The following is a 115343-nucleotide window of genomic DNA, read 5'->3' on the forward strand; positions in this document are numbered from 1 at the left end:
CAGCGTCGCACACCCGCAGGTGCGCTGGCTATGAGCGTCATCGTCACCGTCGCCCCAACCGGGCCCATTGCCACCAAGGCGGACAACCCGGCGCTGCCCACGACTCCAGAGGAAATCACGGCCGCCGTTGAACAGGCCTATGACGCCGGCGCCTCCGTGGCGCACATCCACTTGCGGGACGAAAATGAAAGGCCCACAGCGGATCTCGGTGTAGCACGGCGGGCCATGGATCTCATTAGCGAACGATGCCCAATCCTGGTGCAAATGTCCACCGGCGTGGGCCTGACGGTGCCGTTCGAGGAGCGCGAGAAACTGGTCGAGCTAAGGCCGCGGATGGCCACCCTCAACCCGTGCTCAATGAGCTTCGGGGCCGGTGAGTTTCGCAACCCGCCGGATGCCGTCCGGCGGCTGGCGGCGCGGATGCGCGAACTGGACATCAAACCGGAACTCGAGATTTACGACACCGGACATCTGGATGCGTGCCTGCGGCTGTGGGAGGAAGGTCTGCTGGCCGAACCATTGCAGTTCAGCATCGTGCTCGGTGTGCGGGGTGGAATGGCCGCCACCGCCGACAATCTGCTCACGATGGTGCGCCGGCTGCCGCCTGGCGCGGTGTGGCAAGTCATTGCGATCGGGCGGGCCAACCTGGAGCTGACTGCGATGGGGCTTGCCCTGGGCGGCAATGCGCGCGTGGGGCTCGAGGACACCTTGTACCTGCGCAAGGGCGAGCTGGCGCCGAGCAATCTGGCCCTTGTGCAGCGCACGATGCGCCTTGCCGAAGCCTTGGACTTGCCTGTCGCGTCTGTTGAGGAAGCCGAGGCGCTGCTGTGCTTGCCCGGCCGATCATGAGAGGAGCTCAGCGGTGAGCATCAACCCCGAAGACCGCAGTGGCGGCGTCCAAGTCATTGCCCGCGCGGCCGAGCTGTTGCGGGTGCTGCAGGCACACCCCGGTGGACTTAGCCAGTCCGAGATCGGAGAGCGGGTGGGGATGGCTCGCTCAACGGTGAGCCGCATTCTCAATGCACTGGAGGACGAGGGCTTGGTGGCCTCGCGCGGGTCCCGCGGGCCCTACCGGCTTGGCCCGGAGATCGCGCGCATGGCTGCTACGGTTCGCCTCGGCGTCGTGACCGACATGCACCCCTTCTTGACCCAGCTGTCGCGTGAGCTGGAGGAAACCGTGGACCTGTCGATTCTGGACGGGGATCGGGCCGACTTCATCGACCAGGTGGTTCCGCCGCGCCGTCTGCGGGCCATGAGCGCGGTGGGCGAGTCGTTCCCGCTGTACTGCTGCGCCAACGGCAAGGCGATGTTGGCGGCGCTGCCGCCCGATCGCCTGGCGCAGGCGCTGCCCGGCCGGCTGGTGCCGTTGACCGCAAACACCGTCGCGAGCATCGCGGAGTTGCGTGAGGAGCTCGATCGCATTCGGGTGGAAGGCGTCGCCTATGACCGGGAGGAGCAAACCGAGGGCATCTGTGCGGTGGGTGCGGTGCTGCAAGGGGTGGGTTCGCAGTTGGTCGCCATCAGCGTGCCGGTTCCGGCGCAGCGGTTCTACGGCCACGAGGGGGAGTTGGCGCAGGCGCTGCTGGCGTGGGTCGACAAGGTGAACGCTTGGTTTGGAACGACGGAGGTTTAAGATGGCAGAATCGTTGCGTGACAAGCTAGTTGGAGCCTGGGAGCTGGTGTCCTACGTGGAGCGGGACAGTGCTGACGGCCCGGTGCGATACCCGCACGGTAAAGATGCGCAAGGTTTGATCATGTACACCTCCGACGGCTACATGTCGGCGCAGATCCAGTCATCGGGCCGGCCGGACTACGACCGGCCGGTGGCCAGCGGCGGGACCCCCGAGCAGGCCGCGGCCGCTGCGCTGGGATACCTCGCCTACAGCGGGCGGTACTTCGTGGACGAGGCTTCCGGTGATATCCGGCATGAGGCCAAGCTTTCGCTGGTACCGAATTACCTGGGCCAGTTCCATCTGCGGCACAGCGACCTCGACGGGGATCGCCTGACGCTGTCGTCGGAGTTGACGCTGCCCGACGGGCGGACGGTGTACTCGTCGCTGCTGTGGGCCCGGGGTTCGGGGGCTGGCCCGCAGGTCGCGTAGTGGGGTAGGGGTGCCGCTGCGGTAGGCTGTCGACCTGCCGCCGGTGGTTTCGGTGGCACCGGGCTGTGGCGCAGTTTGGTAGCGCACTTGACTGGGGGTCAAGTGGTCGCAGGTTCAAATCCTGTCAGCCCGACCAGAGTTGCCACCCTCTGTCGGTACCTACCGACGAAGCCGTTCAGCCCCCGACGGACGCGCCGGCAGGCCAATTATGCCCCCGCGTAGGCACAGAAACCCTGCTTGCCCCGACAACCTCACAAATGACCGTGTATGTGGGGGTTCTCGTGGGCACCGCAGCGGGGACGCTCTCGGCGGGCCCCTATCAGTTTGGTCCGCCACGCGGCCCTACCTTCGAAGTCGCCACGGTGGTGGCCATTGAGACAGATTCGGCTGGGAGCACCGCGAACGGACGGATGACATCTCCATAGCCATTGCGATAGCCGAGCTGGCAGCCAGTGGTGCCGATCTACGTCAGGGTGTTGACGACGGTCCAATTTAGGCCAGTAGCGACGGGGTGGTTTCCAGCGATCGATGCAACACCTGTTAAGTCTGTGGAGGTCGTGTTGTCACCGTCTCGCCGCGTCAAGAAGGGGCCCGGCCGTCGGCCGCAGTCGCCCAAACGCCAGCAGTTTCTGAAGCTGCTCGCCCAGGGGTGGACAGCGGCGGCCGCGCGCCGGGAGGTCGGTATCAGCCGTGCCCGCACGGTCGGCGAGTCGGGCGCGTCATGTCCTACGGGGTGTCCACGTCCACGTCCGCCACATCAGCCGCCACGCGCGGCCTGGGCGACGCATTGGTTCTGACTATGGACGGGTAACCAGGGGAATGCATTAATTGAGAGATTCTCGTATCATGTTGCGGGAAGGAATTGAGAGATTCTCGTAGCATGTTGCAGAAGAACGAGGAGGTGAAGTGCCGATGTCGATTACACGGGGCCATTACGACCGCGACGGTGTGGATGCCACCCGGCGGTCCATCCTTGCTTCTCGCAACCGGTTCTGGCGTACGTCCGACATGGACATGGCGCCGTCGACTACACAGCGGTTGCTGGCCGAACTGGTGGCACAGGGGGAATTGCGCCACATCCGTAAGGGGCTGTACTGGCGCGGCATCAAAACACCGCTGGGTATGGCGCTACCGACGCCTGACGCATTGGCTACCGAACTTGTCGGGCGAAACGGCATCGGCCCAGCGGGGCTCTCGGCAGCGAACGCGTTGCGGCTGTCCACCCAGATTCCCCGCCGCGCTGAGTATGCCGTGGTGGGCCGCCCGCCGACCGGCGGTCCAACGGTGCATTTCGTGGACCGTTCGGCTCGCCGCGGTCGCGCTGAGCGAGCGCTGAACCCGACCGAGGTGGCGGCGTTGGAGGTGCTCGATGGGTGGGACAGGGTGATCGAGACTGGCCCTGGCGAGGCGATGGAGCGGCTAACGGGGCTCATCACCTCGGGCGTCATCGACCCCGACCGCCTCGCTGGCGCCAGTGGCACTGAATCCGGTTCCGCGCGTGCACGGCTGCGCCACCTGCTGCACCGCGCGGGGCGTGCGGATCTCGCTGACAAGATGTCGGCCGCCGACCCGCGAGTTGAAGCCAAGGCCCTGGCCGGTCTGATCGTTGCTTAAACGTGGCACTTTGGCGTGAGGACGATCCAGAGATTTTCGCGGCCACGATCGTTGCCGCTGCTGAACAGCTCGGCGTGCAGCCCCTCGCAGTAGAGAAGGATTACTGGATCTGCGAGGTGCTGCGCGCGATCGTTACCGCTCACCGCGAGGAGATCGTATTCAAGGGCGGTACGAGCCTGGAGAAGCTGCGAATTATTCAGCGCTTCTCCGAGGATCTCGATCTCCTCGTTCTAGGACGCCGCTGATGTAATGGCCCCTGGTGGGTTGGCGTCGACGGCGTCCGAATTCTGACCCGTGACGGCATCTGAAAATTGACCCCTTGGATGGTCGGTCGGTGGTGGGGTCAGGCAATCGCCCAGCCCGCGGCTCCGTGGTGTAGGCCCAGGGCGGCCAGTCGGGCGAGGTTGATGGCGCCGGCTCGGGCCAGGATGTCGGTCAGGATGCGTTTGTGTCCGCGGCAGCGGGCTCTTCGGCCACCCCAGGGGCGGTGGGTGAAGTGGCTGATCTTGCGTTCCACCACCGGCCGATAGGTCCGGTAGTCCTGCTGCCAGGCCGGATCTCGTTGGCGCGCTTTGGCGTGCTGCAGCGCGGCGTCCCGCGGGTGAATGCTGATCACGCGCCCCCGACGGGACTTCGTGCACTCCGCCCGCAACGGACACGACTGACACAGCACACCGAAGCGCGCCACGGGGTGACGCACACCAGCGCGGATGCTCACGGTGTGATCAGCCGGGCAGGTGACGGTGCGGCCGGCCAGATCAATCCTGAACTGGTCTTTGGAATAGCCGTTGGCGTTGCGCACCGGAGGCACTTTGGCGCGCATGTCATGACCCCGCTGGGTCTGCTCATCCAGCGTAGCCCCGCCGGCGTAGGCCGAATCCCCATACACCTCAAACCCTTTGGACCCCGAACCATTCTGTGAGTCGCTACCGTCGTCATCGTCATCGTCCGATTCGGCATCGGCAGGTGCGCCCGCGACGGGTTCGTTCAGCAGCTCGTCGATGACCTCGCGATCGGCGGTGTTGGCCGCGGTGATGGCCACATTGGTGATCAGCTCCTCATCCGGATCCACACTGAGGTGACTTTTGTAACCGTCGAAGGTACGGGCCCGTGACTTGTGCCCGTGGCGGGCCTCGACATCGACGGTGGAGATCAGCCGATCCCGGGCCACCCGCCGGGCGATACGAAACACCCCATCCTCGCCGGCCTCGACGTCTTGGCCGGCCACCAACCCCAGCAGCTGGGCGGCTTCGGCGAGCGGCCCGTCCAACTCGCGGCCATCCAGCACCTCCAACGCCGCCTGGGCATCGCGGGCCAGCGCATCCACCAGCGACTCTCGGGCTTTCGGGTCGTCCCAGTCGCACGGCGGCTTACCCAGGCTGGCGTAGTCATCGTCGCGGGTCAGCACCTGCCGCACCGCACCCGCCAACGCAGGATCGGCCCGGTCAGCCACGGACAGTACTTTGCGGATCGCGGCCCGCAACTGGATCACCGTGTCCTGAGTGGCCACCGCATCAAACAACGGGGTGGAATCCAACACCCGCCGCCGTCCCCGTAACAACCCGGCCGCTTGGGCGGTGGTATTGACGTCATCGAACAACCGCCGCGGCCGATCGGACTTCCGCAGCCGGTTGCGCATCCCAACGAGCACCGTGGGGTGAAAAGCCTCCGCCCCCACTGTCAACCCGGCAGCGGCCTTCCAACGCAAGTCGAAAGCCAGCCGGTCACACGCTTCCCGATCCGACAAGCCCTCGTAGGCCTGCAACAGCATCACCGTGGCCACCACGCGCGCCGGCACAGTCGGGCGGCCCCGCGTCGAGGCCTTGAACAAGTCGGCGAAATAGTCATCGCCGAACAGCGCGCCGCCGTGCTCGGCCAACAGCCGATAGATGCTGCCCTCGGGCAACTGATCACCCACCAGAAGCATCGCGTCATCGAACCGGCCCTGCCGATTCTCACATCCCAACGCCACCCACCGATCCTCATGGCACACCCGCGCCAAACCCGGTCAGGCACGCCGAAACCCGGGCCACTAAATCAGCAGCGTCCTAGGCGACTACGCCAACGTTCGTGCCGCCAAGCGGGCAATGAAGACGATGCTGGATACGGCGGCGTCGGCGATTGGCGTGGAGTACCGCGACCGGAAGTCGGCCGGCGACTTGGGAACTGCCACGCAAGAGGCTTGGCTGGGCCTACCTCTCACCCAAAGCGACCAGTCAGGCGGACTTGCTGATCCTAAATCGGTTCTCGTCGAACTGGGCCAGACCGGCGGACCAAAACCGGCGCTGCAAGCGCAGGTCGAATCGCTTTTGTACCGGGAGCTGAGGGCGACGGACCTCGTTGGTGGTCAGTGGGACGACCTGCGGCCGTTCGACGTGACGATCCTGCACCCAGGACGCACACTCATCGAAAAGCTGTTGCGGGTCAACAACTTCGTCGTGGACCCAACCAAACGCACCACCTTGCACGGGCTGCCTCGTATCGGGCGCCAGTTCTACGACATCTGGGCGCTGTTGGGGGATGCCTCTGTCACGACGCTGCTCGCCGACACGGTAATGGTTAGCGACATCCTCACCAGCGTATTCGAGGTGTCGCAGGCTTTCGGCGGCGATCATCCGATACCCGATGGAGGCTTCGCGGCCTCCGAAGCGTTCAATCCAAGCGGCGAGTTCGCGAAAGACCTTCGCCGGGAGCACAACACCGCAATGGATACGTTCCATTACGGCAGCGAACGGCCAACATTCGATGAGGTGCTGGAGCGAGTTCATTCGTGCTCGAAGCTCCTTGACCCCGAACGGGATTGACACGTTTGCTGCGTCGACAACACCAAGGAATGGACCACGGCCAACGTCGCGCTGGTTGGGACCACGTTGGGACCACACGTCATGCGCGTTGCTGAACGACCTGCGCGTCTGTGCACGGTACGCACTGCTTTAAAGTCGCGAAAACTGTGTGCGAACTGCGCAAACAAGCTGCCGCTACTTCCTGGGGGTCAAGTGGTCGCAGGTTCAAATCCTGTCAGCCCGACCAGAGTTCTTGCAGTTCAGCGTTCAGCGGTGGTTTCGGGGAGATCCGAGACCGCCTCAATTGCGCACGGCACGTCGCCCACCGCCTCCACAATCCACCTGCCCGCCCGGTAGCCCAGCGCTGCTGGTGGTGCTGGGAGGGTTCGAAGAAATCGGCGCCGACGAGGGTTCGCTCATCCCAGCGAATTCGGACCTCGCGCACCAGCGCCTCGCGGCTGACGCAGGGTGCTGGCTTTAAGCCGCGAGGCGCACATCGCCCGAATCGGGGCCGGATCTTGCCGCTGAGGTGGGCGGTGAACTGTGGCCAGGTCGACGACGATTGGGGCGGGCTTCGACGGGCTCAGCGGACAACGGTCGTGGATGGAACAGCTAGAGCCTTGGGAACACCGTGGACCGGGCGCCGTTGACGGTCATGGCTACCCACCGCTTGAATATCGCTTCCGTCGTCACGAAGCTGCGGATGATTTGGCCTTGGGCGTTGGTTTCGATCTGGTAGATGTCGTTGCCGACCTTCTGGAAATAACTTTGGGCGAGCCCCTCGCCGCGCGCAAAGACATGCAACTGCGATCCCAAAAGGCTTCTCAGAGTTTGCTGGTCAACCCCCCAGACATTTCTAAGCCACTGGGCGTCGTTGGAGATATTAAGAACCGCCTCTCGCCCATAGAGGCCCGGGAAACGCCCCCCGAATTGGACGAGTTCTTGTCCGTTGGTATAGAGCTCCGCCCCGTCCTGGGCAATGAGCTTGACACCGTTGGTTACTATTTGCTTCGTCTGCATCGCTAGCTTCGCTAAGCGCGCCGTCTGGACCGCCCCGTCTGCCTGTTGGCCTGCAATTCTGGCAAGGCTCTCAACTGCCGTTTCGAATGCCTTAAATCCAGCACCGAACAGGCGGCCTAACAATTCTCCTCCGATATCCGCCGCCGGGGCCGCCGCCGCCGCATTACTGAGCGCCGCCGCCCCAAATGCTCCGGCGTGATCACCGACCATCAACCGCAGCAAGTTGGCGGCCTCAGCCTTGACATAGGATGCCGCGCCGCCGGTCAGGGCTTGTACGAACTGGTCGTGAAATGCCACAGCTTTGGCGCTGAGCGCCTGGAATTGCTGCGCATGGCCGCCGAACAGCGCCGCGATCGCCGTGGATACCTCATCTTGGGCGGCGGCCACCACGCTTGTGGTCGGGGCTGCCGCCGCTGCATTGGCCACGCTGATCGTCGAACCGAGATTCGCCAAGTCCGACGCCGCAGCCATCACAGCCTCCGGCGCTACGGTCACATACCACACCCGACACCTCCACCAGCTCAGTTACATCGAGAGATGTCGCTTCCCGAATCGGCGACATGGCGATAGTAGCCACACGTGGCGGCGAGTGCAGGAGGAATCGCCCCGGTGGAATCCGAACGCGATGCGGGTTAGCAGCCGGATCTTGGTGTTGGTGGATTCGATCAGTCCTTGCGATAGGCCATGGTCGAGGGCGGCGTCGATGGCCTTGCGATGTCGCACGATGCGGCTGGCCAGCTCGACGAACACCGGGATGCGGCTGCGCCGCGCCCAGGAGATCCACCGATCCAGGGCCTGCTTGCCTTCCTCGCCTTTGACCGAAAACACATGGCGTAGTCCCTCTTTGAGCAGATAAGCGCGATAGAGCCGGGGATCGGTTTTGGCGATCCAGGCCAGCTTGGCGCTCTGGCGCTCGGTGAGGTCTTCGGGGTTCTTCCACAGCGCATAGCGCGCACCCTTAAGCCGGCGGGCCCGTTCATGACCTGGACGTGGCGCGGTGTTGTTGCCGGGACGGCCACGACCCCACTTGGGCTCGCTGCGCGCGATCGCCCGCGCATCGTTCCAGGCCCGGCGCCGCTCGGCATCGAGTGCCTCGGTGGCCCAGGCCACCACATGAAACGGATCGGCGCAGCGGATCGCGGTCGGGCAACGCTCGGTGACCACATCGGTGATCCAGTCCGCCGCGTCGGCGGACACATGGGTGATCTGGGCGGCCCGCTCGGGGCCCAGGGCATCGAAAAACCGGCGCAAGGTGGCGGTGTCACGCCCTGGGGCGGCCCACACCAGTCGGCCGCTGTCGTGGTCGACCACCACCGTGAGGTACTTGTGGTGGCGCTTATAAGAGATCTCATCGATGCCGATCCGGCGCAGGCCGCTGAATCGATCGATCCTTTTCTCGGTGTCGTTCCACACCCTGGCCACGATCGCTCCCACCGTGCGCCAGGCGACCCGCATCAACTCACACACCGCGGTTTTCGAACACGCCACCGCCAGCCACGCCACCGTGTCATCGAACGCGTAGGTGTGCCCGGCACGGTGACGCGCCCACGGCACCGCCACCACCGTCGGTCCATGGGTGGGGCAGTTCACCCGCGGCGCATCGGCCTCCAGCACCACCTGCATCGTGCCCCAGTCCAGGCCCCGCCACCGACGCCGGCCCTCACCCCGGTCATACCAGGGCGCCTTGCGTCCACAGCGGCCACAACGCCGCCACACACCACTTCGCGGCCGCACCCGAGCCACCACCACCGCATCGCCGTCAGCGTCTTTTGCCCCACACTCCTCGAACTCGATGTCTTCGATCACGGTGCGCTGGTCGACACCCAGCAGCGCACGCCATAGCCTCACATTGCGCACGTCGTTGTCAGCTCCTTTGGTTCCTGACCCTTGACAAGCCAGAAACCTTAAGCCACAACGACGTGCGCCCCGTTACATCAGTAGCCGACCCACGGAAGAATCAGAAGAGCCGCTAATAAGCCGGAATCGATGGAAATCATCGGGTTCCCGATAGATTCCATTGGAAGCGAATCCCGTTGTGGCACGGGAAGAGCCAGTCTTTCTCTGGATTGTGATGATCAGACGAGCCTTCGACACCAGCTGAAACTGGTCGACGCGCCTATTCCGATGTCTTGAGACACCCTATTCGCATGTCCTGAAACGGGGTTGCGTTCTCGCCATGCGGATGAGCTTCTGTGCCTCGTGGTAGCGCAGCTCGTCAAGGATCGCCGACGACCACAATGGTCGGTAGAGGCCTTCGATCGCCAACGACAGTAGAAAATCGCGCTGCAGGCTCGGCCACAATACCGAGGTGTCCAACAGGGCAGCGAACATTCGTGGCCGTGCTCAGCGGGTTGAGGACTTGGCCCGTCGCCTCTGGGCCGCGACTCGGCGGGCTTCGCGAAGTTGCTGGCGAATCGCCTCGAGATCGCCCTCGGTGTCGACATCGACGGCGGTGGCAGCCAACGCCTCGTACTGACGATTCCGGCGCTGATCCCGATAAGCCAGAACATCATCGAGAAGCAACCGATGACGATTGCCGATCCGTTCGGCCGGCAACACACCGTCGGTGATCAGGCGAACCACCGTCGGCCGGCTGACTCCGAGCAGATCAGCCGCCTCTTGCGTGGTCAGCTTCATCGCTTGTGGCGCAATGGTCACAGCCTTGCCGGCATACAGCGCGGCCACCACCTTCCTCAGTGCCTGGTGCACGGTCGGCGGCAGTTCGATGCGGTCGTGTTCCTCCACGCCAACGAGGGCATAACTTGGAGAAGCGGCCGACCCGCGACGACGCTCATGGGCGGCGAGGAATCCAACGACGAGACCAAGCTCCTCGCGTTCTTCTGGGACGAAAGTTGCCGCCTCCACCGTTTCTACGCTCACCACAAACCTCTATCTAAACGAAACGAAACTATTTTCGATATGTTCGAATAACAGCAACGGTATCGACAGAATCGCCTGCAGGATGTACACCTCGTCGTCAGACGATGTCGCAACACGCGCGACAGCGGCTCGACTGCGGTGTCGATCTATGGACCCTTACCGGTCGGCCAAGGTGGCAGCGATGTCTTTGGTCAACAGGTAGAGATTCAGGTTTGCGACGTCGTCGGCATCGAACGGTTCGAATCCGAACCGTTGCCACCAGCGGAACGCGTCAGGGTTGAGTGCGGTGACGACAACTGCCCGGCAGGCCGCTTTGATGTTCAGCTCGGCGGCAGTGGCCAGGATATGTTTGACCATCTCAGGGCCAAGGCCAAGTGCGGCTACACGAGCGTCGGTGGCCAGTCGGCCGATCAGCAGCGCGGGAACCTGCCATGGCGCGCCCTTGCGCAACGGTTTGGGGCTGGCGGACCAATCGACGGAAGTCATCGACAATGTGGCGTAGCACGCGACGCTGTGGCTGGCGTCGGCAATCACCCACACCGCGGCGGTGTTGGCGCGGCGATTCTGGCCTGCATAGCGATGCAACCAGTCGTCTAAAGTTGTTTCGCCAGGGGCGAATTCGTCGCGGTGGTGTTTGTCGGGGTCAAGCAGAGTCGGGTGGAATCGCACCTTAGTCGAGCCAGCTGAACTTCGCCGGCCGCTGCAACGCCGCCGCGAGCCGCTCGTTCACCTGCGCTGGACGGTTGAGTGCTTCAGCAAAGGCAGTCGCGGCTTCGGGGGAGAGGTGGATGCTTTGCCGTTCGGCAAGCGCATCGTCGGCAGCGCGGTTGGCGGCCTGCAGAACGAACGCTGTGACGCCCAGGTGCGCCTCGCTGGCTGCCTCCTCCAATCGCCGTTTGGTGGCGGCGTCGACGCGCAGCTGCAGCCGGTCATCCTTCATCGAAGTCATGTACTTACAACGGCAGTACATAGAACCTATCGTCAAGGCCGCAAGCAGTCACGTTGGGGACAATGCCGAGACGCTTGGTGGGAGTCCGCACGTATCCAGCACGCCCGCACCGGGTAGGACTACGAGCGTGATGAACAAGCAAGAGCTGGCTCGGGATCTTGGCCACCCCGACGCCCAGAAGCTGCTTTCCGGCTCCATGGCAAGGCTCGCCTACAACGGACATGATGGCTTCCCGCGGGTCATCCCCGTCGGGTTCTACTGGACCGGCGAACGCATCGTTGTCTCCACGGCACCGACCTCCCCGAAAGCCCGCGCGCTTTCGTCCCGTCCGCAAGTGGCATTGACGATCGATACCGGCTCCACACCCGAAGAGGCGAAGGCGCTCTTGGTGCGTGGCCTCGCCACACTGGAAACCGTCGATGGCGTCACCGATGAGTACCTCGCGGCAGCGAGGAGTTCGATGGACGGCCCCCAACTCGCCGAGTTCGAGCGCACCGTGCGGTCGACGTATAAGCAGATGGTGCGCATCTCGATCGAGCCGGTTTGGGCGCGGTTTTATGACTTTGGAGCTGGCCGATTACCCGCTTATCTTGCGAATCTCGTCAACGATGGTTGGCCAACCTCAGACCGTGACGATCGTACATTTACGAACGTATTTTTCGTTTTTCATGTGCAAATAGCCCGGCTCACGGATGCTGGTGTCACTTAGTAACCGGCGTTTGCCGGTGCGGCTGAAGAGACGGGTGTTCATGAGGGCTACTTCATTAGGTCATGGGTTCGGAGCCAGGGTCGATGGAATTGCTCTGCATGAAATCGGCGACCGCGTGCTGTCCGACGTGATCTCGTTGCTTGAGGAATGGGGGCTGCTCGTGTTTCCGCGACAGGCTTTGGACGATCGCGATCTGCATGCATTCGCCACCCGGATCGGAAGTCTGGAGGAATCGTCCAGAAAAGTCTGTCTCTCACCGCAATTCCCGGCGATCGGGAACCTTTCGAATCTGCGGGACGACGACGGCGAGCGCATCGGGTTCGCCAGTACCACAACGGACTTCTGGCACTCCGACCAGCAACATCGAGAGAATCCGGCGACACTGGCCTTCCTGTACTGTCTGGTCCCGTCCCCGGCAGGCGGGGCGACAAGTTTCGTATCCACCGACGTCGACAGAACAGGGCTTGATTCTGATCTGATTGATCGGCTGGCAGCGTTACGCGTTGTGTATGAGCCCGCGCCCGACCATGACAACATTCCCGCGACCCAAGTCTCTCAGCCGGCGCTTCTGAAAAGCCCTACCTCCCAAAGACGTTTTGCGTACGTCAGCGAGAACACCGTCGGATTCCTAGGGCTTGGGGAAGAAGGCTCCGCCACACTCAAGCGGCTGGTGCTCGATCATCTCCTCCACCCGAGTCGGGTCTATTCGCACGACTGGACCATGGGGGACTTGATCCTTTACGACAACGCTCAACTCATGCATCGCCGCGAGCCCTACGAAGGGCGCCGCTGGTTGAAAACGGCGAAAATCTTCGCGCCGAAGGACACGTTTGCTGTCCCCGCATGAAGGGTGTGCAATGACTGGCAACACCATCTCGACTCCGACTGGGACTGCTGCTGCTAAAGAGGCGCTGGCTCACGTGCGACGAACGGTGGCGGAGAGTGCGCGCGTCATGCGCGGCGAGGGTGCTCTGCGGGTGCCCGACCCCGATGTGGTCCGCGCGGGACGCGCCGGTGGCCTCCCATTCGACAGCATCACCACGGACTTGTACCGAGGCTGCCTCAGCCTGGCCCAAACGTGCTATGGAAGCTGTTTTGCCGCTAAAGCCGCGTACCAAAATGGGTTCGACTTCGCGGTACGCGTGGAGAACATCATCGACCGAAGCGTCTTGCTCGCGGACCTTAGCTATCTCGCTGCGACACAACGATTCCTGAGAAACGGCTGGAACAGCGATGCCTCATGGAATTGGCCGAAAGCTCTCCAGCTGGCCGAAATCATCCGGGAGACAGACCGGTTCGTAGTGTTCGTGACGAAGTGCTTCACACCGATTCGAAGCGAGGTAGCGCACGGCCTGGCCGGCGTCGGAGCGGAGCTGCGCGTCTCCGTCAGCGCATTCGACACACCGAACCAGTTGAGGCAGAGGTTTGATGCGCTGCTCGCATATCGCGCCGCCGGCGGAATCGCCATACCGGTCGTCATGACCACAGCCTTCGCCGACCACGAGCTGAACGACCGGCAAGACTCCATCGTGGACTGGGTCGCGCGGCACGACCTGCCTGGGGCAGAGAACAGCCTGCGCACTCCGACGCACCTGCCTGTCGCCGGGCTTTTGGACAAACGACACGTCCGGCCGCTTGACGAGAGCGGGGACCTGTGGGCGGGCCGTTTGTATGGCGACGTGCTCCCCGTGCCCACCACCGCCTCACTCCCGGCCGATTACCCCGGTTTGAAGTTCGGCCATCTGTCGGAAATCGACCGGGACTGGCTCGAGTCGTGGCGGCACGACCCCGTCCGCACGCACGAGGAAGTGATGTCCGACGTGCGGTTCGCTAAGCCCAAACAGGCTGGGGTGGCTATGAATTGGCGCGATATCCCCTCTTCTGAGGGGAGCACGTGTCGTTAAGGCGTTCGTCTAAGCACGCTGCACTCGCGCTGGGAACGCTCGCAGCGTTGACCGCCCATACCCTGACGATCGCTCCGACGTTCCTCATCCCGACGTGGACGAGCCACGGGATGGGGCTTGCCGCGGCGGGAGGGCTGGCAGGCGCTCCCGCTCTGGGCATGATGTTCGCCTTGGTTCCGTGGGGTTGGGTTATCGACGAGCACGGAGAACGGATCCCAAGCGTTTTAGGGTTCATCGTGGCAGCGTCCGCCTACGCCGTCGCCTCGTCTGTAGCCGAGTACCGCCAATTGTGGCTTCTCTTGTTTCTCGGGGGCGCTGCCGCAGCATCGGTGAACACGGCGACCGGTCGACTGGTCGCGGGGCATTTCCCTGCCTCGCAACGAGGAAAGGCCATGGGCGTGCGTCAAACAGCTCAACCCCTGGGCAATGCGCTAGCGGCGGTGCTGCTCCCGCCCCTCGCCGACTCGATCGGGCCAGGGCACGCACTGCTCGCGCCCGCGTTCATATGCGGCTGCGTTGGTTGCCTCTGTCTGTTATTCCCAGACCCAGTGCAGCAGCCCCCCGGACAAAGCTCCGTACACCCAAAAAATCCATACAAGGATGGTTCCAAGTATCTTCAGCGGATCCATTTGTCGGGCATGCTGCTCACCGTGCCCCAAGCGATCGTCTGGACGTTCATGTTCGCCTGGCTACGGTCCGACCAAGGCTGGGCGGCGGTGGACGCGGGTCTTCTTGTCGCAGCGACTCAGTTGCTGAGCGCTCTGGGTCGCGTGGTGGCGGGACGTTGGTCAGATGTGACCGGATCTAGAACAAGGCCCATCCGGCAGATCGCGATCTCGGTCACGGTATGCATGATCATCTTGGTCAGTGCCGAAGCGGCAGGTCTCAAACTTGCCATCCCGTGCGTCGTGGCGCTCGCGATCCTCAGTGTTGCCGACAACGGGCTGACGGTGACCGCGGTGGTGGAATACGCGGGGACACGCTTTAGTGGACGAGCGCTTGGGGTTCAAAGCATGGGGCAGCTGCTAATTGGCTCGCTCTCCGGCCCCGTGTTCGGCGCCGTGATCGCGGCAGCGGGTTATCCGACCATGTTCGGAATTGCGGCACTCGCGCCGGTAGCGGCCGTCCTCGCAATTCCTAGCCTCCCCGCGAACCGATCATGGAAGACTGAGCGTGGCGATCATCCCACGGAGTCGGTCTGCCCGGAGGAGAACAGCTAATGGACTTAGTGAGCCCGCCCCCACCCGCACCCGTGGATGATGGAGCGGCAGACCATCTTCCGGGCCGAGTCGTTCCCCGCCTGGCACTGGCGAGCACCGCGGGCGAGATGATCGCCATCGGCGCATTGGGGATAGGTCGCACCGTGATTTACGCCTATCCCAAAATCGGTCGCCCCGGCGCCGCTTCGCCCGAGGGCTGGGCGTCGATTCCCGGGGCGCGTGGTTGCACTCCCGAGTCGTGCGGCTTCCGCGATCACTACAGGGAACTTCTAAACGCCGGTGCTACACGTGTATTCGGGTTGTCCAGCCAAGGAAGCGATTACCAGCAAGAAGCGGTCGAAAGGCTGCAGCTGCCCTTCGAGATGCTCTCCGACCCGACGCTAAAGCTCGCCACAGAGCTCGGGCTGCCCACCTTCGAAGCCGGCGGGTCCACGCTCTACAAGCGACTGACACTAATCGTCCGTGGCGGGCTGATCGAGCACGCGTTCTACCCAGTCTTTCCGCCCGACGAGCATGCCCAGCAGGTGCTGGGATGGCTCAAAGCCAACCCGGACTAGCCGCGACACGCTGCGGAGCCCATACCGGCGATGAATGTTCCATCGTTGTCGAGTCAACCTTGATATATGCGCTCACTGATCATCACGCAGAACGCAACCCTCGACGGCTCAGTCGAGACCACACCTTGATCGCCGCGGGTGTGATCGATGAGTACCGTTTGTTCATCCACCCCGTCGTCCAGGGCGCTGGCCGCCGCCTGTTCCCCGACGGCCGAATGATCTCCGGGTTTAGCCCGGCTGCACCACCGATGACTTTCCCCGGCGGTGTCACATTGGTCAGCTGGAAAACCCCGACCGAATTGGCGCATCGCTGAGGGAGTTTCGGGGCTATCCCATTACCGTGCCGGAGGAATCTGGGTTGCGTTCTCGCTTACGTGAAAAGGCCCCGAGGTTGAGGTCGTGCCCTGTGTGCGTACACGTGTAGTGGACCGGGTCGCCGTCGTGGTCGTGGCCGTTTTCAACGGCGTCGATGATCCGGTCCAGGATGGAGCCGACGATCGGGGCGTTCTTGAACTGGTTCCCGCTGGTGCCGATCCCGACGTAGAACCCCGGCAGCGCCGTCTTGTCGTAGATCGGCGTCCAATCCTCGGCGACGTCGTAAACGCCGGCAATGCCGTTGGGTCGGTTCGGAACGGTCAACTCCGGAAAGCGCCGTGCGGCTCGGGTGATCTGAGCCTCGTACCGCTCGACGGTCGGGTTCAGATTGGCCGCATCGGGGTCGTCGATCCACTCGAGCGGATCGCACTCCGGCTCGGTGCCGCCGACCAGCATGTTGCCTCCCGATTCGGGCCGCGTATAGATGCCCAGGTCCAAGTCGCCGATCGCGGGGAACTCGGCGTCCGGCTCCCGCAGCGATGCAGGCGCCCGCACCTGGTGAACCTCCTGGCGCATTGGGGCGACCTTGATCCTGAAATCGCTTGTGGCGCCGACCATCTTGTTGATGGCGCTAGACCATGGCCCGGCCGCGTTCACGAGCACGGGTGCCTCGACCGGTTCGTGTCCATCGATCGTGACGCGCCACACGTCACCAACGCGATCTATCGACATGACCCGGCGGCGGAACGCGAAGCGCGCGCCCCGGTGCGCGGCCGCCGCTGCGAGGTTGGCAGCGGCCAAGCGTGGGTCGTCAACGTATCCGCCGTCGGGGTTGTACAGCGCCCCGAGGTCGCCATGCGGGTCTTCGAAGAACTCATCGGAATCGACCGGCTTGGGCGGGTAGAAGGAACCGGTATCAATGCCCTTCACGCGCTTCGCGAGCGTTTCGGCGTCCCACACCTCGTATGGGATACCTGCCCGGTCAAACAGTTCGATCATTCGTTGCCGTGGGATGAGCGGGACGTCGAGAAGAATCTTGCCGCATCGATGAAATCGCGCCATTCCGTTGGGGTCTCGGTAGCCTAGGTACTCTTCCCACTCCTCCCAGCGGAACTTCGACTCCCAGGAAGCCGCGACACCCTCCCACGTCGAGTAGCTGAACCGGATGAGGGCGCTGGACGCGCTTGTCGATCCCATGCCGGCGGCACCGGCCTTGTCGAGTACGAGCGCGTCGACTCCGCGCCGCGCCAGCTCCAGAGCCGTGGCGGAGCCGACGATTCCTGCGCCAACGATGACGGCGTCAGCCGTGGTGGTCATGGGATGGCTCCTTCGCACGGTTGAGGTGAAGCGGCGGCTTCCTCCAGAAGCACCCCGCTAGTCTCGAGTGCCAACGGTATCGAGATGGCGGGGCGGAATCCCACTACGTCAGCGAGGATCAAGATGGTGGGCCGATGCCGACACTCGCGAGCGCGGCGGCAGCATCAAACGCCTCAGGGAATCCGACGGGTCATGCCACGGGGGCCCAGACCGTTATCAGCTGCGTAGCGCGGTGGCGATAGCGAGCCAGTCGTCGGATGCCAATCGGCTTTCGTTCGCGGGGTCGTAACGCCTCAGCAGCGCGGAGACACTTAGATGCTCGCGAGGCTGGAAATCGTGCGCGGTCAGCATTTCGTTCAGGCCGGCCTCGGTGAAATCGCTGCGGTACGGTTCGCCGCGCCGGGCCACCATGCGGGCAACGCGGCTCGCGCTTTTCCATCGGGTGCGTGCAGCGACGACGCCGGCACAGATGTAGTCGACGACCAGACGGCTGCCGGGCGTACAGATCTGGGCGAGGTCGCTAAGCGTCGCGTCGATGGCGGCACGGGTGAGATACGGAGTGACCCCCAGCCAGATGACCAGGCTTGCCCCGGTCGGGTCGAACCCGCTATCGAGAAGCCGTTCGCGCAGTACGTCATATTCGAAATCGCATGGCACCCAGACCGTTTGGTGGCGACGGTGAGGCGGTAACAGCCGCTCGATCACTGGGCGCTTGCGGGCTTGGGTGGTTGGAGCGTCGACCTCGAAGACCCGCACCGGCGCGGTGGCACGCCGCAGGCTGGTGGTATCGAAGCCGGCGCCGAGCAGGACGAGTTGGTCCACGCCATCGCTGATGGCGGCTGCGCACGCATCGTCGGCGTAACGCACTCGAAGTGCGATGTGGGCGTGCAGTCCGCCCCACATACGGTCGGCTACGCGAAGTGCGACGTCGGCCGAACGCGGGTGGGCCAGGATGGCTCGCAACGCGGGGTGTTCGACGAAATGACGCGAGTAGGGGTCGTCGAGGAGGCGACGGGCCGGTGGTCGCAACGTTTCCGCGGCGCGTTGGGCGGCGTTGAGCTGGGCGGTCAAACTCGCCGTGCGGTCAAGACGCCGGTTGTCTACATCAACCGTCTCGCAACTCCCTGGTGCAGGAACCATCACGCCTTCGACGCTACGGAAAGCACCGGTTCATCTGTAAGGTCCAATTCTATGGCAGATTCGTGGACCAGTGGGCCCGGCGGAATCGACCTGCACCTCGATCTTCCACCTGGACGCGGTCGACGTTCGGCGCTGGAAGGCGCTCTGCGACAAGCTATCCGCGACGGGCGTCTCGCCCCGGGCGAATGGTTGCCGTCCTCGCGTGCGCTCGCCGCACAGCTCGGGCTCGCACGCGGAACCGTCGTCGAGGTCTATTCCCAACTGGCGGCCGAGGGATACCTGCGCACCCGGCCCGGCGCGGCGACCGAAGTGGCTCGCGGGCCGCACGTCCCGACAAGAGTCGCCGTAGAACCCGTCGCCGCGCCCGTCGTCGCCGATTTCCGCCTGGGTCGCCCCGACATCAGCATGTTCCCCCGCGCCGAATGGCTGCGCGCGCTGCGGCGAGCCCTGCAGACCACGGCGCACTCCGAGCTTGGTCCGGCAGACCCACGCGGATCTCCGCGCCTGCGCGCGTTACTCGCCAACTACCTGGGTCGGGTCCGCGGGGTTCTCACCACCAGCGAGCGCATCGTGATCTGCAGTGGGTTCACGCAGGGGTTGCGGTTGGTGTGTGACGCGCTGGCCACCGGCGGCGCCCGGTCGATCGCCCTTGAGAATCCCTGCCTTCCCGATCATCGCGCAATCGCGGACGCCAGCGGACTCGCCGTGGTTCCACTCGACGTCGATCGCAGCGGTGCCCGGCCGGAGGGATTCACCAAAGCTGCCGCCGCCGCTGTCCTGACCCCCGCGCACCAGGCCCCGCTGGGCGCGACGCTGGACCCCGCCAGGCGCACCGAGTTCGCGCGGATCGCCGCCACACGGGGCGTGTATCTGGTCGAAGACGACTACGACGGCGAGTTCCGTTACGACCGCCATCCCGTCGGCGCTTTGCAGGGACTCGCGCCCGAGCACGTCATCTACGCGGGCAGTGCCAGCAAGAGCCTGGCTCCCGGGCTCCGCCTGGGCTGGTTGGCGCTACCCAACGACCTAGTCGACGCGGTGATCGAAGCCAAACGCCGAGCCGACCGTGGCACCGATGTACTGGCGCAGTTGGCATTCGCGGAGTTGATCGAGTCGGGGGCTCTCGACCGACACATCCGACGGATGCGCCGCCGTTACGGGAATCGGCGCGACGCGCTCATCGCGACCCTCGGGCGCTACGCACCAGCGGTGTCGATCCATGGAATCGCCGCCGGGCTCCATGCCGTCGTCTCACTGCCCGAACATATTTCGGAGGCCGATGTGATTGCCGCAGCGCAGCAGCGCAAGGTCGCTCTCACCGGCTTAGCCCCCTTCTGGCATGGGACAGGTCAGCACACCGAGGGAATCGTCATCGGCTACGGGACACCGCTGGAACATGAATACGCCGCCGCACTGGCACATCTCGGTCAATTGATGAGCGCCGTGACAAAGAAATAGAGCCTCGCGTTGCTTGAATCACGTTGATTTTGCGTAGACATCGCGATGCGGGTGTTCACGAGCGGTGAACGCTGCGCGCCCGACGTTTTCCTTACCTGATAGACAGTCAGTTATGACGACGGTGACGGACATCGAATATCAGGCCGACGGCAAAACCATGGTCGGTCGGCTTGCCGTACCGGAGGGCGACGGCAAGCGTCCCGCGGTTCTCATTGCCCACGAGGGCCCAGGTCTGGACGAGCACCAACGCCTCCGAGCGGATCATCTTGCAGAGCTCGGCTACGTGGCGTTCGCACTCGACTATCAAGGCGGCGGGGTGGCGATGACTGACCGGGAAGCCATGATGGCCCGCCTTGACGAGCTTTGGCATGATCCGGAGCGCACCCGTGAGCTGGCCCGCGCGGGCCTGGACATACTGCTCGACCAGCCTCGTACGGAGCCAACGAAGGTCGCCGCCATCGGGTACTGCTTCGGCGGGTATCTGGTGTTGGAACTGGCCCGCGCCGGAACCAACCTCGCGGTGGTCGTCGGTTTCCATCCCCGGCTGGCCACGCCGCGTCCACTGGACGCGGCAAACATTACCGCCAAGGTTCTCGTCTGCATTGGTGCTGAGGATCCGCTGATCTCGGTCGGTGAGCGGATGATGTTTGAAGAGCAGATGCGCGCGGCCGGGGTGGACTGGCGGATGAACCTCTACGGCGGCGCCCAGCACAGTTTCACTCATCCAGACGTCGATAGCATCGGGGTCCCCGGGCTGCGGTTCGATCCAATCGCCAGCGAGCGGTCGTGGCGGGCCATGCTCGACCTGTTCGACGAGACGTTCCGATGAAGCTCGACTACTAGCGAAATCACTGGGCGCTAGGCGGGGCCTTGACGCCACTTGATGCTGCACCCGATCGACGGCCGCTGGTTGGGGTCAACCGGCCGCCCGGTAAGAACGGCGTCGACCGCGACCCGCACATCAGTGGCCGTCACCGGTAAGCCATTGCCGGGGCGGGAGTCGTCGAGTTGGCCTCGGTAGACGAGTCGGCGTTCACCGTCGAATACGAACGTGTCCGGTGTGCAGGCCGCGGAGAAGGCGCGGGCAACGTCCTGGGTCTCGTCGTAGAGGTACGGGAACGTCCAACCGTGACGGCGGGCCTCGGCGACCATCTGATCGGGTCCATCCTGCGGGTAGGTGACGACGTCATTGCTCGAGATGCCGACCATAGCGACGCCTCGGTCGCTCAGGTCTCGACCAAGCTGAGCGAGCCCGTCGGCGACATGTTGGACGTACGGGCAGTGGTTGCAGATGAAGGTGACGACCAGCGCGGGACCTGTCAGCTCGTCAAGGCCGATCGTGGCGCCGGTGGCCGGCTCGGGGAGCGCAAACGGCGGCGCTGGGGTGCCGAGGTCGAGCATTGCGGATTCGGTTGCCATGTCCGCCAGCGTACGTCTGGTGACGCGGAGCCTCGTCGACGCCAGCGGCTAACCGGTTGAGTCACCGCACTTTACGCAGGTCGGCAAGGGAGTTTCTCAGCCCACCGTCCGTCTCACAGTGCACCTCCTCGTGCGTGACGGAACAGCCTAATACTACGCCTGGTAGTAGATGCCAGGCCTACGGCGAATAGCCTCGCGACGCCGCTGCGGCGCCAGAACCGACGGCTACGCCGTGCTGTTCCGCTCGAGCCACTGGTGGAGCGCGTCCTCGAGCGCGGCCGCAGCGCCCACACCCGCACTGTCGGCGGCCTGTTCGAACCGCTCGACCAACTCCGTGGGGACTGAGGCATTTACCTTGGAGCGCGGCGGTTTTGGCTTCGGTAGCGGGCTGACGGGCACGTGTTGGGCGGCAGTCGCCTCCATGATTTCACGCAGTGCGGGTATCTCGTCGAGCAAGGGGGCGAGATCATCGCGCTCGACGCGCAGCACCTCGGCCGGCCCGATCGTCGTTACGGTCGCAGACCGCAATTTCCCACGGCGGAGCGCAGATTCGCCGATCACCTCGCCCGGCCCCAAAACAGCAATGCGGTCTTGACCGACGTACACTCCTACCTCGCCGCTGAGCAGGATGTAGCAAGCGTCCGACGGAGTCTGCTCGCGAATCAGCGGCCATGGCACGGAGTGTGAAGTGTGATGTGCAACCCGGACGAGACGCTCCAACTCATGATCCGTGAATTTGTCGAATGCGGTGAACCCGCGTAGCCGACGGGCGTCTTCCGCTTCATGTCCGTCTCCGTCGACCATGGTGGCCTCCTAATGAGCGATGTGACCCTGACAATGAGGAGCCTAACTCACCACCCACGATGGGTAGTGGCGACTTGTGCCACGGTGTCGCCGGAATGCCAAGAGGGGGATCGAGATTGAACACACGGGCGGTCGCGATCGTTTGCGACCATCTTGTTGAGCTGGGGACCAGGTGTTGGGCGAATTGCGACCAGATGGCTGCGGTCAACGGCCGCAGCGCACTTGACCGGTGGACAACCGGTCCAGCTTTTGTCAATTTATGACCTATGGACGTGACCTATCCCAACTCCGCGGTGAATTACAAACGCGCAGAGAATCATTCGGTATGTGATGACTGACCATAAGGTGTTTGTTCCGCCCGTAACTGGCTCAAACAGATCCCTTAGCCTGCTGGGTGCGACTAAGCTCGGAACGGATTCTCCACCCGTACGCCGGCGTAGTCCTCGCTGTCGCTTAGGTCCTCGGATAGGACGACATCACAACCGAGAGCGCGGCCGGCCTCGATGACTGCGGCGTCCCAGTACGAGATCCGGAAGCGTCGAGATGTCGTAAAGGCGGCCAGCATTAGCTCGGCTGTTGTTGGGGCGACGGAAAACCGCATAAACGACTCCACCAGGTCGACGGCCTGCTCGTGAGTAATCGGGTCCGGTCGGCTCACGCGCGTTGCCTGGACGTAGAACTCCTGAAGAACCTGAACAGACACCGCCAGGTCGCGGGCGGCCAGGATTTCGTTTGCGCACTTTGCCTTGTCCTGCTCTTCTGGGTCGCGTGAGATCGCATAAAGCAGGACGTTGGTGTCAATGAACCGCACGGTCGTGGACTTCGTCTCGGCTCAGACGCTCGCGTGCGCGAAACTGGCGTATTTCGTTCTGGATCCGCCGCTGCTTTGCCTCAAGCCGGGAGAATTCAGCCTCCCGCTCTGAAAGCGAATTCAGATATTCAGCAACGAGGGCGCTTACGGACTTGCCGAGCTCTGCAGCCCGAATCCTCGCTAGGCGGTAGATGTCGTCGGAAACAGAGACGGTGATGTTCTTCACAGTTTCACAGTATCACAGTTGTTGTGATAGCTGCTGTTCGTCGCGGTCCGGTTACGCCGCCAGCTCGCGTGCTGGTGGGCGGGGCAAGCGGGGAGTGGTCGTCGAGGAGGTTGCGGATTTTCGCGTCGGTGTCATCGGCCCGCTGCCCGTGTGTGACATCGGCCTAGCAAAGCTCGTTGGGTCGGGCGGCAGTGCAGCGTCGCGTACGCAGATCAGTGATCACGGCACTGTTGTGACGGGGCGACGGCTAGCTGAGCGCGCCGACCGGTCAGGTAGAGCATGAGAGCCGAATCGGTGACTTTGATGCTCTTTGCGGTCAGCCCGAGCGGTAGACCGACAAGGCTTCTGCGGCGTTGGATGCTGCCGCCACGGCTGAATGCCGAGACCTGCCGGGCATCGACCGGGTGGCCCGCAATTGCCATCGCGCGGATAGTGAAGACCAGGTCGGAACCGTCCAGTGCGGGGACAAGCTCGACGGTGAGCTTTCTGGTGGGCCCGGCGTTCAGGCGGATGAGTCCGTCGTGGGTTGTCACCGACAGCATCGCCGCATCCATACCGTTCGCCTCGGATAGGGCTTGCCGGATCGCGTTAAGGTTCATGGTGACTGTCGCATCGGTGTGTGAAGCGGTCGGCCCGCCGAATACTGATACGTCGTGCAGTACGGCTGATATGTCAACGCTGCCAAACTGACATAACGAGGCGTCTTTGGCCGCGATGGACACCGCTGAGATGCGGTCAGTCACCAGGTTGAACACCATTGGTGATGGGCCGATGTCGACGGTTAGCGCTGTGGTGTGCAGCGTGCGTCGCGCGCTGTCCATGATCATCGCGCGCACCTTGTCGCGGGCGAAAACCTCGGCGGCGCAAAATGCGACGCTCAACGCGAGCACTACGCTCACCGCCAGGATGCGTCTTATCCGCCCTTGGGCGGTCGGCTGCCATGGAGTGGCGGCTGCCGCTCGAACACTTTTCACGGGCGAGCTGTTTCGCATCGGTGGTACCGAAGGTGCTGTGTTAGAAACATTCGTTGATTTGGTGCTTTCTGCGATGTGAAGGCAGTCGGTTATCGGCGCTGATCCACTCCCACCCGGTTAGTTTCGCGGTTTCTTTGGCTATAGCGGTGTCAGAGGCCCCCAACCACTCTCGTCGGGCGCTGGCTGCATGTGGGTCAGCCGAATGGCGGATTTGACGGATGAAACCCTCTCCACCTGTCGAGCGAGGATAGTAGAACCTCGAATCGCGCAAGATATCCTGGCGAGCTGGCAGTGGTCAGCGAAAAGGCTTCATATCAAGATGTTTCATCGACCAACTGCGCCTCGCAGCGCGTTGTGCGGCGCAGTCGCTGACCATTGTTTTGGCATACCTGACGGACTGTGGCAGGTCAAGCCGCGCAAAACCGAGTTGCCAAGTCGGCGGCTGGCTAAGCTTCATGCGCACAGGGCTCGGATTGGCGGGAAGGGCGATGTGTCGCAACTGATCGTGGCTCCGGAGTGGTTGGTATCTGCCGCAGGGGACTTGCAGGAGATCGATTCGGCGCTGACAGCGGCGAACGCGGCGGCCGTCGTTCCGACCACTGGGCTCCTGGCCGCCGGTGCCGACGAGGTATCTGCGGCCGTGGCGACGCTATTTGCCGCGCACGGTCGGGAGTTTGAGGCGCTTAGCAGGCAGGCCGGCGCGTTCCACGCTCAGTTTGTGCAGGCGCTGAACTCGGGGGCTGGAGGCTATATCGCTGCGGAGGCCGCGGCTGCCTCGCCGTTGCAGACCCTTGAGCAGGGCCTGTTGGGTGTGATCAATGGGCCCACGCAGTTGTTGTTGGGGCGTCCGCTGATCGGCAACGGAACAGACGGCACGGCCGCGCGCCCGAATGGCGGGGCGGGTGGGCTCCTGTACGGCAAAGGCGGCACCGGCTATTCCCAGACGATGCCTGGGATGGTCGGCGGGTCCGGTGGTCCGGCGGGACTGATCGGCAATGGAGGTGCAGGGGGTGCAGGCGGCCCCAACGCAGCTGGTGGGCCCGGAGGCATCGGCGGCTGGTTGTATGGCAATAACGGGGCAGCTGGAATTGGTTCACCGGTAAACGTATCCGTCCCGCTGTACATGAACAGTAACTTTCCGGTGGTAAATGTCTCGATAAATGGCGGACCGAGTGTGCCCGTGCTGCTTGACACCGGAGCCGCTGGCCTTGTAGTCCCATTCTGGGATATCGGGTTACAGCACCTCGGCTTGCCCACCGGGTTTAATGTCATTCGTTACGGCAATGGGGTGGGCATTCTCTACGCCGATTTCAATACTACGGTGGATTTCGGAGGTGGAGCCGTCACTTCGCCGACCAGTGTTCAGGTCGGCATCCTGCCCTTTCCGACATCACTCCAGGGCCTAACGCTAATCGCAACAGGGCATGCGTTCGGTCCTAGCGGACACGGAATATTGGGTATCGGCCCGAATATCAACGCTAATGTGGGCGGGCACGCCAACGTTGTGACTACTGCGTTGCCGGGTCAACTCAATGAGGGTGAACTCATCAACGTTCCCCAGGGTTACCTACAGTTCGGTCCCAACACGGGCACTCCCATCACCTCCGTGACGGGAGCGCCGATCACCACCCTGGATGTACAGTTCGGCGGCTACGACCCCCTCGGACCCTACTATCCGGTTACCTCGATTGTTGATTCCGGTGGCAATCACGGCACTATCCCTGGGATTATCCTCGGGACCGGCCAGACCTCAGGAATTGTTCCTCCGGGAACAACTATTTCTATCTCCACGAATAACAATCAGACGCTGCTGTATTCGTATACGACGACCGCGACCGACAGCCCAGTTGTTACCGGAAACGTCCCGATGAATACCGGGCTTATGCCCTTCGCATTGGGGCCGGTGTATATCTCTAACAGCCCCAGCGGTGTCGGGGCGGTCGTATTCAATTACCCGCCGCCGTAAGGAATGACGAAGCGTCACCTACGACCGGGCAGCTTCATCACCGTGCGCACGATGGGCAACAACGACTTCTGCCAGAGCGTCGCCGGAATGCCAAAGGGCGGATCGAGATTGAACACGCGCGCGGTCGCGATCGTTTGCGATTCGGTGTACTTCAACAGGCCCTCGGGACCGTGTCTGCGGCCGACACCCGACAGGCCCATGCCGCCCATTGGGGCGCTGAGGCTGCCCCACGCGAACGCATAGCCCTCGTCGACGTTCACCGTCCCAGACCGCAACCGGGCCGCGATCTTCTGGCCCTCGGCGGCCGACCCCGCCCACACGCTGGCGTTGAGCCCGTAGTCGGTGTCGTTGGCCTTCTCAACGGCTTCATCCACATCGGCGACAGGGTAGATCGAGACGAGTGGCCCGAACGTCTCGTTGGCCGCGCACTCCATCTCCGGCGTGACGTCGGTGAGCACAGTTGGCTCGTAGAACAGCGGCCCGATGTCGGGTCGAGCTTTGCCGCCGGCAATCACCTTGGCGCCCTTGGCCGTTGCGTCATTCACGTGGCCCGACACCGTCTCCAGCTGAGCTGCCGAGATCAAGCTGCCCATGTCCACCGAGAAGTCGTACGCGGTGCCGAGCTTCATGTTCTGCACCGCGGCACCGAACTTGCTCGTGAACTCGTCGGCGATGTCCTTCTCCACGTAGATCCGCTCAATGGAGATGCACAGCTGGCCCGCGTTCGAGAAGCACGCGCGAGTGGCCGCCTTGGCGACCTTGTCGAGGTTGGCCCCCCGCGCGACGATCATCGCGTTCTTGCCTCCAAGCTCGGCCGAGAAACCGATGAGCCGACGGCCCGCGTGTTCCGCGAGCCGGCTCCCAGTTTCCGACGAGCCGGTGAACATCAGGTAGTCGCAATTGTCGGTGATTGCGGTGCCGACCACCGAGCCCGGACCAGGCACGATCGCATACAGCGCTGGTGGCAAGCCGGCCCGGTACAACAGCTCGGCACAAGCGAGCGCGCAGTACGGCGTCTGGCTGTCCGGCTTGAGCACCACCGCGTTGCCCGCAAGAAGTGCAGGCACGGAGTCGGACACCGTGAGCGTCATCGGGTAGTTCCACGGCGAAATCACCCCGACCACACCCTTGGGTTGATAGCCAACGGTGGTCTTGCCGATCGCCGGCAGCAGCGGCTGCACCGTGCGAGGCTTCAGCAGGTCCGCGGCGACGCGTGCGTAGTAGTTGGCGTTTGCCATCAGATCGACGATTTCCTCCTGCGCCGCCCAGCGGGCCTTGCCCGCCTCGGCTTGCAGGAGGTCCATAAGGAACTCGCGGTTCTCGATGACCAGATCGCGATAACGGCGGATGACCTCAACTCTCTGGGCGACCGGACGCTTGGCCCAATCAATCTGTGCCACACGGGCTTCGGCGAATGCAGCTGCCACGTCGTCGGCCGTGCCGACTGGGACCGTGGTCAGCGGCTTGCCAGTGAAGACCTCATCGATCGTCTTGGTCTGACGTGCGTCGATGTCTTTGATCGCGGCCAGCTGGCGCAAGCGGTCAAAGACCTCGGTTGACGGTGCGGGCATGTCATTACCTTTCGAAGGAGCGCAAGCGTCTACGACATCAGCCTATTGGGCGGGACCTGTCTCAGGCCTATGCCAACATCGGGTCGATCGCGGTGCGCGGAACTAATGCTTGTGTGGCGCCGGCCGATTCAGGCAGCAGCCCGCCCTGGCTGAAGAAGAAAATGACGCCGTCGTTGGTGATCGCGAAGTTCTGGTAATTGGTGGGGTCTAACCCAGCAGCGGGAGCTATCGAAACCTGCTGCCCGGTCTGTTTTTGCAGCTCAGCTTGCACTATGGGAAAGACGACCGGCAACGGATCGGTGTCGGGTTTCCATAATGTGTCGAAGGTGATGGCCTTGCGATACGCCTGGTCCCAGTTGAACGCCTTGTACGAAATTTGCGGGTGTGCGCCGCCGAGGTTCTGGTAGACCTTGAGCACCACGGCTTGTGTTCCCCGCGGCGGTATTGCCGACCCGTAATCGGTGGAGGTGATGTCGAGCTCGTAAGGGTGCTCGCGCGGCGTTGACGATTTGGCCGTACTTAGGAAGGTGTCGCGTGTTTGCGTGACATAGGTCTCCAGTGACTTCTGGTCGGGGTAATAGCTCGGAAGCGTGATCTGGATGTTGTAGGCGGGGTCAGACACTTGAATCTGACACGTCTGGCCGTTGACGGTGCCGTTGAGGTTTTCGCAATAGGACTTCGGTGCGGCAGCGGCGACAGCGGGGCAGCCAATCAGGACGACAGCCGTGATGAGCATGGCTATCTTGACGATGCGCATGTGGGGTTTTCCTTCCCGGATAGGTTGCGATATCACCGCGGACGAGAGATTACCGTCCTGACATCCGGTGGGCTACGCCCTGCAGGTATTCGCTGCCAGCCGTGTGCGCCGCTTCCGCTCAGGCGTCGATCACCACGCGACCACTCTTCGCCCGCGACACGCAAACCAGCATTTCGTCATCGCCCTCCGCGGTGCGCCCTCGGCGATCGACCTCCCCGGCCAGCACCTTGAGTTTGCAGGTGCCGCAGAACCCTTGCTGGCACGAATAGGCGGTCGTGGGGTCGTGGTCGAGCATGACGTCCAGCGCGGATCGGTTCGCCGGCACACTGAGCACCCGCTGCGAATGCGCGAGTTCCAGCTCGAAGGGGACACCGTCGACAACCGGCGGCGGACTGAACCGTTCGTAGTGCAGTGGTGCGTTGGCGTGTTTGTCGCGCGCGGTGCGTACCTTCTCGAGCATGGCGGGCGGGCCGCACACGTAAACAGCCGTTGCCGGCCCGGCGTCGGCCAGCAGGTCGGCCGCGGTGGGCATTCGGCCGCGCTCGTCGTCGGCCCACACGGTGACTCGATCCGGCGCCACCGCCGTCACCTCGTCGAGCAGTGGCATGTACTGGCGGCTGCGCCCGGCATACACCGCGCGCCAGTTGATTCCGTGCTGATGAGCCAGCTGAATCATCGGCAGGATCGGCGTCACGCCGATTCCGCCGATCACGAACAACACCTGGTGCTCGTCGGTGACGAGATGGAACGCGTTGCGCGGACCTTCGAATACCAGGGCGTCGTTTACGTCGAAGGTGTCATGGATCTCTATCGAGCCGCCGCCGCCGTTGTCGATCCGGCGCACGGCGATGCGGTAGTCGGTGCGCCGTCCTGGGGGACCACACAGCGAGTACTGCCGACGGCGGCCCGAGGGCAGTCGAACATCGATGTGCGCGCCGGGCGTCCAGGACGGCAGCAATGCGCCATCGGGATCGGCCAACGTCAAAGCGACCACATCGGGTGCGAGCAGCTCGCGTTTGGTGACCACCGCGGTGTTGGTCCGCCGCACCGGCGCTATCCGAGATATCGTCCAGCGCGACGCCGACGCGAACCCACCGAAGAGAACACCCACGCCCCACAATGCGGTGTAGCAGCGGTCGCGCTTGCGGCGACCGTACAAGTCGGCGGGTCGAGTGCTCCAAATAGTCTGCGACACAGTGAATTTCCCTACCTTTGTCGAATGTCGAGCCGCGCGAACCGCCGAACCGGCGATGGACTGATGCGGCGCAGCGCATAGCCGATCCTGGACTCGGCGGCGATCGGCAACACCGCCCGGCCGGTCCGGACAGCCTTGACTATCGCCTCGGCGGTGGCCTCCGGGGTGTCATTGGCGATAGTGGTGTTGACGAAACCTGGGCACACCGCCGAGACCGCGATGCCTTCGTCGGCGAAGTCGGCGCGCAACGACTCGCTCAACGCAAGCAACGCCGCCTTCGTGGTGCCGTAGGCAACCATGGCCTTCCGCGCTCTCCAAGGCGCATACGCTGCGGCCGACGACACGTTGATGATCGTTCCGCCCTGGCCGCGCTCGACCATCTCGGCGCCGAAGGCCCGGCTGCCGTGGATGACGCCGCGAATATTGACCCCCATGATGGCGTCCCAGTGCGCCGACGTCGTTTCCAGGAACCCTCCCGCTATTCCGATGCCGGCGTTGTTCACCAGGATGTCAACCACACCATGTTTGTTGTGCACTTGTGCGGCAAGGTTGTTCATCGCCGTTTCATCACTGACGTCGACTTGGTAGACCGCTGCCTCGGCTCCGGCCGCCCGAACGGCCTCCGCGGTTTCGTTGGCACCGGCGAGGTCTCGGTCGACGATCACGACGGCACGCGCACCCTGACGGGCCAGCTCCACCGCGGTGGCCCGGCCGATCCCGGCGCCCGCCCCGGTGACCAGCGCGAGTTTTCCTCGCACGTCGCGGGGGCCGGTGCCGATGACGTTCTCTCCCGCCGGAGCCGCTCCCTCGCCGACCAGGTCGACCCACTCGCTGGTGAGCCGGGCGATGACGTCGGGACGCGAGCTCACCACCCAATGCCCGCCTTCGATGGGAATGACCCTGCTGCGGACGGGAATTGACCCGGTGAACCGCTGTAGGGCAGGCGACACGAAAAAGTCTTTGCGCGCCACCAGCACCTGCATCGGGACGCGTGTCTGCGGTAGCACCGGTGGCGGCGCCAGAATCGGCGCGGGGATGTTGGCGCGGTATAGGTTGAGCCCATTGAGGTAGTCATCGATCGACCGGGGCACCGCACGACGTTGGCTGTGACGGCTTGATCGGCCGATACGTCCAACCGCCTCAATAACTTTCACAGTCGCCCCGGACCGGATCGCCACCTCGGGCGCACCCGGGCATAGGAAGAACCAGAGGTACGACGACGCCAGGATCTGTTTGGCGACATCGACCGCCGCGCGAGGTGTCCGCGGTGACCGCAGAAATCTGCCCGCATAGTTCAGGTGCGGCCCAGAGATCGACGTAAAGGAGGCGATCCTGCCCAGCACCGAGTCGTCGGTGACCGCCGTCCAGCATTGGACCGAGCCCCAGTCGTGGCCCAACAGGTGGACCTGGTCCACCCCCAGGCTGTCGATTACCGTGCCGATATCCGAAATCAGTTGGGGAAGTTGGTATCCCGATCGGTCAGCCGGAGACCCTGATTCGCCGGACCCGCGCACGTCGTAGGCCACAAAGTTGTATTTGGCATGGTATTGCGCACTGCAGCGCTGACCGAGTTCGTCCGCCACCCCGTCCCACACCTGGTGGTTATCCGGATAGCCGTGCACGGCCAGGATGGTCGGGCGCCGCTTGTCGATCTCGGTGTAGGCGTGGACGGCAAGGGGCACGCCGTCCGACGCGACAATGGTATGGGTGACCATGGCGCGCTCCTCCTCATCACTTGGTTCTGCATCGTCGCCGGCGCGGGTTGTCCTCGACGCTCAGTGAGACGCTCGGGCGGCAGGCGACCTGGCCAAGTAGTCGACGGCGCGTCCCACCCCGCCCAGCTGGGACGGATGGAAACTCGGCGTGTAGTAGGCGCCAATGACCCGTACGAATTCCAGCGGCCCGGGCACCAAACCCCGGCGCGCGGCGTCGAAAAAGTCCCGCCAGCGCGGTTTGGTCCCCGGCGGCAGGTATGGGTCCACCGAGTACATGAATCGCACGCCGCGGATGAACAACCACAGCATCGCCGGTGTCACCAGCAGCTGGGTGCGCACCTGCCGCCAGTACCCGGCACGCAGATGCTTCATGGTGTCAAAGGCGACCGCCTTGTGTTCGACTTCCTCTGCGCCGTGCCAGCGCAGCAGGTCCAGCATCACCGGGTCGGTGCCGAGGGCGTCGTGTTGTGGGGTGTCGAGGATCCATTCACCCAGGATGGCGGTGTAATGCTCGATGGCCGCCACGATTGACACCTGCTCTGCCAACCAGCTCTGCCGTCGGCGTGGGCTCCATCGGGGCCGGTCGCCGATGAGCCTCCGAAACAGCCAGGCGATCTGGCTCGTGAAGGGCGCAACGTCAATTCCCTTGGCCGCGAAGTGCTCGAGCACACCCGAGTGCGCTTGGGAATGCATCGCCTCCTGGCTGATGAAGCCCTGCACGTCCCGCCGCAGTTGGTCGTCCTTGATCAGCGGCAGCGCCTTCTTGAACACTTCGACGATGAACTCCTCGCCTGCCGGCAACAGCAGGTGTAAGACGTTGCAGAAATGGGTGGCGAAGGGTTCGTTGGGCACGTAATAAAACGGCAGCTTCGCCCAATCGAACTCGACGTCACGCGCCTGCAGGACGATCCGCTCGTGATCGGGCGAGGCGTCATGCGGACCCGCTGCCCGGTCATCCACGGTGAACATGGCGAACCTCCCCTTCGGAGTCGCTATGCAATGGATTGCGCCTCCTCGGTCTCCTCAGTGATCAGACCCTCGCGCTGCAGGAACCGCACCAGGTCGTCGACCGTGTCGGTCAGGGCCGGCTCGCGCAGCCGGACCTCGGCCAGCGCACGCGCCTGCCGGTACTGAGCGTTGTCGTAGCGCTTGTCCCGCATCGCCGCGATCTTGTCTGCCGAGCGGGTGAGGAAATCGACCAGCGGATAAAGCGGGTCGCGGGGCCCACACCTGAGGTTCATCTGCTCAGCGAAACCCGGGATGTCGTAGTAGGTGAAGCGGTAGCCGTAGCGCTCGGACAACAGCCGCGTGATGTTCATGAGGTTGTAGTAGCCATCCGCGGTCATGTTGAAAACAGTGCCCGCCTCGGCCGGCAGTGCCATCAGCGCAACGATGTGATCCGCGATCAGGTCCGCCGGCAGCAGGCTGATTTGGTTGAGCGCGCTGACGGCCACGCCGTGCTCGATCATGAACGCCGTGAGGCGCACCAAGATGTCGTCCTGGCTGCCAAAACCCGAGCTAGTGGGGGAGATGAGTGAGGGGCGGTAGATGCGCACGTCGAGTCCTTGCCGCTGCGCGGCCAGCACCAGCTGCTCGGCGACCCACTTGGTCTGCGAGTAACCGAAGTCCAGGCCACTCATTTCCGGGTTCGCGTAGGACTCCCCGACGACCGGCTTGGTGCTCCAGCCATAGATGAAGGTGCTGGAGACCAGGTGGAAGGTCTTCCGGTGGGCGGTCATCGCCAGGCGCAAGAGTTCCCACGTGCCGGCCACGTTGGCCGGCCGCAACGCGTCGTAGGTCCGGACGTAATTGACCAGGGCGCCGTTGTGGACGATGGCATCGACGGTCTCGGCCAGTCGCTGGAACGCCGCCTCGCCGATTCCCAGGTGAGGCTCAGCCAGGTCCCCGCAGACGATCCGAACCCGCGCCCGGGCCTCGGCTTCGAGCGCCGGGGACCATAGCTGAGCCCGGCGCAGCGAGGCGACGATCCGGTCCAGGCCGTGCGCCTCATCCGTGGCGCGGACCAGCGCGTGGACGGTGTAGGAAGTCTGTCCGAGCAGGCTGCTCAGCAGGAACGGTCCCAGGAACCCGGTCGCGCCGGTCAGCAGGATGTCGCTGGACGCGCCGGCTCGCGCTGCTGGGATCGCCGGCAGCGGCAGCTGTGTGTCGGCGCGCATCTGCGTGGTCTCGTATTCCGCGTAATCGGTGGAAATTCGATCGAGCGCCTGCCGCAGGGCATCCAACGGCTGCCCGCACTCGCCAGACCCGCTGCCGAATTGCCGCATCAGCCGGAAGAACTCGGCGACTGTCAGCCGCTGCAGCAGGCGCGTGTTGACCTCCTCGGCCACCGCCCCGGCGCCATGCTCTGCCAGCAACGCCTGCATGTCGGCGCGCAGCTCGGCCAAGGCCAGCGAGTCGATCCCGAGATCCGCGAACGAGTAGTCCTCCTGACCGGTCAGATCGTAGCTGTCGATGAGGTAGCGGAAACGTTCCAGCGGACCCGCGCTGGCGTCCGGCGTTTCGGGGCTTTGGTGGGTGTAGCTCGCCACCACGGACAGTTTCCCGTCCAGCCAGAGCTTGCGTGTTTGCGCGCGCCTGATCTTTCCCGACGTAGTCTTCGGAACGCTGTGCGACGGCACGAACACGATGGTGTGCGGATCGACATGGCAGTGCCTGCGGATCGCTCGCGCCAGGGCTCTTCCATCTGGGAGAGCGTGTTCGTCTCGCACCTCGGCGACCACGACCGGCACTTCATGTTCCTCGCCCTCGACCGAGAAGGCGGCGACGCAGCCGTCGCGCACCTGCGCGGCCTGCCCCACGATGGCCTCGATGTCCGAGGGGTAGCAGTTGACGCCACGGACGATGATCAGATCTTTGGTCCGACCGCAGACGAACAGTTCGCCTTCGTACAGGAAGCCGAGATCCCCGGTTCGTAGGTAGGTGTGTTGGTCATCGCCTGCGACGCGAGCTCCGAAGACCTCCGCGGTAACGTCGGGGCGGTGCCAGTAGCCACCGCCCTTGGACGGTCCGTCCAGCCAAATCTCGCCGATCCGGCCCTCGCCTAAGGCCCGCCTCGATTGGGGATCGACGATGCGGACCACGTTTCCGGCAACGGGCTTGCCGCAACTCACCAGCGGGGCCTGATTGTTGTTGTCGGGCAATGCCTTTTCGACGCGCGCGAGATTCTGCTCTAGCGCTCGCTTGTTCAGAGTCAGCGTCTGACGCCCCCGGATGGACACGGCCAGGGTGTTTTCGGCCAAGCCGAAAGCGCCGGTCAACGCATCGGGCCGCAGACCGTAAGGAGCGAAGCGCTGCCGGAAGCGCGTAAAGGTCTTGGCTCGCAGGGGCTCTGCTCCGACGACAATGCTGTCGAGGCTGCTCAGGTCGATCCCGGCCAGCTCGGACGTGGGCAGCTTGTCCTCCCGTAGGCAGTACTCCAGGGCGAAGTTCGGCGCGGGGCTGTGGGTTGCGCGCACGTCGCTGATGAGCCGTAGCCACGCCGACGGTCGCTGGAGAAAGTCGGCCGGCGACATCGCATGTGTAGTCCCGCCGCCCACCAACACGAACAGGTAGGCCGATATCAAACCCATGTCATGGTGCTGGGGGAGCCAGCTGACCGCTACTTCGTCACCGTTCAAGGCCGAGGCGTTGGCGATGACGTTGGCGTGGCTGACGATCACGCCCTTGGGATCGCTGGTGGAGCCGGACGTGTACTGCAGGAAGAGCACCGAGTCGGGAGTGTCCGCCACGGGGGCGCCGCCAAAGTCCTGCGTGCCGTCGGTCGCAAACCAGGGCAATTCCGGGAGGCGCTCGGCCTCGGGCCAGGGCAGCGCGCCTTGCGCTTCCTTGAAGCCGAGCAGCTGGCGGTAGTCGTACTCGAACTGCTTGGTCGACAGCACTGCCTTGGCCTGGCAGTCGCGCGCGATGAAGCTGAGCTTGGCCAGTCCCGCTTCGAAGGCCATGGGCAATGGAGCGCTGACCGGTACCGCGACTACCCCGATGCGCGCGCAGGCGAAGAATGCCGCCACCATCTCCAGACCCGGGGGATAGACCAGCAGTGCCCGTTCACCGGGCCGGAGCCCGGCTTCTGCGGACAGGTAGGCGGCCAGCTCGCGCGTCCGCTCGGCGAAGGTCTGGTAGGTGTAATGCTCGAGCTCGCGGCCCTCGGCATCGACGAACCGGTAAAGGGTTTGGTCCGGTCTCCGCGCTTCCCACATCCGCAGGTAGTCAATGAGGGTCTCCATCGTAGGAGTCATTCCCTGTCCCCTTCCCAGGTCGGTCGCCGTTCGTCCAGTCCGTCGTCCCGGGACCTCCGTCAACACGATTGATCAAGAAAATCGTAACGCTACTGACGAAGCTCAAGCAAATCTAATAAGCGATTTTACAGGTACCGCATATCAACTTCACAATGTTAATTTGGCGAACAAGTAAATATGCCTATATATGCGGCGGATGCCGTTGTGTTAACCGGCCGACATGCCGACCGGGCATCGGATGTTCATGAGGCCAGTAGGTACTGTTATCAGTAAGTCAGTACAAGCTGTATGACCAGCTAGGTTCGTCTTATCAGCAAATACGGTGATACTGGTGTGCGGATCTCAGTATTTCCGTATCCGATGATTATTGGAGAGGAGTTGGTTCAATCATGGCGAGCTGCGCCATTATTCTGGCTGATATCAAGCGTTTGTTCGCAAATAACTAGCTGACGGTGAGTACTTCAATTCAACCCTGATGGCGAGCAGTCGTAGCAATTGGCTACAACGTCGAATTGAAGCGCTCTTATAAATCCGCCGGCCGGCCACCGGCGCCGCAGTCGCCGCCACCCGAATCTCGGCACGCAACCAGACCCGCTCATGATCTACGGATATACTGATATTCCTACCTACTGACATCCGATATGCCGACAGGAGATCACCGCCATGAACTCCGCTTCCGACCGCATCGCCGCGGCGCCGACCCAACCCGTGACCCTCGGACGAACACGCGTCCAACGAACAAGCGTCCGACGAACGGTCGACCTCACACCCGCCCAACACCGAGCCCTCGACATCTGGCAGCGAGACGCCGCTGACCGCATCGGCCTAACCCGCGTCACCGGACAAGAGGTCCTCGCCGCACTCATCGACCAACTGCTGAGCGACCCAAAACTCTCGGCCCAGATCACACGCACCATTCAGGCCCAGCGCTGACTGCACTGGGGCTGGCCTCAAGCACCTACCTGGGCGATGCGGATGCGCGGCCCGGCGCGGGCCACAAGCCTGACGATGCCGACGAAACGCTCGCCATCGATGATCGGCGATAGCGGCTCTTCCTCGGCCTCAATGATCATCTCTTTGCCGTTGACGTCGCGTACCCGTTCACCGCGGATCGTGCCCTTGGTCAGCGCCGCGGGAAGCTGCGCGATGATCCTCGAGGGTGATGTCTCTCCGGCTTGGAAATGCAGCGCACCAAGCTCGGAAGCCTTGGGGAAGAGCCGAAACGGACCGCCGACCCGGAGGTCGATCGCGCCGGCGTGCAGCAACCTGTGTGTTCGCGTCGGGACCTCCTCGCCGTCAATGAGCACGCGGGCGCGCGTCGGAGCGAAGAGATGCGATGCATAGTTGCTGCTGGTGGAGCGGCCGGGAGCAACTTTGGCGGCTAGGTAGTCGCCGAACGTGCGAGCAATCGTTCGAGCGACGGCCGTCCGGTTATGGTCGGGGTTGGCATAGTACTTGTCGTAGAACCGGTTGCCGACACCTCCGGCGGCCAGCCCAAAACAGACGCGATGAAACGCTGCGCCGTCCGCGGTTTCGCCGTCGAGCTCCAGAGTGTCGAGGCGCATTTCGGGTGGCGGCCGATCCGCCTGGGCAGCGGCCGTCAGCGCACGCACAATCGCATCGGCCCGGCCGCGTACTCGTGCCTTGCGTGCGACAGCGTTGACGCTGCCGCCATTGGTGGGCACGAACGTTGGCCAGCGTTCCGGATCGGCGATGCACTGCCAGGTTTCATTGACCAACCAGTGCAGCGCGCCGTCGCCGCCGTCGCCCACGAGGTGGCTGACCCGCGGATTGAGTTGCTGCACGATCCCGCGGAGGTCCTCGACGGAGGCGGTTTCGTGCACCTCGCCCCACGGGCCGACGATCTGACGCAGTTCGGCGCTGCGATCACCCGCTGCAGCACGGTTCCTGCGTGCGAGCGGGTTGACGATGACGCCTAAATACATACGGAAGTCCCCCGACTGAGGCGCGCAGGTGCGCGTCCGCTGGTCATCCCCGGGACGATACCCGCGACGTGCGCGTGGGCGAGATCACGCCCGGAACTGTGCGTCAGAAGACCAGCGGGATGTGTCAGTTTCGCCGAAACTGACGATTTGCAGCGAAAGTGCGAGAGCGCGCCTGCAAAACGTCAGTCTCGGCGCGATATCTAGGACGTCAGAAGCCCGTTGCGATTTCGAAGCTACTGTGGCTGGCATGGCCGGTTGGACCGCCGCAGATTTGCCCTCGTTCGAGGGACGCACCGCCATAGTCACCGGCGCCAACAGTGGACTGGGCGAGGTGACCGCTCGGGAGTTGGCCCGGGTCGGTGCCCACGTCATCCTCGCGGTGCGGGACACCGAGAAGGGTGACGCCGCGGCCGCGGTCATGGCCGGCCCCAAAACCGGCCAAGTCGAGGTGCGCCAACTTGACCTGCAGGACCTGTCCTCGGTGCGGCGCTTCGCCGACGGCATCGACAGGGTCGACATCCTGGTCAACAACGCAGGCATCATGGCCGCCGACTTCGCGCTGACCGCCGACGGATTCGAGCGTCACATCGGCACCAATCATCTCGGTCATTTCGCGTTGACCAACCTGCTGCTGCCTAAGCTCACCGACCGGGTGGTGACGGTGTCCTCGCTGCTGCACATGATCGGCTATATCAGCGTCAAAGACCTGAACTGGCAGTCCCGGCCCTATTCGAGGTGGCTGGCCTACGGCCAGTCGAAGCTCGCCAACCTGCTGTTTACCAGTGGGCTGCAGTTGCGTCTCGACGCCGTTGGCTCTTCGCTGCGCGCGCTGGCCGCCCACCCCGGCTGGTCGCACACCAACCTGCAAGGCCGCTCGGGGCGCAAGTTGACCGACGCGGTGGTACTGGCCGCCGACCGTGTTGTGTCAACGGATGCCGACTTCGGCGCCCGGCAGACGTTGTACGCGGTGTCGCAGGATCTGCCGGGCGACACGTTCGTCGGTCCGCGATTCGGCCTGTACGGCCGCACCCAGTCGATCTGGCGTAGCCTGCTGGCGAAGCGCGCAGCCAGCGCCGCCGCACTTTGGGAGCTTTCCGAGCAGCTCACCGGCACCAAGTTTCCGCTTTGAAGCTCGACAGCCTGCCCACAGCGCATGCCTAGATAGTTCAGGTAGGAATTGAGGAGGTTTCACCGCGCGGGCGGCTGAGCATTCTGTGCACACAAGACGAACCGCGGAAGAAGCGCAGGTGAATAGCGCGTGCGTAACGGCTTCCGGGTCGGACGTCGGCGAGGAGGCCACCCATGTCGAATACCGATATCGCGGCGATTCTCGCTCTGTGCGCCGCGCTGGCGGCCGCGATCGGAAACGTGATCCGTCAGCGGTCCGCGCAGGAGGTCACCGACGGACCGGTTGGCCACTTGACGCTGTTCGGCATGTTGGTGCGCAACACCCGGTGGTGGCTGGGCGGTGTCGGCGACGTCGCTAGTTACTGTCTGCTTGCTGCGGCCCTCGACAGGGGCTCGGTCATGTTGGTCACGGCATTGCAGGTGACGGTGCTGCTGTTCGCCTTACCCATCTACGCGCGGCTGGCCAGTCATCGGATAACCCGCCGGGAGTGGATGTGGGCGGTATTGCTGGTGGGGGCATTGGCGACGGTCATCACGTCCGGCGACCCGACGGCCGGCCACTCCCGTGGCTCGCCGACAGCTTGGATCGTGGTGGCCTTGGTGATGGGTCCGGCATTGGGGTTGTGTGTGCTGGGCGCCCGGATCTGGTCGGATCGTCCGGCCGCGGCGGTGCTGCTGGCGGTGGTGTCGGGTTCGTCGTTGGCGCTGTTCGCGGTGCTGACCAAAGGTCTCGTCGAGGTTCTCCACACTGGCGTAGGCAACTTGCTGCATGCGCCCGAGCTGTACGCCTGGGTGCTCGCCGGGCTGGCCGGGATGATCTTTCAGCAGTCCGCGTTTCGCGCCGGCGCGCTGACCGCGTCCCTGCCGGCGATTACCGTCGCAAAGCCGGTGGTGGCCACCGTGCTGGGGATCACCGTCCTCAAGGAGACGCTGGAAGCCAATGGTCCAGAGTGGATTTTGCTGATAGCGGCAGCGGTGCTGGTCATCGTCGCGACGGTGGCCCTGGCTCGTGGTGAGGCCGCCACGATGGCGGCCGGCGCCGGGCGTGACGTGAAAGTCATCAACCAGCCGAAGGTGCCGTCGCAGCGCTTGTGCGACTGATGCCTGCAGGCGTCTAGAATCTGGCGATCAGTATATAATCTTTATTGTGGCGTTGAGCATCAAAGATCCCGAGGCCGACCGGTTAGCCAGGGAATTGGCAGCTCGCACTGGCGAGACTTTGACAGAAGCAGTCGTGGTTGCGCTGCGGGAACGACTCGCCCGCCAGACCGGGCGCACTAGGTCCATTCCGCTGGGCGAAGAGCTGGCGGCGATCCGCCGCCGATGCGCGGCCTTGCCAGTGCTCGATACTCGAACAGCGGATGAGATGCTCGGCTACGACGACCAAGGGTTGCCCGGCTGATGGTGATCGACACATCTGCGCTGGTCGCGATGCTCAACGATGAGCCCGAGGCCGGACGGTTTGAGACAGCCGTGGAAGCAGATCATGTTCGGCTGATGTCGACAGCGTCCTACCTGGAGACGGCCATCGTGATCGAAACACGCTTCGGTGAACCCGGGGGACGGGAGTTAGACCTGTGGCTCCATCGCGCCGCAGTCGATCTTGTCAGCGTCGATCCCGGCCAAGCCGAGGTTGCACGTGTTGCCTACCGCACGTATGGCAAGGGGCGGCATCGTGCCGGCCTGAACTATGGCGATTGCTTTTCCTACGCCCTCGCCAAGGTCAGCGGCCAGCCGCTCCTCTGCAAAGGCGACGACTTCGCCCGCACCGACATTCGCGTGGTTCCTGCTGATTGACGCGAGCCCGCCAATTCGGTTGAACCTCAGAGGTTCTCGATATTCGTTAGTCCACCGGCTGGGCTTCCGGTGCCTGTTCCCTTGCGACGAATGAGTCGTACATCGTGGTGTCGGTCAGCAGCCCGTGAGTGTAGATCTCGAGGGCCGGCAGGATCATGTCCTTGGCGTAGTCGCGCAAAACCGCAGCCATATCGGTTGGATTGTCGTGCATGTGCAAGTAGAGCAGGAATCCACCGCCGCCGGTCATCGCGAGAAACGCGGCGCGTGCCTTCGGATCGCGGCTGGGCTTGATAGTGCCAGTGCGTACCGCATCCTCGAGATAGCCTTCGGCGTTATCGATCATCTGAGCCATCAAGGCGCGTCCTAGATCCAATACCGTTCAGTTAAGGCGGAGAGTCGTGACGTCTGGTGGGCGTTGGGGTTGGGGCCAGTGAGCGTGAGTTGCGCGTTTGACGTGCCATTTGGACATTTTGCGTTTGATCACCCGTGGTGCGGATCGTCGGCGCCTGGCGGGGTTGAGTCGGTCGAGCAGGCGGCGCAGGAAGGCCCACCAGTGCTGATCGGCGGCTTGGGGGTCCTCAGGGGGGAAATGCGCCCTGTTGGGCGACGGATTGGCGGGTGATGCGCAGCGCGGCGGTGAAACTGACCCGGTCGGGGTCCTCGCCGGCGTGTTCGGCGGCCTGGGCCATCAGGGTACGAATGGCGTAGTGACAGCACAGATGTCCCCAAATCTCTTGTAGGACAAGATCAGGGGACTTCGAGCGCAGCACCACCTGGGGTCCGCGTTGATGGGTTTTGAGTTCGTCGAAGGTGTTCTCAATCTCCCAGCGCTGGGCGTAGGCGGCGGCCAACTCGACGGCGGGGGCCTGTTCGGGATCGGTCAGCGTGGTGAATAGCCGGTAGCTGGTGGAGTTTTCGCGTCCGTCGTCGATGGTGTAGTCGATGACTCGTGCCAGCATCGGCTCGCTGCGACGGTCAGCGCTGGACTGCAGATGCGCTAGCCACGAGCCGTCAGCAAGATCCTGCACATGCACCGGTTGTGGCGCGTAGGCGTCGGTGCGTACTCGCCACAACAGGTCGGCTCCGGTCGCAAGGGCTTTGCGCCACAAGGCATACGAGAAGAACCCGCGATCAGCCAGCAGCAGCATGTCCGGCGTGAGAGCATCCAGCAGCTTTTCGGCGAGTTTGGCCTCCGAGTCACGGTAACCACCGATCGTTGCGGCGAAGACCGCATGCGTGGCACACTCGGCCAGCCCCAGGATCCGGGCCTGCGGAAATGCGGCCTTCTCACCCCTGCCGCCGGCCCCCGGACGACTGAAGTACTCGTCGTTGGCTGGGGTGTCGGCCACATCCAGACAGCTGCCGTCGATGGCCACCAGCCGCCGCTCGGCCAGCCAAGCCCCTGGGGTTTGCGGTCCGGCTAACGGGCGGGCTACCCGGGAAAACAAGCTGGCCAACGGGGCCGATCCCAGCCGCTCACGAGCCTGAAAGATCGCCGACTTACCCGGCAGTCGATACTCTTCACGCCACCCCGACGCCCACGCCAAACCATCAGTGAGCTGGGCCAACACATCCTCATACGAACCCTCTGAATACAGGCCCATCGCGATCGCGAAATACGCCATCACCCGCGCAGGCAACGACCGATGCCGCTGCTGAGTGCGACCGGCCTGCTCGATCACCTCATCCACCACCGTCGCGGGAAACACCCGCGTCAGCACCCCCACCGACACCAAATCTGACAACCGGCGATCCGACTCAGGCTTCCGCCAACCCGCACGAGGCATAGGTCATAAACTACACCCATGTAACCTTAACTGAACGGTATTGGTCCTAGATCGCCGCCAGACAACATGCTGCGCACGAGGTAGTTCATCATTGGTGCGTAGGACTCAATCTGAGCCAACTGCGCAAACCACGTTGCCGGCGACATCGATTGCAAGGCTTCCGTTTTCGCTGAGCGGATCGACTCTACGATGTATTCGTCGCACGCCTTGCGCAGACCCTCCCTGGATCCGAATTCATGGATCAGCAACGCGACATCCGCGCCAGCGGCCTCGGCCACGGCTGACAAGTCGGTGTCGAATCCGTGCCGGCCGAATTGCTGGATCGCCGCGTCGCGAATCCGCGCTCGCGTCTGTTGTTCGTGTGAAAGTTCTGGCGCACGTGCCAGCGTCGGTGTCGTCATCGTTTCCTCCTGCAACGGTGGGGCTGGTCCGAAAATAGCGGCGGTTGATGCTGTCGACCTAGGGCCATTGGGCATCGGAAGCCCTGTGACAAAAGGCCTTTGGGCAAAGGACTTCGGCATGGCACGACGCACGACGGAAGCCGTCGCCAGGCTTCAATCACGCGCGAATGGACATCTCGGCAGGCATTGGGCCGAATTGGAACCGCCGGCCCGTGACCATTTCGGGGATCACTCGCACATAGTGCGACTTCTCGGAGCCAGTCCACGACAGTACCTGGGCACGCTCGGCGTTCTCGATCTCCTCATTAGTACGAACCGAGCGTGCGGTGCCCTTCACGATCACGCTCCAGCCCTCGGCGACATTGTGATCGTCGACCTCGAACACCACGTGATTGTTGATCGCGGCGCTGACCAACTTGGTTCCCTGTGCGGTGCGGAACAAAATCGTTCGGCGCTGAACGGCGTAATTTACTGGGAAGATCTCGGGGCGTCCGTCAACGCTCGTCACCAGCCGTCCCAGCGTCCTACCTGCCAGCAGGTCCCAGCATTCATGCACTGGCAGGACCGTCACTCCGTCATCGTTAGGGTATTTCATGCGGACGATGCTATTGCCGCAGGCTAGATAAAGCGTCGGCCGAAGGTCCTGCGTATTAGGGACCAAAGTTAGTTAGCCGCTTTGTGATCCGTCCGGCCCACGGTTTTGCACTGGAGCTGCTGTGGTTGAGGACTAATGGCCCATGACCCACGGCTGTTCGGGCACTACCGTTTTCGGTGACGCACTGAAGGAGAACAATATGTCCACAACTGTGAATCGTCATGGCATCGTCGTCGGAGTCGATGGATCGGCCCCATCGGACGCCGCCGTCTTTTGGGCAGCGCATGAAGCGGCGCTGCGCAATGTCCGGCTGACCTTGGTCCACATGTTCAGAGCATTCGTGCCAACCTATCCACAAGTACCGATGCCGAATGGTATTGCGCTTTGGCAGGAAGACGACGGCCGGCGGGTACTTGAGCAATCCGTCAAGATCGCCGAAGACGCTGTGCTGCGAGACCGAACGATCGCAATAGCAAGCGAACTGAAGTGTTCACCCCCCGTGTCGACGCTCGTCGATATGTCCGACGAGGCCGAGCTGATCGTGGTCGGCTGCAATGGGCGTGGCGCGGTCGGGCGAGTGCTGTTGGGGTCCGTTAGTTCGGGTGTGGTGCACAGCGCGAGGTGCCCGGTCGCGGTTATTCGCGACGAAGCTTCGTGGATGCCGCGTTCCAATCGTGCTCCGGTGTTGGTAGGCATCGATTGTTCGCCGGCGTCTGAGCTTGCTCTTGCTGTCGCATTCGACGAAGCGTCGCGTCGCGGTGTCGAGCTCACGGTTCTGCACGCGTGGAGTGACATTGCGGCGTACCAGCTCCCGTGGCTGGACTGGAAGTCGGAAGCGGAGCGAAGTCTTGCCGAATTTCTGGCGGGCTGGCAAGAGCGCTATCCCGATGTCAAGGTGCAGCGAGTTGTCGTTCTTGATCACCCCGGCCGAGCTCTGACCGAAGAGTCGGAGTCCGCTCAGCTTGTCGTCGTGGGCAGTCACGGTCGAGGCGGCTTGACCGGCATGCTGCTGGGTTCGGTCAGCAATACCGTAGTGCACTCGGTCCGTACGCCGGTGATCGTGGCACGCCCAACCTACGATTTCACGAAATACCCAGCACGATAACGAAATCCGCGTACCGAGGAATTTCCGGCGGTGCTTCATCTCGCTCGTCCCGAGCAGGCTCCCGTTATGGTGGGAATTGATGGCTCGCCGGTTTCCGAGCATACGACCGAATCGAAGTAACGCAATGGATGATGCGATCCCCACCTCCACGATCGCCGGGGCATCGACGCCGTATGTCGATGTTCACGAAACCCACACCGGTGTGGTGGTGTTGTTCGGCGAGCGAGCATACAAGGCCAAGAAGCCGGTATTGACCGACTTTCTTGATTTCCGTTCGGCGGAGCAACGCGAGGCCGCGTGCTTACGCGAAGTCGAGTTGAACAGCCGCCTGTCTCCGGGCAGTTATCTTGGGGTCGCCCATCTCGACGACCCCGCTGGAGGTTCCCCCGAACCGCTTGTCGTGATGCGGCGGTATCGCGATAGCGACCGGTTGGCGGCCTTGGTCACACGCAGCGAGGCCGGCGGCGCCGACGAGTCGGTTCGGGGCGTGCTGGACACCATCGCCGCGGTCCTGGCCCGCTTCCACGAGCATGCCGAACGCGGTCAGCGAATCGATGCCAAAGGCACGCCTGAGGCGGTTAACCAACGCTGGAGCGAAAACCTGCATGAACTTTATCGCTATGCGGGAGACGCCTTTTCCGAAGAGTCGATCGCGCGGATTGAGCATCTCGCCACCGACTTCATTTCCGGACGTGCGGCATTGTTCACCCGGCGGATCGCGGACGGATGCATCGTCGACGGCCACGGCGATCTGCTCGCCGACGACATTTTCTGGGTCGATGGTGAGCTGGCCATGCTCGATTGCCTAGAGTTCGACGACGAACTTCGCTACATCGACCACATCGACGACGCCGCGTTCCTCGCGATGGACCTCGAGTTCTTAGGCCGCCAAGACCTCGGTGATTACTTCCTCGATCGCTACCTCGCGCATTCCGATGATTCGTCGCCAATGTCGCTGCGGGACTTCTATATCGCCTATCGCGCGGTAGTACGGGCGAAGGTTGACTGCGTCCGGCTGGCACAGGGCAAATCGGAGGCGGCTGCGAACGCGTCTCGGCACGTTGCCATCGCAACGCAGCACCTGGAAGACGGCGCCGTCCGGTTGGCGCTAATCGGAGGAAATCCCGGCACCGGGAAATCAACCTTGGCGCGCGCACTTGCTGAACAAGTTGGGGCCCGGGTTATCTCAACGGACGACGTGCGCCGGGAGCTACGGGAGCGGGGCGACATCGCAGGTGATCCCGGCGTGTTGGACGCAGGACTTTACAGCCGGGAAAACGTCACCGCCGTCTACGAGGAGACCGTGAGGCGAGCAAGCCTGTGTTTGCCAAATGGGCAATCGGTAATTCTGGACGGCACCTGGCGTGATCCCCGCCTTCGCGCGCTGGCGCATCGCCTTGCGACGGAAACACATTCGGCGCTCGTCGAGCTCATGTGCACCGTGGCGGGTGACGCGGCCGCCGACCGGATCAAAACGAGACAGCCGGGCAATTCCGATGCGACGCCGGAAATCGCCACTGCGCTAGCTGCTCGACACACCGGTTGGGACACCGCGCACCGATTGGAAACCACTCGGCCGCTTGAGGACTCACTGCGAGAGGCTCGTGAGGCTTGGCGTCGAGCTACCCAGGATGAGTACGACACGTCGACTCGAGGAATCGGTCACCCAGGCGGCGCCGGGCTCATAGATCCGATGAAGTAGGTTTCGCGCCCATTTGGGTATCCGCCGCCGTCGGTGGCGATATGAACGTGGTCGTAATGGTTGGCGGTTTCGTTGCCGTAGTCCGCCGTCCAACTCCCTGAGCCGATGCCTGGGTAAATCTTTTGCCGCCAGATCACATGCAGCACGCCCCATCGTTGGGCATTCGCCAACGCATATCCTGCGATTTGGTTGCCGAGCTCGATACCCTCGGGGCTGTCATGGTTCGGGATCATGACGTCGATCGCCAACCCGTTGGGATGCCACGGCAAGGGGTCCTGCCGGAACCCGAAGATCCGGGTGACCTGGGGAAACAGCAGGCTAATGGCACGGGCGGCCCAGATGGTCTTGACCTGCAAGCCCTCTTCGGGCGCGCGGCCAGTAGGCAACGCGAACTGAAATCCCTGGGCAGCGAGAGGCGCGCTGCCCGCCAACAATTCCGTCTCCGCGGGACTGGCGGTGCGCGGGGCGCCGGCCGGCACGGCTGCGGGGCGCGTCGGGGTCGCTGCGGCGATCTCAACGTGGCGCGGTGGCTCTGTGCGTTGGGCGTACAGCATTGCGGCGGAGACGAGGATCGAGGCCACGAGTGCCAACCACCGGGCCCGGCCCTTGGTTAACACGTTTACGCGCACGAACAGCACTTTAGTGTCGCGTGCGACGCATGTGGCAACGTTTGTTATCTGTTCGTTGTCAATTGCCGGTGCGCTCGCGGTGCTTGCACCCCGGCCAGCAGCAGGGGCGGCGCTTGCCTTCTTCCAGTTCCTCCTGGGTCCGGCGAATGCGGCGCGATCGGGTCGCGGCCTGCTTTGCATCGTCGACCCAGCAGATGAACTCGTTGCGCGCCAAGGGCGTTATGTCATTCCAAGCAGCAAGCGCCGTGGAGTTCGCGATCAGGGCTTCGCGCAGGTCTGCGGGCAGCTTGTGCACCACGCCACCGGGTACTCGCTCGTTTGCCACCGAACCAGGTTAGAGCACACGCGTATACCGGGCGTGTACATGATCCGCGTCGGTTAGAGCAGTTCGCCGTACTCGTCGAACCAATACGCGAGTTTGCCCCGCCGACTCACTGCCCGAAGCCGGGATTCGGCCGCTGCCCGGGTCTTGCTGGTGGTAACAATCAGCAGTTCGTCGCCGATCTCGATGCGCGTGTCGGGTGTTGGGACGAAGGTGTGGCCGTCTCGGATGATCAGCGTTATCACAGCGGGGTCGGGGAGGCGGAGTTCCAGGATGGTGACGTTGTGCAGCCGGGAAGTCGGCTGCACCGTCATGGTCAACAACTCCGCGTCGAGCATGTCCAAGGGCGCGGCTTCCACCTGAATCTCGCGGGTGGATTCACCAGAGATCAGGCCCAGCCTGCGAGCGATCGGGCGCAGGCTGGGGCCCTGCACCAGCGTGAATACGACTACCAGCATGAACACGATGTTGAGCAGGCGATAGCTGTTGGGTACTCCGGCAACAATCGGAAACGTCGCCAACACGATGGGGACCGCACCCCGTAGCCCCGCCCACGAGAGAAAGACCTGGTGGCGCCACGGAACACGGAACCAGGCAAGGGAGACCACGACCGACAGCGGCCGGGCGACCAGCAGCAAGAGGAGTCCAACGACGACGGCGGCGACCACGTCGGCACCCAGATCACTCGGGTCAACCAGCAGTCCAAGCAGCACGAATAATCCGATCTGCGCCAGCCAGCCAAGTCCTTCGGCAAACGACCGCGTCGCCGATCTGTGCGGTAATCCCGAGTTGGCCAGGACCACCGCGGCCAGGTAAGCGGCGATAAACCCGCTGGCGTGGGATTCGCCGGCCGCTGCGAACGCGACAATTCCCAACCCGAAGGTCGCGATCGGGTACAGGCCGGAAGCGGGTAGCGCGATCCGTCGCAGCCCGACGGCACCGAGGTATCCAATGGCCAATCCGATTGCGGAGCCGCCAAGGAGTTCGGAGACCATATCGGTGATTGCGCCTTCGGGCTCGAACAAGAACGGCACCGTGCTGAACATCAGAACCAGGATCACCGCGGGGGCGTCGTTGAAGCCGGACTCAGCCTCGAGCAATCCGGCAACACGGCGGGGCAACGGCAGCACGCGTAGCACCGAGAACACGGCTGCCGCGTCGGTGGAGGAAACGATGGCTCCCAACAACAACGCGATCTGCCAGTCAACGCGAAGCAGCAAGTGTGCGCCGACAGCAGTTACCACGGTGCTGATCATCACGCCGATGGTGGCCAGTACGGCCGCGGGCGCCAGTAACTTCCGGATGTCGGCGAAGCGGGTGGTCAGACCGCCTTCGACGAGGATCACGGCCAGCGCTGCCGTCCCCAGGTTCCTGGCCAGGTGCACGTCGTCGAACTGCAGGCCGAGGCCGTCTTCGCCGACCACGACGCCGATCAGTAAGAACAGAAGCAGGCTGGGAAACCCGATCCCAGTAGCCAGCCGAGTACCGACAATGCTGGCCAGCAGCACCAGGCCACCGATCAACAAAGCCAGATACAGCTGCTGCAAGCTCATTTCGTTCCCGTTCGGATGCGCCGACGTCGGCGTGCTGCCAGTTAATCAGTACCAGGCCCGCAAGGCGCTCTGTGTATGCACGCCGTGCCCGCTGCGAAAGTGCATACGACAAGATGAATGTGTGGCGACGAGAAAGATGCGAATCGCGATTGCCGGTGCCGGTAACGTCGGCCGGTCAGTCGCGCGTGAGTTGCTCGATAGCGGCCACAAGATCTTGTTGATCGAACGACAACGGCCCAACTTCGAACCACACACGGTTGCCGAGGCGGACTGGCTGAATGCCGACGCTTGCGAACTGACATCGATGCACGAGGCGGGCATCGAGACGTGCGACGTCGTGATCGCCGCGACCGGGGATGACAAGGCCAATCTCGTGGTGGGCTTGCTGGCCAAGACGGAGTTCGGGGTGCCCAGGGTGGTCGCTAGAATCAACGACCTCCGCAACGAGTGGCTGTTCACCCAGGCGTGGGGCATTGACGTGGCAGTCTCGACGCCAGGCGCCATGGTTGCCGGTATCGAGGGCGCCATTGACGTAGGCCACTTGGTGCGATTGATGGGGCTCCGTGAAGGCAGTGCAGCGCTGACGAAACTGACTCTGCCCGAAGACAATCCACTCGTAGGACAGCAAGTCGGCGAGATGGATCTACCGCCGAACAGCGCCCTGGTCACGGTGCTTCGAGGTGACGACGTGATAGTTCCTCAGCCCGACGACGTGCTCCACGCCGGCGACGAGTTGCTCTTCATCGCCGATAACTCCCTAGAGCGTTCGATCCGCACTGTCCTCCACGGCGCCAGAACTTTTCGTGCGCCGACCAACCGCGAGGTCTGAGCGCGCAAAATCCAGATCTGTTTGCCACGAGGGCGTTTAGTCAGTGGCCTCGCGAATGTATTCCCCGATTTGCCGCAACGAGCGGGTCGCTTCGGGCACCATCGGCGCGGCGACCTGAAAAGCGTGAAGCTGACCGGGCCAGACCCGGATCTCCACGGGCACACCGGCCGCGGCCAGCTTGCCCGCGGCCAGCTGCGCGTCGTGCAGCAGGACTTCGGAACCGGAGACGTGAATTAGCGTTGGTGGCAGACCGGGTTCGATATGGTCCAACGGCTCATAAAGCTCTTCGGGCTTGCCACTGGCGGTGCGATTGGCCGCGGCGCGGGCGGCCACGTCAGTGAGCGCCACGAATGCCTTGGCAGTAAACATTGCGTCCGCCCTGATGCTGGATTGGGACTGCGCGTGCCTCGGGCCCAGCTGCAGTAACGGGGAGATCGCTACTAGCGCCGCGGGTTTCTCGTCCTGCTTCTGCAGTCGTTGAGCGAGTGCCAGAGCGAGGTAACCACCGGCGGAATCGCCTGCCAGGACAATCTGATCCGGCTCAAACCCGCCCGCCCGCAACCATCGATAGGCATCATGACAGTCATCGAGTGCCATCCCGATCGAGTGTTTGGGGAGCAGTCGATACTTGACGACCAGGACGGGTGAATCGGCGAATGTTGATAGCGCGGTGACGGTCTTGCTGTGCGAGTTCGTGCCACACATCAGGAACGCGCCGCCATGCAGGTAAAGCACGATACGACGATTGCCGTCGACCGGTAGCACTCCGGGGGCCCGGACCAACTCCGCGGTGGCGTGGGGCAAATTGACTGTGCTTCGTATGGTCCCCGGTGTCTGCGGCAGGATGCGGCATGCGGAGTCGATCAGGCTCAAGGGCCATGGCAGGTTGGGGGCATGGCTACCCACAGCCAGGATTGGCCTGATCGTCATTCGCGAGGTCAGCGCCGCCAATCGGGCTGCGATGCTTGGCCCGGTCTCGATGACCTCGTGCGGTGTTCCGTCGGTGAATGGGAATTTGCGCTTCTTGAATCTGCGCGCCGCGCCCAGATCGTATGCACGAATAACTTCCGCGGGTGCCCCGGATGCTCGACGTAATGTGGCCATGCTCAACACTTCCCACGTCACGGTGCACATAACCGCGTCGCGAGTCGTTGCGCCGTGGTACGTACCAAAAGGCTTTAGCGGCACGGTATCTGGAGTGAGATCAGCGGAATCCGGCTTCTCGGTCGGCGGTCACTTCCACCCCGGCCAGCAGGCTAAGCCGGATGGCAAGCCCGAGAGTGAATTGGTTCTCCGGTTCGCGGACGTCAAGACCGATCGTGCGGGAGATTCGGTCGAGTTTGGCCAGCGTGGTATTGCGATGGACGTCGAGTGCACGTGCTGTGGCATTGACGTTGCAGCCGTGGTTCAGATAGTTCGTCAGTGTCTCCAGCAGGTTCGTGGGCGACCGGAGCGGCTCGATAACCTCCTGAACCAGTTGCCGGCTGCTCTCGGTGTCGGCGATCTCGCTCAGCACGGTGAAGCTACGCAGATCCTGGTAGGAAATGGCGCAGCTGCGGCCAAGCCGGCGCGCGATGCCCAACGCGATGCGGGCCTCGCGGTAGCTGTCTGAGACCTTGGTGGCGTTGCGGGCAGCCCGCCCGTAGGCGACAGCCACCGTGGTGCGGCACCGCCGTTCGAGTGCGGCGTACATTTCCCGTGCGAAATCGGCCATTTGGCGCCCCAGCGCCGGATCGTCACCATTGCGCAGAGCACGGACCACCACCAAGACGTCGCCGACGACGGTCGCATCGGTTCGTGCCGAGCAGTCCGGGGAGATACCGGCGGCGTATCGGGCCAACCGGACCATGCCGGCTGCCGGATTGTCCACCGGGTGTGGCAGCGCGCCGTGGGCGACGAAAACCGCGAACGGCGAGTCGATGTCGATCTCGTGGTGGTCGGCACGTGCTCGCAGCTCTTGCTCGCTGGAGAAGCTGCCGTGGACCAGGGCCTGGATGAACTCGCCGCGGGCGCGCTCTTCGGCCTCATCGAGGCGGTGCTGGTGCAGCATCTCCGAGCCAATGATCGCGGTCGCCTGCTCGGTCACGATGCGGTGACGGAAGTGATCTTGAGCGCTCAAGGTGGCGAACGGAACGAGGACCACCACCCAGCCGTGGAATACCTTGCCGTGCTGGATGGCGCTGGCAATGCACGTCCACACGCTGCAGTGCGGCCCGGCCACTGGGTCGACGCGAGTTTCACACACGCTCGAACGTCGGGCCGCGGGCACACCGGTTGCCAGGATGCGGCTCACCGAGTCGGACAACACGGTGACCGCGTCGGCGGCAAGTCCGTGGTGGGCGACGACCTGGTTGTGGGCGTTGAGCGCCATCGCGGGGTTTCCGGACAGGTTGGCCACCTCACGGATGAGCACCTGAAGGCCTGCGCCGCGGTGGAAGAGTCCGGCCAGCGAATCGTGTACGTGGGTCGAGTAGCGCATGGCTTGCAATTCCTGGCTCAAGGCGCGTTCCGCGAGCAGGCGGTTGAGGGCCGCAAAACCCGCGGCCAAGCCCATCTCGATGATCACCAGTCCAGAGGGCAGCCCGGTGCGTGGCAAGTCTGCTGGGATCGAACCGTCGACCAGCAGCAGGGTGGCGCCTCGGCTGGCCATATCGGTCAGCATGGTGCTGTCGGCGAGCAGGGTTTCGGGACGGGCGTACAACGCGATGGCGTCGAGTCGATCCGGCCGAGGGGGCACTTCGGTGAGTGGCAGCATCCAGGTCAACTCGCGATCGAGTTGGTCGGCACCGGCCACCACCCGAGCGCCCGACATCAGCGGTTCATCCAGCAGCCATCGAATCGTCAACCGATCGTCCTCGCCTACATTTGGATGTGCTGCTGTCATGTCAAACCTGTGCTGTTCTCCGTTCGGATGGACACCGCTCGCGGTCAATAAATCGAATACACCGATTTATGTGCGGGCACTATGTGCAGGTTGACCTTCCTATCGGCCGGATTGTGGGCATTGTGGACGTTGCCGTGGTGTCCACCAGGGCTGGTAGATATCTCCGTGAATCGATCTATGCCCGGCAGGAATACAGGAGAATTCGCATGGAGCAGATCCACTGGATCACCCATCAGGCGAGCTGCCCCATCGGTATCGGCAGGTAAATGATGCTGTGGCCCCGAATTCACCAGATTAAACCGTTCTGTGCACGTTGCTCGGCATAGTCGAATGCGTATTCGCACCGCAGGACTCACGGGCTCAGCATTAAAGGCCACATCAGCCAGTACGGCGTGCTGCCCGGCATTGGATATGCCAACGGAGTAAAAATGATTCGGATTTTCAGGGTGCTGATGCGCCTATGGGTACCACTCGTCGTCCTAGTGGTCGTCGTGATTGCGGGATTCAGTGTGGCGCGGATCCATGGTTTCTTTGGTTCGCAAAAGCGTGAGGCGTATATGGACGCTAAGGGTGAGGAAACCAAGCCTTTCAACCCTAAGAAGATTACCTACGAGGTTTTTGGTCCGCCGGGAACAGTGGCCGATATCAGCTACTTCGACGTCAACTCGGATCCCAAAAGGGTAGATGGAGCACGCTTACCGTGGACGCTGAAGATCTCCACGACTCTGCCAGCCGTAATGGGAAACCTGATGGCGCAGGGAGACAGTGACCAGATTGGTTGCCGCATAACTGTAGATGGCATTATCAAAGCCGAACGAATCTCCAATGAGGTCAATGCATTTACATTTTGCGTGGTGAAATCAGCGTGAGCAACGAGCGCACCTACCAGCCAATTATTGCGCGGACGATCCGCAAGCTTTCGGTTCCAATTATCTTGGGATGGCTGTCGTTGGTTGTCGTACTCAGTGTGTGCGTTCCGCCGCTGGAAAAGGTCGGGCAAGACCACTCGGTAGCGCCAAGTCCTCCGGAGGCGCCATCGCTAGTGGCGGCTAAACGGATCGGAAAGGTATTCAAAGAATCCGACTCCGACAATGTGGCGATGATAGTTCTGGAGGGCGATCAATCCCTCGGTGATGCTGCACATCGCTACTACGACGGTTTGATCCGGGCTCTCAGGGTCGACACGAAACATGTGCAGCACATTCAAGACTTCTGGGGAGATCCCCTGACGGCCGAGGGAGCCCAAAGCGCCGATGGTAGAGCTACCTATGTTCAACTAAATCTTTCCGGCATCCAAGGCGAGTCGCTGGGAAACGAATCCATCCAAGCAGTACGACAGATCGTGGCGCACGCACCGGGGCCGCCACCAGGGGTCAAGGTTTATGTCACCGGCCCATCGGCGCTCGTCTCCGATATGAGTACCACCGGCGACAAATCGCTCAATAGAATTCTATTGCTCACGGTAGTAGTGATCGTCTCCATGCTCCTTCTGGTATACCGTTCGATCGGCACGGTCATCCTTCTGCTCCTCACCGTCTTTATCGAACTGACGGCCGCAAAAGGGGTCGTCGCGTTTCTCGGGGATCGGCAGTTTATCCAGCTGTCGACTTTTTCCGTAAACCTGCTCACTACTATCGCAATCGCGGCCGGAACGGACTATGGAATATTCCTTATCGGCCGGTATCAAGAGGCTCGTCAGGCCGGCCTAGATCGAGAAGCGGCCTACTACACCACCTTCCGCGCCGTCGCTCACGTAATTTTGGGCTCTGGCCTAACCGTCGCGGGTGCGATGGGTTGTCTCGGCTTCACGCGGCTGCCCTACTTCCAGTCCATGGGCGCCCCGTCCGCGGTCGGCATCCTCGTTGCCGTCGGCGTCGCGCTGACGCTGGGACCGGCCGTACTCACGGTTGGCGGCCACTTTGGCCTGTTCGACCCCAAGCGCAAGATCAAAACGCGCGGATGGCGACGCATTGGCGCCGCAACCGTTCGATGGCCAGCGCCGATCCTCTGCGCGGCGTGCGCGATCGCCCTGGTTGGCCTACTCGCCCTGCCTGGATATGAAGTCAGCTACGACGATCGTGCGTTTATGCCCACGTCCATTCCTGCTAGCGTCGGATATGCCGCGGCCGAACGCCATTTTTCCGCGGCTCGGATGAAGCCCGACATTTTGCTGATCGAGACCGATCATGATATGCGTAATTCGGCAGATTTTCTGATTTTGGACAAACTGGCTAAAGCGATCTTCCGGGTCCCGGGCATCTCGCGGGTCCAAGCAATAACTAGGCCGAACGGAAGGCCCATCGAGCACTCGTCGATACCGTTTCAGCTGAGCATGCAGAACGCCGGCCAGTTGCAGACCATGAAGTACCAGCGCGACCGGATGAACGACATGCTGACCCAGGCGGACGACATGGCGAAGTCGATCGCCCTCATGCAGCGTACATATGAATTAATGATCCAGATGACCGGCATTACACACAAAATGCTCGGCGACACCGTCGAGATGAAACAGATCACTGACGAGCTGCGCGATCACATTGCGGACTTTGAAGACTTTTGGAGACCGATTCGTAGTTACTTTTATTGGGAAAGGCACTGCTTCGACATTCCGATCTGCTGGTCGGTGCGTTCAATATTCGACGCGCTCGACGGTGTAGATCAGATCAGCGAGAAACTGACCACCCTGGTGGGTGATTTGCAAAACATGGACCGCATCATGCCCGAAATGGCCGCACAGCTCCCGCCAATGATTGAAACAATGGAAAACATGCGGACCATGATCCTGACCATGCACAGCACCATGTCCGGGATCTACGATCAAATGGACGAAATGAGCGAGAACGCCACCGCCATGGGCAAGGCGTTCGACGCCGCCAGGAATGACGACTCGTTCTACCTGCCCCCGGAGACCTTCAAAAACCCCGACTTCAAACGGGGCATGAAAGTGTTCCTATCGGACGACGGGAAAGCGGCTAGGTTTATCATTTCGCACCGAGGTGAGCCCGCAACGCCCGAGGGTCTCCGAAGTATTGATGCCGTAAAGACGGCGGCGGAGGAGGCGCTCAAAGGAACTCCGTTGGAGGACGCAAAAATATATGTCGCCGGCACTGCTGCCACCTATAAAGACATATCAGACGGCGACGAATTCGATCTATTGATCGCCGCAATCTCGTCGCTCTGCCTTATCTTTATCATCATGTTGCTCATTACCAGAGGCCTAATCGCTGCGCTGGTTATCGTCGGAACCGTGGCACTTTCCCTGGGCGCATCCTTTGGCCTTTCAGTGCTCCTTTGGCAGCACATTCTGCGCGTCGAACTGCACTGGCTGGTGCTTGCGATGTCCGTCATCGTGCTGTTGGCGGTGGGATCCGACTACAACCTGCTGCTGGTCTCCCGGTTGAAAGATGAAATAGGAGCGGGACTCAAGACGGGGATCATCCGAGCCATGGGTGGCACCGGCAAGGTCGTGACCACGGCCGGAATGGTGTTCGCCGCGACGATGGCAAGCATGGGCGTCAGCGATCTGCGCATCATCGGTCAGGTGGGCACCACTATCGCCCTGGGGCTGGCATTCGACACGCTCGTGGTGCGGTCGTTCATGACACCGGCGATCGCCGCCCTACTCGGACGCTGGTTCTGGTGGCCACTTAAGGTACGTACCCGGCCCGGTAGCAATGCCCGCAGCCTTGAGCCCAGTTCTGGATACGGTTCCCCCGCCGTCCTGCAGCCGTCAGAGGCCAGGGTCTAGGACTCATCGGTGGATCGGACGCTGCAGCACGCAGCCACGAGGCGACATGCTCGGAACTCCCTTTAGTCGTCTTAGTCGCCGTCCAGGACCATGTTCACCAGATCGTCGAGGTTCAGGTCTGTGACGGTGACGTTGCCGGGGTCTTGCGAGGCCTGGAAGCCGTGACCAGTCATGCCCAAGAGGAGCTCGAGCACCCCCGCATCTCTGAGGCGTCCGACCGGAATTGATGCAACGAGGCGCTGGATCTCGGCATCCGGCATATCAGCAGGGCGCCCAAGGTCTTGTGTGCTGTGACCGAGTTTTTGGGTGAGGTGTTCGGCGATGGCGTTGGGGGTGGGGTGGTCGAAGATGAGGGTGGGTGGCAGGGTGAGGCCGGTGTGTTGGGTGAGGGTGTTGCGTAGTTCGAGGGCGGTCAGTGAGTCGATGCCGAGGTCTTTGAAGGGGCGGTCGGGATCGAGGGTGGCCGGGTCGGGGTGGGCGAGCACGGTGGCGGTGGTGGTGACCACCAGGGTGATCAGGGTGTGGCGTTGTTGGTCGGGGGTTTGGGTGGCTAGTCGTGTGGTGAGGGTTTGAGGGCTGGGGGCCGAGGCGGCTTGGGGTCGGGTGGTGGTCAGGGCGGACAGGATTGCGGGCAGGGTGTTGTGGCGGGCGAGGCGGTTGAGGGCGGCTGGGTTGATGGGGGCGGGGATCAGGGTGGGTTGGTGGTGGGTCAGGGCGGTGTCGAAGAGGGTGAGGCCGTGGTCGGTGGTGATGGGGGTCAGGCCGTCTCGGGTGACGCGGGCTTGGTCGAGTTCGCTGAGGTGGGCGGTCATGCCGGAGGGGGTTTGCCAGTAGCCCCAGGCCAGGCTGGTGGTGTGGGGGTGGTGGTGGGCTAGGGCGTCGAGGACGGCGTTGGCGGCGGCGTAGTTGGCTTGGCCGGGGTTGCCTAGGGTGGCTGTGGCCGAGGAGAACATGACGAAGGCGGCCAGGTCGTGGTCGCTGGTGAGTTGGTGCAGGTGCCAGGCGGGGTCGGCTTTGGCGTGTAGCACGGTGTGGAGTTGGGTGCTGGTCAGTTCGGTGACGACGGCGTCGTCGAGGACGCCGGCGGTGTGGATGATCGCGGTGAGTCGGTGTTGGGTGGGGATGGTGTTCAGCAGTGTGGCGAGTTCGGTGGGGTTGCTGGTGTCGCAGGCGGTGATGGTGACGTGGGCGCCCAGTTCGGTCAGTCGTTGGTGTAGTTCGGCGGCGCCGGGGGCGTTCGGGCCGCGCCGCGACACCAGCAGCAGGTGGCGCATTCCGTAGTGGGTGATCAGGTGTTCGGCGAACACACTGCCCAATGTTCCGGTGCCCCCAGTGATCAGTACCGTGCCCTGCGGATCCCAGTGGGTGGGGGCTTTGGTTGGGGTGGGGTTGGTCGGGGTGAGGCGGGGGGTGTGGGCGGTGGTGTGGCGTAGGGCGAGTTGGGGTTCGGTGTGGGTGGGGCCGAGGGTGGCCAGGGTGTTGATCAGGATGTTGTTCGTGGTGGTGTGGTCGATGTCGATCAGGGTGATGCGGCCGGGGTGTTCGTTCTGGGCGGTGTGGATCAGGGCCCAGGTTGCGGCGTGGGCCAGGTTAGGTGCCTGGTCACGGCGGCTGGTGGTTACCCCATGGTGAGTCAGGATGGCTAGGTGGGTGGTTAGGGTGTCGGGGCGGGCCAGCCAGTGTTGTAGTTGGGTCAGGGCGTGTTGGGTGAGGGTGTGCACCTCCTGCAGGGTGTCGTGCTGGTTGGTGAGGGGGAGTGTCCAAATGGTGAGGTCGGTGTGGGCGAGGTCGGGGTGGGTCAGGTCCGGGTAGGTGGGTAGGTCGTCTAGGTCGATGAGTTGGGGGTGGGAGGTGCTGGTGACTAGCGCCCAGGTGGGTGAGATGGTGGCGGCCGGGAAGGTTTGGGCGGGTAGGGGCGGCCACTCGAGCTGGAACAGGCTGTGGCGGAGTGCGGTAGCGGGGGTCGGGTGGGCCAGCGTGTTGGGTAGGGGGCGCAGGGTCAGGGTGGTGATGGTGAGGACGGGGTTCCCGGTGGGGTCGGTGGCGTGCAGGGTGTAGGTGTCGGTGTTGGTGCGGGTCAGGTGCACATGCAGGTGGGTGGGGGTGGTCGCGTGGAGGGTGATCCCCGTCAGCGTGAACGGCAACTGTGGGCCGGTGGAGTTGGCATGGTGCCCGTCGAGTGCGGTCAGCGGGTGGAGTGCGGCGTCGAGCAGGGCGGGGTGGATGCCGTAGCCGGTGATGTCGACGTCGGGGGGTAGGGCGATTTCGGCGTGGACGGTGTCGGGGTCGGTGGGGTTGTAGCCGATGCCGATCACTCCCTGGAATGGGGGGTGATACTGCAGGCCTCGGTTAGCCAGGTTCGTGTAGAAGTTCTCGGTGTCGATGGCCGCTAAGGTCGGTGGTGGTGTGGGCGCGGGGGTGGGGGTTTGCTCAGCGGTGAGGATGGCGCTGACGTGGAGCAGCCAGGGGTCGTCGAGGTCCTCACCGCTGGGGCGGGTGTGGACTGTGACGTGTCGACGGCCGGTGTCGTTGGGGGGCTGGATAGTGATTTGCAGGTCGGTGCCGGCGTGGTGGGTCAGTATCAGGGGGGTGTGCAGGATGAGTTCGTCGATGACGGGGCAGTTGGTGTGGTGGCCGGCGTAAAGCAATAGGTCGACGAATCCGGTGGCGGGAAACACCACGGCGCCATCGACGGAGTGGCCCGTTAGCCAAGGGTGGGTGGTGGGGGAGAGTCGGCCGCTGAGGATGGTTTGGTCTTGGTCGGCCAGGTGGGTGATGGCGCCGAGGAGGGGGTGGTCGGGTCGGCGCAGGCCCGCAGTGCTGACGTCGGTACTGGGGGTGGGGGCGAGCCAGTAGCGGTGGTGCTGGAAGGGGTAGGTGGGTAATGCGGTGGTGTGGGCTGCGGGGAACAGGCTGGCCCAGCAGGGGCTGTGGCCGCGAGTGTGGAGCTGGGCCAGCGCGGTGGTCAAGGTATCGAGGTTGGGTCGGTCGCGGCGGGTGGTGGTGATCACGGTCGAAGCGTGGGGCGTGCCGGCGTAGGCCAGGGTGTCGTTGATGGCGGGGGCCAGCACGGGATGGGGAGAGAGTTCGACGAAGGTGTGGGCGCTGGCAGCGAGCAGGGTGGCCACGCTGTCGGCGAAGCGCACGGGTTGGCGTAGGTGTTGGGTCCAGTACTGAGGTGAGCTGAGTTGCTCGGGTGTGGCGGGCTGTCCGGTCAGATTGGAGATGATCGGCAATCTGGGCGGGTGGAAGGTCAAACCCGCCGCGATGGTGTGGAATTCGGCCAGAGCGGGGTCCATGGCTGGTGAGTGGAAGGCGTGGCTGACCGTTAGTGAGGTGGTTGTGTAGCCGCGGGTGGCGCACGCGTCGCGGAGGTGTTCGATCTGGTCGAAGGGCCCGGCGGCCACGATCGAGGTGGGGGCGTTGATCGCGGCAACAGTGGTGTCGGGGTAATCGCCGAGCAGGGCGGTGATGTCGTTCTCGTTGGCTTGGACGGCCAGCATGGCCCCGGGGGCGCAGGCTTGCATGAGTCGACCCCTCGCGCTGACCAGGATCGCGGCATCTCGGAGGCAGAAAACGTCTGCCAGATAGGCGGCGGTGAGTTCACCGATGGAGTGGCCCATCACGATGTCGGGGGTGATCCCGGCGTCGGCCAAGGCCGCGTGGATGGCCACTCCGAAGGCGAACAGGGCCGGTTGGGCGTAAGCGGTCAGGGTCAGCAGCTGTGCTGACGGCGAAGCGGGGTCGGCGAACATGACCTCGCGCAGTGGCACGTCGAGATGGGGGTCAAAGGCGGCGAAGACCTGGTCGAGGGCGTCGGCGAATACCTGGTGATGGGCATACAGCCCAGAGCCCATGGCGGGGTACTGCGCGCCTTGGCCCGGCAAGACGAACACCATCTTGGCGCCCGGACGGGCCAGATGATGCTGGACCACATATGGGTGGGGCCGGCCGGTGCGCAAGGCGTCGAGCCCGGCCAGCAGTTCGGCGCGGACATCGTCAGCCGCGGCCGGTGCGGTGATGGCCGCCCGATACGGGTGCTGGGTGCGCGTGGTAGCCAGGCTGTAGGCCAGATCGGTGAGATCGGCATCCGGATGCTCGACGAGGTGTTGATAGAGCCGATCAGCTTGGGCGGTCAAAGCCCGGGCGCTGCGCGCCGAGACGGGCCACACCGAAAGCGGGGGATGATCCACCGTCGGCTCGGGAGCGGGGGTGGCTGGCGGTGTTCGGGGTTGTTGGACGATGACGTGGGCGTTGGTGCCGCTAATGCCATACGAGGAGATGGCGGCGGTGCGGGGGTGGTCGGTGTCGGGCCAGGCGGTGGGCTCGGTGAGCAGGCGCACGGTTCCGGCTGACCAGTCCACGTGGGGGCTGGGGCGATCGACGTGCAAGGTGGGCGGCATGGTGTCGTGGTTGAGGGCGCAGATCATCTTGATCAGTCCGGCGGCCCCGGCGGCGGCTTGGGTGTGACCCAGATTGGATTTGATCGAGCCCAACCACAACGGATGATCGGCATTGTGATGGGCGCCGTAGGTGGCCATCAGCGCCCCGGCTTCGATGGGATCGCCCAAACGGGTGCCGGTCCCGTGCGCCTCGACCACGTCGACCTCGCCCAAACTGATCCCGGCGTTGGCCGCGGCCTGTTTGATGAGGCGCTCCTGTGCCGGGCCGTTGGGGGCGGTCAACCCGTTGGACGCGCCGTCTTGATTGACCGCTGAGCCGGCGATCACCGCCAACAGCGGATGGTTGTGGCGGCGGGCATCACTGAGACGTTCCAGCACCAGCACCGCAGCGCCTTCGCTCCAGCTGGTGCCATCCGCGGCCGCGGCGAACGGTTTACACCGCCCATCAGCGGCCAACCCACGTTGACGAGCGAACTCGGTGAACGGCCCCGGCGTGGTCATGATGGTCACCCCACCGGCAAGGGCCAGGCTACTTTCACCATTGCGCAGCGACTGACACGCCAAATGCGTGGCCACCAACGCTGACGAGCAGGCGGTGTCGACCGTGATGGCAGGGCCCTGCAACCCCAACGAATACGCCACCCGTCCCGAAGCCACGCTCGTGAGAGTGCCGGTGGCGTAGCCCTCCACATCGTCAGAAGTGGCGTCCCCGTAGGGTTGCGCCCAGGTTCCAACGAAGACTCCGGCCGCGGAGCCCATCAACCCCGCCGGATCGATGCCGGCGGTTTCTAGCGCCTCCCAGCACACCTCCAACAACACCCGCTGTTGGGGATCAATGGCCTGGGCCTCCCGCGGAGAAATCCCGAAGAACTCCGCGTCAAATTCGGCGGCCTCAGCCAAAAAACCGCCAGAGCGGGCGTAGGTCTTGCCCACCGCATCCGGATCGGGATCAAACAACTCCGCCAAATCCCAGCCACGATCCGTCGGGAAAGCGCCGATTACGTCGGTGCCGCTACTGACCATTTCCCACAACGCCGCCGGCGAATCCACCCCGCCGGGAAACCGACACGCCATACCAACCACCACAATGGGTTCACCCAAACCTGTGGTGGCCACCTCCCGCACCTGGGCGCGTGTGTCGACGGTGGTGGTGAGCTGGTTGAGCAGGTGTTCGGCGATGGCGTTGGGGGTGGGGTGGTCGAAGATGAGGGTGGGTGGCAGGGTGAGGCCGGTGTGTTGGGTGAGGGTGTTGCGTAGTTCGAGGGCGGTCAGTGAGTCGATGCCGAGGTCTTTGAAGGGGCGGTCGGGATCGAGGGTGGCCGGGTCGGGGTGGGCGAGCACGGTGGCGGTGGTGGTGACCACCAGGGTGAGCAGGGTGTGGCGTTGTTGGTCGGGGGTTTGGGTGGCTAGTCGTGTGGTGAGGGTTTGAGGGCTGACGGCCGAGGCGGCTTGGGGTCGGGTGGTGGTCAGGGCGGACAGGATTGCGGGCAGGGTGTTGTGGCGGGCGAGGCGGTTGAGGGCGGCTGGGTTGATGGGGGCGGGGATCAGGGTGGGTTGGTGGTGGGTCAGGGCGGTGTCGAAGAGGGTGAGGCCGTGGTCGGTGGTGATGGGGGTCAGGCCGTCTCGGGTGACGCGGGCTTGGTCGAGTTCGCTGAGGTGGGCGGTCATGCCGGAGGGGGTTTGCCAGTAGCCCCAGGCCAGGCTGGTGGCGTGGGGGTGGTGGTGGGCTAGGGCGTCGAGGACGGCGTTGGCGGCGGCGTAGTTGGCTTGGCCGGGGTTGCCTAGGGTGGCTGTGGCCGAGGAGAACATGACGAAGGCGGCCAGGTCGTGGTCGCTGGTGAGTTGGTGCAGGTGCCAGGCGGGGTCGGCTTTGGCGTGTAGCACGGTGTGGAGTTGGGTGCTGGTCAGTTCGGTGACGACGGCGTCGTCGAGGACGCCGGCGGTGTGGATGATCGCGGTGAGTCGGTGTTGGGTGGGGATGGTGTTCAGCAGTGTGGCGAGTTCGGTGGGGTTGCTGGTGTCGCAGGCGGTGATGGTGACGTGGGCGCCCAGTTCGGTCAGTCGTTGGTGTAGTTCGGCGGCGCCGGGGGCGTTCGGGCCGCGCCGCGACACCAGCAGCAGGTGGCGCATTCCGTAGTGGGTGATCAGGTGTTCGGCGAACACACTGCCCAATGTTCCGGTGCCCCCAGTGATCAGTACCGTGCCCTGCGGATCCCAGCTTGTCGGCGGGATCAGCACGAGCTTGCCGGTATGGCGGGCTTGGCTCATGTCCCGGAACGCGCGCTGCGCCTGCAGCAGGCCGTAGCTGGTGGTGGGTAGCGGTCGTAGGATGCCCGCGGTGAACAGGTCGCTCAGCGTGGTCCATGCCTGGCGAATGTCCTCAGGCCCTGCCCCGTGCAGGTCGTACGCCTGGTAGGCGACGCCGGGGTGGGCCTTGGCGATCTCGCCGGCTACCCGGATGTCGGTCTTGCCGATTTCGATAAAAGACCCGCCGCGGGGCAGCAACTGCAGCGACCCGTCGACGAAGTCTCCGGTGAGGCTGTTGAGCACCACGTCCATGCCCTGGTGGTCGGTCGCAGCGGCGAATGCTTCGACGAAATCGAGCGTCCGCGATGAGGCGATGTGCTCGGGACGGACCCCCAGATCCTTGAGCACCTGGTGTTTGTTGGGGTGGGCGGTGCTGAAGACCTGGGCCTTGAGGTGATGCGCGATCTGAATGGCGGCTTGACCGACCCCGCCGGCGCCGGCGTGGATGAGCACCCGCTGGCCAGCGCCGAGCCCGGCCAGCTCGACCAGGGTGATGTAGGCCGTCAAAAACGCCACCGGCACCGACGCGGCCTGGCTGAACGACAATCCCGTCGGGATGGGAACAACCATCCGGTGATCGGTGACCGCGGTGGGCGCGAAGGCGTTGTTGGGGAACAACCCCATCACCGCGTCACCGGGTCGCGGGGTGGTCACATCGGAGGCGGTGTCGATGACGACGCCGGCGGCTTCCGCGCCGAGCCCTTCGTCTGTGATGGCGCCTAAAGCAACGACGACATCGTGGAAGTTCAGCCCGGCAGCCCGGATGGCGACGCGGACCTGCCCGGGAGCCAACTCGGTGAGCGGGTCGGTGGGTACCAGGGCAAGATTGGTCAAGTCGCCCTTGCCGAGAGTGCCGAGTTGCCAGGCGGGAGCCGGGGGCGGGGTCAGGGACGTGGCGGGGGTTAGGCGCGGGACGTGGGCTCTGCCGTGACGGAGGGCGAGTTGGGGTTCGGTGCTGATGTGGCCGATGCCCGCCACGATGTTGACGACGCCATCGGCGGTGTCGTCGGTGTCCAGCAGGGTGATGCGGCCGGGGTGCTCGTTTTGGGTGCTGTGGATCAGGGCCCAGGCTGCGGCGTGGGCTAGATCGGGGCGACGATCGTGGGGGCTGGTGCTCACGGCGTGCTGGGTCAGGATGACCAATCGGGTGTTGAGGGCGTCCGGGCGAGTCAGCCAGTGCTGCAGTTGACTCAGGGTGTGCTCGGTCAGGGTGTGCACCTGCCGGAGGGGATCGGCGTCGGTGCGGGTGGGGGGCAGCGCCCAGATAACCAGGTCCGCGGCGGATAGGCCGGGGTGGCTCAGGTCGGTGTGGATCGGGGCCCGGTGCAGGTCGGAAACAACGTGGTGTCGATCAGCGGTGACGACGGCCCAGGTGGGTGAAACCCCGGCCTCGGGGAAGGTGCCGTGGGGCAGAGCTGGCCAGTCCACTTGGAACAGGCTGTCGCGTTGCGTCGGTGTGAGCGCTTGTTGAGGTACGGAATCGGGCAAGGCGCGCAGGTTAACGGTGGCGATGGTGATGACCGGGACGCCGGTGGGGTCGGTAGCGTGCAGGGCGTAGGTGTCGGTGTCGGTTCGGGTGAGGCGGACGTGGAGGCGGGTGGCCGCAGTCGCGTGCAGGCTGATTCCGGTCAGCGCGAACGGAACTCGCGGACCTGGCGAGTCAACGTGCGGCCCGGTGTCCAGTGTGATCAGGGGATGTAGGGCGGCGTCGAGCAGCGCGGGGTGGAGGGTGTAGCCGGTGATCTCGGTGTCGGGGGGAAGGGCGATCTCGGCGTAGACGCTGTCGGGGCTGATCGGATCGTGTCCGATGCCGACCACCGCCTGGAAGGGGCTGTCGTACTGCAGGCCGCGGGTGGCTAACTGTTGGTAGAAGGCGTCCGTGTCGACGGTCTCCACGCAGGGTGGGGTGGCGAGCGCGGGGGTGGTGGGCCGGTCCCCGCTCAATGCGCCGGTGGCGTGCAAAACCCAGGATCCGCGGTAGTTTTCCGCACCGGTACGGCTATGGACGGTAAAACGCCGCTGGGCATGCACGTTAGGTGGGTGCACGATGATTTGAAGATCCGTGGGCACGTGTTCCGCGAGGGCCAGGGGGGCATGCAGGATCAGCTCGTCGATGACGGGGCAGTCAACGTGTTGACCCGCGTGGAGAAGTACCTCGATGAAGCCGGTGGCGGGAAAGACAACGGTGCCGTGGATGCGGTGACCGGTCAGCCAGGTGTTCGTGCTGGCCGACAGGCGCCCGCTGATCACGATCTGGTCTTGATCGGCGACGTGAGTGACGGCGCAGAGCAGGGGATGGTCGGCCCCGTCGAGTCCGGCGGCCCTGACGTCGACGCTGGTGGTGGGGGCCAGCCAGTAGCGGCGGTGCTGGAAGGGGTAGGTGGGCAATGCGGTGGTCCGGGCGTGCGGAAACAGGACCGACCATCTCGGGCTATGGCCGTGGGTGTGCAGCTGAGCGACCGCGGTGGTCAAGGTGTCGAGGTCGGACCGGTCGCGGTGCAGCGTGGTGATCGCCGCCGACTGGGTACGTCCGTTCGCGTTAGTGAGGGCGTCGGTGATCGCCGGGGCTAGTACCGGGTGAGGCGACAACTCGACAAACGTGTGCTCACCCTGCGCTAGTAACCCGGCAACACTGTCGCCGAAGCGGACTGGTTCGCGAAGGTGTTGGGTCCAGTAGCGGGGGGAATTGAGCTGCTCGGCGGTGGCCAGGCTTCCGGTGAGATTGGAGACGATTGGCCGCGTGGGCGCATGGAAGGTCAAGCCCGCGGCAATGGCTTCGAATTCGGGCAGGACGGGGTCCATGGCCGGTGAGTGGAACGCGTGACTGACCGCCAGTGAGGTGGTCTGGTAGCCGCGGCTGCGGCACCGCTCACGGAGTCCGGCGATGTCATCGAAGGGTCCGGCGACCACGATCGAGCTGGGGCTGTTGATCGCGGCGATGGCGGTGTCGGGGTAGTCGTCGAGCAGGGCGACGATGTCGTGCTCACTGGCCTGTACGGCCAGCATTGCTCCGGGAGCGCAGGACTGCATGAGTCGGCCCCGGGCGCTGACCAACACCGCGGCGTCGGGTAGGGAGAACACTCCGGCGAGGTGGGCGGCGGTGAGTTCCCCGATGGAGTGCCCAAGCAGGCAGTCTGGCGTGATACCGATGTGGGTGAGTGTGGCGTGCATGGCCACCCCGATGGCAAACAACGCGGGCTGGGCGTAGGCCGTTTGCTGTAACAGCTGGGCCAATGCGGTGCCGGGTGCGGCGAAAACTATCTCGCGTAGCGGTACCTCGAGATGGCGATCAAAGGCTGCACACACCTCGTCGAGGGCGTCGCCGAAGACTTGGTGGTGCCGGTAGAGGTGGGTGCCCATGGACGGGTATTGGGCTCCCTGGCCGGGGAAAACGAAGACGGTTTTGCCCTGATGAGCCAGGTGGTTCTGGGTGAGGCTGGGATGGTGTCTGCCGGTGCGTAGCGCATGCAGCCCGGCCAGCAGATCCTGGCGTGGAGTGTCGGACGCCGCAGATGTGGTAATGACGGCCCGGTACGGGTGCTGGGTTCGGGTGGTGGCCAGGCTATGGGCCACGTCGGTGAGATCGAGGTCGGGATGCTCGAGGAGGTGCTGGTGCAGGCGGTCGGCCTGGGCAGCAAGCGCCGCGGGGCTGCGGGAGGAAACCGGCCAGAGCCGTAGTGGGGGTGCACCCGGCGAGACCACTTCGGGTTTGGGTATCGCGGGTGCGCAGGGCGCTTGTTGGACGATGACGTGGGCGTTGGTGCCGCTAATGCCAAACGAAGAGATGGCTGCGGTGCGGGGGTGCTCGGTGTCGGTCCAGGCGGTGGGCTCGCTGAGCAGCCGCACGGTTCCGGCCGACCAGTCGACATGTGGGCTGGGTTGGTCCACGTGCAGCGTGGGTGGCAAGGTGTCGTGGTTGAGGGCGCAGATCATCTTGATCAACCCGGCGGCCCCGGCGGCGGCTTGGGTGTGACCCAGGTTGGATTTGATCGATCCCAACCACAGGGGGCGTTCGGGGTCGCGGGCGGCGCCGTAGGTGGCGATCAGCGCGCCGGCTTCGATGGGATCGCCCAGGGTAGTGCCGGTGCCGTGGGCCTCGACCACGTCAACGTCGCTCAGCGCGATCCCGGCGTTGGCGACGGCTTGGCGGATGACGCGTTGCTGGGCGGGTCCGTTGGGGGCGGTCAGACCGTTGGAGGCGCCGTCTTGGTTGATTGCTGAGCCGGCGATGACGGCCAACACGGGGTGGTTGTGCCGGTGGGCGTCACTGAGCCGTTCTAGCACCACCACTGCAGCGCCTTCACCCCAGCCGGTGCCGTCAGCGGCGGCGGCGAACGGTTTGCAACGGCCGTCGCTAGCTAGTCCACGCTGGCGAGCAAACTCGGTGAAGGACGCTGGTGTGGTCATGATGGTCACCCCACCGGCCAACGCCAAAGCCGACTCACCGTTGCGCAGCGACTGACACGCCAAGTGGGTGGCCACCAGCGACGACGAGCATGCGGTGTCCACCGTGATCGCCGGACCTTGCAAACCCAGCAGATACGCCACCCGCCCCGAGGCCACACTCGTGGCGCTACCGGTCAGGCCATAGCCCTCCAGGCCATCGGAACCCACCTGCCCGTAGGCCTGTGCCCAGGTCCCGGCGAAGACCCCGGTATCGGAGCTCGCGAGAGCGGCCGGGTCGATGCCGGCGGACTCCAACGCCTCCCAACACACCTCCAACAACACCCGCTGCTGGGGATCCATGGCCAGGGCCTCCCGCGGAGAAATCCCGAAGAACTCCGCGTCGAAGTCGGCGGCGCTGGCCAGGAATGCGCCGTAACGGGTGTAGGTCTTGCCCACCGCATCGGGATCGGGGTCAAACAGCTCGGCCAGATTCCAGCCGCGATCCGTCGGGAAAGCCCCCATCACGTCGGTGCCGCTACTGACCACCTCCCACAGGGCTCGAGCCGAATCGATCCCACCGGGAAACCGGCAGGCCATGCCGATGACGGCCACCGGGTCATCCACCTGCGCGGGGGAGGGGGCGGCCGCCCGCTCGTCCCAGCCAGATAATTCGCCCTCCAAGTACTTGGCCAACCCTGCCACCGAGCCGTGGTCCCACGCGACCGTCTCGGGCAGTTCCAGGCCTGTTACCGCTGCTAATCGATTGCGCAGTTCGACCGTCATTTGGGAGTCAAAGCCCATATCCGAGAAAGCGCTGTCTCGGTTTATCGCCCGCGGATCGGGCTGGCCCAGCATTTTCGCGGTCTCTGCACTAACCACGTCCACCAGCAACCGGTAACGTTCTTGCTGCAAGGCCGTCAAGCGATCGCTAAGTGTTTTTCCGGCATTCTCTGCGCCAGTTCGGGTGGTCAATGCCGATGTGCCAGTTAGATCCATCGCCGCGTGTGAATTGGGTGTGGCGGCTGGCAGTTGCCAAATAGGCGCCGTTGGCTTCTCCGCTCGAAGTGCGCGGCGTATCACCTTCCCGGTAGCGGTTCGCGGGAGCTGCTCAATAATGGCAAAGCGGTGCGGCACCTTGAACGAGGACAAACGCAGCAGCAATCGCTGGTGGATTTCCCAAATTGTCGACCGATCAAGGGTTGCGTCTCGGCGAGGGACGAGAAACGCCTGTAAGACGGACGCGCCCGTCGCCTCCTTCAATCCGATGACCACGGTCTCGGCGACAGCGTCGTCTTCGAGAATGATCCGCTCAATCTCGTGCGGATCAACGTTGACGCCTCCGATGATTTCTACTTCATCTGCGCGTCCGTGATAGGTAACCCATCCCTCGCCGTCGACACACACCGTGTCCCGTGTTTCGAGCCAATTCTCCTCTCCCAGCAACGGCTCTGTGTTCCGATTCCAATACCGCGGCGCAATTGATGGCCCGCGGACCCATAAATCGCCGACCATCCCAGGCTTGACGGCTGTGCCATCCGGAGCCAACACTCGGATTTCGTAAGGCGGGAGAACCTTTCCTAAGGTCCCGAGACGCCATTCGTCGACCCTATTTGAGACGAATGTTTGCCCGACTTCAGTAGAACCAAGACCGTCAAGGATAGGAATGCCGCCAAAGAAATCGACGAGTCGCTCGGCAAGACCCAGCTCAAGAGCCTCGCCGGCTGACACTACGCAGCGAAGCGAACGGAATGAATCGGGCGAGCACATGTCGAGAATTCGTGCAAATAAAGTTGGCACACCGTAAAACACTGACGGCTCAAATTTCTGACAGACCTTAGCCGCCGACTCGGGGCTCACCGGTGACTGGCTGATGATTGCCGAGCTACCCGTCGCAAGCGGAAACCAGACCGAATTACCCAAGCCATATGCAAAATACATCCGCGCGCTGCTTAACCCGATATATTCGGGAGTCAGCCGCAACGCACCCCGACCCATAGCCTCAACAAACGTCACTACGTCGGCATGGCGATGAAGCGCCGCCTTCGGCGATCCGGTTGTGCCTGAAGAATATGTGGCGTACGCAAACGCGTCACCACTCATCGGCTCGTAGTCCGCCGGCTCGGCTCGGGTCGCATCGGATAGCAGCTCTGCTGCGGTCACCGCACAGGACAGAGGAAACCGATCGCGTAGACCAGCGGTCGTGACGACAAGCGCCGGCTCGGCGTCACGCTCCTGAAATCGGTGATCATTGGGATGAAGCTCCGGATTCGCGATAAATGCCAGAAGCCCCCGCGCCAGACAGGCCAACAACAATTGCACTAGATCCAGCGAATCCGGCAGGCACAAGAGGACATGATCACCTCTGCAAAGGCCGCGGCTTCTTAGCACCTCGCCCAGTTGTAAAACACCGTCATGGATTTGCGCATGAGTAACGATGTCTGGTGCGTAGTACGCAGGCGTGTCCCGCCAACCCGATTTTTCGGCCATCTTGGCGAGAGTTCTCGCTATATTGTCATTCCGCATCATTGGATGACCCATCAAGATTGCTTTCGTGACCGCGATGTCATTTTCCGACTTTCCAGCTGCACACTTGCCGAGGCTTAATCCGAGAATGCGTGTAGTGGGAAGTATTCAGTGATGATCAGGGCCGGTTTGCCTCCGATAAATGTCCGGTACTGACGGCCGACCGTCGGACCTGAATCCTGACAGCTACCAGATGCAGCCCACGTCGGCAGTTTTCCCATCCAGACCTTGGCTGTCTCTCGATAAGACTCGACACCGTTGCTTATCATCAACTCGCAAAGAGGGCGATGCGTTGTCATCAAACTCGTCACGAGCGCGGGCGGCAGAAGATCGACCGCGATCAACGCCTCGACAGCTACGAACGGGTTACCCGAGCACCTTCCCTTGAGTAAGAATCTGCGTTGCATGGATCCGCCGATCGATCGCTCAGAATAAGCGGTTTCCGGTGCGGTGGAAGGGCTCTGCTGCTCAACTATCTCGACGTCGATGTCGTCGTCGATCACAATGCCGAGAATCCCGGTGAGAGTTCCATTGGTTGCAATGAGCATGCGGAGGTCACGACTAAGCTCACGCACTTCCTCCGCAGCCAGAAAGCGCCGCCTCACGGGGCGCTTGCGCAGCGGGTTGCGACATGGTGACTTGCGATCGCCAGCGGTGCGGGCCGCGGCATCGAAGACGTTGGTGATTTTGGCATTGGTGGCGTCAACTATCATGGCGCTCTCCTCGAACTGGAAATGACGTCGACTATCCGGTCGGGTCGGCACAGACAATGGGCTGACAAGATCACGAACCGCTCGCGCGGTTCGCAATATCGCGCCGTGAGAGGAATTTAGTTCACACAGGCAACCCTTTCCACGGGCAAATAGCCTTGCTTGAAACGGCTGACGCACAGCAGAGTGCACATTGACGCTTGCTCGACGTGTTCCGTAGCTCAGCGGGGCCTCGATCACCCGAGCCCGGGCAGTGCGCGTGTCGAGCGCCGCTAGGGGAGCTAGGCGGGCAAGCAGGACTTCCACAGCTTCATCGAACGAAGCGACTGTGTTCGCGATTGGATCGACCAAATGTGCGACGGCCGTTGGGTTGACATTAGTGTGCTCGAGCCGATCCCGACAACCACCCGCGTTGACTCACCAATAATGCGCGCGTAGTTCTCATCGTTGCCTCATCTGAGAGTGCGCGCGTAGGGCGCGCCTACCTGGCTGCTGACGCATCGCTGGTTAGGCCCGGACGATGGGACTGACGATGAGTCAACGCAAGGCCGTGACGAAGGCGATCGCGAGCCGTTACGCGCGGGCGGACAAGGCTGGCAAGGGCCGGATTCTCGACGAGTTGTGCGCCACCACGGGATGGCATCGCAATCATGCCCGCAAGGCACTTAAGGCGGCGTTGCGGCCAAAGCTGGTCAAGCCCCGGTCACCGCGTGCACCGAAGTATGGACCGAAAGTCGTTGCAGCGCTGGTCTTCTGCTGGGCAGTTCTGGGCATGCCTGCGGGTAAGCGGCTGGCGCCGGTGCTGGGCGAGCTGGTGGCGATTTTGCGGCAGTTTGGTGAGCTGGTCATCGATGACGACACCGCCGCGCTGCTGGTGGGCATGTCCGCGGCCACCATCGACCGCCGCCTGGCACCCGAGCGGCGCCGCTACCAGCTTAAGGGCCGCAGCACCACCAAGCCCGGGACGTTGTTGAAGTCTCAGATCCCGGTACGCACCTGGGCGGACTGGGACGACGCGCGACCGGGGTTTGTCGAGATCGACCTGGTGTCCCACGACGGCGGTAATGCCGCTGGTGAGCACGCCTGGACCTTGACCGTCACCGACATCGCTACCGGCTGGACCGAGAACCGCAGCGTGCCCAACAAGGCCCGCAAATGGGTGCTGGCCGCACTCGATGACATCGCCAAGAGCATGCCGTTTCCGATCCTCGGCGTGGACAGCGACAATGGCGGGGAGTTCATCAATAGCCATCTGCTGGCGTGGTGTGAGAAACGCCGGATCACCTTCACCCGCTCGCGGCCGGGCAACAAAAACGACGGCTGCCATGTCGAGCAGAAGAACTGGGCGATCGTGCGCATCGTGGTGGGCTACCACCGCTACGACACGCAAGCAGAACTGTTGCTGCTCAACAAGATCTGGATCCTGCAGTCGAAGCTGACCAACTACTTCTACCCGCAACAAAAGCTGGTGTCGAAAGTCCGGGTTGGTGCAAAGGTCTCCAAGAAATACGACCAAGCGGCCACGCCGTACCGCCGTGCCGAGGCCCACGAGACCATCAGCACCGAGGACAAGGCGATCCTGGCCGACACCTACATCCGCATCAACCCCGCCGCCGTGCAACGTCAGATCCAGGCCCTCACCTCCGAGCTACTCGCGATCACCACCAGCAAGGCCGCACCGAAGACCAAGGCCCCAGTCGAGCCCGCTCCCACGCGCGCATCCGTAGATGAGTCAACGAATCAAACTTCGCGCGCATCTTGAAATGAGGCAACAGGCCACCCACCTGCCCGTGCAGACATGAACGGCCAAGCTACATGGGCACTATGGGACGGATCAGCGAGACGCGTTGGCGACAGCGGTCGGCCTTGCCAGAGGCCGCTTATGCCTCAGCGGTCCGACGTTGCGCCAGCTTCTCACGCAAACTCTTCGGCCGAATGTCGGTCCAATTCTCATCGATGTAGGTCAGGCAGGCATCGCGCTGAGCCTCGCCATAGACCACTCGCCAGCCCTCCGGAATCTCGGCAAAAGTTGGCCATAGGCTGTGCTGTTCCTCATCGTTGATCAGGACGAAGAAGGTGCCATTGTCGTCATCGAACGGGTTTACGCTCATTGGGTTTCGTAACCTTCCACTCGTAAAGTCGCTGAACCGCCACGGCTGGGTCAGGGCCGTGTATTTGGTTTCGCCGATGGCGTTTGGCGATCCGATAGCCTGGCGTCAACTCGCTGGTGCGCAAAGTTTATGCACAGCATGCCACGCGTGCCATCGACACAATAGCCAGAGTTGCTCCCAATGACATGGCACTGTGCACAGTTTCACAGCAACTTCTCCACTGTAATGGGCAGATCAGTCACGCGTCTTCCGGTGGCATTGAATACCGCGTTAGCGATCGCCGCCGGCACCCCGACGATCACCAACTCACCGAGTCCCTTGACTCCGAGCGGATCGGCGGCCGTATCTTCGGCAGTCAAGAAGGTTGCGTCCAGCTCTGGGGCATCGGCGTTGACCGGAACCAGGTAATCGGACAGATTGGCGTTGACGATTCGGCCGTCGCGATGATCCAGTTGGGTTGCTTCCAAGAGCGCCATCCCGATCCCGCCGACCATGCCGCCGATCGCCTGACTGTGCGCGAGCCTGGGATTGATCACCCGGCCCGCGTCGTAACAGGCATACATGCGGCGGATCCGCACTGTCGCGAGTAGCGCATCGACGGCGACTTCAGCGAATACGGCTCCATAGGCGTACGTCGAGTATCGGTCCTGGGCATCGTCGGGTATCCATGTCTGTACAGACTCCAGCCACGGCCAGCCGCGTCGACGCAAGAGATCCTGGTACGACTCTGCGCGCTCTGGTCCGGCCGTGGAGATGGTGGAGAACATGCGGCCGTCGGCGACCGCCACGTCCTCGGGGCGCAAACCGTTCAGTGGTGATCCCGGGTCGGTGACGGCCGTTCGAATGAACTTGTCGCGCAGCATATTCCCGGCGGTGAACACCGCAGAACCCACACTGGCCATGGTCCGAGACGCCGAATGCGGCGGCGCCGGCGGGAATCTGCTGTCGCCCAGAGCGAATCGCACTCGCCTCAAGGGCATCCCGAGGGCGTCCGCTGCGACCTGCGTCATCGACGTATACGTACCCGGTCCCATGTCGCTGGTTCCGCTTTGCACCTCGGCGGTGCCATCGGCCAAAACCCTTGCGACAGCACTACATACACTACGATACGTGTGATAGGCGGCAACGGCCATCCCGATTCCAACTAGTTGGTTCCCATCGCGGGTGGCGCCGGGCACAGGGTTCCGCCGGTGCCACCCGAACGCCGCCGCACCCTGGCTAAGGCACTCGGTGAGCCGCCTTGTGGAAAACGGCATCGCATTGGTCTGGTCGATATCGGGTTCGTTGCGCAACCGTAATTCGATTGGGTCAATGCCTAGCTGGTGGGCGAGATCGTCCATGCCGCACTCCAGCGCAACCGCACCGCTGACCGCCCCGGGTCCCCGCATGAAGGTCGGCAGGTTGACATCAAGTGGCACAACGCGATACGACGATCGCATATTCAGGACGCGATACAGGAACCGCGCATTGCGGACGAGTGAGTCCTCATAGAGCCTGTATCTGGCTGTCTCCGTGCGGCCCTCGTGAATCATGGCGTCGATCCGCCCGGATCGGTCCGCCCCAATCACCATGCGCTGGCGGCTGGTAGGTCGGTATCCGATTCCGTTGTACATCTGCTTACGGGTCAGCACCAGCTTGACGGGTCGTCGCACCTGGCGAGCGGCAAATGCGGTCAGCAATTGATGCGGCCAGGTCTGGCTGGCACTGCCGAATGCACCGCCGACGAACGGCGAGATCAGCCGTACGTTTTCTTCCGGGACATGCATCGCCTCGGCATAGGTTTGCCGCACCGAGCTGATGCTCTGGACCTTGTCCCAGACTGTCAGCCGGTCGCCATCCCACATAGCAATGGTTGCAGGCATTTCCATGGGATTGTGATTGTTTCGCGCGATGCTGAAATGGAGGTCCGTGACCACCGCTGCGTTGCCCAGTGCCTGCTCCGGGTTGCCTCGGACGTACTCGCGATTGTAGCGACCGGTTTGCGAAATAGCTTGCGGGGCATCGATGTCCGTCAACGACGGTCGGCTCGAGTAGCGGACATGGACCAGCGCGGCACCGTGGGCCGCCGCCTCGGGTGTCGTGGCCACCACCATCGCGAGCGGCTGTCCGAAGAAGGAAATCTTGCGCGCGTCGAAGGACAATTTGACCTCGGCGAAGTCGGTCAGCACGCGAAGCACGTCACGCTGCCGCAGCGCGGCACCAACATCGATGTGTTCGATGTCGCCGCAGGCGACCGTGCTGCACACCAGTGCGCCGTACACCAAACCCGGAATCTGGTTGTCGGCCGCGTAGGGGGCTGCACCGGTCACCTTCCGCGGACCATCGACCCGGGCAATCGGCTGACCGGAGACAACCTGCGCGGCGGCAAATGCGTGCGTCACGGCTTGATCATGGTAGGGCCGCCACGGTGGTCAATTGTCGCTCAACAACCCGCTTAACCAGCTCGACCTTGAAACCGTTCTCGCGCAGAGGCGTTGCCCCGTCCGCGGCAAGTTCGGCGACACGGCGGAACACGTCGGCGGTGGCCGGCTGGCCCCGGAGTGCGCCTTCGACGGCCGGCAACCGCCACGGCACAGTGGCAACCCCGCCGACGGCGACCCTTGCGCTGCGTATGACACCGGCGGCAATGTCGAGGGCGACAGCCGCTGAGGCCAGTGCGAACTGATAGGACGCACGGTCGCGCACCTTGAAGTAGCCGGACCGACGGGCCTCGGGCCCGATCGGCACGTCGATCGCGACGATCAGCTCGCCCGGGCGAAGGTTGTGCTCCCGCTCAGGTGAGTCGCCTGGTCGCCGGAAGAGTTCCGCAATCGGAATTCGCCGTTCCCCAGAGACTTGTCGCGTCACCACCACTGCATCCAACGCCACCAGCGCGACCGCAAGGTCTGACGGGTGGGTCGCGACGCAGTGTTGACTCGTGCCAAGGATTGCGTTCGTGCGGTTACGCCCTTCGATTGCCGAGCAGCCCGTGCCCGCGGCACGTCGATTGCACGGCGCCGACACGTCGCGGAAATACCCGCATCTCGTGCGTTGCAATAGGTTGCCGCCGACTGACGCCATGTTGCGCAGCTGAGCGGAGGCAGTGAGAATGATGGCCTGACTGATCATGGGAACTCGTCGCTCGACGACAGGATGCGCGCCAAGTTCGGAGATTCGCACCAAGGATCCGATGCGGATTCTTCCAGGCTGCACGTCGATCGACGTATAGGGCAGGCCGTTGATGTCGACCACCGCATCGGGACGTTCGACGGTTTCGCGCATCAGGTCGACCAGCATGGTGCCGCCGGCGATGTAACGAGCTCCCGCTGCCCCCGCCCGCAACGCCGACTGCTCGTCGGCGGCCTTGGTGTAGCGGAACGGGAACACGTGCTAAAGGTTCCGCGCGGCCGTCGCGACTGCGTTGACGATGTTGGTGTAGGCGCCGCAGCGACAAATGTTGCCGCTCATCCACTCTCGTATTTCCGCCGGAGAACCCGCGTGCCCTTCAGCGATACACCCGATACCGGACATGATTTGGCCGGGCGTGCAGTAACCGCACTGGAACGCGTCCTCGTCGATGAATGCCTGTTGTAGGGGATGGAGTCGGCCGTGTTCGGCCAAGCCTTCAATGGTGGTGATCCGCGCCCCGTCGTGCATTACTGCCAGGGTCAGGCAGGAGTTGATCCGCCGACCATCGACCAGCACCGTGCACGACCCGCACGCGCCCTGGTCGCAGCCCTTCTTCGTTCCGGGTAGTCCCGCCCGCTCGCGCAGCATGTCCAGCAGCGAAGTCCGGTTGTCGACGGTGATTTGGCGATGCTCGCCGTTGATCTCGGCGTGGATGACAGTGGTATGGCTTTGGTCATGTTCGGTGCGGTCAGATCCGGCGACCGTAGTGACGGCGGCGACGGCGCCGCCCAAGGCGGCGGACGCGCCCACGAATTTTCTGCGGTTGAGCCGAAGCCCGGGTCGGTCGTCCACGCATCCACTGTAGGACGGGCAGCTCGGAACATACCCGCAAACGCGGAACCCAACCGAACCATGGCCGGATTCAGTCGCAGAAGGTGTAGCCGATGAATTGGCCGTCGCGGGGGCTGGCGACGGAGTAGTTGGTGTAGTGGACTGCCGGCATCTCCTGGTATTGGGTGTTCATTTCTTGCGCGCTGGCTGGCGGGGCGCCTTTCGGGAACGCCAGGATCATGTCAGCAAAGATTTTGAGGCCGACGGGGCATCCCGAGTTGGCCCGCGGCGGCTGCGGATTCCAAGCATGGATTACCACCTGGTTGGTGAGTTGGTAGCCGCTGGCGCAGGTCGGTTGACATATCTTGAAAACGGCCGTGCCGGTGCCGTCGGCCCCTCGCGGTCCCCAGGAGGTCCACGATATGTCTTGCAGCGCAACGGCTGTACTGGCGCATCCCACGATGTTGAGCTTTATCGGACGGTCGGACGGTGGGACCGAACGGTTGTAACAGCCCGCGATTGCGACGCCGATAGACGTCGGGCGCGGGGGAGCCGGCGGAGAAGGTTGCGTCGACTGTGCCGGCAAGGTATCGCGGTGTTGTGTCGACCGCACGCCGACGAAGGTGAGCCCGCCGACTAGCAGGGCTACCAGGACGACGCCGGTCAAGATCCGCAACATCCGGCGCAACCGACCGGATGAGACGGTATTGCCCCCGACCGGGTCAGCGGGCCAGCCACGTCGGTAGCCAGGACCACCCGACGAATTTCTCACGCTCACGATCACCAGATATACCGCTTCTGGGAAAATCTCACGCCTCGGATTTGCTACCCGCCACCAGCACCGGCGGAGGTCGCGTCAGCACTGGCAGACGCCCGCGGACTACGCCGGTGACTGCCCAGGCACACCATGTCGGTGTCGTTGCGTGCCGCGCAAGAAGTGGTCAGCGCCGCGGGCCTGGATGAGGGGCGGTAGCGGCATGACAACTCCTTCGGGATCTTGCAGAGGAACAGCGCGCTACCAACTAAACCTGTTGGTACTGATGGAGTCTCACACGCAACGCGATCCGGTGCATGGTAATGGACGAAATCGCAAAGCAATTCAACAACTACCGGAGCGTTCGTCCCGTCGCGCTCCGCATCAATTCTTGTCCGAGCTCCGAAATGCGTCCGCTGCCCGGCGGCCAGGCCACCACGCTCGACAAAGCATGAGTCCCACATTCATGGCGCGACGTTGACCCGACCGGAAGGCATTCGCGGAGTGTCTGTTTCGTGTGCTGATCGCTCGTCGCCTGGTCGTCATTAGGCCAGTGATCTCACAGACCGGCAGTACCATGTGACGGCACCAGCAGTTCGGCAGGGAAACGGCGTCGGAGGCTAACGGGATCGGCGGACAGCCGGGGCGATGACCGGGTCCAGAAGACACCCGGAGCGTCGTATGCTAGGCGATACCTGCGTTTGGTATGCACTGTCGCAGAAAGGGTGTGTACCGGTTGACGGTCGAGTTCAGGTTGTTCGGTGGCACCCGAGTCTTCGTTGACGGGCGGCGACTGGATATCGGCCCTGCCCGCCAGCGGTGCGTTCTAGTCGCCCTGTTGGTCGACGTTAACCGTCCAGTCCTACTGGATCAGTTGGTCGATCGGGTGTGGTCGGATCGGCCGCCACATCGTGCCCGAAACACTCTGGCGGTGTACGTACATCGGTTGCGAAATCTGCTCGCCGACGCCGAGCATGTGACGATTTCGCGCGATCTCGGAGGATATGTCCTCGCGGCCGACCCGCTAACGGTGGATCTGCACCGCTTCAGGTCTCTCGTCGCCCAGGCCCGGGCCAGCTCTGATCCGCACCAGGCCGCAGACTTGTTCGACCGCGCGCTGGCGATTTGGTCCGGTGAGCCTTTCGTGTTGCTCAACACGCCGTGGATCAACAACCTCCGCACCGCGCTACAGGCGGAGCGGGTTTCGGTAGAGCTGGATCGCAACGATGCCGCATTGCGCATTGGTAGACATGACGTGCTGCTGGTCGAGTTAGCCGTGGCCCAGGCCACCCACCCATTGGATGAACGCCTGGCCGGGCAATTGATGCTGGCCCAGTACCGCTGTGGCCGGCAGGGCGAGGCTCTGGAAACCTACCGCCGGATACGGGAGCGGCTCGTCGAGGAGCTTGGCGTTGACCCAGGGCCCGCGCTGCGGCAGGTGCACCAGCAGATACTCGCCGGCGAGACCGCCGCGCCCACAGCTACCCGGGCTGCAAAGTCAGTCGATCAGGTGTTGACGCACCCGCTTACCGAACGCCGACATTCGGGCATGTTGCGACGCGCGACCAGCTTTGTCGGCCACGAACACGAGTTGCGGCAGATCACCGACGCGCTGCGCATGGGCCCGTTGGTGACGCTCACCGGGGTTGGCGGTGTGGGCAAGACGCGGCTAGCCGTGGAGGTCGCACGGCGCGAACAGAACCGGTTCGGCGAGGGGGTCTGGATCTGCGAGCTGGGGCCACTAGACCATGGCAACGCCATCGGCTCCGTTGTTGCGGCAGTGGGCCGCGTGTGGCGACAACAGGGCCTGGATCTCGAGGAATCGGTGATCGAATACCTCCGGACGCACCAGGTCCTATTGTTGCTCGACAACTGCGAACACGTCTTGGAAGCGGCCGCGGGATTGGTGGTCCGGATCGTTCAAAGCTGTCCGCGCGTGTCGGTGCTGGCGACTAGTAGGCAACCGCTCGGCGTTGAGGGTGAGCAAATCGTCGTCGTGCCGCCACTGCCCGCGGCAGACGCGATTCGATTGTTCGCCGACCGGGCTAAGGCCGGCAGACCGGACTTCACCCTGGACGACCAACCCGCCGGCGTCGTCGCCGAGATCTGTTCCCGGGTGGATTGCCTGCCTCTTGGCGTCGAGCTTGCGGCAGCACGGATGCGGATGATGAGCACCCTTGACCTGGCGCGCCGTTTGGACGATTTGCGTCTGTTGGACGGGTCGGTGCATGGAGCCCACCCGCGGCAACAGAGTTTGGCCGCGACGATCGCTTGGTCATACCAACTGCTCACCGAAACCGAGCAAGCGCTTTTCGCGCGGCTTTCGGTTTTCGCCGGCACCTTTGACCTTGAAGCTGCCCACCGAGTGTGCGGTGCGGACGGGGCCGCCGAGCGAGACACCCTCAAGTTGCTTTCCGGTCTGGTCGACAAGTCGATGGTGGTCGTCCGCAATGTCACCGACCGGACCCGCTACGGCGTGTTGGAAACACTGCGCGCGTTCGGGCGAGAGCGCTTGCAAGAGAGTGGAATTGAAACACAAACCGCGATGCGGCATGCGGTCTACTTCGCCGAACTGGCCGAGCGGGCGGGGGCCGGCATGCAAAGCCCCGAGGAACAGGACTGGGTGGAGCGCGTGCTGCCCGACTACGACAATCTGCGCGCGGCTTTCGACCGTGCGATGGACGAGCACGACACGGGTGTGGCGCTGCGATTGGGTGCGGCAACGCCCGAGTTCCTGGGTTGGCGCATCGGCTATGAGGAGGCAGCTCTGGCCGAGCGAGTTATCGCTGTCGCCGATCCCGATCATCCGTTGTTTCCCGCTGTCGTCGGGGCGGCCGCCCGGGTCGCGTGGAATCACGCCGACTTTGCGCACGCAAAGTCGCTGGCGGCCTTGGCGCGGGGGCGACGCCCACTTCGAGGCACCGCACGTGTGGTCTACCCCACGGATGTGCTGGCCGACATTGCGCTCTTCGAGGGTGACGTCCAGGGAGCTGCGGCCTACTGGGAAGGCGAGGCAGCGCGCGCCCGACGAGACGCCGACCCCATAAGGCTCGGGTGGACGCTCTATCTATCCACGATCTGTCAGGCGCTGCTGGGGGATCCCGACACCGCCCTATCGTCGGCGCAGGAGGCGGTGCAGGTAGCAGACAGTACGTCAAACCCGACGACACAGGCGTTGGCTTACTTTGCGCTTGGCTATCTGCTGCGAAGGTCCGAACCCGAGCGAGCGCTGGGCTTGTTCGACGACGCGGCACGGCTGGCCGCGGAGGTCCAGAACTTTTGGGTGTACGGCACCGCCCTGATGGGAGCCGCGGCGACCCGTGCCGTGCACGGCGAACCGCGAGCGGCGGCGCAGATGTTGATCGCGGTCCTTGACCATTGGGACCGGTTCGGCGATGTGACCGAGCAGTGGGTTGCCCTACGTTACGTCACGCGGTTGTTGTTCCGGCTCGGCAGCCACCACGATGCTGCTTTTCTGCACTGCGCTCTGGTGAACGTGGGCAAACCGTCGCCGTTGACCCCGTCCCAGTTGGATGTTGTCGTGGACGGGCTGGGCTCCGCGGGCCTCGACGCCGTCAGTGCGCCGACCTGTAGCGCTGCGGTTTTCGCGCGGGCACGGTCAAGCCTGCAATGGCATGTCGAACACGCCCCCCAGCCCTGTGACCAGGGAATTTAATTGCTTGACAATTGTGTCCCGCTAGTCGGCAGGCAGCATGTGTCCGCGAGGGGCTCGATTGGCTCACGAAGCGATCCTGCGCATGACAGCGACGCCGATGAGATCGAGGTGGAAGCAGAGTTGTCGAACTAACACGGAGTAGGAGAGCTGTGGTAAGTCCCCGGTTATACCATCCCGACCTCGTCATCGACTGTGTCGAGGCTCTTGTCGCCAAGGCGGGGTTAGAAGCTTTGACAATCCGGAGCCTGACAAGGGCGACCGGTTTTTCCAACGGCGGGATCTACCGTACGTTCGGGTCGCGGGGCGGGCTCGTCGGCCGAATGTGGATTCGCGCGGAGGGCCGATACCTGCAACTGCTGAGAAGCCAGATTGCGCGGGCCAACAACCCTTTTGACGCGGTGCTCGCGGCCGCGGAGGCTTCGATTCACTACCCGCGGTTGTATCCCAAGTCAGCGGCGGTCCTGTTTACCGTGCGGCGCGAAGAGATATTGAGTCAGCCGATGTCAAAAGAGGTCGGTGACCAACTACGTGCTCTGGGCCATGAGCTCTCCGAAATCACGTCTCAGCTAGCGATCGATCTGTGGAATCGTTGCGATGCCGAGGCGCTCGACCTGGTGGCGGTCTGCATCCATGATCTCCCGAAGTGGATTGCCTTGCGGAACATGGGGTTTGCAAAACCCATCGCGGGCGAATATCTGCGCAGTGCGGTACGGGCAGTCTTGGACGTCGGGCCACCGCCATTAGCGTATGAGCGGGCATCCCAACTCAACGGGAGCAGCGCACTACATCCGTCGGTGACGGGCTGCCGCCAGCGTGTCAGCTGCCTGTAGCGGCCGACGAGGAACGCCACGATCTCGGATCGACCGCGCAATGGCTCGAGGCCGGGTATCTCGAGAACACCGCCGGCGCAGAACGTCTCGGCAACCTCATCGAGCCGGCCCGCGTCACCGGACCAGTTGTACCGTGCGACGGCGTCCCGGATCTGTTCGCGGGCAACAAGTTCCCACATGTCCATCTTTGTGCGCACCTCCGTGACTCCGCACCGACCGCAGGGGTCATCGAAGTGGGTGGTTTTCTCGCACTCCTCGATACATGCCCCATCGAACGATCCACGGCATTACCACCCATTCGACCGACCACGACGGCAACCGGAACGCTTGGCCGGTGGGCAGGAAGACCTCCAGCCCGTCTGGCTGTATCCCCAGTAGCGAACCCCACCGCCGGCCGGGTGTTCGCAAGGCGCGCAGCCGTCGACCCGCGAACTCGGCGCGGATGTTGTGCGCCACCAACGCATCCCCACCGTTGCGCGCGGAGCTACGCTGCGGGTCGGTCGCCGCGATGTCCCCAACGGCGAAGACCCTACGTTGACCGGGCACCCGCAGTTCGGGCGTCACGCGAACGAACCCACGCTCATCGAGCAGCTCCGGCGGCAGCCAATCGCTATTGGGCTGCACCCGCCCAATAGCCCACAGCACAGCTTCGGCGGCGGCGGGTGGTTGTCCGGTGCTCCACCGGACCGGCTCGCTGGTGATCTGGTTGCCTGTGAAGTCCGTTGCGACGACAGCACGGTGACCTGGGTGGACGCCGACGCCCAGACCGGTCAGTCGGCTGTGGATGCGTTTCCATATCCGCGGGTGATAGGCGCCCAACGCGCGCTCGCCGGGGAAGTACAGATCGATCCGCTTGTCCGGCCAGGTAGTAGCCATGTTGGCGGCGCTGGTGATCGCTGCCGCGCCGCCACCCACGACGATCACCGACTCGGCGGCGGCCACCCGCGCATGAGCGGCGTGTAGGTCCGCGCCGATCTCAGCCGCCGACTGCAGCGTCGGCCGGCGCCAGAAGCCGTTGCTGACGCCCGTCGAGATGACCAGCGCGTCATACTTTTCGGCGATCGTTGCGCCATCGTCGCTACGACCGAATACGGTTCGGGCCGTGAGGTCCACGCCCGTCAGCGTCGCCTGAACCGTGCGCACCCGATCCAAACGCCGAAATCTGTCGAACGGAATCCAGTAATCGCGGGCCCAATCATCGGGGCGCGATAGGCGTACGCCAAGTTCTTGACCGCTGACCAACGCGGGTTTCACGGAAATCCCGACGACGTCGAAGTCCGGGGACAGCCGGATCGCGGCCAAGATGCCCACGTCGCCCAGTCCCGCGATGACAACGCACCTGCGGGTCATGTCAGTAACCGCCCCGGGTCCTGTGTCGAGGCCTGGGCCGCACAGCGCGGCACCCGAACGATGCCGTCCCGACAACCTGCCGCAGCGTAAGCAACCGGGTGCGCAACGTCAACATGCGCTAATGACCGCGACTTCGTCATCGTCGCGGTCTCAGTTCGCTTCGGCCGCTGTGCTTCTCGCCGAATGCGGACCTCCTTACGCGCAACTCTCGGGTGGCCCTGACCTCGGCTGCGATTGCCAAACTGTAACATGTTCTACCGGCCGCGCCGAGGCGCCGGGGGCGGCGGGGCCTCGAGCCGACAGGTCCACGCCAGGAACAAAATCACGCGGGGCTGGTCGTCGGGCAGCCATGCGAGTAGGGTGCATTGTGTTGTCCATGCTCAGCGCCGGGATGCGCGATGGCTCAAGGTGATTCAGCGACATGTTCGTCGTTGTATGGTTCCGTGAATCGTCGCGATCCCGACGCGGTGGGGCTGGCGCGCGCCTGCGTTTCTGATCTGCCGAAGTGGATTGCCCTGCAGAACATACGCTTTGCTGAGCCCACCATTCGTCCTTCCGTGAGGCTTCAAGCTGTCGGTTACCCGACGGCTTGGTCGCGTGGCTCGGGCAGCATCTCGTGAGCCGATCGGGGAGTGGGTCGCGGACGCCGCGGTTCACGAACACCAGCGTCGCCATCCCCTATGAGCCACAACCGAATTACCGATCCGGGACGCACCCGCGCGCCAGACTCGGGGCTCTGATCGACGACGATCCAGCCCGGGTCTGAGGGCACCGGTGTGTCCGGTTGGGCGTTGATTGGCACCAGTCCTTTGTCGTGGAGCACTTCACGCGCCTTAATCCAGTCGAGTCCGACGACGTTGGGCACTGTCACGTTTGCCTTCCGGGGTGGCTTGTGGGCGCGCATTCCCATCGGATCAGAGGCTGCGTCTGCAAGCGCCGTCGATGCACTTGCGCGCTCCGGTTCGCCAGCGTCGGAGGACTCGTCGAGATCACGCCAGCGCTCCCACGCGGATTGCCGCGTGACGCCAAGATGGGTAGCGATCTCAGTCCAGGACTTTCCGTGCCGTCGGGCGGCCCGAACAGCCTCTAGCTCCGCTTGATCCAGTGAGCGGCGCACCACGCCGATGTCGGATAAGGCCGCCAGCGCATCGTCACCTTCACGAGGGCGTTCGGTGCCCGCGGTAAGCCGTCGCCAGGCTAGTCTTGCCTGCTCCCAGGCGTCAGCGATGCTCATAGACGTCAGGGTAGCCTGACACGACGGACGGGGCTATGCCTACCGCGATTTCACTTCCGCTACAAGCAGTAGCGGAATGAGGTGGATGGACGGCGGCCGGCGAAGACGGCAGGCACCCGCGCAGCTGTCCAATGTGTGAAGCCATGTGTGAAGCCATGTGCGGCGGCGCTCTGGCCCGTTTCAGTGGCGCGTGTGCTTATCGCATCATCCGCCTGTACATGAGGCGAACAAATCCGCCAGCGATGTTCGCTACGTCAAGTGGCAGCCAGACCACCAGTGATGTGCCTTCCGCGTAGCCCGGGGCGAGTTCGTTATAGAAGCGCACATCGGGGTCGTGTTCGAGCGAGCGCAGCCGAGACGCATCCCGGGGCACCGCGGCGGAACGCACGACCCACGGGTTTGTGCCAACTGGGACGTATTTCCGCTGCGCGCAGGCTGCGCGCGCTAGAGCTTCGACATCGGCTGGCGTCTGGTGATTACGGTTCGGATAGATCCGCGGCACTGTTGCGAGTAGGCGGTAGACCGCCGGCGTCGAGCAGCGGGTGACATAGGCCAGCTGGGTAAGTGGATGACGGAGTTTGAATCGTAGTGCCTGGCGGAGGCCGAAGAATCCGGTGATTGATCCGCCGTGATAACCCGGTCGGAAGAAGACGCCCGCGTTCATCACCGCGTATGTGCGGCCCTGATGTTCCATATGGTCGATCGCGGTGTAGGAGAAGCCCGCGAACTCGTCGTGCTCCCCGTAACACAGGACGAAGCGACCATCGCCGGCACTGAACACCACCGCGGCGAACTCGTCGTACGTGCAGCCGAACGTGGTCTCGCTGTAGATCTCGTACAGCTGATGCACGAATCCGCAACGCTGCTCAGGTGCCAAGGATGACGATCGAAGGTATTCGCGGCGCACGACTCGTTTTGGTTCGCTTTGCCGCGTGGACATGGCCGGCGCAGCAGCCATCGGATTGCCGGCTGTCGTCCGAGAAGTGATGGGGGGCGTGGGTCTTGTCGAGGATGACGACGGTGCAGACATAGCAACTCCTTCGGTGCTCGGGTGAAAAGTGCGACTCAGTCGAGGCGTCAAAAGTGTTGGTGTGGAGGGAGTCTCGCACTAAACAACCCATTGCATGTCGTAATCCAGTGAATTCCACATAATTTCGAGTAGCGGAGCAGATCGCGGATTATGGAGCAATCTTCGGAGCAGCATCCCCATTGATGCTCCGTGCCAAGATATGTTTCCGTTCAACGTGTTTAACCAACTGGGAGGAAGCGCTCCGGCGCCCGTCTGCATTGCGGAGCATCTCATCGAAGTCGAAAAGGTTGGCGGAGAACATGTTCCGGGTCACTTTCATGACGCAGTCAACCGTGGGCCACGAACATTCGCTGTCCTAGCGCACTCGCGTCACCAAGATCCGGTAGTGACACGGAGTAACCATTAGCCCTATGAACAGGGGATTTAACCGACAAGCAATAGCGTCGTGCCAACGGGCGGGCAATATGTCCACGCATGGAAATCATTTGTTTGGGCGCAACGTGTGAAACGCCGGCGGCACCGATCGGGTGCGTTGCCGAGTCGGCGTTCCGCAGAATGGCGCCTAGGTTGCGTGCTGTCTCGAATTCGGCAAGCTGCGACTAACCTGTGCTCAGTCCACGACTGCGCCATCCCGATCTCGTTATCGACTTTGTAGAGGCCCTCGTCGGCCAGTCCGGATTGGACGCGTTGACAATCCGGGCGCTGACGACTGCCTCCGGTTTCTCTAACGGCGCGATCTACCGAACGTTCGGATCGCGGGGCGGGCTCATCGGCCGGATGTGGATTCGTGCTGAGTCGCGCTTCCTGGAGCTGATGAAGGGCCTGATCGCTCAGGCGCACAACCCGTTTGATGCGGCAGTTGCGGCAGCAGAGACGTCACTGGTTTACCTGCAGCGGTATCCGAAATCGGCGGCAGTGCTGTTTACCGTGCGTCGCGAGGAAGCGTTGAGCCTGCCGATGTCAATAGAGATTGGCGACCAACTACGTGCTCTGGACGATGAACTCGTTGCGATCATGTCGCAGCTAGCAAAGAATCTCTGGAAGCGTAACGATGCTGAAACGGTGGACCTGGTGGCCGCCTGCATCCTTGATCTTCCCAAATGGGTCGCCTTGCGCAACATGCGACTCGGCACGTACTTGGGGAGTGTGTATCTTCGCGCAACGATACGAGCAATCTTGGAAGTTGGCCCGCCGCCATTGGTGCCGCACCATGAGGTTCTTCCGGAGGAACCGGCGTACCGGGTGCTGCTGTGAATCGCCGGCGAGCGGCTGCAGCTGAAAATTTGTCGCGAATTCGGTAAGAGATGTGATGGAAAGTAGAGACTGCCGCGTGATCGCCAGATATGTTTCTTCCTGACACGTTGCTTGGTTTGATCGGGGCGGTTGCTCCGGTGTCGTCGCCCGGGAGGCGCGCGATGGTGTCTTTAGTCACGGGAACGCCGACGGTGGCCAATGTAGTGGCGATGCGGAACGGATGGATCTCATGAGTTTTTTGGTGTTGCCCCCGGAAATCAATTCGGTGCGGATCCTGACGGGTCCGGGGTCGGAGCCAATGTTCGCAGCGGCCGCGGCGTGGAACGGTGTGGCCAGCGAATTGAATGCCGCGGCAGCCTCATTCGGGTCGGTCATCTCGGGACTAGCGGGTCAATCCTGGCAGGGGCCGGCGGCGCTGGCCATGGCGGCCGCGGCTGCTCCCTACGCCGGGTGGTTGAGCGCGGCAGCCGCCCAAGCCGAGGGGACGGCGGGGCAGGCCCTGGCGGCGGCAACCGTATTTGAAGAGGCGCTGGCCGCGATGGTGCATCCGGCGGCAGTGGCGGCCAACCGTAATGCACTGGTATCGCTGGTGATCTCGAACCTGTTCGGTCAAAATGCCCCGGCGATCGCGGCCACCGAGGGCCTCTACGAAGAGATGTGGGCCGCAGATGTCGCCGCGATGGTGGGCTACTACTCCGGGGCATCGGCGGTGGCCGCGCAGCTGACACCATGGGCGGCGGTGCTGCCCGGCATCGATGGCGTTGACTTCAGTATCTCGATCTTCGGGTTGCAACTCGTGCAGTCCGGTACCGCCCACGCCAACACGACCTTTGGTGGGCTGGCAGTCGCCTCCGGCGCCAACAGCTCGGCCACTGCCGACCTTGCCGATATCGCCTTTGCATTCGGAAGCGGCAGCAGCGCCGCGGCGACCGGCGGCGTCCTCAACATCGCCGGTGTGGGCGGCAGTAACAGCAAAGCCAGCGCTACCGGCGCGGTGAACATCGGCACCGGTGCCCTCGCCTTCGGTGACAACAACACCGTCACGGCCAGCTCCATCGGCGTTGCCAATATCGGAACCGTCGCTGCCGCATTCGGCAACAACAACACGGTCTCAGCCATGGCCAACGGCGTGCAAAACAACGCCACGGTGGCCGCCGCGTTCGGCAACAACAACACCGGGGTTTCCGCGGTGGTCAACGGTGTGGAGAACACCGGCGTTGTGTCGGCCGTCTTCGGCAGCAACAACAACGGGGTTGGCGCCGACGCGTTCGGCGTGGAAAACAACATCATCGTGGCCACGGCCGCCGGCAGCGGCAACAGCAATGTCCATGCCGGCGCCGGCGGTACGGGTGCCAACGAGGGCGTTGTGGCGGCTGCGTTTGGCAACAACAACACCGCCGTCGGAGCGGTTGCGACGGGAGTCGGCGGCAATCTCGGAACCGTTGCGTTGTCGTTCGTCGGTAACAACAACAACATCACGGCCGAGGCGCTCGGCGGGGGACATATCGGGACCGTCGCCAGCGCGTTGTTCGGCGACAACAATGTGGTCAAGGCCAGCTCGATCGGCTTGGACAACATCGCCACTGTGGCCACGGTCGGCGGCAGCGGCAACGGCGGGGTCTCGGCCCAGGCCAGCGGCGCAGAGAACATCGCTACCGTGGCGACCTCGTTCGGCAACAACAGCCCCGTGGTCGCGGCAAACGCGCTCGGTGTGGGAAATATCGCCAACGTGGCCACCTCGCTGGGTAACGGCAATAGCGTCAACGTCAATGTGATCGGCGCAGGAAACATCGCCACCGTGGCGACCTCGGGCGGCGACAACAATGGCGTCGGCGCCAGCGCCGTGGGTGTCGGTGCCAATATCGCCCAAGTAGCAACAGCTTTCGGCAACGGCAACAGCCAGGTAAGCGCCGATGCCGGCGGTGCCGGCGGCAATATCGCTACCGTTGCCACCGCGTTCGGCGACAACAACACGGCCAAAGCCAGTGCTTTCGGCGCGGGGAATGTCGCTACGGTGTCGTCGGTGTTGTTCAGCAACAACAACGCATCGGCGGCAGAAACCATCGGCGTCGAGAACATCGCCACGCTGGCCACGTCGTTTGGTGACAACAACAACGTCTCGGCCGAAGCCAAGGGCGTCGGCGGCAACATCGCGACCATCGCCACGGCCGTCGGCCAGGGCAACACGAAAGTCGATGCCGATTCGGGCATCGCGGGTGGCAATATCGCCACGCTGGCCACCGTGTTCGGCGATAACAACTCCGCCCAGGCCAGCGCGTTGGGTGCCGGCAATACCGCCACCCTTGCCACCGTGTTGTTTAGCAACAACAACGTTTCCAACGCGAGCGCGCTGGGCGTGGAGAACATCGCCACCGTTGCCACTTCGTACGGTCACGGCAACAATGTCTCAGCCAGTACGCCCGGTGTTGGTGCAAATATCGCGACCTTCGCCACCGCAATAGGCCAGGGCAACACCCAGGTTCATGCCGAGGCGGGCGGCGGCGGCGGCAACACCGCGACTCTGGCCACCGCCATCGGTGACAAGAACGCGGTCTCGGTCACCTCGACCGGCCTGGGTAATACCGCCAACATCGGCACCGTCATCGGCAACAGCAACACAGCGAATGTCAACGTATTCGGCGTGGAGAATATCGCCACCATCGCAACCGCATACGGCGACAACAATGGTGTCGCCGCCGGCGCACCCGGCGTCGGCGCCAATATCGCGACCATCGCCACCGCGATCGGCGACGGCAACAGCCAGGTCAGCGCGACGGCGGGCGGTGCGGGCGCCAACATTGCCACTCTGGCCAACGTGTTCGGTGACAACAACACGGCGGTCGTCAGTGCGATCGGCGGGAACAATATCGCCACCGCTGCCACTGGCATCGGTAACAACACTGGGCTGTCGGCCAGCTCGTTCGGCCTGGACAACATCGCGACGTTGGCTACGTCCTACGGCGACGGCAACGGCACGGTCGCGGCCGAATCCGGTGGCGCGGGCGGCAATATCGCCACCCTGGCCACGGTGTTCGGCAGCGGCAACAGCACCACCGGTGCCCACGCGATCGGTATCGGGGGCAATATCGCCACCCTGGGCACCGTGATCGGTGACAACAACACCACAGTCTCAGCGAGTGCGACCGGCTCGGGCAATATCGCGAGTGCTGCTACCGCCATCGGTGACAAGAACTCGGCGGAAGTCAACGTGTTTGGCGTGGAAAACATCGCCACGTTCGCGACCGCTGGCGGTAACAACAATGGGCTTGCCGCCAGCGCAACGGGTATCGGCGGCAACATTGCCACCATCGCCACCGCGATCGGCGACAGCAACAGTCAAGTCAGCGCCGCGGCGGGCGGTGCTGGTGCCAATATTGCCACCTTGGCTAATGCGTTCGGCGACAACAACATCGCCACGGCCAGCGCTACCGGCCTCAACAACCTACCCACTGCCTCGACCGTGATCGGCAGCGGCAATGAGATGAAAGTCAGCGCGTTCGGCCTGGACAACATCGCCACGTTGGGGACCGTGATCGGTGACGGCAACACCGGGGGTCTGGTCGAGGCCGGGGGTGTGGGCGGCAACATCGCGACCCTGGGCACGGTGTACGGCAACAACAACACCGCGGCTGTGGCCAGGGCGGTGGGTGTGGGCGGCAATATCGCAACCTTGGGAACCGCATTCGGTGACGGCAATGCGGTCAAAACCACCGCGACCGGCATCGGCAATGTCCCTACCGCCGCCACGGCGATCGGTAACAACAACTCGGTGACCGCCGACGTCTTCGGGGCGGAAAACATTGCTACCGTGGCCACCGCGATCGGAGACGGCAACAGTGGAGTGCTGGCCGAGGCCGGCGGCGCTGGAGGCAATATCGCCACCCTGGCCACCGTGTTCGGCAGCGACAACACCACTGTTTCGGCCCGCGCGATCGGCCTGGGCGGCAACGTCGCTACCGGCGCGACCGTCTTGTTCAGTGACAACAACTCGGCCACAGCGGTCGCGAACGGCGCGGGCAATATCGTCACCCAAGCCATCGTTTACAGCGGCCAGAATTCCGCCGCGGCCACTGCCACCGGCGTGGGCAACATCGCCACCGCCGCCACGGCCATTGGCGCGGGCAACGGGGTTGGGGCAAGCGCCGGCGGCGTGGGCGGAAATATCGCCACCGTCGCCACCGCCTTCGGCGACAACAACACCGTCGCAGCCGGCACCGGCGGGCTCAATATCGGCGGTGTCGCCACCGTCGTCGGCTTCGGCAACACCGGTGTCGAGGCCCGGGGCCATAACGTGCTGAATTTCGTCAATGTCGCCACCGTCGTCGGCGACGCCAACAACGGGGTGGTAGCCGGCGCGAACGGCACGGCCAACATCGCTGTCGTCGTCGGGGGAGCCAACTCAGCCCTGGCCGGCGACCAAACCGGGGGCGTTAGCTATGGGAACCTTGCGATCGTCGTTGCCAACAACGGCATCGCCCGCGCCTTCAACGGCCATCTCAACCTCGCTATCGTTTTCGCCGACCACCTGTCGGCGCTAGCGGGTCCCGGCAGCTTCAACGTTGTCATCCGGCCACTGCCGATACAACCCGTAACGCAATAAGGCCCGCCGTACCTGCTCGATGGCCCGCCGCGACTGGCCGCGCCTATTTCTTGGTTTCATAGCGTGCCCGTATCGACGAACGGTCCGGAAATGGCGTGTTCAACGGCATCACGCTGACCGTCAAATAGCGACCTCGTCACGGTCACGCGACAACACATATTTCAAAGTCCGTGTACCCCACTGTCCCGCCGGATAAACGTGACAAACGCTACAACTGGAGCGTGAGCCGCGTCACGTTTGGCGTCCACCGGCCAGGGTATTCGGCCGGCATCATTAGGAGTTGATCTCAAATGGTTACGGAGGAGTATCCCGATCACTGGTTGCCCGGCAAGGCGATTGAGCGGCGAATGCACCACCGCCGGAGTGCGCGATCGCGTGCAGTCTCGTTGGCCAGCCGCCTAATAGTCAAGAATGCCGTGCGCGCATGGGCCGTGCAGCCGAACTTACGCTGGCCATTCGAATACGTCGACGGATTTGTCGGTTTGCTGCCACGTTTCAGGTCCGCGGTGAAAATCGAGCCGGTACGTCTTGAGCGCTGCACCGCCGAATGGGTTTGTGCGGCCGGGGTATCCCCGACACGGGCCATCCTTTACCTGCACGGCGGCGCGTTCCTCACCTGCGGCCTCAACACGCACCGGTCACTGGTGAGTCGCTTGTCGAAGGCAGCAGAAGCCGGCGTACTCAACATTGGATATCGAAAGCTGCCTGAGCATCAGATAACCGAGGCGATCGACGACGCAATCAGCGGGCTCACCTGGCTGAAGGATCACGGCTATGACGATGATCGAGTCGTTGCTGCAGGGGATTCGGCTGGGGGATACCTGGCGTTCATGGCCACACTCTCCGCCATCCAGAATCGCGTTGCCAAGCCAGCCGGAATTGCGGTGGTCTCGCCATTCACAGATGCGGATCCCGCGCGAAAACTCAGGCACCCCAACGCCCGCAAGTGCTCGATGTTCACGTGTGGAGCATTGTCGATGTTTGCGCGATATCTCAGCGAGGTCGAGCTCCAGCAGAAACGAGGAAATTCGCCGGGTCAGATTATCTCACCGGTAGATGCCGATCTGTCGGCGTTGCCGCCGGTCGCTATCCACGCAAGTTCCGACGAGTTATTGCTCCCGGACGCCGAACTCATGGCGAAACGCCTGGAAGCGGCGGGAATCCGATGTGATCTACACCTTTGGGACGGACAAATTCACGACTTCCCGTTGGCGGCCGATGTATTGCCCGAAGGCAGGCGGGCCATTCAGTACATCGGCGAATTTGTCAAAGATGTCACTGCTGACTACGACGAGCCCGTCACAGCCGCAGCGGGATAGGGCCGCTTATCAGCGCATTTCGCGAGGCGCTTTTACATTCAGCTCTCGCGGTCGTCGAATTCCTCCAGCTCCGGGTCGATCGGGACCGGTTCCCGCTGTTGCTGCCAGTCGGACGCCGTCGTCTCGAGCGGCACGTCACCGTAGGGGGGCGTGCCTTCGTCCTCCTCTTCGGACGAAAAGGACGAAAAGTCGGAGGTTGGGCGCTGTTGCTCTACGGCATCGGCGATGGGTATGTCGTCGCGGAACGCGCCGTCGGCGTCGTGCATGGACTGCGGGTTCCCCTCGTATTGCGATCAAAAACCGGATAGGACACCGTATGCGCGTTTGCGCCCGTCCGGCGGGCTAAGCTGCGGCCATGTCGCTCGCGGAAGGTTCGACGTTCGCAGGCTTCACCATTATCCGGCAGTTGGGGTCCGGCGGGATGGGTGAGGTCTACCTAGCCCAGCACCCGAGACTGCCCCGGCAAGACGCGCTCAAGATCCTGCGCGCCGAGGTATCAGCGGATGGTGAGTACCGGGAACGGTTCAACCGCGAAGCCGACGCCGCTGCCTCGCTGTGGCACCCGCACATCGTTGCCGTACACGACCGCGGTGAACTCGACGGCCAGTTGTGGATCGACATGGACTTCGTCGACGGCACCGACGCCGTGCAATTGCTGCACGAGCAGTATCCCAACGGGATGCCCGGCCCGGAGGTTACCGAGATCGTCACCGCGGTGGCCGAAGCGCTGGACTACGCCCACGAACACAAGCTGCTGCACCGCGATGTCAAGCCGGCCAATATCCTTATCGGCCGGCCCGATTCCCCAGATCGCCGAATCATGTTGGCAGACTTCGGGATCGCCGGCTGGGTGGGTGAATCGAGCGGGTTGACCGCCACCAACATGACGGTGGGCACCGTATCGTATGCGGCGCCCGAACAGCTCATGGGCGACGACCTCGATGGGCGGGCCGACCAGTACGCACTGGCGGCGACGGCGTTCCAACTGCTGACCGGCTCGCCGCCGTTCCATCATTCGAACCCAGCCGTGGTGATCAGCCAGCACCTCAGCGCGTCGCCGCCGGCCATCGGCGATCGCCGTCCCGGACTGGCGCAGCTCGACCCGGTCTTTGCCAAGGCACTTGCCAAGAATCCCAAGGACCGCTACCTACGGTGCATCGACTTCGCACGGGCGCTGGGCCATCATTTGGGCGGCGGCGCCGATCCCGACGGCACGAGTCCCTCACTGCCCGCCGCGGTGCCGGCTGGTTCCAAACGTTCGCTGGTGCGGCCCGCCGTCATTGTCCCCGCGCTGCTCGCGATACTGCTGGTTATCGCCGTCGCGGCGGCCCTGCATGAGCTCCAGCGTGCCGACGACGAACGCGCCGCACCGGCCGCTCCGGCGCAGACCACGACAGGGACCACCAGCTCCGTGGTCGCTGCTACGCCGGCGCCCGCCACGACGCCGCAGACGACACCGTCGACATCTGGGGCTGCCGCCACCACACCGACGGCTCCATCAGAGCCCCTGCCCGTCGTCGCCATCGGTGCCGCCTGCTCCCCGATGGGCAGCATCGGCACCACAAAGACCGGGGCGACCGCCTACTGCTCGACGCTGCAGGGCACCAACACCACGATCTGGTCGCTGACCGAGGGCACCGTGGCCAGCCCGACGGTAACCGCTACGGCCGAGCCGACCGAGGCACCGCTACCCACCGAACAGGAATCACCGATACGCGTGTGCATGCAGCAGACCGGCCAGACGCGGCGTGAATGCCGCGAGGATATCCGCAGAGGCAACGGTTGGCCGTGACAGGCGTAGTACATGTCGACGTCCTAGCGTTTATTGGAGCCGGTGCCGATACAGTTGGTGCTGATGACTCAAACAGCCGCCCCGCCGGCGCTGACCGTGCGGTATGCCGGAGCCGAACGTACTTTCGCCGCAGGACATGACGTCGTCATTGGACGTGACCTGCGGGCCGACGTCCGCGTCGCAGATCCGCTGATCTCCCGAGTACACCTGCTGCTGCGTTTCGACCAGGGCCGATGGATAGCCATCGACAACGGCAGCCTCAACGGGTTGTACGTTCACGGCCGCAGGGTGCCGGTCGTTGACATTCAGGACGGCCAGCGGGTCAACATCGGCAACCCCGATGGTCCCGCGCTGGATTTCGAAGTCGGGCGCCACCAGGGTTCGGCCGGGCGGCCCCCGCAGACGACGGCAATGCCAATACCGCCCCGGCCCAGCGGACCAGTCTCGACCTATGGCCCGCCGCAAACCGGTGCGTACACCCACAGCCCGCCGCCGCAGGCGCCGTCGACCACGCGGATGCCCGGCGCCCAGCCAAGCGGACCGCTGCCGCGATTCCCGTCTGGGCCGCAGCCGGTCCGGCCGCAAACCGGCGCGCATCAAGCACCACAGATTTACCGGCCATCAGCCGCGGCACCCCCGACGTCCGGTCCCGCGGTATCCCCGGCCCCTCCCGTGGCTCCTCGCGGCGGCACCGCGGCGGGAAACGTCGCAACGTCGATGATGAGGATCCTGCGGCCGGGCAAAGGCATCGGGGAGTTGCCGCCGGGCTCGGTCAAGATCGGCCGGGCCGATGACAACGACATCGTCATTCCCGAGGTGCTCGCCTCACGGCATCACGCCAGCCTGGTCCCGACGGAGGCGGGCACCGAGATCCGGGACAACCGCAGCATCAACGGCACCTTCGTCAACGGCACCCGGGTCGAGTCGGCACTGCTGCACGACGGCGATGTGGTCACCATCGGCAACATCGACCTTATTTTCAGCAACGGCACTCTTGCGCGTCGCGAAGAGACTCTGCTGGAAACCCGTACCGGTGGCCTTGATGTGCGCGGGGTGACGTGGACGATCGAGGGCAACAAGACGCTCCTGGACAACATCTCGTTGACCGCGCGCCCTGGAATGCTGACCGCCGTGATCGGCCCGTCGGGCGCCGGCAAGTCCACCTTCGCCAGGCTGGTGGCCGGCTACACACACCCGACGAGCGGCACGGTGGCGTTCGAAGGCCACAACGTGCACGCCGAATATGCCTCACTGCGCAGCAGGATCGGTATGGTGCCGCAGGACGACGTGGTACATGGTCAGCTCACCGTGAAGCAGGCGCTGATGTATGCGGCAGAATTGCGGCTTCCGCCGGACACCACCAAGGACGATCGCGAACAGGTGGTTGCCCGGGTGCTCGAGGAACTCGAGATGAGCAAGCACCTCGAAACACGCGTCGACAAATTGTCGGGCGGTCAGCGAAAGCGCGCGTCGGTCGCCCTGGAGCTGCTTACCGGGCCGTCGCTGCTGATTCTCGACGAGCCGACATCGGGTCTGGATCCTGCGCTGGACCGACAGGTCATGACCATGCTGCGGCAGTTGGCCGACGCTGGCCGGGTGGTGCTCGTGGTCACCCATTCGCTGACCTACCTGGATGTTTGCGATCAGGTTCTGCTGCTGGCACCGGGAGGCAAGACCGCGTTCTGCGGACCGCCGAGCCAGATCGGCCCGGCCATGGGAACGACAAACTGGGCCGACATCTTCAGCACCGTTGCCGACGACCCGGACGGGGCCAAGGCCCGATACTTGGCGCAGACGGGTCCGCCCCCGCCGGCGCCGCCGCCAGAGCAACCCACCGAGCTTGGCGATCCGTCCCACACGAGCTTGTTCCGGCAGTTCTCGACGATCGGTAGGCGGCAGCTGCGGTTGATCATCTCCGACCGGGGCTATTTCATCTTCCTTGCGCTGTTGCCGTTCATCATGGGGTCGTTGTCGATGTCGGTACCGGGCGACGTCGGCTTCGGTTTCCCGAACCCAATGGGTAATGCCCCCAACGAGCCCGGCCAGATTCTGGTGCTGCTGAATGTCGGTGCGGTCTTCATGGGGACCGCGCTGACGATCCGCGATCTCATCGGCGAGCGCGCCATCTTCCGGCGCGAACAGGCGGTCGGGCTGTCTACCAGCGCGTACCTATGTGCCAAGGTCTGCGTCTACACGGTGTTCGCGGTGGTCCAATCGGCGATCGTGACCATCATCGTGCTGGTCGGCAAGGGCGGTCCAACCCAGGGCGCAGTGGCATTGGGCAAGCCGGGTCTGGAGCTGTTCGTCGACGTCGCCGCAACCTGTGTCGCGTCCGCGATGCTGGGGTTGGCGCTGTCGGCTGTGGCGAAATCCAACGAACAGATCATGCCCCTGCTCGTGGTCGCGGTCATGTCACAACTGGTGTTCTCGGGCGGCATGATCCCGGTGACGGGACGTATGGGACTGGACCAAATGTCATGGGCCACACCCGCGAGATGGGGTTTTGCGGCGTCGGCGTCCACCGTCGATCTGATCAAATTGGTGCCCGGCCCATTGACTCCGAAGGATTCGCACTGGCAGCACACGGCCGGCGCGTGGTGGTTCGACATGGCCATGCTTGCGGTAATCAGCGTCTTTTATCTCGGCTTCGTGCGCTGGAAGATTCGTCTGCAGGGCGGCTAAGAACCCGCATCGAGGGGCATCGATCTCCCCCGATTGGGGGACAGACCGATACGCCGTTCGGTGGCTAACGCGCGTGCCGCCGGTCGTGCAAGATAGCGGTTACCGGCGGAAAGCCCCGTTACCGCCGATGTCGGTACCTCGAGAGGAGGTGACCTATGTCTCACGACATGCTGTTCGGCACGACCGAAGGCGAGATCGAAGGCGAGCTTCACGTCGTTGCGATCTGCTTTTCGATGGAGTGATACGCGGGTCAATTCAGACCACACGGTGGTGGGGAACTCGTAGCTGATTGCGGGTTCCCCACCGCTAGTTTTCCGAAGAAGATATTTCGTATGCCGAATTCGTGTCCGTCCCGCACGGGGAAGTTCGGCCCGGATTGGTCTCATTGGCCGACTCGTTCGCTTGGCTCAGGTGACCCCGCTGTAATTAGCCACCATCAAGGCACCCATCGCACCGTTAGCCCCGAGGAGACTTGGCTGGCTGTACAGCCGCTGCTTGGACCGGCCGGCATCACCCGGATTGCCGACATCACCTGGCTGGACGAGATCGGTATTCCCACGGTGCAGGTGGTGCGGCCGGCCTCGCTGACGGTGTCGGTGAGCCAAGGAAAAGCCAGCAGCTATCGCGCCGCTCAGGTATCGGCCGTGATGGAATCGCTCGAATACTGGCACAGCGAAAATGCCGCTCCTGACTTACGGTTTACGGCTACCGAAGACTTGATCTCGGCGTTGACCTACGATCCCGCTCTCCTCGACCGCCCGCCCGGTAGCTTCTATCACTCCCGCGCCAAGCTCGACTGGATGATCGCGACGACCCTGCTGACCGGCCGCCGGACATTGGTGCCGTCGGCGGCGGTGACGGTCAATGTTGCGGTCAGCGAGAGTTGGGGACCGCCGATGTTCACGATGCACACCCAAGGTCTGGCCTCGGGCAACAGCTACTACGAAGCTGCATTGCATGGCCTTTACGAAATCATGGAACGGTACTGCCTGGGTGCGGCGGTGGCAGATTCGACTATGTGGGAAGTTCCGGCTGACGATGTCGGCGGCGCGGAGTGCGCCGATCTAATTGGAAAGGTTTATGGCTCCGGTAGTGAATTGCGAATCGCCCGCATCGACGTCTGGAGCGGCTACTTCTGCTTCGCCGTTGAGTTGATTTCAGCGAAGCTGGGGGCGCCGTTCTTTGGCAGTGGGTTGCACCACGACCCCAACGTGGCGTTGTCGCGATCGATTACCGAGGCTGCTCAATCGCGACTTACTGCGATCAGCGGAGTTCGCGAGGACATCCCGTCGACACTCTTTGAGCGGTTCGCCAACACACAACCCGTCGCCGCTCAGCGCTCGACGATGCGCCTTTCGGCGGCGACGCCGACTCCGTGGCAGGTTGTGAGTACCGACTCGCTGCCTGCGCTGGTAGCCGAGGCAGCGACCGCGGTCGCCGCGCGAACCGGGATAGAACCGCTGGCGGTGGTGTGCGATTTTCCCGGTGCCTGCGTTCCCGTCGTCAAGGTTATTGCGCCCGGCCTGTTGTTGCCGGCGGCTGCATCACCGATGCGGACCCCTTTGCACGAGCCGGTATGACCGCCCTCGAACGCAGGACAAAGGTAGTTCTCTGTGGCAGCAATTACGGCGCCTTCTACGTCCCGTCTTTGCAAGAGCTGAATGACTCATTCGAGTTAATCGGCATACTCGCGGCTGGAAGCGAACGTTCGGCGCGACTGGCTGCACGGCAGAAAATTCCTCTCTGGGCTAGTGTCTCAGAAATTCCGACTGACGCTGACGCCGCGATTGTCGCGCTTCCACCGACGGCGGCAGCAACAGTAGCCAAACAGCTGATTCGTCGGGGCGTCCATGTCCTGATGGAACACCCGGTACGCAGTGACGTGCTCCGCGACCTGCGTCAGGAAGCTCTGTCGGCAAAGGTAACTCATTTCGTAAATTGCCACTTCGCGGAGCTCAGCTCGGCGCGCGCATTCATTGATGAATGTCGTCGACGGCGTGATTCGAGCCCACCGACGTACGTCTCCGTCGTTACTGCGCCTCGTGCGGCGTACCCCACTTTCGATGTTCTCGGACGTGCGTTGGGTTCGCTTGCTGCGGCACATCTTCAGCATGAACAGCCGCCGCCAGCGACACCGAAGCATCCGTTCGCGAGCTTCTGCGGGGTGATCGACGAAGTTCCGCTGCGCGTGCAATGCAGCCAGGACGTCGGGCCGGTCGACGATGGTAGCGACAGCCCGGTTCCGCAGCGGGTCGAGATCGGATTTCGAGACGGAAGTTTAGTTCTGCACTCATTCGCTGGCCCGGTCCTATGGTTGGAAACTCTGCGGCTGGCCTTGCGCGGATCTACCAACCCGCTATGGCGCATTCACTCGCCAGAACCTCCAACGTTTTCCCGATTACTGAAAGACCGGGTTAGCGCGAACAGTGGAATGCTGCGGGAATTTCGTCGGAAAATCGACACTGGCAATGAGCCTGTGCACCAGTCGACTGACTGGTTGAGCACCCTGTCAGAGCTCGCAACGACGGTTCGGGCACGTCCGGTCACGTCGGATTGACGCGGGCGCTGGAAGATTCGCCTCAAGGGTGGCAGATCACTGGCGTCGTTTCGTCACATCGCGTGCGCTGATCCCGTCATAATCGACACTCGTGGTCAGTCGACTGTCGTCCGAGATGCGGCCGCCCTCCGTTGCGGCGGCGGGCATTATCAAAGCGCTGCGGCCGCGGCAATGGATCAAAACGTGTTGGTCGTTGGTGCTTCGTTGGCCACCGTCGGCGGCGATCACGACTTCCGTGACGTTTTCTACAAGGCGGGCATCGCGTTGGTGGTGTGCTGCCTGGCCGCTTCCTCGATTTTCTGATCAACGATATCCGCGACGCGGATGCCGACCGGCAGCACCCCGTCAAATGCTCCCGTCCCCTAGCCGCCGGGGTGGTTTCGCCGGCGCTGGCCTGGACCTGGCCATCGCGCTGGCCAGCGCGGCCTTGGCGGTCTCGCTGGCGACGGTCCCCGCGCTTGCCCTGGTCGTCACGACCTATCTGGCAATGCAGTTCGGCTACTGTTTTAGCCTCAAACACCAAGCGGCGCTTGACATTTGCATCGTCGCATCCGCGTACTTGATCCGAGCGATCGCATGTGTGGCCACTGGGATTTCGCTGTCACCGTGGTTTCTCGTAGTGATCGCCTTTATCGCGCTGTTTATGGTGGCAGGCAAGCGCCACGCGGAACTGCAGCTCGCCGAACGTACGGGTGCCCAGATTCGCAGTGGGACGCTGTGCTGGCCTCATGAGGCGGGCGTAGGTGTTTCGGCTGCGTCCGACAGCCCGTCAGCACATCGCGTTGGCGGCGTGCGTGGACTCTCACCGCGAGTTGTACAACGCCGCGTTACAGGAACGCCGGGATGCGTGGGTGCACAGCAAGACCCGCATCAACTACGGGGATCAATCCGCGCAGTTGACCGACATCGGGTCGGCGCGCCCGGATGTGGCGGTGTGGTCGTTTGCCAGTCAACAGGCCACGCTGGGTAGGCTCGATAAGGCGTTCGGCGGATTCTTCCGGCGAGTCAAGACGGCCAAGCCCGCCGTGAAGCCGGGCTATCGGCGGTTTAAGGGCAAGGCCGGGTTTGGTTGTGTGGAGTGGCCTAAAGACGGTGACGGCGTTCGCTGGCTGCCCGGCACGAAGCGGGTGTAGTTGCAGGGGATCGGCCAGGTCAAGGTTGAACTGCACCGCCAGGTGGCGGGCCGGGTCAAGACTATCCAGATCAAACGCCAAGGCCGGCGCTGGATGCTGGTGCTGTCGTGCGACGACGTGCTAACCAATCCAGTGCCGGTCACCGGTCGCCAGGTTGGGATCGATGTCGGCATCGCGAGTTTGGCCACCACCAGTGACGGTGAGCACGTCGACAATCCGTGCTGGGGCCGGGCAGCGGCGGACAAGCTGGCTGCGGCGCAGCAGCGGCTGGGCCGAGCAAAGCGCGGGTCGAAGAGCCGCCACGAGCGTCGGGAGACTGTCGCTGCGTGTCATCGCAAGATCGCGAACCAGCGTAAGGACTTTCACCACAAACAGGCCCGTAAGCTCGTCGCGGGATATGACCTGTTGGTGGTGGAGGATCTCAAGATCGCCAACATGATGCGGCGGGCCAAGCCCGTTGTCGATGAGGATCATTCGGGGTAGTTTTTGCCCAACGGCGCCCGGGCGAAGTCCGGGCTGTCAAGGAGTATTGGGGACGCGGGCTGGGGTGGCTTCGTCTTGATTCTGCGCGCCAAAGCGGAAGATGCTGGGCGTATCTGGATCGAGGTCGACCCCCGGCACGCTCCCCCGCAAGCGGGAGGTGCCCCCACGGATGGCTGCGAGGAATGTGGGTATGCAGCCGCCCAAAACCGGGTCACCCAAGCGGTGTTCGTCTGCCAGCGGTGCTCGCATCGCCGCGCAAGCGGACGAGATGGCCGCGCGCAACATCCTACGGGCCGGGCTGGCCCTTCACGCTCAAGCAGCGTGAGAAGAAGCCGGCGGCTTCCAGCCGCCGGAGAAGTCACGTTGTCCTCGAACTCCTCTGTGATGTCGGTTTGTTGGTGTGACTTCGAGCGTCCGGGGCGCACTTGGAGGATCCTCAATAAATCCTTGGGCGACCCATCAACCCTCCGAAATGATGTGCAGCCGGCGTGCGGCATATTCCGTATCCGAGATCGCGCCGCTCCCGTGCAGGGTCTCGAGATCGCGCAGGCGTTCGGAGATCGAACTGGAACCGGCACCGGTCGTAGGCCCCCACCCCTCGCCGAGCTCGATGAGCCGCAGCGCAGACAGCACGCCGGCCGCGGTAATCGGCAGTCCGAGGTAGAGCATCCACCCCGACGGCATTCCTGATCGGCTCAGCGCGAAGTAGTGCACGAGGAGCAAGAGGCCGACCATCCCCCCGATCGACACCACAACCACCTTGGTTTTCACTGGCTCGCTCCTTCTTGTGGCTCTCTGTCTATTCGCAGCCATGGGGCAAGGTGACTGCGGCAATGCGCTACCGATCCCAAACATGGGAGTGCCAAGAGGGTTCGTTTTCAGGCGGCTAAACGGTCCGGGACCGCCCTTGGAGGATTCACAACAGATTCTTGGAGTGCAGGTAGACGGCCGGTTGGCCCAGATCAAGGGTGCCTGTTGACCCGGTCAGGGGCGTGCGGCGAAAAACGTCTCGTTCGGCATGTCGGCGGTGAGCTCGTCTATATCGAAGGGGCGATCCAGGCGGGAATCTAGCTCGTTGCGATCGGCGAGTAGGCCGATCTCGGCGGTCTGTCGGGCAAAGAGTCGTCCGAACCGCGGGTAGAGCCAACGCATCAGGGCCCGCTCAGGTTTCGTGCAGTTGGCCGCGCAGTAGCCGACGTGCCTAATCTCGTCGGCAAGGATTTCGGTGTAGAGCCGCTCGATCCGTGCGGCAACGTCGGGTTCGTCGGCGAACAGCTCGACGCCCACCCGCCGCAGTTCGTAAAACATGATGCAGCCGGCCATTTCCGCCGCGCCCACAAACGCAAATCCGAGTCGTTCGGGGAGGAACACTTCCATCTTGACGAACTGGCGCATCACGAACGGCGGCACCACCACCTGGAACGGCAGACCGAACATGTCCAGCACGTAAGCCAGCAGACGGGTGTGATAGTGCTCCTCGAGCGCGATGTACACCCGCTCCGGTGGCTGGTCATCGCCGCCGATGCGCCCGTACGTGTCGCCCAGGTCGACACCGAATCGCTCCGCTTGGTTCAACTTTGCGGTGGCCAACAGGAACAGCAGTTTGCGATCGATGTCGGGCTCGGGCCGGCGGTGGCGCAGGTTCCGCATAAACACTCGCCGATCGACCGGGTGAGTCGAGCGCACCGGGTCCGCATCCAGGGCTGCGAAGAACTGTTCACGACTTGTCGGGCGTCGATGCAACAGATCGGCGTCGCCGTCGCGCCGGGCCAGAAAGTTACGGTAGCCCTCGATACCTGTTTCGCTCATCGTTCCCCCATCCCGTGAACGACCGTCTTGACGTACCGGTCCAGCAGCGTGTTCCGCGCCCGGGACGCGGGCGCGCCGGTGGCCAGCAACGCGAATAGCCCGGTCATAAAGATCACGCCGAGCTCGCCCGGGTCGGCTTCTCGAGATACCTGTCCGACGGCCTGCGCGTCGGCGACCGCGGTGATGACAAACTCGGCGAGCGGATGCTTACCCAGCGCATCCTCGATGGGTCGCGTCGGCGAGAAGTGCAAACCCAGCATGTCCCGGAACACCACCGGACCCAACCGGCGCTCGGCGGCTAGCACCTGGCGCACCAGCAGCGTGAGCATCGACGCCAGATCGTCTCGCTTGGTCGCTCGCGCGTTGAGCTTCGCTACGATCTTGGCCTCTTCGAGGCGCTCCAACTCGACCAGCACGTGCTCCTTGGTCGGGAAGTGAAAGTAGAAGGTGCCTCGAGCTACGCCCGCCGCCGCGACGATCGCCCCTACATCCGCACCCGCCAAACCGGATCGGCTCATCTCGGCCACCGCGGCTTCGAACACCCGCGCCCGTGTCTGAAGGCGCTGGGTCTCCCGCACGCCCGGCGAGCCTGCCTCCGTACCAGAGGTCTTCAACGGCACTTTGGCAACATATCGAATTTAACTGACACATGTCAATGACGAGCGTCAGCCAATTGTGTGGGGCAGCCCAGGGGCAGGGATCGCATCGTTTATCTATGATTTGGTAATGCACGCCGGTGCGCCGGACACGGTGCCCGCGATCCTGGGTGGGCCCGCATTCACCGCCAACGAGGCGGCCCGGAATCGCGCGGCCGGTTGGTGGTCCGATTCGACGCTGTCGGACGCGGTACGTCGTAATGCGGGACACTCACCCGAGCGGGCGGCCTTCGTCGAACCTATCGGCGTCTCGCTAAGTTGGTTTGAATTCGACTGTGCGGCAACAGCTCTAGCCGAACAGCTGAGCGGACTTGGGGTGACCCGTGGCGACCGGATCGCGGTATGGCGCGGCGACTCCGCCGCCACGCACGTGCTGTTGGTTGCCATCGAGCGTTGTGGTGCCATAGCCGTCGGCATCGGCGCGCGGGCCGGCACCCGGGAGGCCGGCCAGATACTGACCAGTGCCCATCCCAAGATCGTCGTAGCCGACGCACAGCGCCGCGAAACCGCGGGCGGCGTAGCCGCCGACCTGGCAGTGCAGTTACTGGTCCTGGCTGATGACGGGGGAGTGCCATTTCTAGACGTCGACGCGAAGTCCAGGCCACTATCGGTCGAGTCGCAACTGGGCCCCGACGACGTCTTTCTAATCAACTCCACTTCCGGGACCACTGGGTTGCCCAAGTGTGTGGTACACACCCAAAACCGTTGGCATTACTTTCACCAGAAGGCCGTTGCGAACGGGCTGCTCACGGCGGACGATGTGTTCCTGCCCGTCATACCCATGCCATTCGGCTTCGGAATATGGACCAGGCATACGACTCCGATCTACCTCGGCGCCACAGCGGTGATCCTGGAGCGATTCGGTACCAGGGCGGCGTGTGAGGCGATAGCCCACCATAAGGTAAGCGTGTTGTGTTGCGTCAGTACACAATTGACGGTGCTGATGGCTGACCGTGCTTGCCGGGGTTACGACCTGAGTTCGCTGCGTGTCGTTTTCACCGGCGGCGAGGCCTTGCCATATCGGCCGGCCGCCGGGTTTGAGGATCTCACCGGTGCCAAGATTCTGCAGTTCTACGGATCGAATGAGACCGGGTTGCTCAGTGCGACCAGGTTGGACGACCCTCGCGAACGCCGGCTGAAAACCGCCGGCCGGATCGTGCCGGAAATGCGGGTTCGGCTCTTCGACGGCGACCGAGATGTCACCGACACTGGGCGTGGCCAGCCCGCGTGCCGAGGTCCGGCGACCAGCCTTGGCTATCTCGGCGGCACCGACCACGACAAGCTGTTTACCCGTGACGGGTGGATGCGCATGGGCGACCTCTGCGAAATCGATGCCGACGGCTATCTGAGCGTCACCGGCAGGACATCCGACTTCATCGTGCGCGGCGGCAAGAACATCAGCGCGGCGCAAGTCGAGGAAGCAGTCACAACCCATCCAGCCATCGGGGTTGCGGCCGCGGTCGCGATGCCCGATCCGGTGTTCGGCGAAAAGGTTTGCCTCTATGCCGAACTCGCTGAACCCCGCAGCATCGATTTGCCTGAGCTCATCAACCATCTGCTGACACTGGGCGTTTCCAAAGAGCTGCTGCCCGAACGCCTCATCGTGGTTGACGAGCTACCCCGATCTTCCGGCGGAAAGATCGCCAAAGGCCAACTCCGCGAGGATGTTCGAGTAAGGATTGAGGCCAATCACGAACGTTTCTAACCCACGCCGAGGCGGCCTCGAAGTGCGGGCGCCATCAGTGGTCCCCCCGATCGGAGTCGAGCCGCGCGGGTGGTCCGCGGTCGCTGCGACGTCACGCCGGCAATACACATCCACACCGAGCTTCGTCACGGACACGGTGTAGTTGGCGGCCGATGTCGGAGTATGGCTTTGAGCCGGTGCGCTTCGATGAAATGCGCAGGGGCGCCTGGGATATCGACGAACGCGTCAAAGACATGGACCTCGACGGCGTCTACGCTTCGCTCAACTTTCCCTCGTTCCTACCGGGCGCACTAAGCTGCCGGCCGCGTTGCAACACAGCTTTGCGGCGCCACCGGGACAAGCGAATTTTCCGATAGCCGTTCAGGCCTGAAACCCGCTGTCTGTAGATCCCGCAAAAACGCCAAAGATGACACCGAATGGATACCGCTGGCGCACCTGGATCACGGACAGCGCCGAACCAATCCGTATCATTACCCGGGAAAGACTCCTATACGACGGAAACGACGAACCCGTTTGAAAATGGGCAGGCGAAACCATTCGCTTTAAGTGACCCATTCCGGTTGCTGGGCAGTATCGATGGCGGAGAAGTCCTTGTGGCCGAGGCCGGCAACGCACCCGCCGTCAACCACGAATTCTGAGCCGGTGGAGTAGCTGGACTCGTCGCTAGCGAGGTAGACCACCAAGTTGGAAACCTCCTGAGGTTCGGCCGCACGGCCCAGGGCGGTCTGAAAGAGGTCTTCGGGTACCCATTCGGTCATCGGTGTCTTGATGAGCCCGGGGTGGATCGAGTTCACCCGGATTCCATTGGCCCCCAGTTCCAGTGCCGCCGACTTGGTCAGACCCCGCACGCCGAACTTCGTCGCGGTGTAGCCGTGGCAGCCCATGGTGCCGGCCAGTCCTTCGATGGACGAGATATTGATAATGGACCCGCGGCCAGCGGCTTTCATGGGTTTGACGACCGCCCGGATGCCCAGGAACACACCGGTGAGGTTGACATCCAGGATTCGCTGCCATTCGGATAACGCATAGTCCTCGAACGTTCCGACGTTGATAATGCCGGCGTTGTTCACCAGCACATCGAGCTCACCGAACTCGGTCAGGGCGGTCTCGACCGCGGCAGCCCAGTGATCAGGGTTGGTGACATCGAGGTGGCGGTAGCGAGCGGTATCACCGACCTCGGCCGCCACCGCCTTTCCCGCGTCGTCAAGTATGTCGCCGAACACCACCTTGGCGCCTTCGGCGACTAGCGCTCGCACGTGCGACGCACCCATGCCGCGGGCTCCGCCGCTGACGAGGGCGACCTTGCCGGTCAATCGGTTTGGCATCGAATCTCCTGACGGTTGTGAGGTCTCAGTAGATAGTGCTCGGGGACCGGGCGATTGGTCCAGTTCCACTGGTCGAGGATGCCCCTTTGGGTGGCGAGTCGTTTCGGGTTAAGTTTCGTCGGTGAGCGACGTTGGGTCCATCGATGCGGCGTTGGCCGAGCTCCGTCAACTGTTGGGGACCGGGGAGCCGGCGGCGGTTACCGCGCCGCCACCGCCGAGCCTGGCACCGCCGTGGCCGGCGTGGACGGGCGATGCCAGCGATTCCGCGCGCGACATGTCCACTCAACTGGAGGGCAACCGCAACCGACTGCATGCGTGCCAGGTTTCGGCGACCGGCGTCATCAACGATGCGGCGACGATAACCATTGACGCGCGCACCCGGATCGCGGGCGTTCAAGCCGGTTGGGAAAGCGACAAGAAGGCGCTCTGGCCGATTGTGAACACCCCCAAGGGCAGAGCTGCGGTGCTGACCGCGGGCCATCGGCGCCTGCAAGAGGCCAGCGGGGTGATCCGCGACGCGATGGGACGATTCGCTGGAGCCGCGGACCGTCTGCAGGCGGTCGGCCTCGATCTTCCGCTCACCCCGGCACCCGGAATGCCTCAAGCTCCCGGAGACGATCAACGCCGTCGCAACCAGATTGACGCATTCAAGAAGGTTTTCGGTCGGGAACCGGTCAGCGGCAGCGACTGGGACACCGCCGCCGCCCTCGACCCACACAGTTATGACCCCAAAAACCAGGGAGTGCCGCCCAACATCGTGGTGGGACGAATCAAACCCGTTCCCGGGCAAGGAGTCGTCCGGACCAACATGTTCATTCCCGGCCGCGACGTGTGGGATCCCAAACTCGGTTGGCCGCCGTACGACAACAACCTCGGCGACAACCGAGGTTTCTCTCCTACCGTCGGCCCAGAGGGCTCGCGAGTGTCGATTTTTGTCGACTACGACAACGGAATCATCGTTGCCCGCCAGAACCCGTCGGTTAACGCCGATACCGGGCAGGTCCGGGTCGGTACGCCGGACATTTCCGCGACCCAACAAAGCAACGGTTCGGTGCTGATCAACTACAACGCCGCCGATCCCTTCTCCCCGGGCGGCGAGGGGCCTGCGAAAGCCATCCCGATCAGCGTCAACGGAACCTTGGCCATCGCACCCTCGCCGTCGGGCCCGCACGTGGGCGGGAACGTCACTACGTTCCCGGCCCTGGAGATTTACAGTGATCGACCCGGCGCCGTCGGCGTGCCCTTGTTGCAGTCGTGGCCGTCTTTCACCGACGACGCATCCGGCCCATTGGTGGGTTTGCCATTTCATAAGACGGTGGGGGACTACTCGATTGTCAGCGGGTTTAATGATGTATTCCCCGAGCTGCCCCGACCCACGCTGCCAACCACCCCGGGTGAATCGGTGCCGGCGCCAGCGATGCCTCGAATGACTGTGCTGCCGCCGTCGAATCTGACGCCATTGGGACCCGTCAGTGCCCCACCCCAGGTCGTCGTGCGTGACCCGCTCAACATGCCGCCGGTGTTCCTGCCGCGCTAGGACAAACGATGTCGTCCACACCGCCTCCGCAGGCCCACGAACGCCAAATCGATTGGTTGCGAGCTGCTTTCGCTGGAGCGATAGCCGGCGGTGTGTTGTGGGCCGTCGTCATTAAGGTGCTGTCGATCCTCGACAAGGCCCTGTCCATGGAGGTTCGGCTGGCTTATGCGGCCGGGGGAGTGTTCGTGCCGGTCCTGGTTGTCGGTCTGGTGCTATACCGGCTGGCGCGCCGGCCGGCGGTTCGCGTGTATGCGGTCGCGCTGTTCATCGCACCCTGCACCGGGCTGGTCTTGCTGCTGTTTATGTTCGCGATCGGGCTTCCCGAGTTGTTGACAGGGCGATAGTCGTGGGCAACCACCGTTCTCCCGTAATGATTTTGAGTGGTCTGGCAGGTGGCTTGGTATTTGCCTGCATTGGCGCGGTTTTCTTCTGGCCAGCCGCACCCCTGCTGCCGTTCGTTCTTGGCATCGCCGCCATGCCGTTCCCAAAAGCTAAGGCATTCGCCCTTGGCGCCTGGGCGGCGGCGTGCGGCGTCCTCGCGTTCCTCATCACCCTCGTGGTCCTGCTTCTCATCTAAAGCGTGTCGAACAACTCGGTTGAGTGTTCGGCACCGCCCTTATCGGGCGTCCGGTGGTTCAGGCCGCTAGGGCGGTGTGAACGTCGGTTCCCGCGTCATCCGAGCTGGTTTCACCAACACGAGGGTGTTGGCCAGCGCCGTCCCGTCGGAGGGCATTGGTGGCCCGGCCTCCTGCTTGGGGGTCCGGGGATCGATGAAGGTCGTCGTGGTGGGTGTGGCCCCAGTGGGCCAGGTTCACCGCGGCGTTGGCGTCTCTGTCGGCGGAGTATCCGCAGCACAGGTGAACACCCGATCGGCCAGCGTCATTGCACGGTTGACTGCCCGAAGTGCGGGCATAGGCGGGTCGAGGGATACCAGCGGTCGGCTTCGACGAGGTGGCCTCCGCGCCACGCCTGCTTGTATTTGAGCAGGCGAGCGAACTCGGCCCATCCCGCATCGGAAATCGCACGGGCCAGCCGGTGGCTGGCCAGCATGCCTGCCACGTTGAGGTTCTCGATGACGATCCGGTAGGGGGTCTTGACCAACTCGCCCGATACTGGTGCAGGAAATGCCGCCGAACATTGGCGACCCGATGGTGGTGGCGGCCCAACCGGGCCGCGGCATCCTTGCGGTGTTGCGATCCTTTCCTCTTGCGTGACAACGACTTCGATAGCCGTCGCTGCTGTTTGATCCCGGTGGCGCATGCGTTGGGCGCATCGCTGACACGGCAACTTCTGTGCCGTCGGCGGCGGCGCCGACCAGGAACGCTGACAGGCCGCGGTCCACACCCACCCAGCCGCCCCCATCCGGCAGCGGCGGGCTACGAGAAGATCCCGTCCACTCCGGTGCGATCAAGAAGTAGGTAGCGCGGCGGACCCGGGGCTTCAGCCCTGGGGGTGAGCGCGTCAAGTGCGCAATGTGGTGGCCACTGCCGGGTGTGTTTCCGGGGTGTCGGGCGGGATATATAGCGGCTTGCTGTCTAATGTTGTCGGGTGTGGGTGTTACGTTGCGGACGAACGCGAATATCGCCTTCCAGTGCGCGTATCACGTGGTGTGGTGCCCGAAGTATCGCCGCCGGGTGATCGGCGGGCGTATGGAGGAGCGACTGAAGCAGGTCATTGCTGAGGTGATCAGTGAGAAGGGGGCGTGGTTGATCGAGATGGAGACCATGCCTGATCACGTTCATCTGTTGGTGGAGGTGGATCCGCAGTTCGGGATCCACAAGTTAGTGAAGGCTATCAAGGGGCGTTCGTCGCGGGTGCTGCGTGAGGAGTTTCCGTGGTTGCGGTCGCGGTTGCCGACGTTGTGGACGAACTCGTATTTTGTGGCCACTGTTGGCGGGGCGCCGTTGTCGGTGATCAAACGCTATGTCGAAAACCAGAAGACGCGGTGAGTGATGCTGGCCGGTAGACGGTTTCGGCTTGAGTTGACCGAGGAACAGGACCGGTTGGCGCAGCAGACCGCTGATGTGTGTCGGGCGGTATGGAATATCGGTTTGGAGCAGCGTCGCGAGTACCGCCGGCGGGGTGCGTGGATGAACTACGTGCCGCAGGCCGCCGAGCTGGTGGACGCCAAGGTGGAGCATCCGTGGTTGAGACAGGTGCCGGGGCATTGCTTGCAGCAGACGTTGATGGATTTGGACAAGGCGTGCCGGCGTCATGGCACGTTTGGGGTGCATTGGCGTAGCTCGCGGCGCTGGGTGCCGTCGTTTCGGTTTCCCGAGGGCAACAAGATGGAGCTACAGAAGCTCAACTGCAACAAATCCCGGCTGAAGCTGCCTAAGTTGGGGTGGGTGAAGTTCCGGTCGTCGCGCAGCCTGGATGGCGAAGCCATCCGCTCGGCCACCCTCACCAAAGAGGGCCGGCATTGGTATGTGTCGGTGTTGGTCGACGATGGCGTCGTGGCACCGGAAGATCATGGGGCGCCGGATGCCGAGGTGGGGGTGGATCGGGGTGTGGTGGTCGCGGTAGCAACCAGCGACGGTGACCTGTTGGATCAGGTGTTCAGCACCGCGGCCGAGCAGCGTCGCGCGGTGCGGCTGCAACGCAAACTGTCTCGCGCGGCGAAGCGCTCTGCCAACCGCAACAAGACGCGCCAGCGGTACGCGGGGCTGCGGGCTAAGGAGGCGCGGCGCCGCCAGGATTTCTGCGTCAAGACTGCCCGGGTGTTGGCGGAGAAGAATGCTGTGGTGGTGCTGGAGAAGCTGCCGGCCAAGAACATGACCCTGCGGGCCAAGCCCGTCGCGGACCCCAATAATCCGGGCTGCTACCTGCCAAACGGGGCGGCCGGTAAGTCGGGCCTGAATAAGGCAATCTTGTCGAAAGGGTGGTATCGCTTCGAGCTGGCGTTGAAGTCGGTGTCTCGGTATACCGGGACCAAGGTGGTGAAGGTACCGGCCGCGTTTACGTCACAACGCTGCTCGGTTTGTAAGCATGTGGACCCGAAATCCCGTGAGAGCCAAGCTGTATTTCGGTGTACCCACTGCTCACACGGCGAGCACGCAGACATTAATGCGGCCAAAGTCATACTGGCCGCCGGGCGGGCCCTCGGGCTTAAAGCGGACAGTCAAAACGCCTGTGGAGATGACCCGTAGCCCGCGGGCTACGGCGAAGCCGTGAAGCAGGAACCAGCAGGAAACCGTGAGGGACTACTGCTCCAACCCAACACCAGGGTTGGAATCCCCCGGCTTTAGCCGTGGGGAGGACGTCAAGGACTAGCCTCGTCGAGATGGAGTTAACCGGCAAGACTGTCCTACTCACCGGCGCTACCGGCGGTCTCGGCCGGGCGATCGCCGTAGCGCTCGCCGACCGGGGTTCGCGCCTGATCTTGAGCTCGCGTAAGCCGCGGGAGCTCGACGAGCTCGCGGGTTCGCTGGCCGGTAGTGGCCACCGGACGATCGTGAGCGACCTAGCGGAGGCGGGTGCCGGGCTGGCGCTGCTCGCCGAGGCGGGCGAGATCGACGTCATGGTCGCCAACGCCGCGCTACCGGCCTCCGGAAAGCTCGACAGCTTCACCGCCGAACAGGTCCACCGGGCAATCCGGGTCAACCTCGAGGCGCCGGTTCAGATGACCCGCGAACTGATCCCGGTGTTCACCAAGCGCGGGTCCGGGCACTTTGTGTTCGTCTCGTCGATCTCCGGCAAGACGGCGACGGCGCGTGCCTCACTGTATGCCGCAACGAAATTCGGTATACGCGGTTTCGCATTGTGCCTGCGTGACGATCTTCGGCCCGCTGGCGTCGGCGTTTCAGTGGTCAGTCCCGGCGCGATCAGCGGTGCAGGAATGTTCGCCGACTCGGGCGCCGCTGCGCCGCCGCTGATTGGCACCGGCACGCCGGAGCAGGTCGGCGCTGCGGTCGTCAATGCGATCGAGCGCAATCGCGGGGAAATCACCGTGGCGCCGCTGCGCCAGCGAGTGCTGGCTCGCTTCGCGGCGAACGCCCCCGAGGTGGCCTCACGGCTGGCCGGTGATATCGCAGCCAAGGCCGCCGACGAGATCGCGGCCGGTCAAACCGACAAGCGGTGAGTCGGCTGTCCAGGAGGATGATGGCATCCTTGCCTGGTGGGACTGCTGTTTCGGTTGATTGAGTTGCTGGTCCTGATCGCGCCGGTCGTCGGGGTGATCTATGCCGGCATCCGGGCGTTCTCGTCTCTCAAGAGGCAGCAAAACGAAGCGGGTGCGGAATCGCCTGAAGCCGCGACGGGGAGCCAGGCATCGCGTTGGCGGGCGATCAGGCGGGCAATCGACGCGCATGACCAGACAGATGCACGCTGGTTGGAGTACGAGCTCGATCCCGCCAAGCTCCTCGACTTCCCGGTCATGACCGATATGCGGGACCCGCTGACGACGGCCTTTCACAAGGCCAAACTCTCGGCCGACTTTCATAGGCCGCCTCGTGCGGAAGATCTTCTCGCCGACCGCGAGGGTGCGCGCCAGTACCTCGACGCGGTCGAAAGCTATGTGACTGCGTTCAACGCCGCGGAGGCGGAGGCGACGCGCAGGGGCCGCAGCGACTTCTCCCGAGAGGAACGGCAGCGCCTCGCGCGTGCCCAAAACCTGCTCCGGGTGGCGGCCGACACCGCCGCGACGCCCCAGGAACGTCAGCGGGCATACGGCTTAGCGCGCACCGAACTCGACGGCCTATTGGTACTGCCCGATAGCACCCGAGCCAGCATCGAACGCGGAATCATCGGCGAGATCGACGGGTAGGCACCAGACCGCGAGCAGACGCGAAAGCTCCTTTATGCCCAGCGTGTCGCGGGCTTTTGCGTCTGCTCGGCGGAATCAACTCGTGTCGCTGTGCAGGCGGACCATCCGCGTGGTGCTGCTCTCGTCAAGATCGACGAGATCGCTGCGGGAGCGCAGAAAATCGCTAAACGACTTGAAGCCAAGCGACTTTTCGCTGAACGACGGGTCCATGCGCTTCATCTGGCCTTTGACCTCGGAGTTGTGCTGCCAGTCCGCGTCGTCCTTCTCCTGCCCGATCCGAAGTGCCCGTTCCAGCAGTCTGGTCGCCGCGGTCTGCGGGTCAGGTGGCGGCGACTCCTCCTGGGCATCCTCGTCTGACCTGCTGGCGTGCCGTCCTCGTTTCTTGATCGGTGCCGGCGCTACGGCGGTCGATATCCCGGGCAGCGTGTCATAGGTGACGAACTCGTCGCAGGCGGCGGCCAGCGATTGGCTGCTGGCGCCGGCCACGCCGATACCGACGACATAGCGGCCGAGCCTCTTGCACCGCTGTGCGAGCGCGATGTAGTCGGAGTCGCCACCGACGATCACCACATGGGTCAGGTCTGGCAGCCGGAACATGTCCTCCACCGCATCGACGGCCAAACGAATATCGGCACCGTTCTTGCCGTACGCTGCCGCCGGAAACAGTTGCACGAGGTCGACCGCGCGGCCGACAAGCTGGCCATGATAGCGGGCATTGACGTCGGCCGACCAATCCGCGTAGGCGCGGGTGAGCACCAGGGTGCCGAATGACGAGGCGAAGTCCATGATCGCGGCGAGGTCGACGGTCGCCAGCCGCAGCCGTTCGTTGTCCAGACCCTTGGCCTTGTCCTTGTGGAACGTGCCGCGGCCGTGTAGTTGGTCGTAGCGCGAGATCACGATGTTATCGAAGTCGAAGTAGACGGCAACCCGGGTCGCGCTGGAGTCAGTCATGATCGTCATCGTGCGCTATGCGGGTAGCTTGCCACAGCGCAGGGTCAGTGAGCGCGACGAAGCGCATGGCCGCCATCGGCAGCATTGCGATAAACCGTACCTCGTTCTTCGCGCACCCATAGTGTTTCGTTGTCGCCAACTGCCGTTCCGTCGGCGATCAACAGGCGCTTGAGGATCTTGTGCGTTGCGGTGCTGGGAAGGTCGGTGGCTATGCGGACGTATCGTGGCCAGGCCTTGGGGGAGAGGTCGGGTTGGGCGGCCAGAAATGCTTCGAAGGATACCGGGTCGAGCGCGTTGCCGTCGTGCAGGACGACGGCCGCCATTACCTGGTCGCCGACGCATTCGTCGGGGACACCATAGACCGCGACGCGATTTACGGCATGGTGGCGCAACAGAATTCGCTCAATCGGAGCGGCCGCTAGATTCTCGCCGTCCACCCGCATCCAATCGGCGGTGCGGCCGGCCAGGTAGATCCAGCCCTCGGAGTCTCGATAGGCAAGGTCGCCCGACCAGTACATGCCGTGGCGCATGCGTTCGACATTGGCTTCGGGGTCGTTGTAGTAGCCGGTGAAGAAGCCCGATCCCATCGTGTTGACCAACTCACCCACCGCTTCGTCGGCGTTGGCGAGCGCACCGTGGTCGTCGAAACGTGCTACCGGGCACTCGGTGATTGTGTCGCTGTTATACACCGATACGCCGTCGACCCCTCTGCCGATCGAACCCGGCGGCGTGCCGGGCTCGCGGATCACAATGACCGCGTTCTCCGTCGAGCCAAAGCCATCTTCGACCTGGACGCCGAAGCGGCGCGCGAACTCTTCAATGTCCTTGTCGTTGGCCTCGTTTCCGAACGCTACCCGCAGTGGATTGTCGGCGTCGTCGTCGCGTTCGGGGGTGGCCAGGATGTAGGCGAGGGGCTTACCGACGTAGTTCATGTACGTCGCATGGTAGCGGCGGATTTCGTCGAGGAAGTTGGTCGCCGAGAACTTCGCCGGCACGATGGCGGCGCCGGAAACCACGGCGGGTGCCCAACCCGCGACCACCGCGTTGGAGTGGAACAGCGGCATGGACACATAGCAGGTGTCGCGCTGAGACAGTGCGAAGCGCTCGGTCAGGCTGCGCCCGGCGAACGTCGGCATCAAATGTGACACCTGCACCGCCTTGGGGTTTCCGCTGGTCCCTGACGTGAAGATCAGCATGAACGGATCCATCATGTCGACCTGCCGGTAGGGGACCAAAGTGCCTGCATCACCGATCAATTCAGCCCACTGTGGAGTCGAGGTATCAAGAATCTGCGTGCCCGACAAGTCCAAACCGTCCAGCAGGGCCCGGTGTTCGGCATCGGTCACGATGATTTGACAGTCCGCCCGTTTCACGTCGGCGGCCAGCGATTCGCCCCGCCGCGTGGTGTTCAGACCGCAGAGCACGTAGCCGCCC

General features: G+C 63.6%; 89 protein-coding genes, 1 tRNA gene and 11 pseudogenes (2 of these 101 cut by a window edge). 50 read left to right on the forward strand and 51 right to left on the reverse strand.

From position 1 onward, the window contains the following. The 8 genes and pseudogenes from AADZ78_RS12615 to AADZ78_RS12645 form a co-directional block, all read left to right on the forward strand. On the forward strand, window positions 1-34 hold the end of the coding sequence (locus AADZ78_RS12615) for a cupin domain-containing protein (RefSeq protein WP_085252289.1). Its footprint begins 317 nt before the window's first position; the window shows 34 of its 351 coding nt (coding positions 318-351); its start codon lies beyond the left edge, outside the window; the stop codon is at window positions 32-34. After that, on the forward strand, window positions 31-849 hold the full coding sequence (locus AADZ78_RS12620; protein WP_085252290.1) for a 3-keto-5-aminohexanoate cleavage protein: 819 nt from the start codon (window positions 31-33) through the stop codon (window positions 847-849). Before AADZ78_RS12615 ends, AADZ78_RS12620 begins: the two co-directional genes overlap by 4 nt. 13 nt (window positions 850-862) lie before the next feature. Continuing rightward, window positions 863-1633 (forward strand): IclR family transcriptional regulator, encoded by a 771-nt coding sequence (locus AADZ78_RS12625; RefSeq protein ID WP_085252291.1) that lies wholly within the window; start codon window positions 863-865, stop codon window positions 1631-1633. Window position 1634: 1 nt separating this feature from the next. After that, the gene (locus AADZ78_RS12630; protein WP_085252292.1) at window positions 1635-2102 is read left to right on the forward strand and encodes a lipocalin-like domain-containing protein; all 468 of its coding nucleotides are present in this window, start codon (window positions 1635-1637) and stop codon (window positions 2100-2102) included. Window positions 2103-2161: 59 nt separating this feature from the next. Next, window positions 2162-2238, forward strand: a tRNA-Pro gene (locus AADZ78_RS12635). A 421-nt stretch (window positions 2239-2659) separates the two neighbouring features. Next, a pseudogene (locus AADZ78_RS29035) lies at window positions 2660-2797 on the forward strand (IS30 family transposase); the annotation flags it as partial. Window positions 2798-3014: 217 nt separating this feature from the next. Next, a complete protein-coding gene (locus tag AADZ78_RS12640) occupies window positions 3015-3716 on the forward strand; it encodes a hypothetical protein (protein ID WP_239655176.1) in 702 nt (233 codons plus the stop codon). A 2-nt stretch (window positions 3717-3718) separates the two neighbouring features. Continuing rightward, window positions 3719-3961 carry a nucleotidyl transferase AbiEii/AbiGii toxin family protein gene (locus AADZ78_RS12645; RefSeq protein ID WP_239656740.1) on the forward strand — a complete coding sequence of 81 codons (243 nt, stop codon included), beginning with the start codon at window positions 3719-3721 and terminating at the stop codon, window positions 3959-3961. 98 nt (window positions 3962-4059) lie between these two features. Here the strand turns inward: AADZ78_RS12645 and AADZ78_RS12650 are convergent, their stop codons facing one another. Then, window positions 4060-5688, reverse strand: a complete 1629-nt coding sequence (locus AADZ78_RS12650) for a transposase (RefSeq protein ID WP_204903411.1) — start codon at window positions 5686-5688, stop codon at window positions 4060-4062. Between the two features lie 115 nt (window positions 5689-5803). Between AADZ78_RS12650 and AADZ78_RS12655 the strand changes: the two genes are divergently transcribed. Next, a complete protein-coding gene (locus AADZ78_RS12655) occupies window positions 5804-6520 on the forward strand; it encodes a nucleotidyl transferase AbiEii/AbiGii toxin family protein (RefSeq protein WP_239656739.1) in 717 nt (238 codons plus the stop codon). Between the two features lie 591 nt (window positions 6521-7111). Here the strand turns inward: AADZ78_RS12655 and AADZ78_RS12660 are convergent. From AADZ78_RS12660 to AADZ78_RS12685, 6 genes and pseudogenes are all read right to left on the reverse strand, one after another. After that, window positions 7112-8023, reverse strand: coding sequence for a PE family protein (locus tag AADZ78_RS12660; RefSeq protein WP_085250779.1), 912 nt, complete (start codon window positions 8021-8023; stop codon window positions 7112-7114). Window positions 8024-8131: 108 nt separating this feature from the next. Continuing rightward, window positions 8132-9376: pseudogene (locus AADZ78_RS12665) on the reverse strand (ISL3 family transposase); the annotation flags it as partial. Window positions 9377-9700: 324 nt separating this feature from the next. Then, window positions 9701-9850, reverse strand: a pseudogene (locus AADZ78_RS12670) (PIN domain-containing protein); the annotation flags it as partial. Between the two features lie 12 nt (window positions 9851-9862). Further along, window positions 9863-10399, reverse strand: coding sequence for a helix-turn-helix domain-containing protein (locus tag AADZ78_RS12675; RefSeq protein ID WP_085250805.1), 537 nt, complete (start codon window positions 10397-10399; stop codon window positions 9863-9865). A gap of 156 nt (window positions 10400-10555) precedes the next feature. Then, window positions 10556-11068 (reverse strand): GNAT family N-acetyltransferase, encoded by a 513-nt coding sequence (locus tag AADZ78_RS12680; RefSeq protein ID WP_085250781.1) that lies wholly within the window; start codon window positions 11066-11068, stop codon window positions 10556-10558. Window position 11069: 1 nt separating this feature from the next. After that, a complete protein-coding gene (locus AADZ78_RS12685; protein ID WP_085250806.1) occupies window positions 11070-11339 on the reverse strand; it encodes a DUF1778 domain-containing protein in 270 nt (89 codons plus the stop codon). Between the two features lie 139 nt (window positions 11340-11478). On the opposite strand from AADZ78_RS12685, the gene AADZ78_RS12690 reads away from it, so the two are divergent. The 6 genes and pseudogenes from AADZ78_RS12690 to AADZ78_RS29040 all read left to right on the forward strand — a co-directional run bounded on the left by AADZ78_RS12690 (window position 11479) and on the right by AADZ78_RS29040 (window position 16052). Then, window positions 11479-12057 (forward strand): pyridoxamine 5'-phosphate oxidase family protein, encoded by a 579-nt coding sequence (locus AADZ78_RS12690; RefSeq protein WP_085250782.1) that lies wholly within the window; start codon window positions 11479-11481, stop codon window positions 12055-12057. Continuing rightward, window positions 12041-12904: a TauD/TfdA dioxygenase family protein gene (locus AADZ78_RS12695; RefSeq protein WP_085250783.1), complete on the forward strand. Its 864-nt coding sequence runs from the start codon at window positions 12041-12043 to the stop codon at window positions 12902-12904. The genes AADZ78_RS12690 and AADZ78_RS12695 overlap by 17 nt, the downstream gene beginning before the upstream one ends. 130 nt (window positions 12905-13034) lie before the next feature. Then, the gene (locus AADZ78_RS12700; protein WP_239656738.1) at window positions 13035-13961 is read left to right on the forward strand and encodes a hypothetical protein; all 927 of its coding nucleotides are present in this window, start codon (window positions 13035-13037) and stop codon (window positions 13959-13961) included. A 47-nt stretch (window positions 13962-14008) separates the two neighbouring features. After that, window positions 14009-15181, forward strand: a complete 1173-nt coding sequence (locus AADZ78_RS12705) for an MFS transporter (RefSeq protein WP_169726307.1) — start codon at window positions 14009-14011, stop codon at window positions 15179-15181. Between the two features lie 23 nt (window positions 15182-15204). Beyond that, window positions 15205-15738 (forward strand): annotated as a pseudogene (locus tag AADZ78_RS12710) (peroxiredoxin); the annotation flags it as partial. Between the two features lie 125 nt (window positions 15739-15863). Beyond that, a complete protein-coding gene (locus AADZ78_RS29040; protein WP_372510564.1) occupies window positions 15864-16052 on the forward strand; it encodes a dihydrofolate reductase family protein in 189 nt (62 codons plus the stop codon). A gap of 13 nt (window positions 16053-16065) precedes the next feature. On the opposite strand, the gene AADZ78_RS12720 is transcribed toward AADZ78_RS29040, so the two are convergent. Together AADZ78_RS12720 and AADZ78_RS12725 are read right to left on the reverse strand one after the other, a co-directional pair. Continuing rightward, window positions 16066-17370 carry an NAD(P)/FAD-dependent oxidoreductase gene (locus AADZ78_RS12720; protein WP_085250786.1) on the reverse strand — a complete coding sequence of 435 codons (1305 nt, stop codon included), beginning with the start codon at window positions 17368-17370 and terminating at the stop codon, window positions 16066-16068. 216 nt (window positions 17371-17586) lie between these two features. Beyond that, window positions 17587-18510 (reverse strand): class I SAM-dependent methyltransferase, encoded by a 924-nt coding sequence (locus AADZ78_RS12725; protein ID WP_085250808.1) that lies wholly within the window; start codon window positions 18508-18510, stop codon window positions 17587-17589. An 84-nt stretch (window positions 18511-18594) separates the two neighbouring features. Here AADZ78_RS12725 and AADZ78_RS12730 point away from each other — a divergent pair, with 84 nt between their 5' ends. Together AADZ78_RS12730 and AADZ78_RS12735 are read left to right on the forward strand one after the other, a co-directional pair. Then, window positions 18595-19968: a PLP-dependent aminotransferase family protein gene (locus tag AADZ78_RS12730; protein ID WP_085250809.1), complete on the forward strand. Its 1374-nt coding sequence runs from the start codon at window positions 18595-18597 to the stop codon at window positions 19966-19968. Between the two features lie 112 nt (window positions 19969-20080). Further along, complete coding sequence (locus AADZ78_RS12735; RefSeq protein ID WP_085250787.1) at window positions 20081-20797, forward strand: dienelactone hydrolase family protein; 717 nt, start codon at window positions 20081-20083, stop codon at window positions 20795-20797. A gap of 29 nt (window positions 20798-20826) precedes the next feature. Here the strand turns inward: AADZ78_RS12735 and AADZ78_RS12740 are convergent, their stop codons facing one another. From AADZ78_RS12740 to AADZ78_RS12760, 6 genes and pseudogenes are all read right to left on the reverse strand, one after another. Further along, window positions 20827-21387, reverse strand: coding sequence for a thioredoxin family protein (locus AADZ78_RS12740; RefSeq protein ID WP_085250788.1), 561 nt, complete (start codon window positions 21385-21387; stop codon window positions 20827-20829). A 225-nt stretch (window positions 21388-21612) separates the two neighbouring features. Next, window positions 21613-22191: a Crp/Fnr family transcriptional regulator gene (locus AADZ78_RS12745; protein WP_085250789.1), complete on the reverse strand. Its 579-nt coding sequence runs from the start codon at window positions 22189-22191 to the stop codon at window positions 21613-21615. After that, window positions 22169-22339 (reverse strand): annotated as a pseudogene (locus tag AADZ78_RS29045) (hypothetical protein); the annotation flags it as partial. The pseudogene AADZ78_RS29045 and the gene AADZ78_RS12745, both read right to left, overlap by 23 nt. A 252-nt stretch (window positions 22340-22591) precedes the next feature. Further along, window positions 22592-23002: a PIN domain-containing protein gene (locus AADZ78_RS12750; RefSeq protein WP_085250790.1), complete on the reverse strand. Its 411-nt coding sequence runs from the start codon at window positions 23000-23002 to the stop codon at window positions 22592-22594. Continuing rightward, on the reverse strand, window positions 22989-23228 hold the full coding sequence (locus AADZ78_RS12755) for a hypothetical protein (RefSeq protein ID WP_139828735.1): 240 nt from the start codon (window positions 23226-23228) through the stop codon (window positions 22989-22991). The genes AADZ78_RS12750 and AADZ78_RS12755 overlap by 14 nt, the downstream gene beginning before the upstream one ends. Before the next feature lie 212 nt (window positions 23229-23440). Beyond that, a complete protein-coding gene (locus AADZ78_RS12760) occupies window positions 23441-24127 on the reverse strand; it encodes an LmeA family phospholipid-binding protein (RefSeq protein WP_169726308.1) in 687 nt (228 codons plus the stop codon). Between the two features lie 565 nt (window positions 24128-24692). Here AADZ78_RS12760 and AADZ78_RS12765 point away from each other — a divergent pair. After that, a complete protein-coding gene (locus tag AADZ78_RS12765) occupies window positions 24693-26168 on the forward strand; it encodes a PecA family PE domain-processing aspartic protease (protein WP_085250792.1) in 1476 nt (491 codons plus the stop codon). 14 nt (window positions 26169-26182) lie between these two features. Here AADZ78_RS12765 and AADZ78_RS12770 read toward each other — a convergent pair whose 3' ends face one another. The 6 genes from AADZ78_RS12770 to AADZ78_RS12795 form a co-directional block, all read right to left on the reverse strand. Next, complete coding sequence (locus tag AADZ78_RS12770; RefSeq protein WP_085250793.1) at window positions 26183-27739, reverse strand: succinic semialdehyde dehydrogenase; 1557 nt, start codon at window positions 27737-27739, stop codon at window positions 26183-26185. Between the two features lie 67 nt (window positions 27740-27806). Further along, on the reverse strand, window positions 27807-28496 hold the full coding sequence (locus tag AADZ78_RS12775; protein ID WP_085250794.1) for an esterase: 690 nt from the start codon (window positions 28494-28496) through the stop codon (window positions 27807-27809). 118 nt (window positions 28497-28614) lie between these two features. Further along, window positions 28615-29691 (reverse strand): PDR/VanB family oxidoreductase, encoded by a 1077-nt coding sequence (locus AADZ78_RS12780; protein ID WP_085250795.1) that lies wholly within the window; start codon window positions 29689-29691, stop codon window positions 28615-28617. Between the two features lie 11 nt (window positions 29692-29702). Then, the gene (locus AADZ78_RS12785; protein ID WP_085250796.1) at window positions 29703-31406 is read right to left on the reverse strand and encodes an SDR family oxidoreductase; all 1704 of its coding nucleotides are present in this window, start codon (window positions 31404-31406) and stop codon (window positions 29703-29705) included. A 60-nt stretch (window positions 31407-31466) separates the two neighbouring features. Then, the gene (locus AADZ78_RS12790; protein ID WP_085250797.1) at window positions 31467-32375 is read right to left on the reverse strand and encodes a metal-dependent hydrolase; all 909 of its coding nucleotides are present in this window, start codon (window positions 32373-32375) and stop codon (window positions 31467-31469) included. Window positions 32376-32398: 23 nt separating this feature from the next. Next, a complete protein-coding gene (locus AADZ78_RS12795) occupies window positions 32399-35650 on the reverse strand; it encodes a thioester reductase domain-containing protein (RefSeq protein ID WP_085250798.1) in 3252 nt (1083 codons plus the stop codon). Window positions 35651-36325: 675 nt separating this feature from the next. Here AADZ78_RS12795 and AADZ78_RS12800 point away from each other — a divergent pair. Beyond that, entirely contained in the window at window positions 36326-36595 is a 270-nt protein-coding gene (locus AADZ78_RS12800) for a hypothetical protein (RefSeq protein WP_085250799.1), read from the forward strand. Window positions 36596-36612: 17 nt separating this feature from the next. Here the strand turns inward: AADZ78_RS12800 and AADZ78_RS12805 are convergent, their stop codons facing one another. Next, entirely contained in the window at window positions 36613-37608 is a 996-nt protein-coding gene (locus AADZ78_RS12805) for a diacylglycerol kinase family protein (RefSeq protein ID WP_085250800.1), read from the reverse strand. Between the two features lie 247 nt (window positions 37609-37855). Here AADZ78_RS12805 and AADZ78_RS12810 point away from each other — a divergent pair, with 247 nt between their 5' ends. The 4 genes from AADZ78_RS12810 (at window position 37856) to AADZ78_RS12825 (ending at window position 40533) form a co-directional block, all read left to right on the forward strand. Then, the gene (locus AADZ78_RS12810; RefSeq protein ID WP_085250801.1) at window positions 37856-38737 is read left to right on the forward strand and encodes an oxidoreductase; all 882 of its coding nucleotides are present in this window, start codon (window positions 37856-37858) and stop codon (window positions 38735-38737) included. A 173-nt stretch (window positions 38738-38910) separates the two neighbouring features. After that, window positions 38911-39837, forward strand: a complete 927-nt coding sequence (locus AADZ78_RS12815) for a DMT family transporter (protein ID WP_085250802.1) — start codon at window positions 38911-38913, stop codon at window positions 39835-39837. 46 nt (window positions 39838-39883) lie between these two features. After that, the gene (locus AADZ78_RS12820; protein ID WP_085250803.1) at window positions 39884-40138 is read left to right on the forward strand and encodes a type II toxin-antitoxin system VapB family antitoxin; all 255 of its coding nucleotides are present in this window, start codon (window positions 39884-39886) and stop codon (window positions 40136-40138) included. Next, the gene (locus AADZ78_RS12825; protein ID WP_085250804.1) at window positions 40138-40533 is read left to right on the forward strand and encodes a type II toxin-antitoxin system VapC family toxin; all 396 of its coding nucleotides are present in this window, start codon (window positions 40138-40140) and stop codon (window positions 40531-40533) included. The genes AADZ78_RS12820 and AADZ78_RS12825 overlap by 1 nt, the downstream gene beginning before the upstream one ends. Window positions 40534-40579: 46 nt before the next feature. Here the strand turns inward: AADZ78_RS12825 and AADZ78_RS12830 are convergent. The 4 genes and pseudogenes from AADZ78_RS12830 to AADZ78_RS12845 all read right to left on the reverse strand — a co-directional run. Beyond that, window positions 40580-40903 (reverse strand): annotated as a pseudogene (locus AADZ78_RS12830) (TetR/AcrR family transcriptional regulator); the annotation flags it as partial. 208 nt (window positions 40904-41111) lie between these two features. Next, window positions 41112-42320 carry an IS4 family transposase gene (locus tag AADZ78_RS12835; protein WP_204080107.1) on the reverse strand — a complete coding sequence of 403 codons (1209 nt, stop codon included), beginning with the start codon at window positions 42318-42320 and terminating at the stop codon, window positions 41112-41114. Window positions 42321-42367: 47 nt separating this feature from the next. Further along, a pseudogene (locus tag AADZ78_RS12840) lies at window positions 42368-42721 on the reverse strand (TetR family transcriptional regulator); the annotation flags it as partial. A 157-nt stretch (window positions 42722-42878) separates the two neighbouring features. After that, window positions 42879-43316, reverse strand: coding sequence for a pyridoxamine 5'-phosphate oxidase family protein (locus AADZ78_RS12845; RefSeq protein ID WP_085251328.1), 438 nt, complete (start codon window positions 43314-43316; stop codon window positions 42879-42881). 199 nt (window positions 43317-43515) lie between these two features. Here AADZ78_RS12845 and AADZ78_RS12850 point away from each other — a divergent pair, with 199 nt between their 5' ends. Together AADZ78_RS12850 and AADZ78_RS12855 are read left to right on the forward strand one after the other, a co-directional pair. Then, entirely contained in the window at window positions 43516-44421 is a 906-nt protein-coding gene (locus AADZ78_RS12850; RefSeq protein WP_085251333.1) for a universal stress protein, read from the forward strand. Window positions 44422-44545: 124 nt separating this feature from the next. Beyond that, window positions 44546-46123, forward strand: coding sequence for an AAA family ATPase (locus AADZ78_RS12855; RefSeq protein ID WP_085251327.1), 1578 nt, complete (start codon window positions 44546-44548; stop codon window positions 46121-46123). Here AADZ78_RS12855 and AADZ78_RS12860 read toward each other — a convergent pair. From AADZ78_RS12860 to AADZ78_RS12870, 3 genes are read right to left on the reverse strand one after another with little or no spacing between them, the layout of a single operon-like run. Beyond that, a complete protein-coding gene (locus tag AADZ78_RS12860; RefSeq protein ID WP_169726342.1) occupies window positions 46084-46761 on the reverse strand; it encodes a glycoside hydrolase in 678 nt (225 codons plus the stop codon). The two genes, AADZ78_RS12855 and AADZ78_RS12860, sit on opposite strands and share 40 nt — an antisense overlap. Window positions 46762-46810: 49 nt before the next feature. Beyond that, window positions 46811-47077: a YdeI/OmpD-associated family protein gene (locus tag AADZ78_RS12865; RefSeq protein WP_085251326.1), complete on the reverse strand. Its 267-nt coding sequence runs from the start codon at window positions 47075-47077 to the stop codon at window positions 46811-46813. Between the two features lie 53 nt (window positions 47078-47130). Next, window positions 47131-48627: a potassium/proton antiporter gene (locus tag AADZ78_RS12870; protein ID WP_085251325.1), complete on the reverse strand. Its 1497-nt coding sequence runs from the start codon at window positions 48625-48627 to the stop codon at window positions 47131-47133. 136 nt (window positions 48628-48763) lie between these two features. Here AADZ78_RS12870 and AADZ78_RS12875 point away from each other — a divergent pair, with 136 nt between their 5' ends. Beyond that, entirely contained in the window at window positions 48764-49456 is a 693-nt protein-coding gene (locus AADZ78_RS12875; protein ID WP_085251324.1) for a potassium channel family protein, read from the forward strand. Window positions 49457-49492: 36 nt separating this feature from the next. On the opposite strand, the gene AADZ78_RS12880 is transcribed toward AADZ78_RS12875, so the two are convergent. Both AADZ78_RS12880 and AADZ78_RS12885 read right to left on the reverse strand, forming a co-directional pair. Further along, entirely contained in the window at window positions 49493-50560 is a 1068-nt protein-coding gene (locus tag AADZ78_RS12880) for an alpha/beta hydrolase (RefSeq protein WP_085251331.1), read from the reverse strand. A gap of 100 nt (window positions 50561-50660) precedes the next feature. After that, window positions 50661-52340, reverse strand: a complete 1680-nt coding sequence (locus tag AADZ78_RS12885) for a helix-turn-helix domain-containing protein (protein ID WP_085251323.1) — start codon at window positions 52338-52340, stop codon at window positions 50661-50663. Window positions 52341-52768: 428 nt separating this feature from the next. On the opposite strand from AADZ78_RS12885, the gene AADZ78_RS12890 reads away from it, so the two are divergent. Together AADZ78_RS12890 and AADZ78_RS12895 are read left to right on the forward strand one after the other, a co-directional pair. Next, window positions 52769-53209 (forward strand): MmpS family protein, encoded by a 441-nt coding sequence (locus AADZ78_RS12890; RefSeq protein WP_239655168.1) that lies wholly within the window; start codon window positions 52769-52771, stop codon window positions 53207-53209. After that, window positions 53206-56088: an RND family transporter gene (locus AADZ78_RS12895; RefSeq protein WP_139828806.1), complete on the forward strand. Its 2883-nt coding sequence runs from the start codon at window positions 53206-53208 to the stop codon at window positions 56086-56088. Before AADZ78_RS12890 ends, AADZ78_RS12895 begins: the two co-directional genes overlap by 4 nt. Window positions 56089-56159: 71 nt before the next feature. Here AADZ78_RS12895 and AADZ78_RS12900 read toward each other — a convergent pair whose 3' ends face one another. The 3 genes and pseudogenes from AADZ78_RS12900 to AADZ78_RS12905 form a co-directional block, all read right to left on the reverse strand. Beyond that, window positions 56160-68069 (reverse strand): SDR family NAD(P)-dependent oxidoreductase, encoded by an 11910-nt coding sequence (locus tag AADZ78_RS12900; protein WP_341343639.1) that lies wholly within the window; start codon window positions 68067-68069, stop codon window positions 56160-56162. Window positions 68070-68276: 207 nt separating this feature from the next. Continuing rightward, window positions 68277-69722 (reverse strand): annotated as a pseudogene (locus AADZ78_RS29050) (AMP-binding protein); the annotation flags it as partial. 62 nt (window positions 69723-69784) lie between these two features. Beyond that, a complete protein-coding gene (locus tag AADZ78_RS12905; RefSeq protein ID WP_085251086.1) occupies window positions 69785-70420 on the reverse strand; it encodes a chorismate--pyruvate lyase family protein in 636 nt (211 codons plus the stop codon). Between the two features lie 517 nt (window positions 70421-70937). Between AADZ78_RS12905 and AADZ78_RS12910 the strand changes: the two genes are divergently transcribed. Beyond that, entirely contained in the window at window positions 70938-72179 is a 1242-nt protein-coding gene (locus AADZ78_RS12910; RefSeq protein WP_085251563.1) for an integrase catalytic domain-containing protein, read from the forward strand. A gap of 118 nt (window positions 72180-72297) precedes the next feature. Here AADZ78_RS12910 and AADZ78_RS12915 read toward each other — a convergent pair whose 3' ends face one another. The 5 genes from AADZ78_RS12915 to AADZ78_RS12935 all read right to left on the reverse strand — a co-directional run bounded on the left by AADZ78_RS12915 (window position 72298) and on the right by AADZ78_RS12935 (window position 77146). Then, a complete protein-coding gene (locus AADZ78_RS12915; protein WP_085250953.1) occupies window positions 72298-72528 on the reverse strand; it encodes an MbtH family protein in 231 nt (76 codons plus the stop codon). Between the two features lie 203 nt (window positions 72529-72731). Next, window positions 72732-74909 carry a xanthine dehydrogenase family protein molybdopterin-binding subunit gene (locus tag AADZ78_RS12920; protein WP_085250954.1) on the reverse strand — a complete coding sequence of 726 codons (2178 nt, stop codon included), beginning with the start codon at window positions 74907-74909 and terminating at the stop codon, window positions 72732-72734. Between the two features lie 7 nt (window positions 74910-74916). Continuing rightward, window positions 74917-75894, reverse strand: a complete 978-nt coding sequence (locus tag AADZ78_RS12925) for an FAD binding domain-containing protein (protein ID WP_085250955.1) — start codon at window positions 75892-75894, stop codon at window positions 74917-74919. A 3-nt stretch (window positions 75895-75897) separates the two neighbouring features. Continuing rightward, on the reverse strand, window positions 75898-76488 hold the full coding sequence (locus tag AADZ78_RS12930) for a (2Fe-2S)-binding protein (protein ID WP_085250956.1): 591 nt from the start codon (window positions 76486-76488) through the stop codon (window positions 75898-75900). A gap of 70 nt (window positions 76489-76558) precedes the next feature. After that, window positions 76559-77146 (reverse strand): hypothetical protein, encoded by a 588-nt coding sequence (locus AADZ78_RS12935; protein WP_085250957.1) that lies wholly within the window; start codon window positions 77144-77146, stop codon window positions 76559-76561. Window positions 77147-77957: 811 nt separating this feature from the next. On the opposite strand from AADZ78_RS12935, the gene AADZ78_RS12940 reads away from it, so the two are divergent. Then, entirely contained in the window at window positions 77958-80897 is a 2940-nt protein-coding gene (locus tag AADZ78_RS12940; protein ID WP_085250968.1) for an AfsR/SARP family transcriptional regulator, read from the forward strand. Window positions 80898-81046: 149 nt separating this feature from the next. Further along, window positions 81047-81727, forward strand: coding sequence for a TetR/AcrR family transcriptional regulator (locus AADZ78_RS12945; RefSeq protein WP_085250958.1), 681 nt, complete (start codon window positions 81047-81049; stop codon window positions 81725-81727). 2 nt (window positions 81728-81729) lie between these two features. Here the strand turns inward: AADZ78_RS12945 and AADZ78_RS12950 are convergent. The 4 genes and pseudogenes from AADZ78_RS12950 to AADZ78_RS12965 all read right to left on the reverse strand — a co-directional run. Then, window positions 81730-81912 (reverse strand): annotated as a pseudogene (locus AADZ78_RS12950) (nuclear transport factor 2 family protein); the annotation flags it as partial. A gap of 40 nt (window positions 81913-81952) precedes the next feature. Beyond that, on the reverse strand, window positions 81953-83077 hold the full coding sequence (locus AADZ78_RS12955; protein ID WP_085250959.1) for an FAD-dependent oxidoreductase: 1125 nt from the start codon (window positions 83075-83077) through the stop codon (window positions 81953-81955). A 577-nt stretch (window positions 83078-83654) separates the two neighbouring features. After that, window positions 83655-84311, reverse strand: coding sequence for a PASTA domain-containing protein (locus AADZ78_RS12960; RefSeq protein WP_085250960.1), 657 nt, complete (start codon window positions 84309-84311; stop codon window positions 83655-83657). A gap of 196 nt (window positions 84312-84507) precedes the next feature. Next, entirely contained in the window at window positions 84508-85188 is a 681-nt protein-coding gene (locus tag AADZ78_RS12965) for a hypothetical protein (protein WP_204078979.1), read from the reverse strand. A 759-nt stretch (window positions 85189-85947) separates the two neighbouring features. On the opposite strand from AADZ78_RS12965, the gene AADZ78_RS12970 reads away from it, so the two are divergent. The 3 genes from AADZ78_RS12970 (at window position 85948) to AADZ78_RS12980 (ending at window position 92514) form a co-directional block, all read left to right on the forward strand. Further along, the gene (locus AADZ78_RS12970) at window positions 85948-86595 is read left to right on the forward strand and encodes a TetR/AcrR family transcriptional regulator (protein ID WP_085250962.1); all 648 of its coding nucleotides are present in this window, start codon (window positions 85948-85950) and stop codon (window positions 86593-86595) included. A 229-nt stretch (window positions 86596-86824) separates the two neighbouring features. Continuing rightward, a complete protein-coding gene (locus AADZ78_RS12975; RefSeq protein ID WP_085250970.1) occupies window positions 86825-91195 on the forward strand; it encodes a PPE domain-containing protein in 4371 nt (1456 codons plus the stop codon). 290 nt (window positions 91196-91485) lie between these two features. Continuing rightward, window positions 91486-92514, forward strand: coding sequence for an alpha/beta hydrolase (locus AADZ78_RS12980; RefSeq protein WP_085250963.1), 1029 nt, complete (start codon window positions 91486-91488; stop codon window positions 92512-92514). A 38-nt stretch (window positions 92515-92552) separates the two neighbouring features. Here the strand turns inward: AADZ78_RS12980 and AADZ78_RS12985 are convergent, their stop codons facing one another. Then, the gene (locus AADZ78_RS12985; RefSeq protein WP_085250964.1) at window positions 92553-92780 is read right to left on the reverse strand and encodes a hypothetical protein; all 228 of its coding nucleotides are present in this window, start codon (window positions 92778-92780) and stop codon (window positions 92553-92555) included. Window positions 92781-92869: 89 nt separating this feature from the next. Here AADZ78_RS12985 and AADZ78_RS12990 point away from each other — a divergent pair, with 89 nt between their 5' ends. The 7 genes and pseudogenes from AADZ78_RS12990 (at window position 92870) to AADZ78_RS13020 (ending at window position 101161) form a co-directional block, all read left to right on the forward strand. Next, window positions 92870-94306, forward strand: a complete 1437-nt coding sequence (locus tag AADZ78_RS12990) for a serine/threonine-protein kinase (protein ID WP_085250965.1) — start codon at window positions 92870-92872, stop codon at window positions 94304-94306. Window positions 94307-94369: 63 nt separating this feature from the next. Continuing rightward, complete coding sequence (locus tag AADZ78_RS12995; RefSeq protein ID WP_276063426.1) at window positions 94370-96988, forward strand: FHA domain-containing protein; 2619 nt, start codon at window positions 94370-94372, stop codon at window positions 96986-96988. A 332-nt stretch (window positions 96989-97320) separates the two neighbouring features. Then, window positions 97321-98568, forward strand: a complete 1248-nt coding sequence (locus tag AADZ78_RS13000) for a YcaO-like family protein (RefSeq protein ID WP_085250966.1) — start codon at window positions 97321-97323, stop codon at window positions 98566-98568. Next, complete coding sequence (locus AADZ78_RS13005; RefSeq protein WP_085250967.1) at window positions 98565-99545, forward strand: Gfo/Idh/MocA family oxidoreductase; 981 nt, start codon at window positions 98565-98567, stop codon at window positions 99543-99545. The genes AADZ78_RS13000 and AADZ78_RS13005 overlap by 4 nt, the downstream gene beginning before the upstream one ends. 115 nt (window positions 99546-99660) lie before the next feature. Further along, window positions 99661-100251: pseudogene (locus AADZ78_RS13010) on the forward strand (decaprenyl-phosphate phosphoribosyltransferase); the annotation flags it as partial. Between the two features lie 37 nt (window positions 100252-100288). Further along, the gene (locus tag AADZ78_RS13015) at window positions 100289-100678 is read left to right on the forward strand and encodes a helix-turn-helix domain-containing protein (protein WP_239656855.1); all 390 of its coding nucleotides are present in this window, start codon (window positions 100289-100291) and stop codon (window positions 100676-100678) included. Further along, window positions 100679-101161 (forward strand): RNA-guided endonuclease InsQ/TnpB family protein, encoded by a 483-nt coding sequence (locus AADZ78_RS13020; protein ID WP_239656735.1) that lies wholly within the window; start codon window positions 100679-100681, stop codon window positions 101159-101161. Window positions 101162-101620: 459 nt separating this feature from the next. Here AADZ78_RS13020 and AADZ78_RS13025 read toward each other — a convergent pair whose 3' ends face one another. From AADZ78_RS13025 to AADZ78_RS13035, 3 genes are all read right to left on the reverse strand, one after another. Beyond that, on the reverse strand, window positions 101621-101932 hold the full coding sequence (locus AADZ78_RS13025) for a hypothetical protein (RefSeq protein ID WP_085250903.1): 312 nt from the start codon (window positions 101930-101932) through the stop codon (window positions 101621-101623). A gap of 213 nt (window positions 101933-102145) precedes the next feature. Continuing rightward, window positions 102146-102970, reverse strand: coding sequence for a hypothetical protein (locus AADZ78_RS13030; RefSeq protein ID WP_085250904.1), 825 nt, complete (start codon window positions 102968-102970; stop codon window positions 102146-102148). After that, entirely contained in the window at window positions 102967-103590 is a 624-nt protein-coding gene (locus tag AADZ78_RS13035) for a TetR/AcrR family transcriptional regulator (protein ID WP_239656734.1), read from the reverse strand. Before AADZ78_RS13035 ends, AADZ78_RS13030 begins: the two co-directional genes overlap by 4 nt. A gap of 106 nt (window positions 103591-103696) precedes the next feature. On the opposite strand from AADZ78_RS13035, the gene AADZ78_RS13040 reads away from it, so the two are divergent. After that, window positions 103697-105331 carry a class I adenylate-forming enzyme family protein gene (locus tag AADZ78_RS13040; RefSeq protein WP_085250906.1) on the forward strand — a complete coding sequence of 545 codons (1635 nt, stop codon included), beginning with the start codon at window positions 103697-103699 and terminating at the stop codon, window positions 105329-105331. A gap of 146 nt (window positions 105332-105477) precedes the next feature. After that, window positions 105478-105618: pseudogene (locus AADZ78_RS13045) on the forward strand (amidohydrolase); the annotation flags it as partial. Window positions 105619-105873: 255 nt separating this feature from the next. Here the strand turns inward: AADZ78_RS13045 and AADZ78_RS13050 are convergent. Then, window positions 105874-106656, reverse strand: coding sequence for an SDR family oxidoreductase (locus AADZ78_RS13050; RefSeq protein ID WP_085250908.1), 783 nt, complete (start codon window positions 106654-106656; stop codon window positions 105874-105876). 121 nt (window positions 106657-106777) lie between these two features. On the opposite strand from AADZ78_RS13050, the gene AADZ78_RS13055 reads away from it, so the two are divergent. Genes AADZ78_RS13055 through AADZ78_RS13065 form a run of 3 tightly spaced genes read left to right on the forward strand, consistent with a single transcriptional unit; the run spans window position 106778 to window position 108770 of the window. Beyond that, window positions 106778-108193 carry a hypothetical protein gene (locus tag AADZ78_RS13055; RefSeq protein WP_085250909.1) on the forward strand — a complete coding sequence of 472 codons (1416 nt, stop codon included), beginning with the start codon at window positions 106778-106780 and terminating at the stop codon, window positions 108191-108193. A gap of 8 nt (window positions 108194-108201) precedes the next feature. Further along, window positions 108202-108537, forward strand: coding sequence for a hypothetical protein (locus AADZ78_RS13060; protein WP_085250910.1), 336 nt, complete (start codon window positions 108202-108204; stop codon window positions 108535-108537). A 2-nt stretch (window positions 108538-108539) separates the two neighbouring features. Beyond that, window positions 108540-108770 carry a hypothetical protein gene (locus tag AADZ78_RS13065; protein WP_204800750.1) on the forward strand — a complete coding sequence of 77 codons (231 nt, stop codon included), beginning with the start codon at window positions 108540-108542 and terminating at the stop codon, window positions 108768-108770. Window positions 108771-109072: 302 nt separating this feature from the next. Here the strand turns inward: AADZ78_RS13065 and AADZ78_RS13070 are convergent, their stop codons facing one another. Beyond that, a complete protein-coding gene (locus tag AADZ78_RS13070) occupies window positions 109073-109294 on the reverse strand; it encodes a transposase (protein WP_169726315.1) in 222 nt (73 codons plus the stop codon). Between the two features lie 449 nt (window positions 109295-109743). Between AADZ78_RS13070 and tnpA the strand changes: the two genes are divergently transcribed. From tnpA to AADZ78_RS13090, 4 genes are all read left to right on the forward strand, one after another. Continuing rightward, complete coding sequence (tnpA, locus tag AADZ78_RS13075) at window positions 109744-110142, forward strand: IS200/IS605 family transposase (protein ID WP_085250916.1); 399 nt, start codon at window positions 109744-109746, stop codon at window positions 110140-110142. A gap of 3 nt (window positions 110143-110145) precedes the next feature. Further along, window positions 110146-111342, forward strand: coding sequence for an RNA-guided endonuclease InsQ/TnpB family protein (locus AADZ78_RS13080; protein WP_085250917.1), 1197 nt, complete (start codon window positions 110146-110148; stop codon window positions 111340-111342). A gap of 134 nt (window positions 111343-111476) precedes the next feature. Further along, window positions 111477-112274 carry an SDR family NAD(P)-dependent oxidoreductase gene (locus AADZ78_RS13085; protein ID WP_085250913.1) on the forward strand — a complete coding sequence of 266 codons (798 nt, stop codon included), beginning with the start codon at window positions 111477-111479 and terminating at the stop codon, window positions 112272-112274. Between the two features lie 36 nt (window positions 112275-112310). Continuing rightward, window positions 112311-112958 (forward strand): hypothetical protein, encoded by a 648-nt coding sequence (locus AADZ78_RS13090; protein ID WP_085250914.1) that lies wholly within the window; start codon window positions 112311-112313, stop codon window positions 112956-112958. 75 nt (window positions 112959-113033) lie between these two features. Here the strand turns inward: AADZ78_RS13090 and AADZ78_RS13095 are convergent, their stop codons facing one another. Continuing rightward, complete coding sequence (locus tag AADZ78_RS13095; RefSeq protein WP_085250918.1) at window positions 113034-113909, reverse strand: NYN domain-containing protein; 876 nt, start codon at window positions 113907-113909, stop codon at window positions 113034-113036. Between the two features lie 44 nt (window positions 113910-113953). Then, a protein-coding gene (gene fadD1 / locus AADZ78_RS13100; RefSeq protein WP_085250915.1) for a fatty-acid--CoA ligase FadD1 crosses the window boundary here: on the reverse strand, window positions 113954-115343 show its 3' portion. 221 nt of this gene lie beyond the right edge of the window; 1390 of the gene's 1611 nt are visible here — the last part of the coding sequence; its start codon lies beyond the right edge, outside the window; the stop codon is at window positions 113954-113956.

The sequence above is a fragment of the Mycobacterium riyadhense genome (genome assembly GCF_963853645.1).
Classification (GTDB): Bacteria; Actinomycetota; Actinomycetes; order Mycobacteriales; family Mycobacteriaceae; genus Mycobacterium; species Mycobacterium riyadhense.

What these genes read in the sequence shown, in the direction of transcription:
- AADZ78_RS12980 (WP_085250963.1), top strand. Translation starts at nt 91,486, where the DNA reads ATGGTTACGGAGGAGTATCCCGATCACTGGTTGCCCGGCAAGGCGATT.
- AADZ78_RS12795 (WP_085250798.1), bottom strand. Translation starts at nt 35,650, where the DNA reads ATGGAGACCCTCATTGACTACCTGCGGATGTGGGAAGCGCGGAGACCG.
- AADZ78_RS12745 (WP_085250789.1), bottom strand. Translation starts at nt 22,191, where the DNA reads ATGGTCGACGGAGACGGACATGAAGCGGAAGACGCCCGTCGGCTACGC.
- AADZ78_RS12990 (WP_085250965.1), top strand. Translation starts at nt 92,870, where the DNA reads ATGTCGCTCGCGGAAGGTTCGACGTTCGCAGGCTTCACCATTATCCGG.
- AADZ78_RS12880 (WP_085251331.1), bottom strand. Translation starts at nt 50,560, where the DNA reads ATGGCCACATTACGTCGAGCATCCGGGGCACCCGCGGAAGTTATTCGT.
- AADZ78_RS12975 (WP_085250970.1), top strand. Translation starts at nt 86,825, where the DNA reads ATGAGTTTTTTGGTGTTGCCCCCGGAAATCAATTCGGTGCGGATCCTG.
- AADZ78_RS13085 (WP_085250913.1), top strand. Translation starts at nt 111,477, where the DNA reads ATGGAGTTAACCGGCAAGACTGTCCTACTCACCGGCGCTACCGGCGGT.
- AADZ78_RS12875 (WP_085251324.1), top strand. Translation starts at nt 48,764, where the DNA reads ATGCGAATCGCGATTGCCGGTGCCGGTAACGTCGGCCGGTCAGTCGCG.
- AADZ78_RS12640 (WP_239655176.1), top strand. Translation starts at nt 3,015, where the DNA reads ATGTCGATTACACGGGGCCATTACGACCGCGACGGTGTGGATGCCACC.
- AADZ78_RS12790 (WP_085250797.1), bottom strand. Translation starts at nt 32,375, where the DNA reads ATGTTCACCGTGGATGACCGGGCAGCGGGTCCGCATGACGCCTCGCCC.
- AADZ78_RS12735 (WP_085250787.1), top strand. Translation starts at nt 20,081, where the DNA reads ATGACGACGGTGACGGACATCGAATATCAGGCCGACGGCAAAACCATG.
- AADZ78_RS12630 (WP_085252292.1), top strand. Translation starts at nt 1,635, where the DNA reads ATGGCAGAATCGTTGCGTGACAAGCTAGTTGGAGCCTGGGAGCTGGTG.
- AADZ78_RS13040 (WP_085250906.1), top strand. Translation starts at nt 103,697, where the DNA reads ATGCACGCCGGTGCGCCGGACACGGTGCCCGCGATCCTGGGTGGGCCC.
- AADZ78_RS12785 (WP_085250796.1), bottom strand. Translation starts at nt 31,406, where the DNA reads ATGGTCACCCATACCATTGTCGCGTCGGACGGCGTGCCCCTTGCCGTC.
- AADZ78_RS12905 (WP_085251086.1), bottom strand. Translation starts at nt 70,420, where the DNA reads ATGATAGTTGACGCCACCAATGCCAAAATCACCAACGTCTTCGATGCC.
- AADZ78_RS12890 (WP_239655168.1), top strand. Translation starts at nt 52,769, where the DNA reads ATGATTCGGATTTTCAGGGTGCTGATGCGCCTATGGGTACCACTCGTC.
- AADZ78_RS12725 (WP_085250808.1), bottom strand. Translation starts at nt 18,510, where the DNA reads ATGGTTCCTGCACCAGGGAGTTGCGAGACGGTTGATGTAGACAACCGG.
- AADZ78_RS12955 (WP_085250959.1), bottom strand. Translation starts at nt 83,077, where the DNA reads ATGACCCGCAGGTGCGTTGTCATCGCGGGACTGGGCGACGTGGGCATC.
- AADZ78_RS12775 (WP_085250794.1), bottom strand. Translation starts at nt 28,496, where the DNA reads ATGCGCATCGTCAAGATAGCCATGCTCATCACGGCTGTCGTCCTGATT.
- AADZ78_RS12870 (WP_085251325.1), bottom strand. Translation starts at nt 48,627, where the DNA reads ATGAGCTTGCAGCAGCTGTATCTGGCTTTGTTGATCGGTGGCCTGGTG.
- AADZ78_RS12690 (WP_085250782.1), top strand. Translation starts at nt 11,479, where the DNA reads ATGAACAAGCAAGAGCTGGCTCGGGATCTTGGCCACCCCGACGCCCAG.
- AADZ78_RS13000 (WP_085250966.1), top strand. Translation starts at nt 97,321, where the DNA reads ATGCCGAATTCGTGTCCGTCCCGCACGGGGAAGTTCGGCCCGGATTGG.
- AADZ78_RS12935 (WP_085250957.1), bottom strand. Translation starts at nt 77,146, where the DNA reads ATGTTGCGGATCTTGACCGGCGTCGTCCTGGTAGCCCTGCTAGTCGGC.
- AADZ78_RS12960 (WP_085250960.1), bottom strand. Translation starts at nt 84,311, where the DNA reads ATGAGCATCGCTGACGCCTGGGAGCAGGCAAGACTAGCCTGGCGACGG.
- AADZ78_RS12685 (WP_085250806.1), bottom strand. Translation starts at nt 11,339, where the DNA reads ATGAAGGATGACCGGCTGCAGCTGCGCGTCGACGCCGCCACCAAACGG.
- AADZ78_RS13030 (WP_085250904.1), bottom strand. Translation starts at nt 102,970, where the DNA reads ATGAGCGAAACAGGTATCGAGGGCTACCGTAACTTTCTGGCCCGGCGC.
- AADZ78_RS12885 (WP_085251323.1), bottom strand. Translation starts at nt 52,340, where the DNA reads ATGACAGCAGCACATCCAAATGTAGGCGAGGACGATCGGTTGACGATT.
- AADZ78_RS12845 (WP_085251328.1), bottom strand. Translation starts at nt 43,316, where the DNA reads ATGAAATACCCTAACGATGACGGAGTGACGGTCCTGCCAGTGCATGAA.
- AADZ78_RS12620 (WP_085252290.1), top strand. Translation starts at nt 31, where the DNA reads ATGAGCGTCATCGTCACCGTCGCCCCAACCGGGCCCATTGCCACCAAG.
- AADZ78_RS12655 (WP_239656739.1), top strand. Translation starts at nt 5,804, where the DNA reads ATGAAGACGATGCTGGATACGGCGGCGTCGGCGATTGGCGTGGAGTAC.
- AADZ78_RS12910 (WP_085251563.1), top strand. Translation starts at nt 70,938, where the DNA reads ATGGGACTGACGATGAGTCAACGCAAGGCCGTGACGAAGGCGATCGCG.
- AADZ78_RS13080 (WP_085250917.1), top strand. Translation starts at nt 110,146, where the DNA reads ATGCTGGCCGGTAGACGGTTTCGGCTTGAGTTGACCGAGGAACAGGAC.
- AADZ78_RS12720 (WP_085250786.1), bottom strand. Translation starts at nt 17,370, where the DNA reads ATGACCACCACGGCTGACGCCGTCATCGTTGGCGCAGGAATCGTCGGC.
- AADZ78_RS13060 (WP_085250910.1), top strand. Translation starts at nt 108,202, where the DNA reads ATGTCGTCCACACCGCCTCCGCAGGCCCACGAACGCCAAATCGATTGG.
- AADZ78_RS13095 (WP_085250918.1), bottom strand. Translation starts at nt 113,909, where the DNA reads ATGACTGACTCCAGCGCGACCCGGGTTGCCGTCTACTTCGACTTCGAT.
- AADZ78_RS12985 (WP_085250964.1), bottom strand. Translation starts at nt 92,780, where the DNA reads ATGCACGACGCCGACGGCGCGTTCCGCGACGACATACCCATCGCCGAT.
- AADZ78_RS12825 (WP_085250804.1), top strand. Translation starts at nt 40,138, where the DNA reads ATGGTGATCGACACATCTGCGCTGGTCGCGATGCTCAACGATGAGCCC.
- AADZ78_RS12855 (WP_085251327.1), top strand. Translation starts at nt 44,546, where the DNA reads ATGGATGATGCGATCCCCACCTCCACGATCGCCGGGGCATCGACGCCG.
- AADZ78_RS13005 (WP_085250967.1), top strand. Translation starts at nt 98,565, where the DNA reads ATGACCGCCCTCGAACGCAGGACAAAGGTAGTTCTCTGTGGCAGCAAT.
- AADZ78_RS12770 (WP_085250793.1), bottom strand. Translation starts at nt 27,739, where the DNA reads ATGCCCGCACCGTCAACCGAGGTCTTTGACCGCTTGCGCCAGCTGGCC.
- AADZ78_RS12815 (WP_085250802.1), top strand. Translation starts at nt 38,911, where the DNA reads ATGTCGAATACCGATATCGCGGCGATTCTCGCTCTGTGCGCCGCGCTG.
- AADZ78_RS13050 (WP_085250908.1), bottom strand. Translation starts at nt 106,656, where the DNA reads ATGCCAAACCGATTGACCGGCAAGGTCGCCCTCGTCAGCGGCGGAGCC.
- AADZ78_RS12995 (WP_276063426.1), top strand. Translation starts at nt 94,370, where the DNA reads ATGACTCAAACAGCCGCCCCGCCGGCGCTGACCGTGCGGTATGCCGGA.
- AADZ78_RS12805 (WP_085250800.1), bottom strand. Translation starts at nt 37,608, where the DNA reads ATGTATTTAGGCGTCATCGTCAACCCGCTCGCACGCAGGAACCGTGCT.
- AADZ78_RS12695 (WP_085250783.1), top strand. Translation starts at nt 12,041, where the DNA reads ATGCTGGTGTCACTTAGTAACCGGCGTTTGCCGGTGCGGCTGAAGAGA.
- AADZ78_RS12740 (WP_085250788.1), bottom strand. Translation starts at nt 21,387, where the DNA reads ATGGCAACCGAATCCGCAATGCTCGACCTCGGCACCCCAGCGCCGCCG.
- AADZ78_RS12800 (WP_085250799.1), top strand. Translation starts at nt 36,326, where the DNA reads ATGAACTCCGCTTCCGACCGCATCGCCGCGGCGCCGACCCAACCCGTG.
- AADZ78_RS12835 (WP_204080107.1), bottom strand. Translation starts at nt 42,320, where the DNA reads ATGCCTCGTGCGGGTTGGCGGAAGCCTGAGTCGGATCGCCGGTTGTCA.
- AADZ78_RS12915 (WP_085250953.1), bottom strand. Translation starts at nt 72,528, where the DNA reads ATGAGCGTAAACCCGTTCGATGACGACAATGGCACCTTCTTCGTCCTG.
- AADZ78_RS12810 (WP_085250801.1), top strand. Translation starts at nt 37,856, where the DNA reads ATGGCCGGTTGGACCGCCGCAGATTTGCCCTCGTTCGAGGGACGCACC.
- AADZ78_RS12850 (WP_085251333.1), top strand. Translation starts at nt 43,516, where the DNA reads ATGTCCACAACTGTGAATCGTCATGGCATCGTCGTCGGAGTCGATGGA.